The 115,343-nt window shown below is 36.1% G+C and carries 88 protein-coding genes, 2 tRNA genes and 3 pseudogenes (2 of these 93 cut by a window edge); 37 read left to right on the forward strand and 56 right to left on the reverse strand.

Translation table 11 applies throughout. The features are described 5' to 3' along the window. Nucleotides 1–1,010 (forward strand): annotated as a pseudogene (locus tag FEZ18_RS05195) (IS91 family transposase); it begins 123 nt to the left of the window's first position. A gap of 287 nt (nt 1,011–1,297) precedes the next feature. Here the strand turns inward: FEZ18_RS05195 and FEZ18_RS05200 are convergent. Continuing rightward, nucleotides 1,298–1,981 carry a hypothetical protein gene (locus FEZ18_RS05200; protein WP_153267332.1) on the reverse strand — a complete coding sequence of 228 codons (684 nt, stop codon included), beginning with the start codon at nt 1,979–1,981 and terminating at the stop codon, nt 1,298–1,300. Nucleotides 1,982–2,144: 163 nt separating this feature from the next. Continuing rightward, a complete protein-coding gene (locus FEZ18_RS05205; RefSeq protein WP_153267333.1) occupies nt 2,145–2,609 on the reverse strand; it encodes a hypothetical protein in 465 nt (154 codons plus the stop codon). Nucleotides 2,610–3,071: 462 nt separating this feature from the next. On the opposite strand from FEZ18_RS05205, the gene FEZ18_RS05210 reads away from it, so the two are divergent. The 3 genes and pseudogenes from FEZ18_RS05210 (at nt 3,072) to FEZ18_RS14985 (ending at nt 4,798) form a co-directional block, all read left to right on the forward strand. Further along, nucleotides 3,072–3,548: a tyrosine-type recombinase/integrase gene (locus FEZ18_RS05210; RefSeq protein WP_255473342.1), complete on the forward strand. Its 477-nt coding sequence runs from the start codon at nt 3,072–3,074 to the stop codon at nt 3,546–3,548. Further along, the gene (locus FEZ18_RS14830) at nt 3,443–3,664 is read left to right on the forward strand and encodes a tyrosine-type recombinase/integrase (protein WP_255473280.1); all 222 of its coding nucleotides are present in this window, start codon (nt 3,443–3,445) and stop codon (nt 3,662–3,664) included. The genes FEZ18_RS05210 and FEZ18_RS14830 overlap by 106 nt, the downstream gene beginning before the upstream one ends. 2 nt (nt 3,665–3,666) lie before the next feature. Further along, a pseudogene (locus FEZ18_RS14985) lies at nt 3,667–4,798 on the forward strand (IS91 family transposase). Between the two features lie 289 nt (nt 4,799–5,087). On the opposite strand, the gene FEZ18_RS05220 reads toward FEZ18_RS14985, so the two are convergent. From FEZ18_RS05220 to FEZ18_RS05280, 13 genes are all read right to left on the reverse strand, one after another. Further along, nucleotides 5,088–5,672, reverse strand: coding sequence for a hypothetical protein (locus FEZ18_RS05220; RefSeq protein ID WP_153267334.1), 585 nt, complete (start codon nt 5,670–5,672; stop codon nt 5,088–5,090). 143 nt (nt 5,673–5,815) lie between these two features. Continuing rightward, nucleotides 5,816–6,319, reverse strand: a complete 504-nt coding sequence (locus FEZ18_RS05225; protein ID WP_153267335.1) for a hypothetical protein — start codon at nt 6,317–6,319, stop codon at nt 5,816–5,818. Nucleotides 6,320–6,499: 180 nt separating this feature from the next. Then, nucleotides 6,500–8,407 carry a S9 family peptidase gene (locus FEZ18_RS05230; RefSeq protein WP_153267336.1) on the reverse strand — a complete coding sequence of 636 codons (1,908 nt, stop codon included), beginning with the start codon at nt 8,405–8,407 and terminating at the stop codon, nt 6,500–6,502. A 348-nt stretch (nt 8,408–8,755) separates the two neighbouring features. Beyond that, nucleotides 8,756–10,087: a cytochrome P450 gene (locus FEZ18_RS05235; protein ID WP_153267337.1), complete on the reverse strand. Its 1,332-nt coding sequence runs from the start codon at nt 10,085–10,087 to the stop codon at nt 8,756–8,758. Between the two features lie 12 nt (nt 10,088–10,099). Next, nucleotides 10,100–11,122 (reverse strand): Holliday junction branch migration DNA helicase RuvB, encoded by a 1,023-nt coding sequence (ruvB, locus tag FEZ18_RS05240; protein WP_153267338.1) that lies wholly within the window; start codon nt 11,120–11,122, stop codon nt 10,100–10,102. Between the two features lie 262 nt (nt 11,123–11,384). Continuing rightward, nucleotides 11,385–13,178, reverse strand: a complete 1,794-nt coding sequence (locus FEZ18_RS05245) for a cbb3-type cytochrome c oxidase subunit I (protein ID WP_153267339.1) — start codon at nt 13,176–13,178, stop codon at nt 11,385–11,387. A gap of 22 nt (nt 13,179–13,200) precedes the next feature. Then, entirely contained in the window at nt 13,201–14,271 is a 1,071-nt protein-coding gene (locus tag FEZ18_RS05250) for a cytochrome c oxidase subunit II (RefSeq protein ID WP_153267340.1), read from the reverse strand. A gap of 28 nt (nt 14,272–14,299) precedes the next feature. Continuing rightward, nucleotides 14,300–15,673: a quinol:cytochrome C oxidoreductase gene (locus FEZ18_RS05255; protein ID WP_153267341.1), complete on the reverse strand. Its 1,374-nt coding sequence runs from the start codon at nt 15,671–15,673 to the stop codon at nt 14,300–14,302. 24 nt (nt 15,674–15,697) lie between these two features. Beyond that, the gene (locus FEZ18_RS05260) at nt 15,698–16,270 is read right to left on the reverse strand and encodes a c-type cytochrome (protein ID WP_228122877.1); all 573 of its coding nucleotides are present in this window, start codon (nt 16,268–16,270) and stop codon (nt 15,698–15,700) included. 59 nt (nt 16,271–16,329) lie between these two features. Next, a complete protein-coding gene (locus tag FEZ18_RS05265; protein WP_153267342.1) occupies nt 16,330–16,872 on the reverse strand; it encodes a DUF3341 domain-containing protein in 543 nt (180 codons plus the stop codon). A gap of 13 nt (nt 16,873–16,885) precedes the next feature. Further along, a complete protein-coding gene (gene nrfD / locus FEZ18_RS05270; RefSeq protein WP_153267343.1) occupies nt 16,886–18,613 on the reverse strand; it encodes an NrfD/PsrC family molybdoenzyme membrane anchor subunit in 1,728 nt (575 codons plus the stop codon). 65 nt (nt 18,614–18,678) lie between these two features. Then, nucleotides 18,679–21,783, reverse strand: coding sequence for a TAT-variant-translocated molybdopterin oxidoreductase (locus tag FEZ18_RS05275; protein WP_153267344.1), 3,105 nt, complete (start codon nt 21,781–21,783; stop codon nt 18,679–18,681). Nucleotides 21,784–21,848: 65 nt separating this feature from the next. Further along, on the reverse strand, nt 21,849–23,150 hold the full coding sequence (locus tag FEZ18_RS05280; protein ID WP_153269053.1) for a c-type cytochrome: 1,302 nt from the start codon (nt 23,148–23,150) through the stop codon (nt 21,849–21,851). Between the two features lie 211 nt (nt 23,151–23,361). Here FEZ18_RS05280 and FEZ18_RS05285 point away from each other — a divergent pair, with 211 nt between their 5' ends. After that, nucleotides 23,362–23,745, forward strand: a complete 384-nt coding sequence (locus FEZ18_RS05285) for an SPOR domain-containing protein (RefSeq protein WP_153267345.1) — start codon at nt 23,362–23,364, stop codon at nt 23,743–23,745. A 696-nt stretch (nt 23,746–24,441) separates the two neighbouring features. Here FEZ18_RS05285 and infB read toward each other — a convergent pair. The 4 genes from infB to FEZ18_RS05305 all read right to left on the reverse strand — a co-directional run bounded on the left by infB (nt 24,442) and on the right by FEZ18_RS05305 (nt 29,327). Beyond that, the gene (gene infB, locus FEZ18_RS05290; protein WP_153267346.1) at nt 24,442–27,297 is read right to left on the reverse strand and encodes a translation initiation factor IF-2; all 2,856 of its coding nucleotides are present in this window, start codon (nt 27,295–27,297) and stop codon (nt 24,442–24,444) included. 65 nt (nt 27,298–27,362) lie between these two features. Next, nucleotides 27,363–28,595, reverse strand: a complete 1,233-nt coding sequence (nusA, locus tag FEZ18_RS05295) for a transcription termination factor NusA (protein WP_153267347.1) — start codon at nt 28,593–28,595, stop codon at nt 27,363–27,365. A gap of 9 nt (nt 28,596–28,604) precedes the next feature. Further along, entirely contained in the window at nt 28,605–29,066 is a 462-nt protein-coding gene (rimP, locus tag FEZ18_RS05300) for a ribosome assembly cofactor RimP (RefSeq protein WP_153267348.1), read from the reverse strand. 188 nt (nt 29,067–29,254) lie between these two features. After that, a tRNA-Gln gene (locus FEZ18_RS05305) sits at nt 29,255–29,327 on the reverse strand. Nucleotides 29,328–29,538: 211 nt separating this feature from the next. Between FEZ18_RS05305 and FEZ18_RS05310 the strand changes: the two genes are divergently transcribed. Further along, nucleotides 29,539–32,847, forward strand: a complete 3,309-nt coding sequence (locus FEZ18_RS05310; RefSeq protein WP_153267349.1) for a protein O-mannosyl-transferase family — start codon at nt 29,539–29,541, stop codon at nt 32,845–32,847. A gap of 14 nt (nt 32,848–32,861) precedes the next feature. Further along, complete coding sequence (locus FEZ18_RS05315; RefSeq protein WP_153267350.1) at nt 32,862–33,512, forward strand: polysaccharide deacetylase family protein; 651 nt, start codon at nt 32,862–32,864, stop codon at nt 33,510–33,512. 38 nt (nt 33,513–33,550) lie between these two features. Here FEZ18_RS05315 and FEZ18_RS05320 read toward each other — a convergent pair whose 3' ends face one another. From FEZ18_RS05320 to FEZ18_RS05340, 5 genes are all read right to left on the reverse strand, one after another. Continuing rightward, nucleotides 33,551–33,847, reverse strand: a complete 297-nt coding sequence (locus FEZ18_RS05320; protein WP_153267351.1) for a thioredoxin family protein — start codon at nt 33,845–33,847, stop codon at nt 33,551–33,553. A gap of 120 nt (nt 33,848–33,967) precedes the next feature. Beyond that, nucleotides 33,968–35,203 carry a metallophosphoesterase gene (locus FEZ18_RS05325; protein ID WP_153267352.1) on the reverse strand — a complete coding sequence of 412 codons (1,236 nt, stop codon included), beginning with the start codon at nt 35,201–35,203 and terminating at the stop codon, nt 33,968–33,970. A gap of 139 nt (nt 35,204–35,342) precedes the next feature. Further along, nucleotides 35,343–36,590 carry a multidrug transporter gene (locus FEZ18_RS05330; protein ID WP_317164456.1) on the reverse strand — a complete coding sequence of 416 codons (1,248 nt, stop codon included), beginning with the start codon at nt 36,588–36,590 and terminating at the stop codon, nt 35,343–35,345. A gap of 5 nt (nt 36,591–36,595) precedes the next feature. Further along, nucleotides 36,596–39,457: a TonB-dependent receptor gene (locus FEZ18_RS05335; protein WP_228122880.1), complete on the reverse strand. Its 2,862-nt coding sequence runs from the start codon at nt 39,455–39,457 to the stop codon at nt 36,596–36,598. Between the two features lie 191 nt (nt 39,458–39,648). After that, nucleotides 39,649–40,371 carry a copper homeostasis protein CutC gene (locus FEZ18_RS05340; RefSeq protein ID WP_153267353.1) on the reverse strand — a complete coding sequence of 241 codons (723 nt, stop codon included), beginning with the start codon at nt 40,369–40,371 and terminating at the stop codon, nt 39,649–39,651. Nucleotides 40,372–40,560: 189 nt separating this feature from the next. On the opposite strand from FEZ18_RS05340, the gene FEZ18_RS05345 reads away from it, so the two are divergent. Next, nucleotides 40,561–41,901, forward strand: coding sequence for a deoxyguanosinetriphosphate triphosphohydrolase (locus tag FEZ18_RS05345; protein ID WP_153267354.1), 1,341 nt, complete (start codon nt 40,561–40,563; stop codon nt 41,899–41,901). Between the two features lie 357 nt (nt 41,902–42,258). On the opposite strand, the gene FEZ18_RS05350 is transcribed toward FEZ18_RS05345, so the two are convergent. Then, nucleotides 42,259–43,131, reverse strand: a complete 873-nt coding sequence (locus FEZ18_RS05350) for a LysR family transcriptional regulator (RefSeq protein ID WP_153267355.1) — start codon at nt 43,129–43,131, stop codon at nt 42,259–42,261. 274 nt (nt 43,132–43,405) lie between these two features. Between FEZ18_RS05350 and FEZ18_RS05355 the strand changes: the two genes are divergently transcribed. Continuing rightward, complete coding sequence (locus FEZ18_RS05355; RefSeq protein WP_153267356.1) at nt 43,406–44,029, forward strand: LysE family translocator; 624 nt, start codon at nt 43,406–43,408, stop codon at nt 44,027–44,029. Nucleotides 44,030–44,270: 241 nt separating this feature from the next. Here FEZ18_RS05355 and dxs read toward each other — a convergent pair whose 3' ends face one another. Then, entirely contained in the window at nt 44,271–46,055 is a 1,785-nt protein-coding gene (gene dxs / locus FEZ18_RS05360) for a 1-deoxy-D-xylulose-5-phosphate synthase (protein WP_153267357.1), read from the reverse strand. A 40-nt stretch (nt 46,056–46,095) separates the two neighbouring features. Between dxs and FEZ18_RS05365 the strand changes: the two genes are divergently transcribed. Beyond that, on the forward strand, nt 46,096–46,545 hold the full coding sequence (locus FEZ18_RS05365; RefSeq protein WP_153267358.1) for a nucleoside deaminase: 450 nt from the start codon (nt 46,096–46,098) through the stop codon (nt 46,543–46,545). A gap of 327 nt (nt 46,546–46,872) precedes the next feature. On the opposite strand, the gene FEZ18_RS05370 is transcribed toward FEZ18_RS05365, so the two are convergent. From FEZ18_RS05370 to aspS, 3 genes are read right to left on the reverse strand one after another with little or no spacing between them, the layout of a single operon-like run. Next, nucleotides 46,873–47,109 (reverse strand): hypothetical protein, encoded by a 237-nt coding sequence (locus tag FEZ18_RS05370; protein WP_153267359.1) that lies wholly within the window; start codon nt 47,107–47,109, stop codon nt 46,873–46,875. 39 nt (nt 47,110–47,148) lie between these two features. Continuing rightward, the gene (locus FEZ18_RS05375; RefSeq protein WP_153267360.1) at nt 47,149–48,936 is read right to left on the reverse strand and encodes a chloride channel protein; all 1,788 of its coding nucleotides are present in this window, start codon (nt 48,934–48,936) and stop codon (nt 47,149–47,151) included. Between the two features lie 47 nt (nt 48,937–48,983). Further along, nucleotides 48,984–50,738 (reverse strand): aspartate--tRNA ligase, encoded by a 1,755-nt coding sequence (gene aspS, locus FEZ18_RS05380; protein WP_153267361.1) that lies wholly within the window; start codon nt 50,736–50,738, stop codon nt 48,984–48,986. A gap of 341 nt (nt 50,739–51,079) precedes the next feature. Here aspS and FEZ18_RS05385 point away from each other — a divergent pair, with 341 nt between their 5' ends. Both FEZ18_RS05385 and FEZ18_RS05390 read left to right on the forward strand, forming a co-directional pair. Then, entirely contained in the window at nt 51,080–53,986 is a 2,907-nt protein-coding gene (locus tag FEZ18_RS05385) for a TonB-dependent receptor (RefSeq protein WP_153267362.1), read from the forward strand. A 310-nt stretch (nt 53,987–54,296) separates the two neighbouring features. Continuing rightward, nucleotides 54,297–56,918: a TonB-dependent receptor domain-containing protein gene (locus tag FEZ18_RS05390; protein ID WP_153267363.1), complete on the forward strand. Its 2,622-nt coding sequence runs from the start codon at nt 54,297–54,299 to the stop codon at nt 56,916–56,918. Between the two features lie 470 nt (nt 56,919–57,388). On the opposite strand, the gene FEZ18_RS05395 is transcribed toward FEZ18_RS05390, so the two are convergent. Genes FEZ18_RS05395 through FEZ18_RS05410 form a run of 4 tightly spaced genes read right to left on the reverse strand, consistent with a single transcriptional unit; the run spans nt 57,389 to nt 64,126 of the window. Beyond that, a complete protein-coding gene (locus tag FEZ18_RS05395; RefSeq protein ID WP_153267364.1) occupies nt 57,389–60,916 on the reverse strand; it encodes an efflux RND transporter permease subunit in 3,528 nt (1,175 codons plus the stop codon). A gap of 59 nt (nt 60,917–60,975) precedes the next feature. Beyond that, nucleotides 60,976–62,145, reverse strand: coding sequence for an efflux RND transporter periplasmic adaptor subunit (locus FEZ18_RS05400; RefSeq protein ID WP_153267365.1), 1,170 nt, complete (start codon nt 62,143–62,145; stop codon nt 60,976–60,978). 32 nt (nt 62,146–62,177) lie between these two features. Continuing rightward, nucleotides 62,178–63,518 (reverse strand): TolC family protein, encoded by a 1,341-nt coding sequence (locus FEZ18_RS05405; RefSeq protein WP_153267366.1) that lies wholly within the window; start codon nt 63,516–63,518, stop codon nt 62,178–62,180. Further along, nucleotides 63,515–64,126 (reverse strand): TetR/AcrR family transcriptional regulator, encoded by a 612-nt coding sequence (locus FEZ18_RS05410; RefSeq protein ID WP_153267367.1) that lies wholly within the window; start codon nt 64,124–64,126, stop codon nt 63,515–63,517. Before FEZ18_RS05410 ends, FEZ18_RS05405 begins: the two co-directional genes overlap by 4 nt. A gap of 121 nt (nt 64,127–64,247) precedes the next feature. On the opposite strand from FEZ18_RS05410, the gene FEZ18_RS05415 reads away from it, so the two are divergent. From FEZ18_RS05415 to FEZ18_RS05440, 6 genes are all read left to right on the forward strand, one after another. Beyond that, nucleotides 64,248–65,222, forward strand: a complete 975-nt coding sequence (locus FEZ18_RS05415; protein WP_153269056.1) for a polyprenyl synthetase family protein — start codon at nt 64,248–64,250, stop codon at nt 65,220–65,222. Continuing rightward, nucleotides 65,222–65,569 (forward strand): hypothetical protein, encoded by a 348-nt coding sequence (locus FEZ18_RS05420; RefSeq protein WP_153267368.1) that lies wholly within the window; start codon nt 65,222–65,224, stop codon nt 65,567–65,569. Before FEZ18_RS05415 ends, FEZ18_RS05420 begins: the two co-directional genes overlap by 1 nt. Nucleotides 65,570–66,338: 769 nt before the next feature. Further along, nucleotides 66,339–66,773 (forward strand): RrF2 family transcriptional regulator, encoded by a 435-nt coding sequence (locus FEZ18_RS05425; protein ID WP_153269057.1) that lies wholly within the window; start codon nt 66,339–66,341, stop codon nt 66,771–66,773. A 51-nt stretch (nt 66,774–66,824) separates the two neighbouring features. Beyond that, nucleotides 66,825–67,556, forward strand: a complete 732-nt coding sequence (gene ric, locus FEZ18_RS05430; protein WP_153267369.1) for an iron-sulfur cluster repair di-iron protein — start codon at nt 66,825–66,827, stop codon at nt 67,554–67,556. Between the two features lie 145 nt (nt 67,557–67,701). Continuing rightward, nucleotides 67,702–68,916 (forward strand): hypothetical protein, encoded by a 1,215-nt coding sequence (locus tag FEZ18_RS05435; protein WP_228122882.1) that lies wholly within the window; start codon nt 67,702–67,704, stop codon nt 68,914–68,916. After that, nucleotides 68,888–69,349: a hemerythrin domain-containing protein gene (locus FEZ18_RS05440; protein WP_153267370.1), complete on the forward strand. Its 462-nt coding sequence runs from the start codon at nt 68,888–68,890 to the stop codon at nt 69,347–69,349. Before FEZ18_RS05435 ends, FEZ18_RS05440 begins: the two co-directional genes overlap by 29 nt. Before the next feature lie 180 nt (nt 69,350–69,529). On the opposite strand, the gene FEZ18_RS14660 is transcribed toward FEZ18_RS05440, so the two are convergent. Both FEZ18_RS14660 and FEZ18_RS05450 read right to left on the reverse strand, forming a co-directional pair. Then, complete coding sequence (locus tag FEZ18_RS14660; protein WP_228122884.1) at nt 69,530–69,955, reverse strand: hypothetical protein; 426 nt, start codon at nt 69,953–69,955, stop codon at nt 69,530–69,532. 375 nt (nt 69,956–70,330) lie between these two features. Then, nucleotides 70,331–70,513 (reverse strand): hypothetical protein, encoded by a 183-nt coding sequence (locus FEZ18_RS05450; protein WP_153267372.1) that lies wholly within the window; start codon nt 70,511–70,513, stop codon nt 70,331–70,333. A gap of 446 nt (nt 70,514–70,959) precedes the next feature. Between FEZ18_RS05450 and FEZ18_RS05455 the strand changes: the two genes are divergently transcribed. Beyond that, on the forward strand, nt 70,960–72,747 hold the full coding sequence (locus FEZ18_RS05455) for an OmpA family protein (RefSeq protein WP_153267373.1): 1,788 nt from the start codon (nt 70,960–70,962) through the stop codon (nt 72,745–72,747). A gap of 82 nt (nt 72,748–72,829) precedes the next feature. Continuing rightward, nucleotides 72,830–73,924 carry an SdrD B-like domain-containing protein gene (locus tag FEZ18_RS05460; protein WP_153267374.1) on the forward strand — a complete coding sequence of 365 codons (1,095 nt, stop codon included), beginning with the start codon at nt 72,830–72,832 and terminating at the stop codon, nt 73,922–73,924. An 84-nt stretch (nt 73,925–74,008) separates the two neighbouring features. Here the strand turns inward: FEZ18_RS05460 and FEZ18_RS05465 are convergent, their stop codons facing one another. The 9 genes from FEZ18_RS05465 to FEZ18_RS05505 all read right to left on the reverse strand — a co-directional run bounded on the left by FEZ18_RS05465 (nt 74,009) and on the right by FEZ18_RS05505 (nt 81,833). Further along, nucleotides 74,009–74,791 (reverse strand): ABC transporter permease, encoded by a 783-nt coding sequence (locus FEZ18_RS05465; RefSeq protein WP_153267375.1) that lies wholly within the window; start codon nt 74,789–74,791, stop codon nt 74,009–74,011. Continuing rightward, nucleotides 74,784–75,491, reverse strand: a complete 708-nt coding sequence (locus tag FEZ18_RS05470) for an ABC transporter ATP-binding protein (protein ID WP_153267376.1) — start codon at nt 75,489–75,491, stop codon at nt 74,784–74,786. The genes FEZ18_RS05465 and FEZ18_RS05470 overlap by 8 nt, the downstream gene beginning before the upstream one ends. Beyond that, complete coding sequence (locus FEZ18_RS05475; protein ID WP_153267377.1) at nt 75,485–76,720, reverse strand: nitrous oxide reductase family maturation protein NosD; 1,236 nt, start codon at nt 76,718–76,720, stop codon at nt 75,485–75,487. Before FEZ18_RS05475 ends, FEZ18_RS05470 begins: the two co-directional genes overlap by 7 nt. Nucleotides 76,721–76,724: 4 nt before the next feature. Then, nucleotides 76,725–77,201 (reverse strand): nitrous oxide reductase accessory protein NosL, encoded by a 477-nt coding sequence (locus FEZ18_RS05480; protein WP_228122886.1) that lies wholly within the window; start codon nt 77,199–77,201, stop codon nt 76,725–76,727. A 32-nt stretch (nt 77,202–77,233) separates the two neighbouring features. Then, nucleotides 77,234–77,854: a hypothetical protein gene (locus FEZ18_RS05485; protein ID WP_153267378.1), complete on the reverse strand. Its 621-nt coding sequence runs from the start codon at nt 77,852–77,854 to the stop codon at nt 77,234–77,236. Nucleotides 77,855–78,014: 160 nt separating this feature from the next. Continuing rightward, nucleotides 78,015–79,976: a Sec-dependent nitrous-oxide reductase gene (nosZ, locus tag FEZ18_RS05490; protein WP_153267379.1), complete on the reverse strand. Its 1,962-nt coding sequence runs from the start codon at nt 79,974–79,976 to the stop codon at nt 78,015–78,017. A 28-nt stretch (nt 79,977–80,004) separates the two neighbouring features. Next, on the reverse strand, nt 80,005–80,580 hold the full coding sequence (locus FEZ18_RS05495) for a fasciclin domain-containing protein (RefSeq protein WP_153267380.1): 576 nt from the start codon (nt 80,578–80,580) through the stop codon (nt 80,005–80,007). Between the two features lie 31 nt (nt 80,581–80,611). Next, nucleotides 80,612–81,112 carry a c-type cytochrome gene (locus FEZ18_RS05500; RefSeq protein ID WP_153267381.1) on the reverse strand — a complete coding sequence of 167 codons (501 nt, stop codon included), beginning with the start codon at nt 81,110–81,112 and terminating at the stop codon, nt 80,612–80,614. A 187-nt stretch (nt 81,113–81,299) separates the two neighbouring features. Continuing rightward, entirely contained in the window at nt 81,300–81,833 is a 534-nt protein-coding gene (locus tag FEZ18_RS05505; RefSeq protein ID WP_194269520.1) for an alpha-ketoglutarate decarboxylase, read from the reverse strand. A gap of 119 nt (nt 81,834–81,952) precedes the next feature. On the opposite strand from FEZ18_RS05505, the gene FEZ18_RS05510 reads away from it, so the two are divergent. Both FEZ18_RS05510 and odhB read left to right on the forward strand, forming a co-directional pair. Further along, complete coding sequence (locus FEZ18_RS05510; protein ID WP_153267382.1) at nt 81,953–84,697, forward strand: 2-oxoglutarate dehydrogenase E1 component; 2,745 nt, start codon at nt 81,953–81,955, stop codon at nt 84,695–84,697. A 36-nt stretch (nt 84,698–84,733) separates the two neighbouring features. After that, on the forward strand, nt 84,734–85,945 hold the full coding sequence (odhB, locus tag FEZ18_RS05515; protein ID WP_153267383.1) for a 2-oxoglutarate dehydrogenase complex dihydrolipoyllysine-residue succinyltransferase: 1,212 nt from the start codon (nt 84,734–84,736) through the stop codon (nt 85,943–85,945). A 519-nt stretch (nt 85,946–86,464) separates the two neighbouring features. Here the strand turns inward: odhB and FEZ18_RS05520 are convergent. Next, nucleotides 86,465–87,100, reverse strand: coding sequence for a response regulator (locus tag FEZ18_RS05520; RefSeq protein WP_153267384.1), 636 nt, complete (start codon nt 87,098–87,100; stop codon nt 86,465–86,467). Nucleotides 87,101–87,140: 40 nt separating this feature from the next. Further along, nucleotides 87,141–87,584 carry a retropepsin-like aspartic protease gene (locus FEZ18_RS05525; RefSeq protein ID WP_153267385.1) on the reverse strand — a complete coding sequence of 148 codons (444 nt, stop codon included), beginning with the start codon at nt 87,582–87,584 and terminating at the stop codon, nt 87,141–87,143. A gap of 458 nt (nt 87,585–88,042) precedes the next feature. Here FEZ18_RS05525 and polA point away from each other — a divergent pair, with 458 nt between their 5' ends. Genes polA through FEZ18_RS05540 form a run of 3 tightly spaced genes read left to right on the forward strand, consistent with a single transcriptional unit; the run spans nt 88,043 to nt 94,432 of the window. Next, the gene (gene polA, locus FEZ18_RS05530) at nt 88,043–90,895 is read left to right on the forward strand and encodes a DNA polymerase I (protein ID WP_153267386.1); all 2,853 of its coding nucleotides are present in this window, start codon (nt 88,043–88,045) and stop codon (nt 90,893–90,895) included. Between the two features lie 13 nt (nt 90,896–90,908). Beyond that, nucleotides 90,909–91,295, forward strand: a complete 387-nt coding sequence (locus FEZ18_RS05535) for a (deoxy)nucleoside triphosphate pyrophosphohydrolase (protein WP_228122888.1) — start codon at nt 90,909–90,911, stop codon at nt 91,293–91,295. Beyond that, on the forward strand, nt 91,292–94,432 hold the full coding sequence (locus FEZ18_RS05540) for a DUF3427 domain-containing protein (RefSeq protein WP_153267387.1): 3,141 nt from the start codon (nt 91,292–91,294) through the stop codon (nt 94,430–94,432). Before FEZ18_RS05535 ends, FEZ18_RS05540 begins: the two co-directional genes overlap by 4 nt. Nucleotides 94,433–94,512: 80 nt before the next feature. On the opposite strand, the gene fbp is transcribed toward FEZ18_RS05540, so the two are convergent. Continuing rightward, nucleotides 94,513–95,523 (reverse strand): class 1 fructose-bisphosphatase, encoded by a 1,011-nt coding sequence (gene fbp / locus FEZ18_RS05545; RefSeq protein ID WP_153267388.1) that lies wholly within the window; start codon nt 95,521–95,523, stop codon nt 94,513–94,515. Nucleotides 95,524–95,642: 119 nt separating this feature from the next. Between fbp and FEZ18_RS05550 the strand changes: the two genes are divergently transcribed. From FEZ18_RS05550 to FEZ18_RS05570, 5 genes are all read left to right on the forward strand, one after another. After that, entirely contained in the window at nt 95,643–96,125 is a 483-nt protein-coding gene (locus FEZ18_RS05550; RefSeq protein WP_153267389.1) for a GNAT family N-acetyltransferase, read from the forward strand. A gap of 76 nt (nt 96,126–96,201) precedes the next feature. Beyond that, nucleotides 96,202–97,452, forward strand: coding sequence for an aspartate kinase (locus FEZ18_RS05555; RefSeq protein WP_153267390.1), 1,251 nt, complete (start codon nt 96,202–96,204; stop codon nt 97,450–97,452). Between the two features lie 22 nt (nt 97,453–97,474). After that, nucleotides 97,475–99,304 carry a GNAT family N-acyltransferase gene (locus FEZ18_RS05560; protein WP_153267391.1) on the forward strand — a complete coding sequence of 610 codons (1,830 nt, stop codon included), beginning with the start codon at nt 97,475–97,477 and terminating at the stop codon, nt 99,302–99,304. A 506-nt stretch (nt 99,305–99,810) separates the two neighbouring features. Further along, nucleotides 99,811–100,515, forward strand: coding sequence for a CoA transferase subunit A (locus FEZ18_RS05565; protein ID WP_153267392.1), 705 nt, complete (start codon nt 99,811–99,813; stop codon nt 100,513–100,515). 94 nt (nt 100,516–100,609) lie between these two features. Then, nucleotides 100,610–101,263, forward strand: coding sequence for a 3-oxoacid CoA-transferase subunit B (locus tag FEZ18_RS05570; RefSeq protein WP_153267393.1), 654 nt, complete (start codon nt 100,610–100,612; stop codon nt 101,261–101,263). Nucleotides 101,264–101,612: 349 nt separating this feature from the next. On the opposite strand, the gene FEZ18_RS05575 is transcribed toward FEZ18_RS05570, so the two are convergent. Continuing rightward, nucleotides 101,613–102,554 carry a 2-hydroxyacid dehydrogenase gene (locus tag FEZ18_RS05575; RefSeq protein WP_153267394.1) on the reverse strand — a complete coding sequence of 314 codons (942 nt, stop codon included), beginning with the start codon at nt 102,552–102,554 and terminating at the stop codon, nt 101,613–101,615. Between the two features lie 235 nt (nt 102,555–102,789). Here FEZ18_RS05575 and FEZ18_RS05580 point away from each other — a divergent pair, with 235 nt between their 5' ends. Both FEZ18_RS05580 and FEZ18_RS05585 read left to right on the forward strand, forming a co-directional pair. Continuing rightward, on the forward strand, nt 102,790–103,650 hold the full coding sequence (locus tag FEZ18_RS05580; RefSeq protein WP_153267395.1) for a cupin-like domain-containing protein: 861 nt from the start codon (nt 102,790–102,792) through the stop codon (nt 103,648–103,650). Between the two features lie 62 nt (nt 103,651–103,712). Beyond that, nucleotides 103,713–104,204, forward strand: coding sequence for a DUF6646 family protein (locus FEZ18_RS05585; RefSeq protein ID WP_153267396.1), 492 nt, complete (start codon nt 103,713–103,715; stop codon nt 104,202–104,204). A 59-nt stretch (nt 104,205–104,263) separates the two neighbouring features. On the opposite strand, the gene FEZ18_RS05590 is transcribed toward FEZ18_RS05585, so the two are convergent. The 5 genes and pseudogenes from FEZ18_RS05590 to FEZ18_RS05610 form a co-directional block, all read right to left on the reverse strand. After that, the gene (locus FEZ18_RS05590) at nt 104,264–104,740 is read right to left on the reverse strand and encodes a regulatory protein RecX (RefSeq protein ID WP_153267397.1); all 477 of its coding nucleotides are present in this window, start codon (nt 104,738–104,740) and stop codon (nt 104,264–104,266) included. Nucleotides 104,741–104,925: 185 nt separating this feature from the next. After that, the gene (locus FEZ18_RS05595) at nt 104,926–107,337 is read right to left on the reverse strand and encodes a TonB-dependent receptor domain-containing protein (protein ID WP_153267398.1); all 2,412 of its coding nucleotides are present in this window, start codon (nt 107,335–107,337) and stop codon (nt 104,926–104,928) included. Nucleotides 107,338–107,413: 76 nt separating this feature from the next. Then, a complete protein-coding gene (gene recO, locus FEZ18_RS05600; RefSeq protein WP_153267399.1) occupies nt 107,414–108,133 on the reverse strand; it encodes a DNA repair protein RecO in 720 nt (239 codons plus the stop codon). A gap of 364 nt (nt 108,134–108,497) precedes the next feature. Then, nucleotides 108,498–109,842: pseudogene (gene gdhA / locus FEZ18_RS05605) on the reverse strand (NADP-specific glutamate dehydrogenase). Nucleotides 109,843–110,556: 714 nt separating this feature from the next. Next, nucleotides 110,557–111,696, reverse strand: a complete 1,140-nt coding sequence (locus FEZ18_RS05610; RefSeq protein WP_153267400.1) for a cystathionine gamma-synthase — start codon at nt 111,694–111,696, stop codon at nt 110,557–110,559. 207 nt (nt 111,697–111,903) lie between these two features. Here FEZ18_RS05610 and FEZ18_RS05615 point away from each other — a divergent pair, with 207 nt between their 5' ends. Next, the gene (locus FEZ18_RS05615; RefSeq protein WP_153267401.1) at nt 111,904–112,620 is read left to right on the forward strand and encodes a DUF3298 and DUF4163 domain-containing protein; all 717 of its coding nucleotides are present in this window, start codon (nt 111,904–111,906) and stop codon (nt 112,618–112,620) included. A 129-nt stretch (nt 112,621–112,749) separates the two neighbouring features. Here the strand turns inward: FEZ18_RS05615 and FEZ18_RS05620 are convergent, their stop codons facing one another. Beyond that, nucleotides 112,750–113,226, reverse strand: a complete 477-nt coding sequence (locus tag FEZ18_RS05620) for a DinB family protein (RefSeq protein ID WP_153267402.1) — start codon at nt 113,224–113,226, stop codon at nt 112,750–112,752. Between the two features lie 58 nt (nt 113,227–113,284). Between FEZ18_RS05620 and FEZ18_RS05625 the strand changes: the two genes are divergently transcribed. The 4 genes from FEZ18_RS05625 (at nt 113,285) to FEZ18_RS05640 (ending at nt 114,661) form a co-directional block, all read left to right on the forward strand. Then, complete coding sequence (locus FEZ18_RS05625; protein WP_153267403.1) at nt 113,285–113,635, forward strand: arsenate reductase family protein; 351 nt, start codon at nt 113,285–113,287, stop codon at nt 113,633–113,635. A 134-nt stretch (nt 113,636–113,769) separates the two neighbouring features. Beyond that, nucleotides 113,770–114,102: a YtxH domain-containing protein gene (locus tag FEZ18_RS05630; protein WP_153267404.1), complete on the forward strand. Its 333-nt coding sequence runs from the start codon at nt 113,770–113,772 to the stop codon at nt 114,100–114,102. Nucleotides 114,103–114,105: 3 nt separating this feature from the next. Then, nucleotides 114,106–114,453 carry a hypothetical protein gene (locus FEZ18_RS05635; protein ID WP_153267405.1) on the forward strand — a complete coding sequence of 116 codons (348 nt, stop codon included), beginning with the start codon at nt 114,106–114,108 and terminating at the stop codon, nt 114,451–114,453. Nucleotide 114,454: 1 nt separating this feature from the next. After that, nucleotides 114,455–114,661, forward strand: coding sequence for a hypothetical protein (locus tag FEZ18_RS05640; protein WP_153267406.1), 207 nt, complete (start codon nt 114,455–114,457; stop codon nt 114,659–114,661). 128 nt (nt 114,662–114,789) lie between these two features. On the opposite strand, the gene FEZ18_RS05645 is transcribed toward FEZ18_RS05640, so the two are convergent. Next, nucleotides 114,790–114,863 (reverse strand) — tRNA-Asn (locus FEZ18_RS05645). A 176-nt stretch (nt 114,864–115,039) separates the two neighbouring features. Beyond that, on the reverse strand, nt 115,040–115,343 hold the end of the coding sequence (gene rseP, locus FEZ18_RS05650; protein ID WP_153267407.1) for an RIP metalloprotease RseP. 1,043 nt of this gene lie beyond the right edge of the window; the window shows 304 of its 1,347 coding nt (coding positions 1,044–1,347); its start codon lies off the right edge, out of view; it ends in the stop codon at nt 115,040–115,042.

Here is a 115,343-nt window from a genome sequence, read left to right on the forward strand (position 1 = left end):
GCCCTTGGCGGCCACATTGATTGTTGTAATAATCCTGCCTGTTATAAGCTCCATCTTAGCTACAACAGTTGCCGTAACCGTCATTGCCCCAAGTGCCAGGGACACAAGAAGGAAGCATGGATCCAGGCAAGGGAGGCAGATTTATTAAAGGTTTCTTACTTCCACGTGGTCTTTACCCTGCCCTGTGAGCTGAACAGGTTATCTCTGTACGAGCCAAAATTGGTGTACAACCTTTTGTTCACAACGGCCTGGGGCATCGTTAAGGATTTTGGCGCTAATCCCAAGTTCTTGGGTGGCAGGATGGGAATGGTCGCTATACTGCACACTTGGGGGCAGAACCTCTCGTTGCACCCACACCTGCACTGCATTGTCCCGGGAGGTGGGATTACCAAGACTGGCAAATGGAAGAACACCAAGAGCAAGGGAAAGTACCTGTTTCCGGTAAAGGCGATGAGCATAGTTTTTAGGGCTCGGTTTGTTGCTGGGCTGCGCAAAGAGCTTGGAAAATCACAACCCGCTTCATTTTACGAAAGCCTGTTCAAAAACCAGTGGGTGGTCTATTGCAAACGCCCATTCTTTGGGCCTTCACAGGTAGTGGAATATCTAGGGCGCTATACCCATAAAATTGCGATAAGCAACCATCGTATAAAAAGTCTTGAAAGTGGAAACGTACGGTTTATGGTAAAGGATTATCGCCAAGGGGGTAAGAAGTCGGTACTTGCACTATCCGATGCCGAGTTCATCAGGCGTTTTTCATTGCATATCCTGCCCAAAGGGTTTACCCGCATCAGGCACTATGGTATCTTGAGCAGCTATTATAAAAGAACCATAATCCCAGAACTACAAAAAGATCTGGGCAGGCCAGAACTAGCGGAAAAAGTACTTTAAAGCACCGCAAGTGTCCCAGCTGTAAAAAAGGAAACCTGGTTACCATTGCAACCTTCCCCGCTCGTGGACCACCGAATGGTTGGCGCGAACAGATCGAGAAACACCTAAACAGACCAATATGAAAAAAACGCAAAACCGACGTAACGGGACTGCTATGGCCAAAACTTAAGAAAACACATCAAAGCAGTAATGAACAAGGAAAAATAAGTCCTAAATCTGCCATGTTCTTTTAATATTCCAAAGAAAGGGAGGCCAAAAACTCCCAAAACAGAAAAAACCAACTCCTAAAAATCCAATCCAAAACAGACCATTCCCCATAAGGGCGAACCGACAAACACCGGTTCAGTCAACACGGCATTCATGTTGGGTCGTACCGACCACACGAATGCTTAGTTATTGCCAGTAGTTTTTATTCCGTTTTATATTTTATTATCACTCTATCTCCTTGAAAAAAAGATTCTTTCTCTTTTTTGTCAAAAGTCAAATTCGGTTCGTGAATTATTTCCAGATTGTTATTGTCAGTCCATTTGGCAGAAATGCTTTTACTTTCTCCTGTGTAATACATTATTCCAGCTCCACCACCAGAACTCCATTCCATTATGCCGCTTGTGTGGATATATTTTCCGTTTGTAAACTCTTCGTTAATCCTAAATTCCTTTGTTCCGTCAATCGTTCTAATTTTAACGAGTTCGTTTGTAGTAAACTCAAATTTTGGTCTTACTCGTCTTTTCGCTTTTGGTTTTTCGGTCGAGATTAGTTTTAAGAAATTTTCTAATTCCGATTTTCTGTCATTCAGAGTTTTTTTGTCAGCTCCAAGCTCTTTCCATAAGTCCAAATCCGTTCCGTTTTCAATTATTTCTTTAACGGTTTTATAAATTTCAGGTTCTAAAGATTTTGTTTCCCATTGTGCTAATGCAAGTCCGAATAATGAATTATTTCTGTCGTCTGAATCTGAAAAATAATCTTCAAATTCCGCTTTGATTTCGTTCGAGACCCAAACTTGATTTCCTCCATTATTGTACTTATCGAAAAAGTTCGAATAAATGTCAAGTGTAGTATCGTTTCCTTTTATTTCTGTGTTCCAAACTCCCATTTAGTTCTGTTTCTCAAATTACTGGCAACGTTTATGTATAAGGAAAGTTGCGTGTTTGCGTGCGAGGATTTTCCGAAGGAAAATCAGAAGCTAGCAAACGAGCAACTAACTTTGGTCTAGCTAAAACTAGCAATTTTTTTTATACGGTGTTGTAAGTAGTTTTTTATTTTTTGTCCGTTTTATTTTCTTTTACAGAGTCTTTTATTAGTGCATTATAAATATATTCAGGTGTCTTTTTCTTTAGCTTAGACATTTCTTTTTCGATGTGCTTAGATAGAAATTCTTTTTCCTTTTCGTTTAAATTTTCAAGGATTCCAACTCGACCATAAAAACTTATGTTTTCGTCTTCTTTATGCACAAGAACTATTAAAGGATATCCGTTTTGTGCTTCAAACATTTCCAAGTTATTCTCAATTCCCGTTTTCGGATTTGGTCGGTCTAAAAAATAGGTAAAACTCACATTTTTTTCGATTGTACTGTCGAAAGGGTCACTTGTCGGATTTGCATAATTTATAATTCCTTGAACTTCATAAAAATCGGTTTCGTCATAGTCCGAGTATTTCTTTTCAGACTTGCAAGAAAAAAGTCCAAATGACAGAATTAACAGTATGTTTAGCGTTTTTCTCAAATTACTTACAACGTCCCCGTATATGCGCCGTGCCGACCGTATGGGAGGGATGGACGTATATACATTGTTGAACTAAACCTAAAGGTAGCTTCACGAGACAGTTACATCACGATTCACTACCTTTAGGATCAAGGTTTAATCTAATACTCAATATTATGAAAAAAAAATGACACTCTCATTGAAAGAGCCATTATTTCCGTTCCAGAGTTTGCAATACTCTACCACAAACTCAAGCGCTCCGTTGAGCTCGCTGGCAAAAGCCAGAGCACACTTACCAACTATGCTCGCTGTCTGGCGCACATCGCACTCCATTTTAACTGTAGTCCACTTGAGCTCGATGAGGAACAGATCTTAGATTATCTACACGTTTTAAAGTCACAACATAAGACCCCCTCAGATAGTTTTTTCAAGCACACTGTTTATGGGCTTCGCTATGCTTATCGCATCTTTGGGATGAAAGAAATGCGGGTCATACTTCCTTCTATTGAACGCCCCAAGAAGCTCCCCGTGGTATTAAACCAAAGGGAGGTAAAAAAACTGCTTCGCACTCCAAGACTGCTCAAGCACCGATTGGTACTTGCCATGCTCTATGGCTGTGGGCTCCGCAATTTTGAACTTCGCAACCTACAACGCAGGGATCTAGATTTTGACAGGAAGTTGCTGCACGTGCGCCAGGGCAAGGGGCGCAAGGATCGCTATGTTCCCTTATCCGAGATACAGATCCGTGGCCTTAAGAAGTACCTACAGGCAGAGAATCCGGTCACTTGGTGCTTTACGGCAATGATAGAACAGGCAGTCCGGCGCAGCTTTCCTCGCAAGGGATACAGTGGATCGTGCGTGAGGCCCGCAAGCAAAGCGGTATTACAAAGGAGATTACCGCCCATATCCTGCGCCATAGCTATGCCACCCATCTTTTGGAAATGGGTCTGGACATTATGAGCGTGAAGGACCTCTTGGGACACGCAGATATTCAGACCACTCTTATCTACCTCCATGTGGCACAATCAGGTAGGCAAAAGCCGTTCAGTCCGCTGGATAGGCTTTATGGTCAATAGGGATGTGCTGTCCCGATCATGAAGTAGCGCACGTATTGGAGCGCAACAGGGAGCACCTTGCCAATCATTGTGCCAACAGTTGGCAAGTCCGCACCCTGCATGCCCTGCGCAAGTGCCGCACCGCGGCCCTTGGCGGCCACATTGATTGTTGTAATAATCCTGCCTGTTATAAGCTCCATCTTAGCTACAACAGTTGCCGTAACCGTCATTGCCCCAAGTGCCAGGGACACAAGAAGGAAGCATGGATCCAGGCAAGGGAGGCAGATTTATTAAAGGTTTCTTACTTCCACGTGGTCTTTACCCTGCCCTGTGAGCTGAACAGGTTATCTCTGTACGAGCCAAAATTGGTGTACAACCTTTTGTTCACAACGGCCTGGGGCATCGTTAAGGATTTTGGCGCTAATCCCAAGTTCTTGGGTGGCAGGATGGGAATGGTCGCTATACTGCACACTTGGGGGCAGAACCTCTCGTTGCACCCACACCTGCACTGCATTGTCCCGGGAGGTGGGATTACCAAGACTGGCAAATGGAAGAACACCAAGAGCAAGGGAAAGTACCTGTTTCCGGTAAAGGCGATGAGCATAGTTTTTAGGGCTCGGTTTGTTGCTGGGCTGCGCAAAGAGCTTGGAAAATCACAACCCGCTTCATTTTACGAAAGCCTGTTCAAAACCAGTGGGTGGTCTATTGCAAACGCCCATTCTTTGGGCCTTCACAGGTAGTGGAATATCTAGGGCGCTATACCCATAAAATTGCGATAAGCAACCATCGTATAAAAAGTCTTGAAAGTGGAAACGTACGGTTTATGGTAAAGGATTATCGCCAAGGGGGTAAGAAGTCGGTACTTGCACTATCCGATGCCGAGTTCATCAGGCGTTTTTCATTGCATATCCTGCCCAAAGGGTTTACCCGCATCCGGCACTATGGTATCTTGAGCAGCTATTATAAAAGAACCATAATCCCAGAACTACAAAAAGATCTGGGCAGGCCAGAACTAGCGGAAAAAGTACTTTAAAGCACCGCAAGTGTCCCAGCTGTAAAAAAGGAAACCTGGTTACCATTGCAACCTTCCCCGCTCGTGGACCACCGAATGGTTGGCGCGAAGAGATCGAGAAACACCTAAACAGACCAATATGAAAAAAACGCAAAACCGACGTAACGGGACTGCTATGGCCAAAACTGAAGAAAACACATCAAAGCAGTAATGAACAAGGAAAAGTAAGTCCTAAATCTGCCATGTTCTTTTAATATTCCAAAGAAAGGGAGGCAAAACTCCCAAAACAGAAAAAACCAACTCCTAAAAATCCAATCCAAAACAGACCATTCCCCATAAGGGCGAACCGACAAACACCGGTTCAGTCAACACGGCATTCATGTTGGGTCGTACCGACCACACGAATGCTTAGTTATTGCCCACCGTATTTATTCAGCTTACCCAACTTCCAAGGCTTTCTTTTTCAATCCATTTTCCGTCGATAAATTCATAGATTCTTTCTTCTCCACCACCACATAATCTACCACAAACTGTTCCGATACGGACATAAGCTAAGTTAAAAGTTTCATTAAAAATCGGTTTACTTATTGAACAATATCCATTTTCGCAATTTGCATCTAACCAATCCCAAAAACTAAATCCACCTTTTTCAGACTTTCTTTCAAATTCATCAAACTGTTTTTTTGTCAAAATATTTTTTTCTGGCGCCAAGTCAGCTGTAATTTTGAATTTTTTAGATAAGCGTGATTGAGTTTTGTAATGCAAAGAATCTTTTATATTTAAAAGTTTTTTTACGTATTCATCAAAATTCGAAATCATTGGGGAAGAGACTGCTCTTGGGTTTTCGGTCATACAACTCGATGATAAATAGCCATCTCTTTCGTCATTTAAAATTTGTGTGATTAACTCTGATGTTTTTTGAGCATCTAATGTTTTCAAATCAGTTTTTTTGTCCGTTTTGCAACTTAAATTCAAAGTCAAAACAACAAATAATATGTAGATGATTGTTTTTTTCATATGGTGGGCAACGTGTTTGTATATGGTTTGTTGCGTGGTTTAGCACGTAATTTAGCAAATAAAAACCGAATATAAAATCCGCGAGGATTTTCGTAAGTAGGCTAGAACTAGCAATAAATTATATACGGTGTTGTGCAACGTATTTATATTTTCCGTTTCAATTTCTTAAAACAATATTTATAATCAAATATTTTGTCCAAATCGCAAATCAGTTCTTTGGCTTTCTTTTTTTCGAAAACGGGAACAAAACAGCTCATAATTCCAAAACCTTTTGTTTTAAAAAACAATTCCAAATATAATTCAGTTTCAGTTGGTTTGAATATTTTGTCAGAACTTAAATCAGAGTATTCATTTTCGATTTCCACGTACAATTTATCCAATAAATTATGCTTTTTTAATATTCCGATAATTTGTTCGTTTTTCTTTTCGTTTGTTTCAATGTCAATACAAGAATTCAATTCGGGATTTTCAACAATCGCATCTTTTGTAATTCCGATATAAAAGTCAGATTTTGGTGAAATCAGAGTTGTATTTAGAGATTCCGATGACTTTTCTAATTCAGCAAGAATATTCTCAAAACTCAAAGTTTTTTGAGAAAAAGACTGACTAAAAGTCAAAAATAATATTGTATAAATTAAAATTCTCATTCGTTTCTCATATGTTGCACAACAATTGGATATAGTCAATTGTCTATATCCACACTATGTGCACTAAGATAATATTTTTTTTAAGTTTATTGATTTCATTAGCACATATTAATGCGTTTGGATAAGTAACACTAAAACATTAAAAACCCCTTTTTTTAATAAAAAAAGGGGTTTAAAAAATTATAAGGTGTCTTCCAACCATTTAAAAAATTCTGTTTGCCAGACAATGGCGTTTTGTGGCTCGAGAATCCAGTGGTTTTCTTCGGGGAAGTAAATTAATTTACTTTTTATATCTAAAAGTTGTACCGCTTGAAAGGCACTTAATCCTTGCTCGATAGGCACTCGGTAATCCTTTCCGCATTGAATAATTAACATAGGCGTATTCCAGTTAGATACCTTAGTAATAGGGTTAAACTCATTGTAGGCCTTTTGCGCTACGGCATTTTCTTTGTCCCAATAGCTACCACCCCAATCGTGATTTACAAAAAATAATTCTTCGGTTGTGCCGTACATGCTACGGTTATCGAAAACACCATTATGCGATATAAACGTTTTAAAGCGATTTTCATGCATTCCTGCGAGGTAAAACACAGAATAACCACCAAAACTGGCTCCTACAGCTCCTAGCCTGTCGTTATCGACATAAGGCTCTTTGGCAAGATCGTCTATAGCACTTAAATAATCGTCCATCACTTGTCCGCCCCAATCTTTACTAATGGCCGCATTCCATTCTACACCATGTCCTGGCATACCTCTACGGTTAGGAGCCACAACAATATAACCTTGAGATGCCATTAATTGAAAATTCCAACGGTAAGAATAAAATTGTGTTAACGGCGATTGTGGTCCCCCTTGTGCATATAACAACGTTGGATATTTTTTTGCCGGATCAAAATTTGGAGGTAAAATTACCCAAACCAACATTTGCTTATTATCGGTTGTGGTAACATAGCGTTTTTCGACTTTTGGCATATCGATTGTGCTGTACAATTCGGTATTGATAGCAGTAATCTGTTTAAACGTTTTTTTCTTCAAATCGAAACTAAAAACCTCAGCAGCATGATTCATGTCTGTTCGGGTTACTAAAAGTTCATTTTTTGCTTCAGAAATGATACTAGTCACATCAAAATGACCTTCCGATAATTGTGTTACAACCGGTGCAATACGTTTTTTACCAGGATAATTAACAACGAATAACTGTATGGTACCATCTACAGGCGCTGTAAAATAAACATTCCTGCCGTCGTTACTCCATTTAAAACTTCTTACGGTTCCGTCCCAACGTGCTGTTAGATTTTGTTCTACCCCGTTTTCTAATACGATAATATCGTTTTTATCACTTTCGTTACCAGGGGTTTTCATTTGCAACCAAGCTAAAGCTCCTTGGCTCGAAAAATTTGGAGCAACATCATATCCAAGATTCTTTTCTGTGATATTTGTAGTTGTTTTTGTTGCTAAATCGTATTTATAAATATCGGTATTCGTACTTGTAGCGTAGGCCTTTCCCTTTAACTTTTTACTTACGTAATAAATACTTTTACTATCTGGCCCCCAAACGTAATCCTCATCGCCTCCAAAAGGACGTTGCGGTGTGTAATACGGTTCGTTCGGCATAATATCTATAGCCGTGGCATCATCAGCGTTTTTTTCTTTGTAAAATACGTGATTGTAATTGCCGTCGTTCCAGGTATCCCAATGTCTGTTATCTAAATCTGTATAAATATAGGCATCAGATTTTGTTAAAGATTTATAAACATCTTTACTGTGAATTGCTTCGATAGCAACCGGTTTATCGAACATGTGATAACGACCATTTGGCGAGATATTCTTATCTACAACAGCGACTTCATCCTTAGTTATTTTTTCAGATTCGCCTCCTGTTATAGAAATTTTATAATAACTATAATCAAAACCGTTAGTTTCCATATTTGGAACGCTCACGCGGTAAAATAACGCATCACCTTCATTGTTTAAACCCAAAACACTTAAGCGCTCTACTTGCCAAAGGCGTTCTGGGGTCATTACTTCTTGTCCTTGGACTAGGAGAACACTTAAAAAAAGTCCGAATAATAATGCAATTCTTTTCATTTGTTTGTGTTTTTAATATTAATATTTACATGCTTTCTGCAAGTTATACCAAATTAGCCATGTCTTGTCGCATATAATCCGTTTGTTTTTCGCTCATATTTCGATATAAGATAAAACTATGGCTATGCTTTTATTTTCTATCTTATCCTAACAAAAAATAATTCAAATTAATAATACGACATTTCAAAACTAAATTGGTATTATAATTTGTTGGCTTGATAAAACTTCTAACATGCTCAGGTTTTATATTTTAAAGGCCTTTCTAGTTTAAGATAGCTCAGACCCAAAGATAAACATATATATCACTTTAAAAATAGCCTTATAAAGAAACTTCATAGTTGTTTAATCTTAACGCTTTACAAATGTGAGCAGCGCATTTTTAGGTTTTAAAGCTATTAAGGGCGTTACTGCAATGGTTTTAAAGTTTGGATGGATTTTATATTTTGAAACCAATTCGGTTATGGCAATAATCATTTCGTACATCGCGAAGTTATTCCCTATGCATTTTCTAGGCCCCGCTCCAAAGGGAAAATAATGCGATGAAAATTGTCGACCACCACCGGCAAAGCGCTCTGGCATAAAGGCCATAGGTTGATCCCATAATTTTGGATGGCGATGAATTTCGTAAATAGAAAACAGTAAATTTGATCCCGCTTTATAACCTAACCCGTTAAAATGATCGTCTGTAAGATTTACACGGTCTATAAAATATACTGGCGGATACAAGCGCATGGCCTCTTCAATAACTTGTTGACATACTTTTGAAGCTCTTATACGCCCCATCAAGTCTTCGTTAGAGCTCTTTAAATTTAAACGCTCTTCATATATTTTCTCCTGCCATTCTGGATGTAAAGCAAGTAGCTGCAGGGTAAATGTTAAGGCATTGGCTGTGGTTTCGTGTCCTGCCGTAAACAAAATAAGGATTTCATCGATGAGTTGTTCCTCGTTCATCGCACTACCATCTTCATACCGAGCATCCAATAACATATCGAGCAAATCGTTTTCACGGGTTTTCGAAGCTTTACGTTGCGCGACAATTTGTTTTAAAACCGCCCGAGACTCCCTCATAAGCTCGAGGTGTTTTTCAATTTCGCCACTGGCTTTAAACCACCACCCTAAATAAGGTTGCCGCAATTCTCTAACCATCATGTTTTGTGCCGCCTCAGTAATAAATTGAAGCCGATTAATTTCCTGCTGATTTACCGCACTACTAAATAATGATTTCACGACGGTTTGAAAAGCTAGGTCATTTAAAATTGGGAAAATGTCGATACTCTGGTTTGGTTCTATTCTCTTGTACTCTGAAACTATCGCACTTTTAATGGTGTCTAGCAACTGCTCAAGCTGCTTTTTATCAAAAGCTGGTTGTATAAGCTTGCGCTGTTTGCGCCAATGCTCCCCTTCTGCCGTTAACAAACCCTTGCCTACATATTTGGCTAAATCTTCGGTTTGAATTTTTGATTTTACGTAATTTTTTTGCTTTTTCTGAAGCACATATTCGGCAAATCCCGCATCTCTAACAAAAAATACACTGTTTTTAAAACCCACTTTCAGTCTAAAAACATCACCGTGCTTATTAAAATTGCGATGATGAAAAGGCAACGGATTTTTTAAAATTTCTAAAGCGTGTTTTACAAATTGAGCCAAAGACACTGTAGGGACTTCTTTTAAGTTTTCCATGTTCTTCTATAATTAGAATAAACCGCCCTGTGTTGCACCTTTTATTTTACCTAAATGCTTATACGCTTGCTCGGTTACTTCACGCCCGCGTGGTGTACGCATAATAAACCCCTGTTGTATTAAGAAAGGCTCGTAAACCTCTTCAATAGTTTCGGGACTCTCACTTACGGCCGTTGCAATGGTCGAGATACCCACAGGACCGCCTTTAAATTTATCGATTATGGTCGATAAAATCTTATTGTCCATTTCATCTAAACCATAGGCATCAACACTTAAAGCCTCTAAGGCATACTTTGCTATTTTTATATCGATTTTACCATTGCCTTTAATTTGAGCGAAGTCGCGAACCCGACGCAGTAAAGCATTTGCAATTCTAGGTGTGCCCCGACTTCTACCAGCTATTTCTATGGCGGCTTCCATGGAGATGGGCACCTCTAAAATAGTGGCACTTCGTTGCACTATAGTTGTTAGTAAATCGGTTTTGTAGTATTGCAGTCTGCTCTGTATACCAAAACGTGCACGCATGGGCGAGGTTAATAATCCCGATCGTGTTGTGGCTCCAATTAAGGTAAAAGGATTTAAATTTATCTGAACCGTTCTGGCATTGGGACCAGACTCAATCATAATATCAATTTTATAATCTTCCATTGCCGAGTATAAATACTCTTCTACTATAGGACTTAAACGATGAATCTCGTCTATAAACAACACATCGCGTTCTTCTAGATTTGTAAGCAATCCAGCAAGGTCTCCGGGTTTATCTAACACAGGTCCAGAAGTCACTTTAATGCCCACACTAAGCTCGTTTGCCAAAATATGTGCCAACGTGGTTTTACCCAAGCCTGGTGGACCATGAAACAACGTATGGTCTAATGCTTCGGTACGTAAATTTGCGGCCTGAACAAAAATTTTAAGATTTTCTAATACTTGATCTTGACCCGTAAAATCATCAAAGGCTAAAGGTCTTAATTTTTTTTCTACATCTAATTCTTCAGGTGAAAAATTCTCGTCTGTTGGATCTAGGTTTTCATTCATAGTCACTAAACTAATAAGTCTGAAACTTGTTTCATTAGAAAAATATCTCGAAAAATCACTTCCTCTTTTAGCGGTTAGTTAAAATCCCGTAAATTTCTGTATCATCAACTAAAGACATTCTTTTTGAGATGACAGAGTCTATAAATCGAGCATCCATACTTTAGACATTTCCTTTTTGGTAGTGCTCAAATTCACTAGAAGCAAAGATAAACAAAAAGCCTCTCCGAATTGGAAAGGCTTTTCAATATTATTAAAAAACACTTTAATGTTGTAACTCTTCTTCACCTTCTTTTAAGGGCACGTTTTGCGGCACAAAATCGACATCATGCCCAGGCTTACTGTAATCGTATGGCCAGCGGTAAACGTGAGGTATTGGTCCGTCCCAGTTTCCGTGAATATGCTTCACTGGAGTGGTCCACTCTAAGGTTGTAGATTGCCATGGGTTTTGAGTGGCTTTTTTACCAATAAACATACTGGCAAAAAAGTTGTATAAATAGATAATTTGAACAACACCACCTACTAAAGCAAAAATGGTGATTATAACGTTCACATTAGCTAAATCGTCGAATAATGGGAATCTTGTGTTGGTGTAATAACGTCTTGGTAATCCTGCCATACCAATAAAGTGCATCGGGAAAAACACCCCATAAGCACAAACCGCAGTGATCCAGAAATGAATATAGCCTAAATTTTTATTTAACATCCTACCAAACATTTTAGGATACCAATGGTAGATACCCGCAAACATACCATAAAGCGCAGAAATACCCATTACTAAGTGAAAATGCGCGACCACAAAGTAGGTATCGTGTACATTAATATCTAGAGCAGAATCGCCTAGAATAATACCTGTTAAACCACCTGATATAAAGGTAGACACAAAACCAATGGAGAACAACATCGCCGGATTCATTTGCAAATTACCTTTCCAAATAGTGGTGATCCAATTGAAAGCTTTTACGGCCGATGGAATTGCGATTAATAGGGTAGTAAATGTAAATACCGAGCCTAAAAACGGATTCATACCCGAAACGAACATGTGGTGACCCCAAACTATGGTAGATAAAAAGGCAATAGCTAGCGTCGAAGCAATCATGGCGCGGTAACCAAAAATGGGTTTACGTGCACTGGCCGCCAAAATTTCTGAAACTAATCCCATGGCTGGTAGTATCACAATATACACTTCTGGGTGGCCCAAAAACCAGAATAGGTGTTCGAATAACACTGGCGAACCACCTTGGTAATGCAAAACTTCACCTTGAATAAATATATCTGATAAAAAGAAAGAGGTTCCAAAACTTCTATCCATAATGAGTAATAAGGCAGCCGATAACAATACCGGGAAGGATACCACCCCAATTATAGCTGTTACAAAAAACGTCCATATGGTTAAGGGTAACCGCGTCATAGACATTCCTTTGGTACGTAAATTAATAACGGTAACTATATAGTTTAATGATCCCATTAAAGATGATGCGATAAAGATTGCCATAGAGACCAACCAAAGTGTCATACCCAAACCAGAACCTCCTTGTGCCATAGGCAATGCACTTAAAGGCGGATAAATGGTCCAACCGGCTGCTGCTGGTCCTGCCTCGACAAATAAGGATATTATCATGATTACACTGGATATGAAAAATAACCAATAGGACAGCATATTTAAAAATCCAGATGCCATATCCCGCGCTCCAATTTGCAACGGTATTAATAAGTTACTAAAGGTTCCACTTAAACCTGCGGTTAACACAAAAAACACCATAATGGTTCCGTGAATAGTAACTAAGGCTAAATAAATATCGGCATCCATAACTCCGTCTGGTGCCCATTTGCCCAAAAAGAATTCGAACAGTACATTGGGCTCTTCTGGCCATGCCAATTGTATACGAAATATCAAAGACATTAAAATCCCGATAACCCCCATAATAGTACCCGTAATAAGGTACTGCTTTGCAATCATTTTATGATCTTGACTAAATATGTATTTAGTGATAAAAGTTTCTTTATGATGGTGTTCGTGATTCTCGTCTTGAACGTGATTATCTGGGTGTGCTGACATACTTTTTCGTGATATTTATCTTTTATTCTTTGACTAAAAAATCTATAAATTCTTTTTGCTCTTTTATCCAAGCATCAAATTCTTCTTGTGTGACCACAATAATATTCATTTGCATATTATAGTGTGATTTTCCGCATATTTTATTGCATAACAATAAATAATTAAACTCGTAAGGATCAAGAGGCACTTCTCCTTTAGCCTCTAGAGCTTTGCTTTTCTCTGCTCTAATTCGATTTATATTATTAACTTTTTCAACAATCTCTGGCCGTTGTCTCATTTCTGCCGTTGTTACCGTAGGTGTAAATCCAAATTGTGTAATCATACCCGGAACGCAATTCATTTGTGCTCTAAAGTGCGGCATATAAGCCGAGTGTAAAACATCTTGAGAACGCATTTTAAAGATAACTTGTCTGTTCACTGGCAAGTACAATTCTGTCGTAATGATATCGTCCTGCGCATTAGGATCCGATTCGTCTAAACCTAAAATATTGGCGCGGTCAATATCAATTAAACGCACATTTGCCTTACCTAAAGTGTTATCTGTACCAGCGTATCTCGCTTTCCAATTGTATTGCTGTGCATAGAGCTCTACCACCAAAGTTTCTTCGTCTTCTTCAACACCCATTATATCAATCCAAGTGTTTAAGCCGTATATAATTAAGCCAGCTAAAACAATTACAGGTATAAGTGTCCATATGGCTTCTAATTTATTATTATCGGCAAAAAACAAGGCTTTTTTTCCTTTTTCGCCTCTGTACTTAAACGCGAAATAGTGTAATAAAAACTGGGTTATAATTTGTACGGTAAAAATGATGATCATTGAAATAATCATCAAATTATCTATGGTCTCGCCATGTTCTGATGCCGCATTAGAGACTAGCGGTAGATCTCCCCATTTTACAAAAGACACAATAGTAATGGCATAAATAAAGATGAGAAAGGCTATCATGAGATAGCCATTAACTGCATTGTCTTTATCTGTAGCAATTTGGTTATTTTCTTTTTTAGTCTGGGTTAAATCATATATTTTAACCATTTGCCAAACGGCTACTAGGATAAATATAATTACTATAATGGTTAATAAAGCAGTCATTAATTTTGTTCGTCTTTATTTAAATTTATTAATAATGAAAATTTTCACTTTCCTTTTTTAAAGGGTGTCTTTTAACGAGTAATGGCGCTTTTGTTAGGGCAGTGAATACTACAAAGATAAACAATCCTGCAAAAAGTAACACAGAACTAATCTCGGGAATTCCTATAAACCATTGGTCGCCAACCGTAGCTGGCATAACCATAACAAAGACATCTAAATAATGGCCTATTAACACCACAATACCCGATATTACAATAAGCCAAGGTATTCGCTTGTAATCGGAATTTATTAACATTAAAAAAGGAAATACAAAATTTAAAACCACCATACCTATAAATGGTAGTTGGTAATCGTTAAAACGCGATGCAAAATAGGTTACCTCTTCTGGAATGTTAGAATACCAAATAAGCATAAACTGAGAAAACCATAAATAGGTCCAGAAAATACTAAAAGCAAATAGATATTTCGAGATATCGTGTAAATGGCTATCGTTAACAGCCTCTAAATAACCTCTAGATTTTAAATAGATGGTAATTAGTGCAATTACTGTAACACCGCTTACAAACATACTAGAGAATACATACCAACCAAATAGTGTTGAGAACCAATGCGGATCTAAACTCATAATCCAATCCCAAGACATCACCGATTCGGTAAAAATAAAAAACACTAAAAACCCGGCAGCAAATCGAAATGATTTTTTAAAATTCGAATTGTCTTCTGCGGTATCTTGAGCTATAGAAAGCTTACGAGAAAAATATTGATAAAGACCCCAGCCTGCAATAAAAATTAAGCCCCTAATAATAAACCAAGGCAGGTTTAAGTACGATGATTTATTATCTACCAATTTATCGTAATAATCGCTTTCGGGATTGGTAATATCTGGGTTCATCCAAATAAAAAGATTGTCATGCCCAATATAGTGAGACGCTACAGCGATCCCCAGAACAATTAATGTGCCTGGTAAAACATAAGCAGAAATGCCTTCCATTACTCGAAACAACACCACAGACCATCCTGCTTGCGCTGCTATCTGTATGGCGTAAAACACCAACACACCAACCCCTATCATCATAAAGAAAAAGGCCGCAACATACAGTGCTGCCCATGGTCTGTTGGCCAGCTGATGCTGCACGTGCTTTGCGTGTTCCTCATCATGATGAGCCTCTAGAGCAGCGTGATCTTCAGTTTGATTTTCACTGGCTTGTTCGGCGTGCAGTTCTAAACCATTTTGTGTCGCTTCGGTAAGTGCTTTGCCGTGTGATGAGCCCTCTTCAGTTAACATTGTTTTTACATCTTCTAAAGATTTATTAGAATCTATAAAACCATAAGCAACACCCAGGACACCAATAACAATGAGTGCCAGAGAGAATGTTTTTAATTTATTTGAGAATGTGTACATAGTTGTATATAAACTGGTCTAAACTTATTTTTCTAAATCTTGCTTTAATTTCATCACATACGAGGTGACTTGCCAGCGCTCTTCTTCATTTAATTGGTTTGCATAAGAGCCCATAGCGTTTTTTCCATAATATACCGTATGGTAAGTACTCCCATGCGTTATGGCACGCCCTACATCGTCAAAACTTGGTATGCCCAGAATTTTTTCTCTTTTCACTAAAATACCTTGGCCGTCCCCTTTATCGCCGTGACAAACACCACAGTATATATCGTAAAGTACTTTCCCTCTTTCAAAATCTACTTCGGTACTGTCCAAAGGATTCGTTAAAGTTTCTTTAGCCAGGTTATACCCAGCGGTAGAGTTTTCTATATCGAAAGGCACAAAACCTCTTGGTATGGTGCCCTCTGCTGGTAATTGGGCTTGTATACCATTAGGAAATGCGGCTTCTCCATAGGTTTCGTAACCCACAGACTCGTGCATATCGGGCATATATTGATAATTTGGAGCCGCTTTATCTTGACAAGATACTGCTACAAACACCATCGCTATTACTACTATTTTTATAAAGCCTTTCATCTGTATATTTATATTTTTCATTTTATAAGATGTCATTCGCAACAGCTTCAATGTATTGATTACAGGTTGCGCATTCCAAATTAATGTTCTTTGTCTTCTTCTTTGTCAATTATATTTATCTCGACCGCTCCAGTTTCTACTAATAAATCTTGCAGTTCATTTTCGTTACCATGAACTGGGATTTCCATTAAAAAATGATCGTCTGTTGTTCTTGGATCTGGATTTTCAGCCTGCTTAAATGGCCACATTCTGCTTCTTAAATAAAATGTAATAACCATTAAGTGCGCCGCAAAAAACACGGTAAGTTCAAAAATAATTGGTATGAATGCCGGCGAGTTTTCCATAAAGGAAAAACTAGGTTTACCTCCAATATCCATGGGCCAATCTTCAATCATCATATAATTCATCATGACCACCGAGACTATTAAACCTACAGTACCATATAAAAAAGAGGTGATGGCCAGACGGGTTGGCGCTAAGCCCATAGCCTTATCAAGACCATGAACAGGAAAAGGCGTATATATTTCTTCGATATGATGCTTCTCGGCCTTAAGGCGTTTTACAGCCGACATGAGTACATCATCATCCGTATAAATAGCGTGAATAACTTTTGAAGTTTCCATGAACTAGACTATTTTAATTTATTAATTTTTTAGCTTGTCCCGACCAATCATCACGTTCTGCCCTTCCTGGAAAAGACCCTGTGATGCTGTCTAACAAATCGTATTCTTTTTTGCTCATCTTACTAACCTGCAAGAAGGTATAAATACCTATGCTATTGAGCACATCTTCCATTTTAGGGCCAATTCCACTAATCTTCTTTAAATCGTCTGCTGTTTGAGTAGCGGCATCAAAAACACCTATACTATCTAACAAATCATTTACTTTATCTGAACTATTTTCTTTTACACCTTCTGAAACTTGCATTGGACTTCCTCCAGAAGTTCTCACATCGACTGCTGCTCCGGCCAGACTACCGCCAGATTCTCGAATCTCTTTATAATATTGCCCTGAAGATTTTAAAATGGTTTTAACCTCGGCTTGCGCGATAATTGGGAAGGTTCTTGCGTACAACAAAAATAATACAAAGAAAAAGCCTATGGTCCCAATAAATGTTCCTATATCTACAAATGTTGGTGAAAACATAGTCCATGACGACGGTAAATAATCTCTGTGAAGTGAGGTTACAATAATCACAAAACGCTCGAACCACATCCCTATATTCACAACAATAGAGATAAAGAACGAGAACATAATACTTGTTCTAAGTTTTTTAAACCACATAAGTTGCGGTGAGAACACGTTACAGGTCATCATTAATAAATAAGCCCACCAATACGGTCCTGTTGCTCTATTTAAAAAGGCGTACTGTTCGTACTCGACACCAGAGTACCAAGCCACAAACAACTCGGTAATATAAGCTACCCCAACTACGGTACCCGTAATCATGATTACAATGTTTATTAATTCGATATGCTGTATAGTAATATAATCTTCAAGATTAGATACTTTTCGCATAATAATAAGTAAGGTATTTACCATAGCAAAACCAGAGAACACGGCACCAGCCACAAAGTATGGCGGAAAAATGGTGGTATGCCAACCCGGAATAACCGATGTTGCAAAATCGAATGATACAATGGTATGTACAGAAATTACCAATGGCGTAGCTAAACCAGCCAGCACCAGCGAAACTTCTTCAAAACGCTGCCAATCTTTAGCACGACCAGACCAACCAAAGCTTAATAAGGCATATATTTTTTTCTGAAAAGGTTTAACCGCACGGTCGCGTAACATGGCAAAATCCGGCAATAAACCCGTCCACCAAAATACTAAGGATACCGATAAATACGTTGAAATGGCAAATACATCCCAAAGTAAAGGCGAGTTGAAATTAACCCATAGCGATCCGAATTGATTGGGAATAGGCAACACCCAAAAGGCTAGCCATGGTCGACCCATGTGAATAAGTGGAAACAAACCGGCTTGCAGAACTGCAAAAATCGTCATGGCTTCAGCCGAACGGTTAATCGCCATTCTCCATTTCTGACGAAATAACAACAGTACTGCAGAAATTAGTGTCCCGGCATGACCAATACCAACCCACCACACGAAGTTTGTAATATCCCAGGCCCAACCTACAGTTTTATTTAAACCCCAAGTTCCAATACCTTCGGTTATTGTGTACATGATACATCCTACACCCCAAAGAAAAGCCGCAAGTGAAATACTAAAAACGATCCACCACTGTTTATTTGCTTTCCCTTCAACAGGTCTTGCTACATCCACAGTTACATCATGGTATGTTTTTTTTCCTGCAACTAAAGGTCTTCTAATAGGTGCTTCATAATGAGACGCCGCCATATTTTATTGTTTAAATGTTTATTTATTTAAAGTCTAAAGCACCAGGCCTTAGCTTTTTACTTTTTTTATACTTCTGTTGTATTTCTTACTTTTGTGTGGTATTGCACATTCGGCTTAGTACCTACATACTCCAATAAGTGATACATACGATCATCTTCTTTAAGTTTTGCAACTTTACTTTCTTCATCGTTAATATCTCCAAAGGTCATTGCCCCGTTACTACAAGCTGCCGAACATGCGGTTTGGAACTCTCCATCTTTTATTTCACGACCGTCGCGCTTGGCATCTAAAATTGTTTTTTGAGTCATTTGAATACACATCGAACATTTTTCCATTACCCCACGAGAACGTACTACAACATCTGGATTTAATACCATACGCCCTAAATCGTCGTTCATATGATAATCGAACTCATCGTTTCCATTATATAAGAACCAGTTAAAACGACGCACTTTGTATGGACAGTTATTTCCGCAATATCGTGTACCAATACAACGATTGTAGGTCATTTGATTTTGGCCTTGACGCCCATGGGTTGTCGCTGCTACTGGGCAAACAGTTTCACAAGGCGCGTGGTTACAGTGCTGGCACATAACAGGTTGAAAAACAACCTGTGGATTTTCAGCAGCAATTTCCATTTCTCCAAGAGCTCCAATTATCCCTAAACCTTTAGTACGGTCTTTTTTCTCAATATCTTCAGTAAATGTATCTTCAGATGAATAATATCTATCAATACGCAACCAGTGCATATCGCGACTGCGGCGTACTTCCTCTTTACCTACAACGGGTACATTGTTTTCGGCATGACAAGCGATAACGCAAGCACCACAACCGGTACAAGCATTTAAATCGATAGCTAAATTAAAATGATGTCCAATCGAGCGATCAAACTCGGTCCATAAATCTACTTCTGGAGAGGTTACTGGAGTTTCAACGTGATCTAAAGATACTTTAGGCACAGGATTCCAATATTCCTTATCTTTTGTGTTAAATATTTCTAAAGTCGTCTCTTTAATAATATCACCACGCCCCATTAAAGTAGTGTGCAACTGTACCGATGCAAATTCGTGCTCTTCTTTTAGAGCTTCAATAGTAACCGATTGTAAGGTATTAAAATTTTGGTATAAGGCATAAGCATTAACACCAGTTCGCATCTCACTTTTAAGCCCCAAAGATCTACCATACCCAAAGGCTAAACCAACAGAACCTTTGGCTTGCCCTGGTTGGATAATAACAGGCGCTTTAACAGGCGTGTCTAGACCCTGCACGGTTAGATTCACATAACTACCGTTTAACCCTCCGTTGGCTTCATGCCTATTTACAACCCCTAGGGCATCGGCGTCTGCTTGAGACATGGTTAAATAATTATCCCAAGTCGTTCTGGTAATGGGATCTGGAAATTCTTGTAGCCAAGGGTTATTCGCTTGCTGGCCATCGCCCATACCAACTTTAGTATACAGAGTTAATTCAAAGCCAGAAACGGGTTGAATTGAAGCCACTAGCTTTCTTGCGGCATCAATAGGCGTTTGAATATCTGCTTGCTCTTCTTCAGTCTGTGTATTGTTTGTAACTGTGGCAATCGTTCCAACATAAACACCATCATGCAGTGCTTTATTAAATGAACTCTCCCCTAAAATAGAAGTGCCCCAGGTATCTCTTATATAATCGTGATAAGACATCGTATTATCCGTCCATTGCAACAAGGCCTCTTGAAATTGCATGGTATCAAATAAAGGACGAATGGTTGGTTGCATTAAGGCGTAATGCCCTTTTTTAAATTCTACATCACCCCAAGATTCTAGGTAGTGCGGTGCTGCCGCGATATAGTCGGTGAGTGAAGACGTTTCGTCTGCTTTCATGGAGAAGGTAATGGACAAATCAACATTTGTTAACCCTTCGGCAAATTCTGAAGCATTTGGCAGTGTGTACATCGGGTTTACCCCGCTCATTATAAGAGCTCCAATATTTCCGGCATTCATGTCGGCCACTAATTTAGCCACTGCTTTATCGTCGCCTTGTCTTGTTTTTATTGGTGTTTTAGTATCGAAAGCCTTGCTGTTTAAAGCCTCATTAATTTCTAAAACAAGGGTTTGTGCATTTACATCTTGAATGCCTGTAACAACCACACCATTACTTCCCGCTTTTTTAAGTTGAGACGCCGCTTTCGTGATGGCATCTTCAATGGCTGCTGGTAAATCTGATGTCGAAACAGCTGCGCCAACCACTAAGCTGTACAATTTAGCTAAGGCTGTTTTTTGTTGGCTTGGTGTTAAGGCCACCCGTTTATCGGCATTTGCTCCTGTTAGAGACATATTAGACTCAAACTGAATGTGGCGTGACATTTTACCTTGATTTGGCACTCTGTTTTTTGAGTAGCCAGAATCAAATCCACCGCCTTGCCAATCGCCTAAGAAATCTGCTCCAATAGACACAATAGTCATCGCTTTATTAAAATCGTAATTGGCTAAAGCGCGCTCGCCGTACTTGGCTTGAAAAGCATCTAAGGCCGCAGACTCTGAAACCGCATCGTAAACCACATGACGTACATTGGTGTATTTAGCCGCAAACTCAGAAATTAATTTACTGGTTGACGGACTTGCAAAGGTTTGCGTTAATAATACAATTTCTTTATTTGAAGCTACAATTTCTGTTAAAGACTGGTTGGTTTCCGTATAAAAATCACTCCAATCTACATACGTATCACCTTTAACTGGTCCTTGCATTCTTAAACTGTCATACAGTCCTAATACCGATGCATTAACACGAGCATTGGCATTACCGTTTGTAGTAGCTAGCGCATTATTTTGAATTTTAATGGGACGACCCTCACGTGTTTTAACTAAAACACTCGCAAAATCGAAACCATTGGCAATGGTAGTCGCGTAATAATTGGCAATACCAGGCACAATTTCTGTTGGCTGCAAAACGTAAGGAATAGATTTAACTACAGGACCTTCGCAAGCAGCAAGAGAAGCCGCAGCAGTACTAAAACCGATATATTTTAGAAAATCGCGACGTGTTGTCGAGGATTTTTCCAGCGTGTTTTTATCTCCTAAAAACTCATCCGCAGGAATTTCTTCAACAAACTCGTTTTGTTTTAGCGTCTCAACAATTGAGCTATTTTCGTTTAGCTCTTCAACACTTTTCCAGTATTTCTTGTTTGATGACATATTTTATAATGGATTTACTTCTTTTATTATTTACTTTTCGCTTTCGCGGAATTACAATCACAACATTAATAGTGGCACTTCCCACATTCTAAACCGCCTTGCATAGCCACAGTAAGCTCTTCGACACCGTATTTCTTTGTTAACTCGGCATGTATTTTTGTGTAGTATGCATTATCACCCATATCTACTTCCGATGTTCTATGGCAGTCTATACACCAACCCATGGTTAAAGAAGAATGCTGATACATTATCTCCATTTCTTCAACAGGCCCATGACAGGTTTGACACTCTATTCCAGCCACTGTAACGTGTTGCGAATGGTTAAAATACACAAAATCTGGTAAATTATGAATACGCACCCATTTAACAGGTTGTGTTTCGCCAGTATACTCTTGTTCTTCATCATCCCAACCTACGGCGTCGTACAGTTTTTGAATTTCTGCGTTGTAATCTACACCCAATTCTTTACCCTCAGCTAAAGTTTCTGGTGCCACTTCGTAGATCGATTTATGACAATTCATACATACATTTAGAGAAGGAATACCAGAATGCTTGGACGCTCGTGCAGAAGAATGGCAATAATTACAATCTACTTCATTATCGCCGGCATGAATTCTGTGCGAGAAATGTATGGGTTGCACAGGCTCGTAACCTTGATCTATACCCACTTGCATGAAATATCCATAAGCAAAATAGGCGCTACCCAATAAGAAAAATATGGCAACTACAATCATTAAAAACTGATTTTGCAAAAACGCTTTCCATAAAGGTGTGCGCTTCGGTTTCGCCACAGGAATTTCGATATTTTGAGCTGCCGCAAATCTGCGTAGTGTTCTATTGACAATAAAAAGTCCCGCACCCAACAAAGCAAATAAAATAGCTAAGGCTCCTAATATGATTTCGTTTGAAATGCTACCTGAGGTTACCACAGCGCCATCGGTGGCAACGGCAGTTTCTGCAACCACTGGCGCAGGTTTATCTTGCTCGGTATAGGCTAAGATATCGTCGATATCTTCATTAGACAACTGCGGAAAAGCCGTCATTGCTGCACCGTCGTACTCTTCGAAAATCTTAACAGCATAGGGATCTCCGGCCTTAACCATGGCGGCACTGTTTTTAATCCATGCGTAAAGCCATTCTCGGTCTAAGCCTTCGTTTTCAATTAAGTTTCTTTCGGTGTGTCTTAAAGCGGGCCCCGTCATTTTACGGTCTAAAGCATGACATGCCGCACAATTTGTATTAAATAAAGCCTTCCCCTTAACAGGATCCCCTTCTTGAGCCGAGACCGAAGCTGTACATGTTAATAAAATAACAAAACCAACATGAAGAATTTTTGTGGTTAGTTTGCGGTAAATTACCTGTATCATATTATTTTTTAAATTAACTTCTAAAACTTGGCACAATTTTTTCATTATTTGAAAAAAGCTACCAAATAATCTTCTGCAAAATAGTGATAAAAGTCGTTTTTTGAAATGTTAGAGAAGTGTTAATTGCTAGTTTAGAAATGTTCTAAATAAGAAAAATGGACATATTAATTTATAAAGATATACATTTGTAAAAAACAATAAAACTATAACGATGTTAAATTTAAAATTTAAGCTGGTAACTGCTCTCTGCTTTCTTTTAATAGCCACAGTTTGCCATGCTCAACAAGGAGCAGTAACCATAAATCAAGATCAGAATATTTCCACTCTACTCGCATTAAAAAAAGAACTCAATAAAAGTGAAGCTACTCCTAACAGATATAAAATACAGATATACAATGGCACGCGTGCTGCCGCTCAATTGGCTAAAAAGAATTTCAATACGAACTATACCGAATGGCCCTCTAAAATTATATTCGACACACCCGATTTTAAAATTTGGGTAGGCAATTTTAGAACGCGATTAGAGGCTGATCGTGCCTTACGAAAAATTAAAACCAATTTTCCCAATGCTTTTATTTTTAAACCTAAAAAATAAAAGTTTTAAAATTTAGATTGGAAAAAGTGACGGCGATAGTCACTTTTTTTGTTTAAAAAAATTTACAGTGGCCGATTAGGCTTTTAAAATCTAGGCGTAAAGACCACCGCACATCACTCACAAAACAGGCGAAAGCTGTTTTATCACTTTTCTCTCCTTTAATTAAGGCCAATATCATAAAAACCCCTTAGCTCTATACAACAAACAAAATATATTTCCAGTTGTAACTAAAATCAGCTCTTTTTAATGATATAAACCCATACCGAACACCGACGGTATAGCCAATTAATGCACAGGTCTACTACATGGATTCACTTCTTTGCCATGACTTTCTGAAGGTTCTCATGCTCTAATTTGCATTTCTTTTTTACTCCAGTTTTATTAAAATTGCAGCCTAGCCAAGCTCACCCATCTATTAGAACAGTACTTAAAATGCTTAATTTGTACGCATCTAAAAACCCTCCTTTTCTTTTCATAGCTCATCTTATATAAATGATACGAATTTAATTTTGAAATGTCGTATTGTTAATTTGGTATGCATATAAAAAACAAACCGTTTAAAAGACGACAGTAGGCCTATATTAATACTAAAATACAGTTAAACCCAAGTAATGGAAGAATAATTTACAAAAGCAAAAAGGCACCTATAATACAAGTGCCTTTTTGCGTAAGATTTGATACTGAAAAAAAATGAAATTATTTCAATCGTTTTTTAACCTCTACCTGATGGAAGGCCTCAATAACATCACCTTCTTCAATATCGTTATAATTTTTAATTTGCATACCACAATCGTAACCTTTAGAAACTTCTTTAACGTCGTCTTTAAATCGTTTTAGAGAAGATAACTCGCCGGTATGTACCACAACACCGTCTCTAATTAAACGGATGCTTGAGCTTCTAAGTATTTTACCATTTGTGACCATACACCCTGCAATAGAACCAATTTTTGATACTTTGAAAATTTCTCGAATTTCTGCTGTACCTAAAATCTCCTCTTTAAACTCTGGAGACAACATGCCCTCCATCGCATCTTTAAGTTCGTTAATGGCATCGTAAATAATAGAATAGGTTCTAATATCAATTTCTTCCTTGTCTGCAATTGCTCTAGCGTTTCCAACTGGTCGTACATTAAATCCGATGATAATAGCATCGGAAGCCGAAGCTAATAAAACATCGCTCTCGGTAATGGCACCAACACCTTTATGTAAGATATTAACCTGAATTTCTTCAGTAGATAATTTTTGGAAGGAGTCCGTAAGGGCTTCTACAGAACCATCTACATCTCCTTTAAGAATAATATTTAATTCTTGGAAATCGCCAAGCGCAATACGCCTACCAATTTCGTCAAGGGTTATATGACGTTGTGTTCTAACCGATTGCTCACGTTGTAATTGTGCACGTTTAGCAGCAATTTGCTTCGCTTCGCGTTCATCTTTAAATACATTAAACTTATCGCCCGCCTGAGGTGCTCCATCCAATCCTAAAACAGATACTGGAGTTGATGGTCCAGCTTCTAAAACATCGTTACCTCGTTCGTCCTGCATGGCCTTAACTTTACCACTATGCTGGCCAGCTAAAATATAGTCGCCAATACGCAAGGTTCCCGATTGCACTAATACCGTAGAGACATAACCACGTCCTTTATCTAAAAAGGCTTCAACAACGGTACCCTGTCCTGGTTTATTTGGATTCGCTTTAAGCTCTAACAATTCTGCCTCTAGCAATACTTTTTCAAGTAATTCCTTTACACCTGTTCCCATTTTTGCAGAAATATCGTGAGATTGAATTTTACCTCCCCAATCTTCCACCAATAAATTCATTTGGGCTAAACCATCCTTAATTTTATCTGGATTGGCTTCTGGTTTATCAATCTTGTTAATGGCAAAAACAATTGGCACACCTGCAGCTTGCGCGTGCGAGATAGCCTCTTTGGTTTGTGGCATTATGGCATCGTCTGCGGCGGCCACAATAATAGCAATATCGGTTACTTGAGCACCACGTGCACGCATGGCCGTAAAGGCCTCGTGACCTGGTGTATCTAAGAATGCTATTTTCTGACCGTTTTCTAATTGTACTCCGTAAGCTCCAATATGCTGAGTAATTCCACCAGACTCTCCTGCAATAACATTTTCTTTACGAATATAATCTAAAAGTGAAGTTTTACCATGATCAACGTGTCCCATTACGGTAACAATTGGTGCACGAGATACTAAGTCTTCAGGTTTGTCTTCAACCTCTTCAATAGCGTCTTCAATATCGGCATCAACAAATTCTACTTTATAACCAAATTCTTCGGCTACAATAGATAAGGTCTCTGCATCTAATCGCTGATTCATAGTAACCATCAAACCTAGGGACATACATGCCGAAATAATTTGAGTTACCCCAACATCCATCATCGTTGCCATTTCGCTTGCCGTAACAAACTCGGTAACTTTAATGATTTTACTCTCTGCCGCTTCAATTTGCTGATCAATTTCAATCTGCTCTCTGTGCAGTTCTCTTTTGTCTCTTCTGTAGCGAGCTCCTTTTCCTCTACTCGATTTTCCTTGCAGTTTTTCGAGGGTCTCGCGTACTTGTCTTTTTACATCTTCTTCACTAGGCTCTTCTTTTACAACGTTTCGTCGTCCTTGGCCTGGTTTAGATTTAAATCTATCGCTTCCTGGTTTACCAGCTCCTGGTCTACCCGTACCTGGTCTACCTGGCGTACTTCCAGATCCTGGAGCGCCAGCTTTGCTTATTCGGCGACGCTTTTTCTTGTTCGCCGCACCTGCTTTAGCATCGGTTTTTTTATCGTCTTTCTTTTTCTTAGGCTTATTAAATTGAGATAGGTCAATCTTTTCGCCTGCTATTTTTGGACCGCTAAGTTTTTTGTATTGTGTTTCTACACGTTCTTCAATAACCACACCATCCTCATTAGAAACCACCTCTTTTTTAACAGTTTCGGCTGGTTTGTCCTCGGCTTTTGTCTCTTCAACTTTTGGCTTTGGGTCTTTAGGCTTTTCAGTTATAGATTCGGCTGCTTTTTTTACTGCTTTAGCCTCTTCTTTTTTAACAGTTTTGTCGGTCGCTTTAATCACCTCTTTCTGGGTCTCTTCTTTTTTAGGAGTCTCTGATTTTGACTCCGCCTTTTTAGAACTAGCCTCGGGAGTCTTCTCTTTTATAGATTCTACTTTATCCTTTTTTGGTTCTAAATCTATTTTTCCTACGGTTTTAGGACCAGCTATAGGTTTTGAAGCTTTTACGATTTCTTCTTGCTTAGCTTTTTCTTTATCTGCTTGGGCTTTCTGTTTTTCCTCTAGTTCCTTCTCACGTTTAATACGCAAATCTTCCTTCTCCTTCAGCTTCTCCTCACTTACCTTTTGAGACTTCATCTTCTTATTAGCGTCGGTCTCAAATTCATCAGAAAGAATCTTATAAGTCTCCTGAGAAATTTTTGTAGTCGGGCGCTTCTCAATTTCCACACCTTTGGAATCCAGAAATTCCACGGCACGATCTAAAGAGATGTTAAGCTCACGTAATACTTTATTTAATCTAACTGTTTCAGCCATAAATTGCCTTTAAAAATACTCAAATATATATATTATACCTGTTCAATCATAATAATAGTCAGGTATTATTCTTCGAATTCCTCTCTTAAAATTCTAAGAACATCATTAATTGTTTCTTCTTCTAGATCTGTTCTTTTAACTAAGTCTAACACATCTAATTCTAAAATACTCTTCGCAGTGTCTAATCCTGCTTTGCTAAATTCGTCGATAATCCAGCTTTCAATTTCGTCGGTAAACTCTCTTAATTCTACATCTTCTTCTGCGCCTTCTCTAAACACGTCTATCTCGTAACCCGTTAACTGCCCGGCTAGACGGATATTATGCCCACCTCTACCAATAGCTTTACTCACCTCTTCAGGCTTTAAAATAACCTCGGCTCTTTTAGTCTCTTCGTTTAAGCTAACCGACGTTACTCGTGCCGGACTTAAAGCTCGAGTGACATAAAGCTGCGGATTATTAGTGTAATTTATGACATCGATATTTTCATTTCCTAATTCGCGAACAATACCGTGAATACGAGAGCCTTTCATGCCCACACATGCTCCTACTGGGTCTATTCTATCGTCATAAGAATCTACAGCTACTTTAGCTTTTTCGCCTGGTATTCTAACTACATTTTTAATGGTGATTAGACCATCAAAAACTTCAGGGATTTCTTGCTCGAAAAGTTTCTCTAAAAACTTAGGCGAGCTTCTTGACATGATGATAGTGGGTTTGGCACCTTTTAGTTCTACAGCATCAATAACCCCGCGAACATTATCGCCTTTCCTAAAGAAATCTGAAGGTATTTGTCTGTCTTTTGGCAGTACAATTTCGTTGCCTTCGTCGTCTAATAGAATAACAGCGCGGTGACGTATATGGTGTACTTCTGCTGTGTAAATCTCACCTACTAAATCTTTAAACTGTTTATAGATAATAGTATTGTCGTGTTCATGTATTTTGGAGATTAAATTTTGTCGTAAAGCTAGAATAGCTCGTCTTCCTAAATCTACGAGCTTTACTTCTTCAGACACATCTTCACCCACTTCAAAATCAGGCTCTATTTTACGAGCTTCTGTTAGCGATATTTCTTGATTTTCATCTTCTACTTCACCATCTGCAACAACGGTTCGGTTTCTCCAAATTTCTAAATCACCTTTATCTGGATTTACAATAATATCAAAATTATCGTCGTCGCCATATTTCTTTTTTAAAGCACTTCTAAATACATCTTCTAAAATAGCCATTAACGTTACTCTGTCAATAAACTTATCGTCTTTGAATTCTGAAAAAGATTCAATTAACGCTATATTCTCCATAAATCTAAATTAAAATTTAATCATAACTTTTGCTTCTACAATGTCGTTGTAAGCAATGTTTGCTTCCTTCTTTACTGTAGTTTTACCCTTGCCAACTGGCTTAGGCTCTCTAACTTTCCATTCTAAGGTAATTGCCTCATCTGTGGCTTGAGCCAGAACACCTTCTATTTTTTCAGCATCAGTTCTCACTTCTAATGTTCTGCCTATATTTTTTTTAAACTGTCTATTATGCGCTAATGGGGCAGTTGCTCCAGCCGACATAACGTCCAAAGAAAAATCATGCTCTTCTCGGTCTATATGATGTTCGATGGCTCGACTTATAAAGATACAATCTTCAACCAAAACACCTTGATCGCCGTCTATTATGATTTTAATATGATTATCACTGTCGATAGAAAAATCGATTAAAAATAAATCTGAACGCTCTGCCAAAGCGGCCTCTAATAAGTCTGTAACTGTGTTTTTAAACATTTTTAGTATAAAAAGAGGGGACTTTTTGTCCCCTCATTATCTTTTTTTCATCTTTCAATGGCGCAAAGATATAATTTTTTAATTGAATTTTAATGCATTAGCACAAAATTTATACCGACACATTGAAAAATTGTAAGAAATTATTCTCAATCAAAAAATCCTAATCAAATAAATGATTAGGATTTTTGTTGGCCCACTAGGGATCGAACCTAGACTCTTTGGTACCAAAAACCAACGTGTTGCCAGTTACACCATAGGCCATTTTCAGTATTGCGCTTGCAAAGGTATAACAAAATAATGTTTATGCAAGCTTTTTTTGAAAAATATTTTTAAAAAATGATTTTTGTGTAATTCACTGCGCTTGCCTTAAGCCTTAACAGCTACAGTACTATTGATTTATGTTAAGACATCCTAAATATTTAGGACTTGTTTCATATTTATTATTAAATTCGCCAAGCAAAGAAATATACTTATGGCACATTTAAACTTTAAAAAATGGAATACTATTTTAGGATGGTTCTCTTTTTTAGTTGCATTTATCACTTATAGCTTAACAGTTGAACCTACCGTTAGTTTCTGGGACGCTGGTGAATACATTCTAACCTCAGCGAAATTACAGGTAGGACATCCTCCTGGAGCACCTTTTTTCCAAATGCTTGGTGCCTTCTTTACCACCTTTGCTTTTGAGCCTTCGCAAATAGGCTGGATGATGAATATGATGAGTGCTACTGCTAGTGCATTCACTATACTCTTTATGTTTTGGACCATTACGTTACTACTAAAGAAACTAATTGGTGCCAACAAGGATTTAAACCAAACACAAATCATGGCTATTTTAGGTAGTGGATTGGTGGGAAGTTTAGCCTTTACCTTTACCGATTCGTTTTGGTTTAATGCTGTTGAAACTGAAGTTTACGCCATGGCCACTTTAATTATGTCTGCTTTATTTTGGCTAGGACTGCGTTGGGAGCAGGACATGCACAAACCACGTGGCAACCGCTGGCTCATTTTAATCGCATTTATTATTGGCCTTTCTTTTGGGGTGCATTTTATGGGCTTATTAACCATTCCTGCCATCGGTCTTATTTATTATTTTAAAAACTACAAAACGATCACCGTAAAAAACCTCATCTTAGCGCATGTGGTTTCGATTGGTATTTTATTGTTTGTTTTTAAATTGTTAGCCCCGAACATTCTTAGAATATTTAGTGTTTTTGAAATCTTTTTTGTGAATAGCGTTGGCCTACCATTTAACTCGGGCTCTGTAATTGCAGGATTAGTTCTAATTGCTATTATCGTTTTTGCTCTAAAATACACGCGTAAAAAACAATATATTCATCTAAATACAGCGGTACTCTGTTTAACTTTTGTGATTATTGGGTTTTCCACTTGGCTCATGCTCCCTATAAGAGCTAATGCCAACGTAGTGGTTAATGAAAACGAGCCCTCGAGTGCCAGAGAATTGTTAGCCTATTACAATTTAGAGCAATATCCAGAAACACATTTGTTTTACGGACCAATGTTTACCGATCAATACGCCTACCTAGATGAAAACAATCCGTATGTAGACGACAAACCTAAATATGAAAAAGACGAAGAAAAAGGCAAATACGTTATTGTAAACGATTACAAAAACGCAAAACAAAATTACAACTCTAAACATGCTGGTTTACTACCGCGTATGTGGAGCGCCGAACACGCCGAAAATTACATGATGTTTTCTGGTTATTTAGATTTTAAACTAAAACCAGAGTACCAGATGCAAAACGAACTTCGTCAGGCCATATCCGATTTTAAAACCGATGTGGCTCGAGGGAACGTAGATTACGAAGATTACAACATTTTTCTAAAACGCTTTAAAAGCTATATAGATATTGAAAAACCTTCGTTAGGCGCAAATATCCTCTATATGTTAGAATACCAAATAGGGTATATGTACTGGCGTTATTTTATGTGGAACTTCACTGGGAGACAAGACGATATTCAAGGCCGTTACGATAATCATGGCAACTGGATAAGTGGCATAAAACCAATAGACGAATGGCACTTGGGCTTCTCGCAAGATAATTTACCAAGCGATGTGAAAAATAATAAAGCACGAAATACCTATTATTTCTTACCTTTAATTTTAGGACTCTTAGGTATGTTTTTCTTATTTAATAGAGACAAAAAAACCTTTTGGACTATGCTCGTGTTTTTCCTTTTTACAGGAATAGCTATTCAGTTTTATACCAATGTGCGTCCTTTTGAACCTCGCGAACGGGATTACTCTGTGGTGGGATCGTTTTATGTGTTTTCCATTTGGATTGGTTTTGGAGTGTATGCCCTTTACGATGCCTTAAAAAAATACCTGCCACAAAAAATCGCTGTACCAGTAATTACTATCGCGTGTTTAATATTGGTTCCAGGAATATTAGCAGCCAACAATTGGGACGACCACGATAGGTCTGATAAATACACCGCAAGAGCTATGGCCAAAAAATACTTAGATTCTTGCGAAGAAAATGCCATATTATTTACCATTGGTGATAACGATACTTTTCCGCTGTGGTATGCTCAAGAAATTGAAGGTTTTAGAACCGATGTACGTGTGGTAAATACCAGTTTATTTCAAACCGATTGGTATATTAATCAAATGAAACGCAAGGCCTACGAGAGTGACCCGATTCCGTCGCAATTAACTCACGAACATTATAAATATGGTACAAACGATTATGTTATTGTTCAAAATGTTATTCAGGACACGCTTGAAATTAAAGATGCTTTAAATTTTATAACAAGTAACAATCCGCGATCTAAATACCAATACATCTTACAACAGCAAGGCGTAGATGTGTCGCAAGTGCGAAGTCAAGATTTAAATGCGAATTACTTCCCAACAGGACATTTAAGACTTCCTGTAAATAAGGAGAACGCATTAAAATACGGTATTGTAAAACCAAAAGATGCCGATAACATGGTGTCGCATATAGATATCAATATAACGGCCGACGCTGTTTACAAAAACCGATTGTTAATGCTAGACATTGTTGCTAATAACGACTGGAAACGCCCCATTTACTTTACCGGTGGTGCCTTTGCGGAAGACGATTATATCTGGATGAAAGACTACCTGCAACTCGATGGTATGGCTTACAAGTTAGTCCCTATTAAAACACCTGTTGATAGAGCAAATCCTTTTGATATGGGACGTGTAGACAGTGAATTTATGTACCAGAAAGTTAAAAACTGGGATTGGGGCAACAGTGGGAGTCCCGATATTTACCACGATGTTGAAACCCGTAAAAATTCTATCACTTACAGAGGGAATTTAGCGCGCCTAATAGAGCAGCTTATCAACGAAAATAAGTTAGATAAAGCTGAAGAAATAGCCGATATCGCCATGCTTAATATGCCTGTTGATTACTTTGGTTTCTACACCCTTTTAGAACCGTATATTAGTGCCTATTACGAGGTTGGCAACAAAGCAAAGGCACAGCAATTGTTTAAAGAAGTGGCTCAAAAATATCAAGAGAACTTAAGTTATTACAGCGGTTTAAAGGTTGCCAATCAAGAGCGTTTATTTGAAGAGATCTATACCGATATTCAACGCTATAAGGGTCTTGTAGATGTTTTAGTGGAATACGATATGGATTTCGCGAGAACCGAAGGCGATATTTTTAATAATTACTTGAAACTTTTTATGCATTTTTATGGTGAAGATGCGATAGAAGACGAACAACCTGGCACAGGATTAGACGCCTCTATAGACCACAGTATCGAAATAGATACAGTTAATTAATTTCCAGATTAGGAATGCGTTTAACACCTGTAAAAACACCAAAATTAGTGAAGTGGATGTTTCCAAATTATATTTGGAACATCCCAACAACTCGTAAAACCATTTACCTCACTTTTGATGATGGCCCCACCCCAGAAATTACCAACTGGACGTTAACTGTATTAAAACAATATCAGGCCAAAGCTACCTTTTTTTGTATTGGAAATAATATTAAAAAACATCCTGAAATTTTTGAGAACATTATACAAGATGGGCACGCCATTGGCAACCATACATACAATCATCTAAAAGGTTGGAAAAGCAACACCAGACCCTATTTAGACAATATAAAGCAAGCTCAAGATCTCATAGAATTTCATGCTAAAAACCAGAAAACGAAATTTATAAATACTTTTAGACCACCCTACGGCCAAATAACACTTAAACAAGGTAAACAGCTTCTGGCATTGAACTACAAAATTATAATGTGGGATGTGCTATCTTTTGATTGGCAAACACAAGTGTCTCCAGAAACCTGCTTCAAGAACATTATCTCGAAAACAACTAACGGAAGTATTGTTGTCTTCCATGATAGTGTAAAAGCTTCAAGAAACATGCAATATGCTTTACCAAAGATGTTGGAGTACTTCAGTAACAAAGGGTATGTGTTTCAGCCTATTAATTAAGAGTTCCGCTTTACACAAGTGAAACCTGCATTAAGCAGCTAGAAATATTGTTCAATAATAGTAATAAGTGTATGAGCATCTTGCGGTCCTATTTCACGCCATTTCATTTCGCCGTCTTTATAAATGATTAAAGTAGGAAGTCCTTTTACCCGCAAGGCGTCGGCAAGTGCCTCATTTTTTTCTATATCGATTTTAATCACTTTTACTTTATCGCCTAATGTCGCTGCAACCTCCCTAAGCACGGGATGCATGGCTGTAGATTGCGCGTTCTCTTCTTTAAAAAAGTCTAAAAGAACAGGTGTTTCACTATCTATAAGTTCTCCAAATTTCGACATATCTTAGATGTTTTTAATAAATCAAAAAGAAGAAAAACCTGAAAATAAAATTAATCTCTTTAAAACCTATTTGCCATTAAATATAAATAAAAATCTGTTGCCTACAACAATTCTTATGGTTTAGGCTTGCTGCGCCCCCTTTTTAAGTTCGATTACGGTAATTTCTGGCCAAATACCAACACGCCCTGGAAAGGCATGGTAGCCAAACCCCCTATTTACATTAATATACCGCCCAACATTATTGTACAATCCGGCCCACTGCTTGTACACATACTGCGATGGACTCCATTTAAAAAATCCTGGTATTTCAATACCCATTTGTAAACCATGGGTATGACCACTAAGTGTAAGATGGTAATTCAAGGCATCGTTTTTTACCACATGTTCCCAATGACTTGGGTCGTGGGTTAGCAAAATTTTAAAATCTTCTTTTTTAACACCTTGAGCAGCTTGTTGTAAATCTCCAGACTTATTAAATCCTTTCCCCCAATTCTCTACCCCTAAAACCGCTATTTGCTCGCCGTCTTTCTCTAAAAATCGATTTTCGTTTAACAATAAATCAAATCCCATTTTCGAATGAGCATCTTTAATAGCTCGAAAATTAACTTCTTTATCGCTTTCGGTTTCCCAATTGGTATAATCACCATAATCGTGATTTCCTAACACTGAATATTTTCCTAGAGGCGCTTTTAAGTTCTTAAAAACATCAATCCAATCATCCATTTCTTCGGCTTTACTATTTACCAAGTCACCTGTAAACAAAATCAAATCTGATTGTTGCTTATTAATCAAATCAATACCATATTGTACTTTCTCTTTATTGGTAAAGCTTCCCGAGTGAATGTCTGAAATTTGCGTAATGGTTAAACCGTTAAAGGCCTCTGGTAGATCATCAAAAGTTAGTTGGTATTTTAACACTTTATAATTGTACCGTCCCTCAACAATACCATATAAGAATGAAACAAAAGGTATGGCCGCTATGCCCAAGGCCATTTTAGATAAAAACTCTCGACGCCCAGCTAAAGGCTCCGTTTTTTTACTTGAGAACTTAGACCTTAATTTTTGAGCCATTCGCAGCACATCTTCACTAAACAAAATGGCTACCACAAATAATTTAGGCACTAAAAAGGTTAATAAAATACCTGCTGCAAATTGATAGCTGTTTGTCTGCTCTTTTGTTCCAGATATAGCGAAAAAATGATATGAAAAATAAGCATAAACGGCAATAGTGACCAGCAACCAAAACCATTTAATGTAGTTGCTTTTCGCAACCGTTTTCAAGGCTTGAAAAGCGTAATATTCCAGTAAAATTACTGGAATAGACGCTGCAAAAAACGCGGTAATCCATTGAGCCATAAAATATCATTATGAATATACACAAAGATAATTCTTAAATAACAAACTGTGTTTTAAGGTCTTGTTAAAATTACACCACATTAAAGCTTTAGGTTTGTAATGCAGTTGGTTAAAATAAATAATAGCTTTAAAACAAAAACTAATCGTTACCTACCGTCCAACTCACTCCCCAAATGTCGTAGTCTGTTCCGGTGCCGTTACCGTCTCCAGAAATAAAATCTGCTTCGCCAAAAACGTCACCTGTATCATTTTTCATTTTCGTGTTTACATCTATAAAGGTGACGTTTTCAACGTACAAATTACCATTTATAACTCCTGTTCCGGTTGGGTTATTGCTAGCGGCACCCGTATCGCCATCTAAATCGAAGCCTTCATCAAAACCTTCAATTAAAATATTGTTAAATACCCCCTGAGTTCCTGATCTTAATCTAATCGCTTCATTTCCCGTGGCAGATCCTAAGCCCACAATCCTAGCATGAGTTACGGTAGGTTTAGACCAAAATTTTGGATTAGAAAGATTCCCAATATCAGTATTATAGCCATCGCACTCGAAAGCTTTATCGTGCGCCGCACCGTGTTTAATATATACATTTGTGATTGCCCCAGTAAAACCTTCAGTCCAATCTATAGAATCGTCTTGACAGTTAATAACTACCGCATAAGCCACTTCTGCCGTGCCTCCAAAAAATTCAATGCCGTCATCTGCACCTTCAAACGCTTGGATATACTCAATCGTTGTACCAGCTCCCACGCCATAAAAGGAGAAGCCATTGTTTTCAGAAGAACCATCAGCAGCACCTCCAGAATATTCAACACGGACATAACGCAAAACCCCGGAGTTATCTGCTGCATCTGTTCCGCCGTAAGGCAAACTTCCAATTTCTGAAGTTGATGTGGCATTCCCTGTAACAGAGTTAATAGGTGCTTTTCCTAAAAGTATTAATCCGCCCCATTGTCCGGCAGCAGGATTGGGATTTCCAGATGTCATCACAATAGGTTTTGTAGCAGAGCCATTTGCAATAATTTTTGCGCCTTGTGATATGGCAATATACACATCGGCACCAGTGGCCACAGCTTTAATAGTAACGCCTTCGTTTATGGTTAATGTAGCGCCATTTGTTATAATTACAGGGCCGTTAATGGTGTAAGTGCGGTTAGCTTCTAGTGTTAAATCGGAAGTATACTCGGCAGCACTTATTGGAATTTCTTCATCAGTTCCGTTCGTGTTTCCATTACTGTTGTTATTAATTATGCTGTTATCTGTAATATAAATATCGGCAGTATCGTCTTGAGCGCATGCATTAAAAAGCAATGTTATAATTGCCAATTTTACTAATAGATTATTTTTCATCATTTCTAAGTTTAGTTTTCTTGTGTTTAAATTCATCCTGTTTAAAATTTATACTTTAACTGTAATCCTACATTGATTCCTTTTTTATAGTTTGAAATATCTTTTCCGTTAGGTGATGTAACTGTAATATCGCCTTGTGTTGTTTCTCTTATATATTTTACATTAGGATTTAAAAGGTTTTTTGCAGCAACATTAATTTCAAATTTGTCGCCCAATTTGTTGTTAAGAATAAAGTCTAAAGTTGGTATGCCTTTTTCGATTACATCTCCTAATTGTCCAGAGCCTAAAGCATCAATTCTATCTGAAAAGTATGAGAAGGATAAGGTGACGTTAGGTTTATAATTTTCAAAATATTTTGGAGCGTAGTTAAGATCTGCGTTTACTATAAGTGGCGATGCGCCTTGTAATGCGGCGTTATTATTTATAAAACTTACGTTAAAATTGCTGCCCACAATGGCTTTATATAAATCCTGTTGGGTATACATATAAGTGGCATTTAAACCCATAGATAATTCAGACTCATCGTTTTTATTAGCGATTAGGTTTTTTCTAATTTCTGCTTCAACACCATATATTTGCGCTTTTTCTCCTGTTCTAAAATAGCGCTGTGTTCCTGTGGCATCAAAAGCGACCACTTGATTTATGGGGTCTTTAATCTGTTTGTAGAATGCTCCGATCGAAATTAATTCTGATGCTGTTACAAACCATTCATATTTAAAATCGAGGTTTAAAATTTTAGAATACGATACATCTTTTACATTGGTGTAGGTTTCTCCTGCTTGGTGTCCTAATAGGTCTGGATTACCACCAATACGCTGCGAAACACTTTCGTAAACAAAAGGTGCAACCTCCTTAAATTCTGGTAGAGACATCGTTTGACTCGCAGAGAAACGCAAGTTTTGGTTCTGGGCTAAAGCGTGTTTAAGACTTAAGCTTGGGAGTAGCAATACACTTGAAGCTTCAATGTTATCGATGCCATTAACGCCTAGGTTAATCACATCGTATTCAATATATTGTTTAAAAGATTCGATGCGAACGCCAGGTACAATTAACCATTTTTCATTCAGATTAATTTCAGTATTCAAATAACCTGCGTAGATATCTAGTTTTCCTTTATAGGTGTTTTCGACCAATCCAGGTCTGTTGGTGTTGCCAAGATTGGGGTACGGTTTTATGACTTTAATTTCGTAATCACCTTGATTATCAATTAAGTTTAAATTATCTAAAGAAAAAATTTGGTTTAGATTATTAACGTTATCAATACCGTTATTGTCAATAATATCATAGCCATATCTCACGTTATTAAAACGCCGCGCTTTGGTTCTTGCATGATAGCCAAGATTAATTTTTATTTTTTCTGAAGGTTTATAGGCTATATTTAAACGACCGTTTAATTCTTCATCTTGAATGTCTTGAAAGTAACGTTGGTTATCAAAATCTACATTGCTATAAAAAACAGGATTTGTGCTTGCATCATTATCTAAAGCAAAATGATAATTCTCAAAGCTTAAACGTTTTCTATCGGGTTCGTGCGCATTAACAAGGTTGTGCCCAAATCTCCATTCTAAAGCCAAATTTTCGAAATTATGAGATCCTATAAGTTGGTTGACGTAAATAAGATTTTGATTAAATTGAATGTTTTGCTGATAAAAGCCTTTATCGGTATTTATAATAGCATCTCGGTTTCGCCCATGGCCATCAATACCAAAATACCCCACTTTATCTGAGGCGCTATTTACAAAAAGCGAGTTAAATTTAAGGGTGTTTCTAGTATCTATTCTGTAAATAATAGATGCCATGGCGGCAGTGGTGGTACCGTACTCAAAGGCTTCAGCATGGTCGAAAGCTTTTTTCTCAACATTGGTATAATCTATTGAAACGCCTTTTCTGTATTGGTAATCGTTTTTAAACGCAGCCGTAGCATAAAAACTAAGTTTGGCGCCATTTGTAAAATTGAACGAGGTGCCAAAAGCACCACCAAAACTTGTGTTTATTGGAGTGCCAGCATTAACAGGGTCGAATCCGTGCGATATAATAACTGAAAATGGATGGTGAGCATATCGATTATAAAATCCGAAATGTCCCGTACCTTCGCTTCTTATAAAATCTTTCCCTATAGCATTGGTGTTTATTTCTGAGCCCATTTCTAAATCAAAAAAACCAGAACCGGTATAATTTTTAGAGGAAATATCTATATTGCCAGCAGCAAAATCGGCGTAAAATTTTGAAGCATACGCTTTACTTATAGATACATTTTCAATAACAGATGATGTAAATACATCTAAATCGATATTCTTTTTACTCACATTGTTGGATGGTAAGGATAAACCATTCATGGTAGTATTTAAATACCTATCTCCCAAACCGCGCACATACACATTACTAGAGCCTTCTTGCTTTGACACACCGGAAATTTTAGCAACTGCGCCAGCCGCATCGCTAACACCTTTTCTCGATAATTCTTGGGCGCCAATACTTTGTTTAATTTCTATTGCCTTTTTTTGCTCTAAAAGCAGTGAGGTTTCTCTTTCCCGATTTGTAGTGGTCGTAATAAGGACTTCATCTAAAGCAGCAGCACTGGCTTCCATAATAATATTTAGTTCTGCCGTTTTTCCAGAGATTACATCAACTTTAATTTCCTGTGTTTTGTAACCCACAAAACTAAAAACCAAGGTGTGACTTCCCGATTTCAAGTTTTTTAAAACAAATACACCATCAAAGTCTGATGTGGTGCCATGGGTTGTTCCTTTAATTAAAATATTGGCAAATGCTAAAGGCGCGTTATTAAATTGCTTATCTATAAGTTTACCAGTAACTATACCCGTGTCTTGAGCGGATAAAAACATTCCTGTAAGTATTAAAAACAGAACTGTTATTTGTTGCTTGCGTTTCTTTAAATTCATACCACAAAGAAAGCTAGCTTATGTAAAGGAGAGGTTAACTCAAGATTAAACAACGGTAATAAAACCGTTATGTTAATGTTATGACATATTATTTTAAAAGCCACTTTCAAAACAATTTGTTAACATAGCGGCTTTAGCTTAATAATTTGAAGGACTTCTTTTTTTTGAGAATTTTCTATTTATCCATTACACTATCGCAAGCGCTCTAAAATTTGTGATATTTTTTCAGAATCTGAAAAGGCTTCGGTAGTTTCATCAAAAAAAGCCAAGCTTTGCATAGACACTTTTGGGGTTTCAATGACTGGTTTTATTGTGGTGGCCGAACAGTGAATTTCATTAAAACCAGCTGTTTTAAACGCTTTTGCATTTTCCGCATGGATACCTCCCCCAGGTAATATTATAATTCTGTTTTTAGCCCGTTCATTTAATTGTGTGAGTAAATCTAGGCCTAATAATGCGCTAGTTTCTTGTCCGGATGTTAACACCCGATTTACACCCAAACTCGCTAGTTCCTCTAAAGCATCTTCGGGAGTTATAACCCAATCAAAAGCACGATGAAATGTAAACGCCATGGGTTTTGCCAATTCTACCAAAACCTTTGTGCGCTCAACATCTATAGTGTTATTTTTATTTAAAACTCCAGAAACCACCCCATGGCACCCTAAGGCTTTACATTGCGCAATATCACTTTTCATAATCTCAAATTCATCATCAGAATAGGTGAAATTTCCACTTCGAGGGCGTATTAAAACAAATACAGGAATTTTAAGTGTTGTTATCACTTTTTTAATTAAACCAAAACTGGGTGTTATACCGCCAACCGCTAACTCGGCACAGAGTTCAATGCGATGTGCTCCCGATTTTTCGGCGTTAATTGCCGAGCGATAAGAATTAGCACAAATTTCTACTTTCATTTTTAAACTATTAGAAAGCTAAATGTAGCAAAAAATCATGAAAACCAATTTAAAACCCAAGAAACATGTGTTGGTTTGCCTTAATGAAACAGGACTGCGTTTTCTATACATCAAACCCTGTAATGTTCGTAAATTTTTGACTCTATTTTTACCTAATTTACTTATCTTGCTAGCTCTTAAATTTGTAAAATGAACTGGGAACAACTACTATCTTTAAAACGCTATGGCGACACCAATAAACGGATAAGAAAAGAACAAGACGAAACACGATTGGGCTTTGAAGTAGATTACGACCGCATTATTTTTTCATCAGAATTTAGAAGTCTTCAAGACAAAACTCAGGTTATTCCGCTGTCTGAAACCGATTTTGTACATACCCGTTTAACACATAGCTTAGAAGTAAGTGTGGTAGGGCGATCTATTGGCAGGCGTGTTGGGCAGAAATTATTAGAAAAACACCCGCATTTACAACGTGTACACGGCTACCAAACGAATGATTTTGGCGCTATTGTTGCCGCTGCAGCCTTAGCCCACGATATTGGCAACCCGCCTTTTGGTCATTCTGGAGAGAAAGCGATTGGAGAATTTTTTAAAACTGGTAAAGGGAAAGCCTTTAAACCCGAGCTTAGCGCCAAAGAGTATCAAGATTTATGTGATTTCGAAGGCAATGCTAACGGATTTAAAATTTTAACCCAAGACAGGCAAGGCCGAAAAGGTGGTTTGCGTTTAAGCTATGCCACACTTGGTGCCTTTACTAAATATCCGAAGGAGTCTCTACCAAAACATCCTACCAACCATATTGCACACAAAAAATACGGCTTTTTTCAGAGTGAAAAAGAGCGATTTAAGCAAGTTGCAGAAGAACTTGGCTTGCTAAAAACAGAGGGAAACGACATGAGTTATTCTCGACATCCTCTAGCCTTTTTAGTTGAAGCTGCCGACGATATTTGCTACACCATAATCGATTTTGAAGACGGTATAAATCTTGGCTTGATTCAAGAAGAATACGCGCTAGAATACCTCTCTAAAATTATTAGAGACACCATAAAACCCGAAAGTTACTACGGGCTTTCAACTAAAGAAGACCGCATAGGGTATTTACGTGCCCTCGCCATTGGCACACTTATTAACGAAGCTGTCGAAATATTTATGGCCCATGAGGACGCTATTTTAAAAGGTGAATTTGATTGCGCCTTATTAGATAAAAGTAAATACAACGCCCAAATAAAAGATATTATTAAAATAAGTGTTGATAACATTTATCAATCTAACGAGGTTATCGATAAAGAGATTGTGGGCTATGGGGTTATAAACACCTTATTAGACACTTACACAAATGCAGTAAACAACACCTTTAACAAAACCGATTCTAATTACGATGCACTTATTTTAAGGGCCTTACCGGTTAGCGTTAAAACAAATACATCTAGCTTATACCAACGTTTAATGAGTGTGTGCCATCATGTATCTCTGCTCTCCGACAGTAAAGCTATTTTGGATTATAAAAAGATAAAAGGGATTGAATTTTGAGCTCATAACTTTAATAAAAGTTTCTAAACTATGACTGAATAAAACCTTTAATACCAATTTAGTTTTGAAATGTCGTATTATTAATTTGAATTATTTTTTGTTCAGATGATATAGAAATCGCAGATTCACGAACTCGTTATTTTACTATAATATGGGCGTGAGCTAAAATCAAAGCATAGCCTGAGTTATGGTTTTATTTTATACCGAAATATGGGCGAAAAAGAACTGCGAAGCACATCATGAACACCTATTTATAAAATAGAAAAATGTGAGTAAACGAATTATATGCGGCATGACATGGCTAATTTGGTATAAATTTTATACTTTCTATCTTATAGGAATTTGTTTGCTCCTCATTTAAACCTCAATAAATTGGATGCATTCTAGAAGTTTTTGAATGGTTTTATTGGGTTCATGCTTTCTCCAATGTAGGTACAAATCTATTGTTTCGTCTAACTCAATAAATCTTAAGTTTTGAGTGTTTGCCATTTTAAACGAAAGCGGCAGAATAGAAATTCCCAATTCTTTAGATACCAGATTTAAAATCATTCCTCCAAAATCAGATTCAATAATGGTTTTTGGTTCAAAATCATATTTGGTGAAAAAGTTTCTTAAAAGTGAGGCAAAAAATGTGTTTTGATGCAAACCCGAAATAATAAATTTTTCGTCTCTTAGCGCGTTTAAATTGTGTATTGATGTTTCATCTAACCAATGATTATCGGGCACAACTAAACATATAGGTTCTGAAGATAATTTTAAGGAATCAATGTTTCTATTTTTTATCTCATCTCTACTAAATGCGATATCGGTTTGATAGCTGAGTAATAATTTTTCATGATTCTCATCAATGGGCTCGGTGAGCTCAAATTTAAGTTCTGGCAATTCAGCATTTAAAAGTTCCAAAAGTTTTGGCAAAAATTTAAAAGCAATTGAGCCTGGATAGGTAATTGACACTTGACCAGAAACGCCTTCTTCAATTTTTTTTGCCTGCCTGTGAATTTGATCGAGCTCTTTTAAAACAAGGGACCATTTATTTTTAAGAAATTTACCCGCATCAGTAAGTTTTACATTGCGCTTATCTCTTTCAAAAAGTTGAACGCCTAGTTCTTCTTCTAGCGATTGAATTTGCCTGCTTAACGTAGATTGGGATATGAATAGCTTTTCGGCTGCTCTCCAAAAATGCAATTCATTAGCCAGACTTAAAAAATGTTTGATTTGTAGCGTATTCATAATTAGTGTCTGGTCGGAAACAGACGGTTTTTATAATTTGAATTATTTTTGATGTCATTTTTGTTTAGTTTTTATGAGTTGATGCCTTAGCATCAAGCGATTAAAAATAAACTGGGAGGACGCAAAAAGAAACAAATTTAATTTTGCTGTGTTTCCGTCCAGACACTAACTAATGCATTTTACGCATTAGTTGACCAAAACTATGTATTATTTAATTGACATCAAAACCTTTTATTTGCAATCTAGTTTTATTTAATACTAAACAGAAGAAGATATGGGCATCGAGAATTTTATGACCTTCATATTAACGGCTATGCTTTTTGTAATGACACCTGGTATTGATACTATGTTTGTCTTAAACAAATCTATTGGTCAAGGAAGAAAATCTGGTATTTATGCTACACTAGGTATAAATACCGGTGTTTTAACTCATGCTTTATTTGGAGCTGTTGGGCTCTCTGTTTTAATCGCTAAATCTGCTTTTGCCTTTACAGGTATTAAATATGCCGGTGCTATTTATATAATTTATATGGGTTTTATAAAGCTTAAAGCGAAATACGAGCTTTTACCAGAAGCCGAGATAGGTAAACAGAAAACTAAAAGCGATTTTTGGTCGGGGTTTTTAACCAATACATTAAATCCGAAAGTTGCATTATTCTTTTTGGCTTTTTTCCCTCAATTTATTACTCCAGAACAGCTTCATAACCCGATGCCATTTATAATTCTAGGCCTCACATTTTCCCTAATTGGGATGGCTTGGTACTTAAGCCTCACTCTAATGGCCAGTACTTTTTTTGAAAAAATCAAGCACCATCCAAAACTGGGTTTATGGGTGAATAAATTTAGTGGTTTAGCCTTTATTTTAATGGGCTTGTATATTGGTTTAATACCAATTTAATTTTGAAATGTCGTATTATTAATTTGAATTATATTTTGTTCAGATGAGATAGAAATCGCAGATTCACGAACTCGTAATTATAAAATAATATGGGCGTGAGCTAAAATCAAAGCATAGCCGTAGCTATGGTTTGATTTTATACCGAAATATGGGCAAAAAAGAAACCAATTATATGCGACATGACATGGTTAATTTGGTATAATATAGCGCTTAAGTGTTATTTAGCATATTTTGAAGCCACTTAAGCCTCGGTTATAGAGGTCAACATGTCTAAAAACACCTTTACCAAATACTGGGCATCTAAACCAACAGACGCCTGCAATTCAGGAACACTGCCATGCTCTATAAAAGCATCTGGTATGCCCAGAACCTTAATAGTGTTTTTATACTGATTGGTCGCTGCAAACTCTAAAATACCCGAACCAAAACCGCCAACAACCGTAGCATCTTCAACAGTTACGATAAGTTTGTAAGATTTAAAAATAGAATTTAATAAGTTTTCATCTAGAGGTTTTACAAAGCGCATATCGTAATGCGAAATAGCGTCTTTATCCTCAACCAAATCCAAAGCTTGAGAGACATTCTTAGCGATACTCCCTACACTTAAAACAGCCAGTTTAGTTCCTTGTTTAAGCTGTTCACCTACACCTATTTTTAGGGCTTTAAAAGGCTGCTTCCAGTTTAAGGTTATGCCACGGCCACGTGGGTATCGAATCGCAATAGGTCTATCTAATCCAAGTTGCGCGGTGTACATGATGTTACGCAATTCAAGCTCGTTTCGAGGTGCAAAAATAACAAGATTAGGAATGCATCGTAAATAGGCTAAATCGAAAACACCATGATGCGTTGCGCCATCTTCACCTACCAAACCAGCACGGTCTAAACAAAAAATAACCGGTAGTTTTTGCAAAGCTACATCGTGTATAATCTGGTCGTACGCCCGTTGTAAAAATGTGGAGTAAATATTACAAAATGGCACTAGGCCTTGTGTGGCCATACCAGCTGCGAGTGTTACGGCATGTTGTTCTGCAATCCCAACATCGAAAGCACGTTCGGGAATTTCTTGCATCATGTATTTTAACGAGCTTCCTGTGGGCATGGCTGGTGTAATACCCACAATATTTTTGTTTTTGTTTGCCAGCTCTACAATAGTGTGCCCAAAAACATCCTGATATTTTGGTGGTTCTTGACTAGAACCCAATCTTGTAATTAGTTCTCCTGTAACCGCATTAAATTTTCCAGGTGCATGGTATTTCACTTGGTCTTCTTCGGCTTGTTTTAAACCTTTACCTTTAGTGGTAATAACATGCAAAAACTTAGGCCCTTTAACGGTTTTTAAACGTTTTAATTCTGAAATCACAGCGTTAATATCATGCCCATCTATAGGTCCTGAATAATCGAAATTTAAAGCCTCAAATATATTGTCTTGTTTTTGTGTGCCTTTTTTAACGTTTGTTAAGTACATTTTTAAAGCCCCAACGCTAGGATCGATTCCAATGGCATTATCATTTAAAACAACCAGCAAATTCGCATTGACAACTCCGGCGTGATTTAAGCCCTCGAATGCCATCCCTCCAGCAATACTGGCATCGCCAATAACAGCGATATGCTGTTTATCTTCACCTTTTAATTGTGAGGCAATCGCCATCCCTAAAGCAGCCGAGATGGAGGTTGAGGCATGACCCACACCAAAAGTATCGTATTCACTTTCGTCACGGTTGGGAAATCCGCTTATACCATTAAGTTGCCTATTGGTTTCAAACGTATCTTTCCTTCCTGTTAAAATTTTGTGCCCATAGGCCTGATGCCCAACATCCCAAACAAGCTGATCTTTGGGTGTATTAAACACATAGTGCAAGGCAATAGTGAGTTCGACAACACCCAAGCTCGCACCCAAATGCCCTTCTTTGGTCGCAATAATATTAATGATGAATTCGCGCAATTCTTTAGCAAGTTGCGGTAAGTCTTCTGGCCTTAAAAGACGAAGTTGTGCTGGGGAATCGATATGATTTAAAAAGCTTTTCATTTATATACAAATGTAGCATTTGAAATTGTATTTTTGTACTATGTTACAACCTTTTGACGATAATTATTTTATGAAAAAAGCACTTCAGGAAGCTGAAACTGCTTTTGAAAAAGGCGAAATCCCCGTGGGCGCTATAATTGTTATTGATAACAAAATTATAGCTCGTGGCCATAACCTTACCGAAACCTTAACCGATGTTACCGCCCATGCCGAAATGCAAGCTATTACTGCTGCTGCGAATTATTTGGGAGGCAAATACCTTCAAAAATGCACGTTGTATGTCACTCTAGAACCTTGCCAAATGTGTGCTGGAGCTTTGTATTGGAGTCAGATTTCTAATATTGTTTATGGTGCAAGAGATATGGAGCGTGGCTGTATAAATTTAAACACAAAACTGCATCCTAAAACCACTATAAAAGGTGGTGTTTTAGCTGATGAGGCTTCTGACTTATTAAAACGTTTTTTTATTGAAAAACGGAATTTGAATTGATTGAATGCTTCAATTATTCTTGCAGACTTATACCAATTTAACCATATTATGTCGTAATAAATAGCTTCTTTTTTGCTTACTTTTCATCAAAAATAATTACCGTAACGTTGCTATGCTATTTATTTTTCATTTCAATTAATCAAAAAATAATTCAATTTATTGACACGACATTACAAAGTTAAATTGGTATTAATTATTATATCGTGAACTTTTTGCGTTAGGGATTGTAATGGAAATCCTTTTTTGAGGCACGAAAAAAAGATTGTATTGAAAAGCCCGACCTTTAGGTAACCTGCCAACTAGCAGGCTTGCGCCCAAATTAAAAAATCAACTTTTTTTATCCTCTTGATTTTCGCGCATTTTATCAAGATTTTCTTTGGTAAGCATATAGTCTTTTAAGTTTTTATCTTTCCAATGGCGATAAGAAAATAACGGAAAAACAACAAAAAACAAACCCATTACACCAAAACCAATGAGTTTTTCAGAGTATATGGAGTCTAAAAAAAGACCAGTTAAAATAGATCCAGAGGTTATTAAAAACAGTATGAGAATTAGATATTTCATAAAAAATTACTATTAAATATACCAAACTAGCCCGAGACTTTAAGCCGTAAAGTTAATTAATTGCGCTCTGTAGGCCGACAGTAGTTTTGATTTGGAAATATAACCAAAATATTTTCCTTCTTTAATTACAGGTAAATTCCAAGCGCCACTGGTTTTAAATTTATGCATAATAACCTGCATAGAGTCCAGATTATAATCAATTACACCCACATCGGCCCGCATTAGGCTTGCAGCGTCAACCGTATCGTAAAACTCTCTATTAAACATAATATGCCTTATGTCATCGAGTCGTACAACACCCAAAAACTCATGCTTATCGTTTACTACAGGAAAATGATTACGCGAAGATTTAGCAACTGCCGCATTTACTATTTCGCCCAATTTCATATCGGGTTTTAAAATTATAAAATTGGTTTCAATAACTTTATCAATATCTAAGACCATTAAAATATTTTGATCTTTATCATGGGTCATAAGTTCGCCACGCTGGGCAAGTCTTAAGGTATAAACAGAATGCGACACGTAGTACTTTGTAATAGCAAAAGAAGTGGCAGACACAATCATTAACGGTACGAACAGCTCATAACCTCCAGTAATTTCGGCTATAAGGAAAATGGCAGTTAGTGGTGCATGTAACACACCAGCCATTAAGCCCGTCATTCCAATTAAGGTAAAATTAGATTCTGATATGTGAAACCCTAGGCCAATATTATTTACAATCTTGGCATAAACATGACCCAAAGCACTACCCATAACTAGGGTTGGGATAAAAATACCACCTACGCCACCTGCGCCAAAAGTAGTGGTCATGGCCACAGCCTTAAAGATAGCAATACCCAGTAATAAAATGATAACCACCCAAACGTTAGACAAATCTAAATTAAACGGTGTTTTACCTATTGCTGCTATATGATCGCCTTTTAAAAGGTTATTTATAATACCATAGCCTTCTCCGTAAAGTGGTGGTATAAAATAAAGCAAAACACCAATAGCCAGACCACCAATAAGTAGTCTTTTCGCACGACTTTCAAATTGATTAAAAAAGTTCGTTATGGCAAAGAATACTTTAGAAAAATATACAGAAGCTAAGGCGGTAACTAAACCGAAAATGGCGTAGAATACGATGTCGTTAATTTCAAATTTGTCTAACAATTCAAACCGAAGTAAAACATCGGTTCCTAAAAACATATAAGATGTGATAACAGCCGATACTGATGCCAATAATAAGGGCACCAAAGACACCAAAGCGATTTCTAAGCTAAACACTTCTATGGCGAAAATAATAGCCGCAATAGGGGCTTGAAACATAGACGACATGGCACCGGCAACAGCGCAACCAATTAATAACATTCTGGTTTTGGTATTCATGTGAAACAAACGCGCCGCATTAGAACCCAAGGCGGCTCCTACGCTAACCGCAGGCCCTTGCAAACCCACAGAGCCCCCAAAACCAGCCGTTAAAGGCGCCGTAATTAAGGCTGCATAAATATTGTATCTAGGAATTATGCCATCTAATTTTGAAATAGCATATAAGGTGGAAGAAATACCGTGACCAATGTGTTTTTTAAGCCATATTTGTTTGATAACATAAACTAGAAATAGCCCAATAATGGGAAAAATAAAATACAGCGAATTCTGGTAATCGTTAAAGAAATCCAATTCGAAAAGCAGCTGGATGTAGTGCACAAAGTTTTTTAATAACACGGTTCCCATGCCCGCTAAAAACCCCACTAAAATACTAAGTATATAAACAAACTGCCGCTCGGAGATATATTTGTATTTCCAAATTAAGAATTTCCGCAATATATTTTTACTGGTAGCGCGCATTTTATAAATCTACTAAAAAATCCTGCGATTTGCAGGATTTTAAATGGTTATGATTTTATATTAAGTTTTAGGCTTAATTCTTTAAGTTGTGTTTCGTCTAGCGGAGCAGGTGCATCGATCATAACATCGCGTCCCGAATTATTTTTTGGGAAAGCGATAAAATCTCTAATAGTTTCTTGTCCGCCTAAAATAGCCACCAATCTATCTAATCCAAAGGCTATACCGCCGTGAGGTGGTGCGCCATACTCAAAAGCATCCATTAAAAAGCCAAATTGCGCTTTCGCCTCTTCTTCAGAAAATCCTAAATGCTTCAACATAATGGCTTGTGTGGCTTTATCGTGAATACGAATAGAACCACCACCAATTTCATTGCCATTTAACACCAAATCGTAAGCATTGGCTTTTACTTCGCCTGGTTTAGAATCTAATAATTCGATTTGCCCCGGTTTTGGTGAGGTAAACGGATGGTGCATGGCGTGGTAACGGCCAGTTTCTTCATCTAATTCTAACAAAGGAAAATCGATTACCCAAAGCGGTGCAAATACTTTAGGGTCTCTTAGTCCTAAACGCTCTGCCAATTCCATACGCAAAGCACTAAGCTGCGCACGCACTTTATGGGTTTCGCCAGAAAGCACACAAATTAAATCGCCTGCTTTAGCACCAGTAACTTCGGCCCATTTTGCTAAATCGTCTTGATCGTAAAATTTATCGACTGACGATTTATAAGTACCATCTTCATTACAACGGCAATAAATCATACCCAAAGCACCAACTTGAGGTCGCTTCACCCAATCTACTAATTTATCTATCTCTTTTCTGGTATAGCTATTTCCTCCAGGAACTGCAATACCAACAACCAACTCGGCATCATTAAAAATACCAAATTCCTTGTGCTGCGCTACTGCGTTTAGTTCGCCAAATTCCATCCCGAAACGAATGTCTGGTTTATCGTTGCCGTATAAACGCATCGCATCGTCATACTGCATACGTGGAAATTTATCTACCTCAACCCCATTTACTTCTTTTAATAAATGACGGGTTAAACCTTCAAAAGCATTTAGAATATCTTCTTGATTTACAAAGGCCATTTCACAATCTATTTGCGTGAATTCTGGCTGCCTGTCGGCACGTAAATCTTCGTCTCTAAAACATTTTACAATCTGGAAATATTTATCCATGCCCCCAACCATGAGCAATTGCTTGAATGTTTGCGGCGACTGCGGAAGCGCATAAAACTCACCCACATTCATACGCGAAGGCACCACAAAATCACGTGCACCCTCTGGAGTAGATTTAATTAAATACGGAGTTTCTACTTCAATAAAACCTTCTTCCGACAAGTAATTGCGAACTTCTTGAGCCACTTTAGCTCTAAAAATCAAACTGTTTTTTACGGGATTACGACGAATATCTAAATAACGATATTTCATTCTTATATCTTCACCGCCATCGGTTTTATCTTCAATAGTAAATGGTGGTAATTTGGCCTCGTTTAACACAGTTAATTCTGAAACCAAAATCTCAATGTCGCCAGTTGGCATATTCGGGTTTTTCGAAGCACGCTCGATTACCGTTCCTTTAACTTGAATTACAAATTCGCGACCTAAATTTTGAGCTTGCTCGATTAAAGCCTTAGAACTGCGTTCCTCATCGAAAACCAATTGAGTAATACCGTAGCGGTCTCGTAAATCTACCCATACAATAAACCCCTTATCTCGAGATTTTTGAACCCAACCAGATAGGGTCACTTCCGTATTTATGTGCGAGGCGTTTAATTCGCCACAATTATGACTTCTATACATCTTAATAAAATTGAAGTGCAAATTTAGTTAAATAGTATGGAGTTCAAATTATTTTGACAGTCTTTTTAAAGGGTTCTCATGCTTTAGTAGAATAACTTATAATTAGCACTTGTTTACTTCTTGTAAGCATGTGAAGAATGTGAGTATTATCATATCATGTTCTTAGTTCGTGTAAGCTTTTATCCCACTAAAATCAGTTCCGTAAAAGGTAAATTCTCAATATTTTAAAAAACTGTTTCATCAACTTATTAACATAATATTTTGATTTTCACTACGAAATTAACCTCTTTATTACATTTTTAAGCTATATTGGCGACAATTAACTAATAAATAAAAAGTCTATGTATAAATTATTGACCTTTAAAATTTTTATAATTTCCGCGCTATTCGCTTCATTTAGTACAGTCCATGCGCAGGAAGTAAACGGTACGGTTACCGACGAATCTGGCCCTGTACCTGGAGTATCTGTAATTATTAAAGGTACTACTGTAGGAACCACCACCGATTTTGATGGAAATTATTCCATTACTGCCAACAATGGGGATGTTCTTGTTTTTTCCTACGTGGGTTACGAGACGCAAGAAGTTACAGTGACTGGAAATATTATGAATGTTACCATGAAATCTGGGGTTGCCTTAGATGAGGTTGTGCTTGTTGGCTCAAGAAATCCTAGCAGAACAGCGACAGATACTGCTGTACCTGTTGATGTTATCGACATCTCTGAACTCACAGCTGCAGGACCTCAAGTAAATTTAAATCAGATTTTAAATTTTGTAGCCCCCTCATTCACATCAAACACGCAAACCATTTCTGATGGTACCGATCATATCGACCCTGCCTCGTTAAGAGGTTTAGGACCAGATCAAGTATTGGTTTTAATAAACGGCAAGAGAAGACATAATTCTTCTTTAGTTAATGTTAATGGTACTTTTGGTAGAGGTAGCGTGGGTACAGACTTAAACGCCATACCATCTGGGGCTATTAAACGCTTGGAGGTATTAAGAGATGGCGCTGCTGCACAATACGGCTCTGATGCTATTGCAGGGGTTATTAATATCGTTTTAAACACCAGCGTAAACGAGCTTACTTTTAACGTAACATCGGGTGCAAATTTCTCTAAAAATGCCAATAAACAAACTGGAGGTGTCGATGGTGAAACCGTGAACATTAGTGTAAATTATGGAATCCCATTAGGAGAAAAAGGAGGCTTTATTAATTTTACTGGTGATTTTGATTATAGAGAAGATTACAATAGAATGAAAGCCTGGGAAGGTAACATCTTCAATCAATATAACACCATAGAACGTTTTGCTAATAATGATGGCTACGATATCGCAAATTTATTAGATGATGATGTTGCAGATGTTATTCAATATGGCAATGCCGCTGGCTTTAGCTTAGATCCGGCAGCTACAAAAGCAGATTTGCAAAGTATTTTGAGTGCCGACAATACGGAAGCCGAACTAGCAGCTCGCGGATTAGAACGTAGTGATTTTAATATGCGTGTTGGCCAATCTCAACTTCGTGGAGGCCGCTTTTTTGCTAATTTATCAATACCGATGGATAACAATGGCACAGAATTATATTCCTTTGCTGGTATGAGCTCAAGAAAAGGAAACTCGGCAGGGTTTTACAGATTACCAAACCAAGCAAGAACCTACACACCAGCTTATATTAACGGTTTTTTACCAGAAATTAATTCCACGATTAGCGATAAATCTATAGCTGTAGGAATTAAAGGAAAAGTAAACAACTGGAATGTCGATTTGAGTAATACCTATGGCAAAAACGAATTTCTCTACACTATTGGAAACACGTTTAACGCCTCCCTTCAAAACACATCGCCAACAACATTTGATGCTGGTGGCTTTAACTTTGTTCAAAACACCGTAAATTTAGATATAAGTCAGTTTTATGATGATATAATGAACGGATTAAACGTGGCCTTTGGTGCCGAATATCGATCTGAAAACTATGAAATTGAAGCTGGAGAAGAAGCCTCTTACGGTCAATATACGTCTGCTGGCGTACTTATTACAACCCCAACTCAAAATCCTTCAGTAGATTTCTTTGGTAATGCTCGACCAGGAGGCTCGCAAGTATTTCCAGGTTTTGGCACTAAAAACGAACTCTCTAGAGGCCGAAGTAGTATTGCTGGGTATTTTGATTTAGAAGCCGATATTACCGAAAAACTGCTTCTTAGTTTCGCCACACGTTTTGAAAACTATTCAGATTTCGGGTCGACCATTAACTTTAAACTCGCAGGAAGAATAAAAGCTAGCGATAATCTAAACTTTAGAGCCGCGGCAAATACAGGTTTTCGAGCGCCTTCGTTACACCAATTAAACTTTAACTCTACCTCAACGTTATTTAACCAACAAGGAGAGCCAGAAGAGGTAGGGACATTCTCGAATGATAGTAGAGCCGCTCAATTATTAGGCATCCCACAGTTAAAGGAGGAAACTTCAAGAAGTTTAAGTTTAGGTTTTACGGCAAAAATACCAGATGCTAACTTAACCTTTACGGTAGATGGTTATTTTGTTGGTATTGACGATAGAGTGGTATATACCGGACAATTTTCTCCAAAACTAGATGACTCTGGCGTACCAATTGACGCCGCTAATGCAGAATTAGCAAATTTATTAAAGCAAGCCAATGCCTCTAAGGCTTCATTTTTTGCAAATGCAATCGACACAGAATCTAAAGGATTAGATATTGTTATTACGCATACAGCAGATATAGGCAGCAATGCAAGATTGAAATCTGATTTATCTGGAACATTTTCTAAAACAAAACAAGTAGGTGCTATTAACGCCTCCCAAATATTAGAAGATGCTGGTCAAGTAGGCACTTATTTCCCAGAGGACAGTAGAGTTTATTTAGAAGAAGCAGTCCCAAGAACTAAGGTGAATTTAACCAATAATTTAAGCATTGGTAAATGGAATGTCTTTTTAAGAAATAATTTCTTTGGTGAAGTTACCGAAGCCACAACCAATATTGATACGCAAGAGATTTACGGATCGAAAGTGGTAACCGATTTATCTTTTGGCTACAAAGCTTCCGAAAGCTTAACCCTTACCATTGGTGCTAATAATTTATTAGATATTTACCCAGATAGAGCTGCCGAAGTTTTACCTAACGGAGGCACCAATAGAAGTAGTGGTCGTTTTGATTGGTCTAGAAGAGCGCAACAATTTGGTATTGCAGGACGCTTCCTTTTTGCTAGAGTGAGCTTCCAATTAAAATAAGATTTTATTTGAATCTAATTAAAAAGCTCTGCAATCGCAGAGCTTTTTAATTTACAACACATCATGCACATCTTAACAATGATCTACCCTCCTTGAAAAAGAATAACAATAAAATATTTGTTCAAGATATTAAGTTTACCCTCAAAAAGCGTTTAAAAAAACAACAACACTAAATCATTTTTTTTAAGAATATTCTAAAATTAATTAGATTTTTGCTAAAATATTGCATTCACTTTTATTAATTTCCCGATTATAACACATTTATTAAGGTAATTTTTATATTAGCAGCAACTAAAAAAACTAAACAGTTATGAAAAACCTAATCCCTTTAAAACCACTAGCAGTTGTACTCTTGTTAGTGGTCTCTAATTTAATGTTTGGTCAAACCGTATCCGGTTTAGTAACAGACGATACCTCGCAACCTGTACCTGGTGCTTCGGTAGTTCTAAAAGGCACGACAACAGGAACAACAACCGATTTTGATGGCAATTATACTATAAACGCAAACAATGGAGAAACCCTTGTTTTTTCTTATGTAGGCTACGAAACTCAAGAGGTTATAGTATCAGGAAGCACCTTAAATGTGACTTTGCAATCTGGAGTAGCACTTGATGCTGTTATGCTGGTGGGAAGTAGAGCCAAACCTAGAACGATATTAGATTCTCCCGTGCCAATCGATAATATTGGAGTAAGCAAATTGAAAAACACTGGCCAACCTACGGTAGATAAAATGCTTACTTATAAAGTCCCATCTTTCAACTCGTCAAATCAAACCGTTTCAGACGCAACGGCACATTTTGATCCTGCAGATTTAAGAGGATTAGGACCGAGTAGAACTTTGGTTTTAGTGAATGGAAAAAGAAAAAATCAAAGTGCTTTAGTTTATATTAATGACACCCCAGGTAAAGGTGAAGTTGGAGTCGATTTAAAAAGTATACCTGCCGCCGCCATAGAGAGGATTGAAGTTTTAAGAGATGGCGCATCAGCACAATACGGATCTGATGCCATAGCGGGAGTAATTAACATGGTTTTAAAAAAAGGCGTTGACTATACCACAGTTAATGCCAAAACTGGTATTACCACAGAAGGCGATGGCTTTAACTACGGCATAGATATAAATACCGGCATTACTGGTGAAACCGGAGGATATTTAAATTTAACCTTTGGCTATTACGAGCAAGATAAAACAGACAGATCTGGAACACCAGGAGCAGATGCTTTATTTGGAGTTGCAGCTAACGATCCTACTTTTGGGTCGTGGTTAGCAGAAAATGCAGATTTAGGAACCATAGTTGGCCAACCAGAATTAAAGAAAACCGATGTGTTTTTTAATGCAGGTATGCCTTTTAAGAATGGTAAAGGAGAGTTCTACACTTTTGGAGGTTTATCTTACAGAAAAGGAAAGAGTTTTGCCTTATATAGAACCCCATATTGGGTTCAAGATCCTTTTAATCTGTTACACGAAGCAGGAACCACCTACCAAGGGTTTCAGCCAAATTTTGAAACCGATATTAGAGATAATAATGTTACGGTTGGAACCAAATGGGGGCTGCTTGGATTTGATGTTGATTTGAGCGGTACTTATGGTAGAAATGCGGTAGATTACGAAATAACCAATAGTTTGAACCCGTCGTTAGGAGCGAGCAGTCCGACAGCTTTTGACGCTGGAGCTTATTCCTTTAGTAATACTCTAGCTAATTTTGATGTGTCTAGAAGTTTTGGTGCATTAAGTCTTGCTTTTGGTGCCGAAATTAAAGGCGAACGCTTTACAGCCAAGGCGGGAGAGCCAGCGTCGTATATTGGTGGTGGCGCACAATCGTTTCCTGGCCTACAACCGAGTAATGTGGTTACCGCCACAAGAGATAATTATGGCGTTTACGCCGATGTAGAATGGGAACCTATAGAAGCCCTTTTAATTGGAGGCGCTGTAAGATATGAGGATTTTAGCGATTTTGGAGATAATACCTCTTGGAAAATTAATGCCAGATATTCTTTGGGTGAAAGTGGTGCCTTAAGAGGATCTTATAGCACAGGGTTTAGAGCACCTGCATTACATCAAATATATTTAAGTAATATTCAAACCTTAGTTTCTGGCGGAACTATTTCTAACCAAGGTACTTTTAATAATGTAGATCCGGTAATTAGAACAGGTTTAGGGGTGCCCCAATTAACGGCAGAAACCTCGAAAAATATTTCTGCAGGTATTACCTATAAATTTAATAACAACTTTACAGCCTCGGTAGATTTTTACAACGTAAAAGTGGACGACCGCGTATTGTTTACCGGAGAAATAGGTTTTGATGGAGATGATACGACTACAAATCCAGTAGAGCAAGTCTTAATAGACAATTCTATTACCAGTTTAAAATTCTTTACCAATGCTGTAAATACTGAAACTACAGGCGTAGACATCGTTCTTAATTACAGCAATATCGAATTGGGTGATGGTAAATTAAACGCCTCTTTAGCGGCCAACTTTAACGAAACTAAAATTAAAGGAAAAATAGGAACCCCTGCATTGTTAGAAGCCAATGGATATGACATTTTTAACAGAAAAGAGCAGTCAAGAATATTATCGGCAAGACCAAAATCTAAAATTTTATTAGGATTAGATTATGGTATTAATAAATGGAATTTTATTGTTAATAACACCTATTTTGGTGAAGTGACTTGGCAGCATGCCACAACACCTGCTAACGACCAGACATTTTCTGGTAAAGTGATTACCGATTTAGTAATTAACTATGAGTTTAGTGAGAAGTTCTCTGCTAATGTATCGGCAAGCAATTTATTAGATGTCTATCCAGATGCTATAGATCCTAAGGGTGATGTGGTTACCGATCTGGGAGGTCGTTTCAAGTACCCGTGGGAAGTAAATCAATTTGGATTTAATGGCACTACCATTAATGCTGGAGTTACCTTTAAATTTTAATAAAATTAACCGCCTTATTAGTTAGTAAACATAAAAAAGCTCAGCGCATAATGCACTGAGCTTTTTTTGTATGATTAAATTGTCGTTTAGACCTAAAAACAAAAATCTTTTACAACTTGTTTAATACCAGTTTAGTTTTAAAATGGCCTATGGTTAATTTGAATTGTTTTTTGTTCAGATGAAATAGAAATCGCAGATTCACGAACTCGTTATTTTATTATAATATGGGCGTGAGCTAAAATCAAGGCGTAGTTATGGTTTTATTTTCTACCAAAATATGGGCGAAAAAGAACTGCGAAGCACATCATGAACACCTATTTATAAAATAGAAAGATGCGAGCAAACACATTACAGGCGACATGACATGGTTAATTTGGTACAAGTCCTTTTAAATAAGCATCAAACTCTCATTTTTCATCTACAATTAATTGTATGAAATTCAATTAAAACCAAGTGAATTAGTTTTCAAATTAATCTATAGCCGCATCCCTATTAATCGTACCCTCGGCAATTAAATCTTGATCAGTTGAAACCACTCGATCTTTATACAACCACATTTTAAATTTAGTTATTAAAAAGAATAACACGGGCACGATAATTAAGGTCAAGAATGTTGCTATTAGCAAACCGTATATCACAGTCCACGCTAACGGCCCCCAGAATACGACGTTATCTCCACCAAAATAAATGTTAGGATCAAAATCTTTAAACAAAGTGAAAAAGTTTATATTAAATCCTGTTGCCAAAGGAATTAACCCTAAAATAGTAGTAATAGCAGTTAATAAAACAGGACGTAAACGCGCTTTTCCAGCTTTTACAATGCACTCAAACAAATCGTTAGTCTGTAAGTATATATTAGCTTCTAAGCCCAATTCGTTTTTCTTTCTATCAATGAGTAATTGGGCATAATCCAGCAAAACCACACCATTATTCACGACAATTCCAGCAAGGGAGATAATTCCCATCATGGTCATCATAATAACGAATGAAGCCCCAGTAATAACAATACCACCAAACACACCAATAAAGCTTAAAAATATGGCTATCATGATAATGGTAGGCCTTGACACCGAATTAAATTGAAAAATGAGTATAAAGAAAATTAAAGCTAATCCTGTTAGTAAAGCACCGTTTAAAAAGCTTTGCTGCTTGGCCTGCTCTTCTAATTGTCCGGTGTAATCTATTTTTATAGTATCTGGTAAATTCTCGAAACCTTTCATTTCGTTTTGAATTTGAGCGACTATGGCACCAGCATCGACAAAACCTGGAGCTAAGGCCGAATACACCGTAACAACACGTTTTGTATCGTTGTGTTTAATGGCACTAAAGTTAGAGTTATTGCTTCTTGTAGCCAATGCAGATACAGGAATTTCTTTTATCTGCCCAGAAGCCATATCTCTAAACGTTATGTTTTGATTAAATAGTGCGCTGGTATTGTATCTGTTTTCTGCGTTAAAACGCACATAAATATCAAAATCGTCGCCATCTTCTTTATAAACCCCAGCTTTTGCACCAAAAATAGAATTACGTATTTGCTGTCCCACTTGAGAGGCGCTCACACCCAACTCTCCAGCCTTCTTCCTGTCTACAACCACCAACATACCAGGTTTATCCTTGTTGACATCAATTTTTAACTCATCGATTCCAGCAATGTTTTTAGAATTTATAAATTCGCGCATACGCTCGGCCGTATTAATTAACTCGTCGTAATCGTCGCCTTCAAGTTCAATATTAATTGGCGACCCAGCAGGTGGTCCTGCAGCATCTTTTTCAACTGAAATTAAAACCCCTGGATAAACGCCAACCAAAGCTTGCTGTACTTTTTGACGTAGCAACTCACTGTCTTCTCCGCGTCTGTATTTAAACTCACGCATAGAGGCGGTAATTTTACCTTTATGTGGCATTTCTGAAGTGGAACCCCCATCGGTTTGCGGATTACCAGCACCTTCGCCAACTTGAGACACCGCACTTTCGACCATAAAATTATAATCCCCATCCTTGTATTGCGCATCTTCAATCACTTCATACACCTTTTTTTCGATTTCTTTAGTGATGGCATTGGTTCTTTCAATATCTGTACCTTCAGGATATTCTATATAAACAATAATTTGGTTAGGCTTATTATCTGGAAAAAACTCCACGTTGGTACGTTGCGATGCTAGGGATGCTCCAAAAGCCACAAAAGATAGAATCAACAAAACAAAAGTAGAACCCACTAACCAATAAGGCTTTTTATTTGTTAAAGCGCTTCTCAACTCCTTCTCGTACCAATTCTCCAGCTTAGGTAATATTTTATTTTGAAAACCATTAGTCCATTTTCGTAAAAACAGACGATAACCCCAGAGTAAGATTGCGGTAAAAATCATGAGCGAACCTAAGGCCCGATTTTCACCTCCAAAAATAAAAATAAGAAGCCCAATACCTGCCATTATAGCGGTGAGTTTAATTATTTTTTTAAGTGGCATATCGACATCCTCAGTACTCATAAATTCGGACACCAACACCGAATTAAAAAATATAGCCACCACTAAAGAGGACCCCAAAACCGTAGCTAAGGTTATAGGCAAAAGCTTCATAAACTCGCCCATAACTCCGGGCCATAAGCCCAACGGAATAAAGGCGGCCACTGTAGTTGCCGTAGAAATAATAATAGGAAACGCAATTTCTCCAATCCCTTTTTTGGCCGCATCAACACGCGTCATGCCCTCTTCGTCCATGAGGCGATACACATTTTCTACCACCACGATACCATTATCTACCAGCATACCTAAGCCCATAATAAGACCGAAAAGTATCATGGTATTCAAGGTATAGCCAAATAGGTTTAAAATCATTAGAGACATAAACATAGACATGGGTATGGCAAACCCCACAAAAATGGCGTTTTTAAAGCCTAAAAAGAACATTAAAACGGTAACTACTAAAATAACACCGAAAAGAATATTATTTACTAAATCGTCAACCTGACCAATGGTTACTCTAGATTGATCGTTGGCAATAGTCACTTTTAAGTCTTGCGGAAATACATTGTCAATAGCATATTGTACAATCTCTCGAATCTCTTCTGTGGCCGCTACCATGTTTTCGCCCGCACGTTTCTTTACATCGAGCATAACCACTTGGTTTCCAAACTCTCTAGCATAAGTGGTCTTATCTTTAGACTTAAAAGACACCTGAGCTACATCTTTGAGATAAATAGGATTATTGTTTTCGCTTTTAACCACAAAGTTTTCAAGCTCATTGGGGTGTTCAATCTCTCCTAAAATACGAATGGTTCTTCGCTGGCCACTTGAAATTAGATTTCCTCCCGACATGGTCACATTACCACCGTTAATGGTATTAATAATATCGTCAAAACTTACTTTAGAGGCTTGCATTTTAAAAATATCAACCGCTACCTCTACCTCTTTGTCTTGAACACCGCGAATATCTACTTGTTTAATTTCGAGTAGATTTTCTATTTCGTCTTGCAAATACTCACCGTATTCCTTAAGCTTCTCGACGGTATAATCGCCAGAGATATTGATGTTTAAAATGGGCATCTCTTCACTTAAACTCAAGGCAAAAACGTTAGGCTCTACTTTTGCGCCATTAAAGGTTGGCCAATCTTCACTAGACGTTTCAGAATCTATCTCATCTCGTACTTTTTGTTTGGCCTCGGCAATGGTTAAAGTCTCATCAAATTCTACAATAATTATAGATGAATCTTCTTGAGATGTCGAGGTAATATCTACAACGTTACTTACCGTTTTTAATTTATCTTCTAAAGGATCTGTTATTAATTTCTCAATATCTTCTGCTGTATTTCCAGGATAAACGGAACTAACATAAATTTTGGTCTCTTTTATTTCTGGAAAACTCTCACGAGGCATAGCGAAAAAGGCAGAAATACCTAAAAACAAAATTATCCCCATAACCACATACATGGTCGTTTTATTGTTTATGGCCCAAGACGATAAACCAAACTCTTTGTCTATTTGTTTTTTATTTTTAGTCATTAGCAGTAGACTTTATTTTTTTATTTTTCGTGTTTTTATTTTTAATAACAACCTCTAATTTATAAATCTAGCACTTTTACTGTCTGTCCATTTTTAACAGTTCTAGCGCCTTCTTTAACAACCTCTGCACCGTCGTTTACACCCTCTAAAACCTCGATAATATCGCCTTGTGTTCTGCCCGTTTCAATAATAACTCGTTCGGCAACCCCTATGTTATTTCCGTTTTTATTATTCACAACATAAATGTATTGATCGCCGTTGGCATTTTCTGATATGATATTTAAAGGGACTAAAAGCGCCTCTTCATTTGTATAATCGTTAATTTTAAGCCTTGCCGTTAAATTGGGTTTTATAATTTTATTTTTATTTGGCACGGCAACTTCTATTTTAAAGGTTCGGTTGGCTGGATTTATAAAATTCCCTACTTGCCTTATTTTAGAGTCTATAGTTTTACCTAAAACAGGAAACTCAACTTTTACATTTTTATTAACTGTTACATCATTTAAATAACTCTCTGGAACATCAGTTTTAATGTACATATCGCTAAGATTTACAATGCGCATTAATTGCGTTTGCCCAGCGTTTACAACACTACCTTGATCTGTGATCACATCGTCTATAATTCCAGAAAACGGTGCCCTAACCACTGTTTTAGCAATTTGTTGTTTTATTTGATTTACAGCCTCTGCTTGAGCTTCGTAGTTAGATTTTGCTTGTAAATACTGTATCTCGCTTCCAATTTTTTGATTCCACAATCGCTCTTGACGTTCGAAAGTTGTTTTGGCTAAATTGGTTTGAATTTCGGCTTGTGCCAATTGTTGACTTAAGCCGCCATCGTCAATTTTTGCTAAAACTTCACCTTTTCTAACCTTTTGCCCTTCTTTTACATAAACTTTAGTAAGCACGCCATTGTATTCTGGATACAACACGAGCAGATTTTTAGTGTTTACATTTCCTTGCAATTCTAGATAATGTTTAAACACCTCTTTTTTAAGCTTGAATGTGGTCACTAAAGGCACGTTTTTAACAGTGTCTAAAACCCTAATTCTGTCGTCTAACTGCTTTAATTGCGCTGCAATGTTTTGCTGCTGTCCAACAAGCTCTGCTCGTTTTAACCGCATAGCTTCTAAATTATCTGAGGCTATTATAGTTTCCACCGATTGTTTTTTATCGCCAGAACAGGAGGTTATAAAAAGCGTTACCATTAAAATTGAATAAAGTAATTTCATGTGCGTTATTTTTCTTATTATTTTGACTGCTTTTAATCTATTTGATTTAATACCGTTTCTAATGCTGCTTTTTTGTTTATAACATCCAGCATGGCTTGTAAAAATTCTTGTTGTACGGTGTATAGTTGTGTTTGAGCCTGTCTTAGGTCAAAACTACTTGCAATACCCTCAAAAAACTTGGTTTGGTTTTTCTTTTCAATACGTTCGGCTAAGTTTAAATTTTGCTTTTTATTAAAATAATCTTCAACAGCAAATTGATAATCGCTTTTTGCCGATGCAATTTGAAGTTTTAATTTCTGTTCGGTTTCGGTTAAGGTTTCTTGAGCTATTTCCAAATTAATTTTAGCGCGTTGTGTTGCAGCGCCTCGACCACCAGAACTAAAAATAGGAATATTCATGCTCACACCAAACATGGAAGAACCAAACCAATTTTGTTCTTTTTTTAAAAAATCGAAATCTTCACCAAACCCAGAATACCCTGCATTAAGAAATGCTCTTAATGTTGGCAAGGCTTTACTTTTTTCTAGTTTTAAAAAGAGCTCTTTAGCTTTTGTTTCGTTTAATGAAATTTTATAATCCAAGGTGTTTTCAATGTTTTCTTCAGCGTTAAGCAAATCTAAACCCAGATTTTGCGCTGTTAAACTTTCTAGGTTATCTGTAAGGACGGTATTCGTGTTTAGATCTGCACCCAAGGTTATATTCAACATTTGGTAAGCCAAAGTCTTTAAGCGCGTGGTATTATTTAAATTACTTTCTAATCCAGCCAATGTTATTTGTAATTGTTCAACACTTTCTTCATCGGTTAAACCGTTTTCAAAAATTTTGCTCGTTTCATTGAGATTATTCTTTAAAACAGAAATATTGCGTTGTAAAATACCTATACTTTCTTCTGCAAGAAGTACATTTCCGTAGGCATTAATCACCGCTTTTCTTACCTCTAAATCTGTTTTTTCTTTGGCATTTTTTGAAACTTCTAAAAACACTTTGGCCGATTGTAAGGCGACTAGATAAGAGCCATCAAAAATTAATTGATCTAACACCACAGTACCAGTCATCGTTTGTTTTGTACCAAAAGCCACCTCTGCAAACTCTCCCGGATTACCCCCAAAAAACTCTGCTGGTAGCAAAGAGACTTGTTGTTTTAACCAATTATTATAATCTATATTAGCACTAATATTTGGTAAGCCTATGGTTGTCGTTTCCCACTTCTCTTTTTCTGCTGCTTTAATATCTAGGGCTGCAATTTTTGAGGTTCTACTGTTTTCTATAGCGTAATCTATGGCCTCTTGTAACGAAAAAGATTGTTTGTTTTCTTGCGCATATACCAATATAGAACAGAATAAACTAAAAATTAACATTAGTTTGCTTTTCATTGTTTTTTGGGCTTTGATGTTATAAATTGTTTTAATATTTCGAGTCCTTTTGGGGTACAAATACCACGTAAATGATATTCTAAATAATCGTGAATAATCATATTTGACGAGAATAGTTCTAAAGGAAACAAGTCTCGGTCTTTAATTACAATCATACTATTAAAGTATAATCGCGCTATAAAATCGACATTGATAGAATCTCTGTACAACCCCTGTTTAATACCTCTATTTAAATTACTAATTACACAGGTTTGCATTATTTCAAATTGTTTGCTTTTTATGTCTTTAAATATTTTTGGGTAATATTTTTTTAACTCGTGCTGCGGAGACGATTTCTCATCTTTTAAATGCTCTAAAACAAATTGTTTAATACTGTACACCTCTTCAATAGGATTTTTTTCTAAAGCGCAAATGTGGTCGATACCGCAAGAAACCGTTACAAACAACTTGTGGGTAGCAGCCTCAACCAGTTTCGTTTTATTTGCAAAATGCTGATAAATTGTTTTTTTTGATATCCCTAAAGCAGTAGCAATATCATCCATGGTAACACTTTTAAATCCCAAGTTTAAAAACAACTCTGTGGCACAAATTAATATTTTCTCCCTCATAATGCTTGCGAAATTACGACAGAAAACTTTATAAAACAAAAAAGTTTCCTCAGTTTAATATTTTTTTAATAACATGAACATTCCAGTTTTTAATTATGGCGATTTACGTTATTTTTGCATCATGCATACTACAGAAAAATACCGAGCAGAATTTATTTCATTTTTAGACAATCATACCATTGTAAAAGAACCCCTAAGTTTATACAAGCCTATTCAATATATTTTAAATTTAGGTGGTAAGAGATTACGACCAGTTTTAACACTAATGGCAGCCGATATTTTTAATAACGACTACCAAAAGGCTTTACCAGCGGCCTTAAGTATTGAGGTCTTTCATAATTTCTCTTTAGTACATGACGATATTATGGACGATGCGCCATTACGTCGTGGCCAAAAAACCGTACACGAAAAATGGAATATAAATACTGGTATCCTGTCTGGTGATGCCATGCTCATTATGGCTTATCAGCTGTTTGAAAACTACGAGACTAACACTTTTCAAACTCTAGCAAAACTATTTAGTAAAACGGCCTTAGAAGTTTGTGAAGGCCAACAATACGATGTAGATTTTGAGAATAGAAGCGATGTAACGGTTAGTGAATATTTAAAAATGATTGAATACAAAACGGCTGTCCTCGTTGCGGCAGCCTTGAAAATGGGAGCTATTGTGGCTCAAGCCTCTATTGAAGATCAAAACAACATATACGAATTTGGTAGAAACTTAGGCATTGCTTTCCAACTTCAAGACGATTATTTAGATGCTTTTGGAGATCCTAAAACCTTTGGAAAACAGGTAGGTGGCGATATTATTGAAAATAAAAAAACATACCTATATATTAAAGCTCTTGAATTTTCGAATAAAGCAGACCAAGAGGAATTGCAAAAAATATTCTCTAATAACTATAAAGCTTCTAAAGATAAAATAGATATTGTAAAGCAAATCTTTAAAGCTTCCGGCTCGGCTGAAGCCACAAAACAAGCCATTGAAGCGTATACCAAAAAAGCCTTTTTGGTTTTAGAGGGTTTACAGATATCTGAGGACAAAAAAACACTTCTAAAAAACTTTGGCAACGACTTAATGAATAGAACGGTTTAATGCGACTACCAACTACTTTTGATGCTTTAGTTGACCAAGCCAATCAATTAAATTTGTACCCCAAATTGATCCAACAACTCAATAAAGATTTTTTATTGGCCAATATCGATATGGATTTCCATGAAGAAGTTTTACCCACAAGTTTAAAGCTTTTATTACACGAAACCGTTTACAAACTTATTCAAAACAATTTTTCAGAATACCTAAATCTACTTTACATTATTGATGTTTCTGAACCTAAAATAAAACGTTTAGACGGTAGTGATATGCGGCAACTATCAGAAGAAGTTACCTTTCTCATTCTTCAGCGCGAGTGGCAAAAAGTTTGGTATAAAAACAGGTTTTAAACAAAAACTTCCTAATCCCGATACAATTCTTCCCACAAAAATTAATAGATAACAAACTCTATTTCAAATTAGTAAATATTTAAATAGTCGCCATCTTAAAAAGATTTTTTTTAAACAACAAATAAGTATTACTTTTGGCTAAATAAATATTACTACTTATGGTTTAGGTTCCCATTTCTGGCCGATTTAGGACGCGAAAAGAACTTAAAATTGTAATACCATAATGCAGTAATATCAACATGAGTTTTTATTGGATTTAGTCTTAAAAGCCCTCGTAAACATGCGTTACGTGGGCTTTTTAATTGGTAACAAACAAGTCAGCCTTATCGAATCCCTAAATTTATCTGGCAAACTAAATATCCATAAAAAATCACTAGTGTCCGATTAAAAATATTATAATGCTGTCAATCCTTTTAAAATTAAGAACTTTGCACGTTTTTTAAAATGTCACCTTGCTTATTTGAATTAATTATTAAGATTTAAAGGAGCTATTTTGTTAATTAAAGCACTTCTGTTTATCAGTTAGTTAGAATAAAGTCTTGGTTCTTATGTCTATTAGCGAAGCGGTCTTATGTCTTTTGTCGGACATTAATGATAAAAAATAAAAGCTTGCATAAGAATAATACACAACTCTCGCAGCAAAACCTCGTTACCAATGTTTAAAAACACGAAAAACAATCAAATTTCAATTAAAAGCTACTTTTAATTAAGATAATTTTATCCCATATAAAATAAAGTTTTATCTTTGTAGCCTTATTACATGCAAAATATGTTTTCTAAAGCTTGCGAATACGGTATTAAAGCATCTATTTTTATTGCTATAAACTCTTTTGAGGGTAAACGCGTGAGCCCTAAAGAAATAGCACTAGAAATAGATTCACCACAGGCCTTTACCGCGAAAATTTTACAAGCCTTGGTAAAACACAATATCGTAAACTCTGTGAAAGGTGCTCATGGTGGTTTTGAAATGGATAAAAACAAAATTGCCAACGTAAAACTTAGTCATATTGTAAATGCCATTGATGGCGATTCTATTTACAAGGGTTGTGGTCTGGGTTTACATACTTGCAATGAAGCGCATCCTTGCCCTGTACACGAAAAGTTTAAAACCATTCGAGACGAGTTAAAACACATGCTAGAGCACACTAGTTTAGAGGAATTAGCACTAGATATAAAATCTGGCACTTCCTTTTTAAAAGTATAAAAAAAATTTGAGTATAAATAGGATAAGAATATCCGAAATAAATAAATAGTTATGGAAACATTACAAAAAGATTCAGAAAAACAAATTGCACAATTTGTAGCCGAAGATTATAGAACAGCCGCAGTATTTTCAAAATATAAAATAGATTTTTGCTGTAACGGGAATAGATCCATTCAAGAAGCTTGCGAAAAAAAAGGAATAGATAGTGCAATTTTAATAGATGAACTTCATAGCGTTTTAAGCGTTAAAGGAGAACAGTCTATAGATTATAAATCGTGGCCATTAGATTTGCTAATCGATTATATTGAAAAAAAACATCACCGCTATATTGAGGAAAAAACACCTGTATTACAACAGTTTTTAAATAAATTATGCCGTGTACACGGTGAGCGTCATCCAGAATTACACAAAATAAACGAACTGTTTACCGCATCGGTAGGCGATTTGGCATCACACTTAAAAAAAGAGGAACTTATATTATTCCCTTTTGTAAAAAAATTGGTTGCTGCTAAATTAAAACAAACCGCAGTAGAATCGCCACAGTTTCAAACGGTTGAAAACCCAATTGAAACGATGATGCAAGAACACGATAACGAAGGGGAGCGTTTTAGAGAAATTGCTGAACTTACAAATAATTACAACCCGCCAGCAGACGCCTGTAATACCTACAGAGTAGCCTTTGCTATGTTGGAAGAATTTGAAAAAGATTTACACCTACACATCCATTTAGAAAATAACATTTTATTTCCTAGAGCTATAAAACTAGAGCAACAATTTGCTTAGCAAAAGTCAATTTTTATCTGTTTTGTAAATTATTCCAGAAGGTTATTCAATTAATCATCTGGAATTTTTTTTATAACATTGTTATTGGCATTATTTCAAGCTGACTCACTCTTACAAATGAATTTATAAAGCTAAAAAAAATAATATGATGCTTAAAAAGCTCACAATTGTATGTTTAATTAATTTTTTAATCGCCGCCTTAATGGGTTTGGCGCTACGCTATTCGTTTATTGGTGATATCCATGTGAATTATCGGTTTCTAACTCATGCTCATTCGCATGTAGCCATGTTAGGCTGGGTGTATTTAATGCTTTACGCTTTATTGGTTTATTATTTTATACCAGTTAAACATCAAGTTTTTAATTTTTTGTTTTGGCTTACAGAGATTTCGGTAATTGGGATGATGATAAGCTTCCCCATTCAAGGCTACGCTACCATTTCCATAACATTTTCAACCTTACATATTTTTTGCAGTTACTACTTTGTGTATTTAATTTGGAGACACCACAAAACCAAGTCGACCGCTACCTCGCGCTTATTAAAAACATCTCTGTTGTTTATGCTTATGTCTACCTTGGGGGTATGGTGTCTTGGCCCTGCTGTTTCCATGCTTGGGCAAGCTTCGGCTTTTTATCAAATAGCCATACAATTCTTTTTACATTTTCAGTTTAACGGCTGGTTTTTAATAGCGGTTATTGCTGTGTTTTTTCATTTTCTAAACATTCCCGATTCTAAACTTTTTAGGGCGTTTTTTGCATTACTCATACTATCAACCCTACTAACATTAGCCTTACCTGTGCAATGGCATGCGCCGCATGTCGTGCTGCTGTGGATTAATGGATTTGGCGTTTTCCTGCAAGTCTTCGTGTTATTTTTATTTTTCAAACTAATAAAACCTAAGCTTCAATGGCTTAAACTTAAACAAAGTAAACTGGTATTTTATACCTATGGTTTTGCTCTGCTTTGTTTTAGTTTAAAAATAGGCCTTCAATCTTTATCAGTTTTTCCAGAGTTTGCAGCAGTAGTTTATAAACACCATAATTTTGTAGTCGGCTTTATTCATTTAGTTATGCTCGGTGTAATATCGGGCTTCCTGTTTTCTTTTATTTTACAAAGCCAATTAGTTCAATACACCAAAAGTCTTTATATTGGTATTTATATTTTTATTATTGGTTTTCTTTTAACCGAACTATTATTGGTTATTCAAGGTGCCAAGTTTTATTTTGGTTACGGGATACTATCTCAGTATTACCTATTACTTTTTCTTTTTAGCATCTTATTGCCACTAGGAATTGCCTTTTTATTATTCAATATTATAACCTGTAAAAATCATGCAACAGAAACCACAAAAACGACATAAAGCCTTACAACCTTTAAGCCGAGAACATCATTTTGGATTATTACTCTCTTGGAAAATACGCTCTGGATTTAGTAAGAATATTGCTCCAGAACGCATCAGGATTTATGCAAATTGGTTCTATGAAAATCATTTGATTCCGCATTTTGAAATGGAAGAAACACACATTTTCCCTATTTTAGAAGAGAATCACGAGCTCATAAAAAAAGCTTTGGCAGACCATAAACGCATAAAACAATTGTTTGCTGAAACTGCTAATGATACCAAAACATTAAGTAAAATTGAACAAGAACTCGACCAACATATTCGGTTTGAAGAACGGATACTCTTCCCAGAAATTCAAAACATAGCTACAGAGGAAGAATTGCTTCAAATTGAAAAAATTCATCAAACAGAAGCCTTTGAAGACAAGATAGATGATGAATTTTGGAGATAACTCATGCTTTTCTCAAAAATTACTGGTTAGACATAACGTTTGGGCTATGAGCAGTGCGTCAAAAAAAAAGGACTCATTTTCAAGCTAGTACTCACTTTATAAATATACAACTGCTTTTAGATTTAGCACAAAACCAAGGATTGCTTAAAGCATCGTGTTGAGTGTAGTGTTTTGTATAAGCTACTCTTCTCCAGTAAGAGTTATTAGGTTTTTAATTTCTTCAGCGGTTAAATCGCTCTCGGACAGTTCTGTTCTACTAAAGTATCTGAAATTAATATTTATAATATCAGAATTAGGTATAACTAAATACCGACTTTCTATTTGATAATAATCATTAATAGAACCATTATCCTTTTCCAAATACCGTCTAATTGGATATTTCAGATGGATAGCTTCGAGGTCTCCATTGCTGTCGATATAATAGTTGAAATATTCACCCGTATAAAGAATATTTCTTCCATTAACTTTGCATAAAACATTAATAATCTTATCTGTTATTTCTTCAAAGTCATCAGGGACGTCTGGAAAATCTAAACACTCTCCTGTAAATATGTAATGCCATTTATTTGAGAATCTTAAATACCTAATTGATTTGTCATATCTCAACTTCCTGATGACTTTTTGAATTCCGTATCCAATCAAAAATGAAAAAGTAAAAACTGAAAAATTGTAGAAGAAAATAGGATAAATAAACTCTCTTAATTGGTTAAAACTTTTCCCAACTGTATTTTCCGAAGTTACTCCTAATATGAGATTGCCTAATTGATTAAAATCAACGTAATAATTACTTAACCTTTCAATCAAAGTGATTGCAACAATATGAATTGTCAATGAAGGAATTATTGACCAAGTTAATTCATTAATAAGATTTCGATTAGGATTACGGACACTTAATTTGGAAGAGTTAAAGGCAATTCTCGATAGAAAGCCTGGGGCTAAAAGAATAAAAATAAGTATAGATGTAAATGCAATATTCATTTACTATCCGAGCTCCTTGATGCGATAATATTTGTTACCTATTTTTACTACTTGTCCTTTAGAGCTATTTGCAGAAAGCTTATGAGCAATTCGAACAATAGCACTACGAACTTCTGGAGTATTAACTTTAGAAGCTTTTTCTTCTTTATCTTTTCCTTCTATTTTTTTTGCTGAAAGAGTTGCCATAACTTTTTGATTATAAAGTCAAATATAACATAATTTTCATTATTAAGCAATTGTATTCGTTAATTGCTTCTTCACATTAAACACAACATAACTGTATTTTTAATAAAAGTTATACTTCTGAATTAGGTTAGGCTTCATTTGTTGTTTTATCATTTTTTTAAACTTAAACTTCAGGTAATTTTAGTTTTAAAAAACGAGAAGCCCTAAACATAATAAATGCCCTTTCATTCTAAATCTAATAAAACCACATAGAAGTTGGTTTTTAAAATTCTCACACCCTAAAACAATTCAATTATTTTATTCAGGCTATAAAAATCTAACAAGGCATTAGGTCTATAATTTACAATAGTGAAATTTCAAGAAAAAAAATCTTCGGGAATATTAGGGTAACAAAAGATAAGTTCGCTTTATATAAGTGCAAACGTATAATTTAAAGCACTGTTATAATGAAGAATTTATCCAAATTACTACTTGTTCTATTTGTTTTTACCAACTTATTTTTTGCCATGGCTCAACAAGAGCCATTAGAACACAATTATTTTCAGGTCGCTCCAAGAGTGGGTTACGATTTTCCAACTTATAAAAACAACACACCCTACATCGATTATAAAGGTGGCTTGGATTTAGGGTTTTCCTTAGACTATTACTGGAACTGGTTTGGCTTAGGTGCCGACGTAGATTACATAAAAAACGTGCCTAAAAGTACCTACCCAACTTCAAACCTTTTTGCAAGCGATATATCGGTGCCAATAAGTGCGACCAGCTTAACAGAAGATAAGATAACACGTCTGTTTTACGGTATTGGCCCCAATGTTCAATTTAGGCATAAAAACGGAAAGTTTACTGCAGAATTAAATACACGTGCAGGACTAGCTTCTATAAAAGGCGGCAGAACCTATTTAGAAGGTACAGCAACCACCTTAACGGGCACAAATACATATCCACTAAATTTTCATGCTGGGTATAAAGATGCTGCCGTACTTTCTCTTAAAGGTCAACTGCGTTTTACTTATTTCTTTAATAAAAATTGGGGGATTCATGCCGGTGGTTATTTTATGCAACATTTTGGCGTTAAAGAATTAAACGAATCCGGGATTTCAGCAGGTTATAAAACATTTAGAACGGTTACCAATGCAGATGAACCAGCAACCAATTGGTTAGGCGAAACGCTGTCTAGAGAAGAACCCTGTGATTGTGATATTTCGTCTATTGGAGTTTTTGCGGGATTAACTTATAAATTCACAAAACCTAAGGCCGAACCTAAAAATATTTGTCCAGTTTGTAACAACAATCATACACCGCATTGTTGTGCCACTTGTGGTTGCGGTTTAACCATAACTGCTAAAGACAAGTTTTCTGGCGAAGTGCTACCAAATACAGCCGTTGTTTTAAAAGACCTTAACGGAAATATTGTTCAAAGTGGCACTACCAATGCCTTTGGTGTTATTGTGTTTAACGATGTTATTGATGACCACTATACCATAAGCGGAAAACTTTACGGTGTTAATCTAGAAGATGAAGCTATTGAAAAAGATGCCTTTACAAGCTGCAAGGAAACAGGACATCACATTCAAAAAACAATTTATTACACTAATGAAAACTTTATTCTTAAAGGTCATGTGACAGAATGTAATAATAACGAACGTTTACAAGGCGTAGATATCGCACTTACAGATCAAATAAATGCCACAGAAAAACAGAGCCTTTCTGATGCCGAGGGTCATTTTATTTTTCATTTAAAACAAGCCTCAAGGTTTACACTAAAGGGTAGAAAAGACGGCTATTACTCCAACAAAGTAGAGGTTTTAACAAGCTCATACAACCGAAATCAATCTTTATTTATCGCTTTCGAAATGTGTATCGACCCTTGTGGTAAAGCCATAAGTTTAGACCATATTAACTTCGATTTAGATAAAGCTGAAATATTACCAGCTTCCATTCAAGATCTAGAGCGTATTGTAAAGCTGATGCAGGATAACCCCAATATAAAGGTAGAAATGTCTTCGCATACCGATAGTCAAGGCTCCGATGAATACAATAGATTATTATCGCAACGTCGTGCCGATGCAACCGTAAATTATATTGTAAACAGAGGCATCTCTAAAGATCGATTAATAGCCCGTGGTGCTGGTGAAAGCGAACTAAAAAACACCAAATGTAAAGATAACGCACCCTGTACAGATGATGAGCACCGCATCAACCGAAGAACCGAATTTAAAGTGGTGTGTTTTTAATACCGTTCATTTTAATTTGATATCTCACATTAACCTCAACAAGGCAGCCGATTGCTGCTGCCTTGTATAAAACTTATAAATCATGACAAATATAGAACTCGTACCACAGCGTTCAATTTTAAATATAATCATTAATAACACATTCAAGATAGCCTGCCTTTTCATTTTGCTATTAAGCCTATCCTGCAGTAACGAAGAAGCTTGTGCTTATTTACCAAACACTGAGCCAGACCCTTCTATTCATTGTAATTTACAGTCTGAACTTAATTTATCAACCGGCATTGATGTTGGTGGTAACGTTATTCCCCCAGGGAAAGGCATAATAGATCCTTTTTGGCGCGTTATTAATAATCCGCCCTTATTAAATTGTACTAGTCCATTAGTTTCTACAATAAATGGTAGTGCCTACCTTATTAATTTCGCTAATTTTGGTGCCGATGCATGGGTGAACCAAACAGGCACTACCACTTTAGCGCCCATAGATTTAGGCACAAGCGATTCGTTTGGCTGTAATAATGCACTAAATAATGAAGGCGTAAGAGTGCCTTATGTGTTCGAGAGACCTTTTTGTATTATTGAAGACACTTGTATCGATTTTAATTTTAGTTTAAAAGGAGACGATCAAGTGTATTTACAACTTATAGATAATGCTACCAACGCTGTATTATCTACTAGCCCAACTTATATTTGGACCAGTACCGAAGCGCAAAACTGGACGGAATCAAATCTATGTCTATCTGCTGGAAGTTATAGCATACGCGCTTTTTTAGTGAATACCAATGCTATTGTTCTAGGATTTTCAATGCTTGGTAATTTAACCACAGGCAATGGAGACGCCTCTATTTCTAACAATATTGAAGGTTGTTGTGTAAACAACGTGATAAGTGTTTTAAATATTTTGGAGGAAAATTGTGATGGTAAATTTGATAGCGGTAGCGATCAATTAGGAAGCGGTTGGACCTTTAATTTAAAAGATGCTTCTGGAACTATTATCAGAACAGAAACTACAGACGCCAATGGCGATGCTTTTTTCTCTGGCTTAGCAAACGGGACTTATACCATCGAAATAGTAAATCAAACAGGTTGGCTGCCATCTAACCCCACAACAGGAACGGCTACGGTAACGGTCTCTAATAATCAAGTAGAATTGCTGCAGTTTTTTAATTGTAGAGCGTAAAAAACGTTTAAAAATTAAACTTGTAACCCAAAACCCATCTGTTTTATTTGATGGGTTTTGGGTTTATTAATTCAGGATAACGAATTAAAAATCTTTCTTTTTTGATTTAAATACAATTCTTGTCACTGGTAAAATTACCCAAACTGTTAGCATCATAACAGATACGATTAATCCGAAATCTGTTCCGAAAAACTGTTTAAAAACCGCTCCTGTATAACCTAGTAATGCCGAAATATCTAATTTTAAAAGAATAAGTGTTCTTGATAAATCGATAGGATTTAGCATGGTACCAATTAACGATAGTTTATCTAACGGGTAATCGTCAAACATCACTAAAGTCATTAAAAACAAACCGTCGTAAATAATTGCTAAAAACAGCCACAATAAGATAGCGTAACCAAATCCTTTAATTTTATTTTCGTTAGATAAGGCAATATTAAAAGCCAAAGCTGTAAATATTAGTGTTAAAAATGTACCTGTAATTAGGAGTAACGAAAAATCCCAAATCGCACTGCTTTCAAACAAACCATAAAGTGCAAACGGAATGCCTAAACCCAAAATTAAACTCATGGAAAGCGATAACGCGACACCTAAATACTGGCCTAAAAATATGGACGATCGCTTTAAGGGTTGCGCGAGTAGTAACTCGGTAAATTCTTTGGAATCGTAGTAGTACATCACACCAAAAATGGTGCCAATTAAAGGCACTAAAACGATAATGACATTCATTAAGGTAATCACAGCTTTAGATAAATCATTGTTTAAAAACAAGAGCGAGATACCAAGCAATAAATAAAAAGCAAAATAGACGTAACTCCAACGGCTACGCATTAAATCGTAGAAACTATATTTTAATATTTTAAGCATGATTTTCTGTAAGTATTGATGCTATGGCATGTTCGAAATCGGGTTGATTGGTCTTGTTTTTCAGTTCTAAAATCGTGCCTTTAAAGTAAATTTTACCTTCTAATAAAAACACGATTTCGTCTGCAACTTCTTCAACAAAACTCATAATGTGCGATGTAATCAAGATGGTTTTCCCCTTGGCTTTTTCGGCTTGAATTAAATCTTTTAATCGGATGAGCGAAATGGGATCCAAACCCGTTGTTGGTTCATCTAAAATAATTAATGGACTATCGAACATAAAGGTTAATACCAAGTTTACCTTTTGTTTTGTGCCTCCAGAGAGGTTGCCTAGTTTTTTATCTAGAAAAGGTTCCAATCTAAAAAGCTTTATTAAACGCTCGTCTTCATCGGTGTTTTTACGTAAATCCTTAATCATTTTGATTAATTCTTTCACCTTTAAATTACTAGGAAAGTTAGCGATTTGTGGTAAGTAATCAATTTTATATCTATAATCTGAATTTTTCTTTATGTCGTCACCAAGTACAGAAATATGACCTTTATTTGGAATCACCATACCTAAAATAGATTTTATTAGCGTGGTTTTTCCCGAACCATTTGGACCGAGAACGGCAAAAATGCCGCCTTTATTTATAGTTAAATCTAATCCACTTAGCACTTGATTTTTGCCAAATTTTTTGTGTAAATTTTCAATAATTACCATGTTAGCTTTTTCATTTGTGGGTTGTTATCCAATAAATCGTCTGGAGTGAAAACTGGCGATACTTTTTCAGAAAAATCAATAATATCTATAAACATACTGCGCAGTAAAATAATAGTCTCTGGTGTACGGTTTACAATGTAAGAAAAGAGTTTTACGGGACGGTAAGGGATGTCTCCAATACCGTCTTTATCAAGGTCGTAACCCGTATAACTGCTCCAATAGTTTTTATCGAATTCATTATCGTTAACCTTGCTATTATAGGCCACATCGAAGGAATTATACAAAAAGTTGTTTTCTGTAAATATGTTGGTATAGCATGCTCCTTTTACTTTAATGGCCCAGCCATTATTCTCAAAAGTGTTCTTTTTGTAATTAATGCGGTTAGAACCTTCTACGTTAATACCAATGGTGTTATTTGTAAAGGTATTCCCTTCAATTTCGCCATCGTTAATTTCTTTTAATAACAGGCCGTAAGAAGCGGTTCCCCAATTTTCTTTAAAAATGTTGTTGTACATTTCGATTCGTTTTGAAAACATCACGGCCACTCCGGCGCCATTATTTTCAAATACATTGTCTTGGTATACATCATCGTTTGAGAACATAAAGTGCAAACCGTAACGCACATTTAAAGAGCTGACGTTGTTTTTAATGGTACAAAAATCTGAAAACTCTAAATAAATACCATCTCTAACATGCTGTACAAAATTATGTTCAATTTCAACATTTTTACTGTACCACAGCTGTATGCCGTTGCCCGAATTATACTCTTCTACAGCATCGCCAATTATTTTATTATGAAAGACTTTTCCGTCTCTAGATTTTTCTATGTAAATACCAAAAAATAGTTTTTCTAACACTAGATTTTGAATGAGGAAGTTTTTACTGTTTTTTACCCGAATGGCGGCGTAATCTGAGGTGTAACTATTACCAACATTTATTATGAATAGACCGTCGACCGTAACATGATCTGAAATAACCGTAATAATTTCGCCTTGAGACTCCCCATCTATTACAGGATAATTTTTACCAATGATCGTTAAGGGCTTATTTACAATAACATTATGCTCTTTGTAAGTGCCTTTTTTTACCACGATGGTATCGAAATCTTTGGCTTGCGCAATACCTTCTTTTAAAGTTGAAATGGGACAGGTTTTACACACTTCTATGCTTTGAGCAAAGGTGGTGTTCGTTAATAAAACAACTGCTAAAAAAACGAATAGATGTTTCATTTATCTAATCCTTGAATTTTACAAGCAAGGTTTCCCAACTGTATAATTGGCCGCCTTTTTCTGCTTGAAACTTTTCAGCCTCAGCTTTGTTTTTAAAGGCAGATAGGAATGCTCCCATAGGACTAGGAATGTTTTCGCTAATTAAAAAGGTAGCTTTTGTCGCATCAATAAGGGCTTCTGGCTCTGTATAGTTATTGGATAGGTATAAGGCGATTTCCGAAGTATCGAATTCATCCATAAAATTAATCATGCATTCTGTGGCATCAAACATATAAACTTTACCTTTTTTAGTTACAATTTGAGCGGCATGAACTTTATCGACAATAGTCATTTTACAAAAATAACAAGTATCACTACCATAATTTATCTTTTTTGGAGCCACCTCGCAACTAAAAAGTAAGAACACCAAAACCATTAGACTTATACCTTTCATAATTAATGTAGTCTTTATTGTTTTAAAATAATAATGTATTTTTTGCATGATTTTTAGAACTTTTATAAATAATTGTATAATTATGCTTTTGTTTGCCTTAGGCTTGCTTTTCTGCCCATCCAAAAAGCAATAAGGGTTAAAAACATCCCGATAAACATCAGGTATCCTCCTATATGAGGTAAAGAAGTAACATCAAAGTTTAATAATTTTTGAAAACCTAATAAAGGCGGTTTATAGGACATTGGTGTGCCGTCGGGATTGGTGATTTTTATTATGGCATTAGGATCTAGATTACTACCGTAATCGATTAACCAATTATTAAAATCGTACATACCTAATATACCTAAAACGGACATTAATAGAAACCATCCTAAAAACAATTTGTAATTTATTTTTTCAAGATAACCAAATATACCAATAATTACGCCCAATATCACCATGGTTAAAACAACCTTAGGAAACACTGAGAATTCCCACATTTCGTCTGGTTTAGGTATGGTTTTCATACCTATGTAGTGGTTAAGGCCGTCGATATTCTGCAAATCAAATTCTTCTACACCCTCAATACCATCTATATAAATATTCATTCCTAATGGTTCTGGATATTGTGGTGCACCAAGCATGATATTCCACAAAGGAAATTTAAAAAGTCCTAATAACAGTAACGAGCCTATAATCATTATAATGCTAGCCTTTTTCATGGTACTAAATGTTTTTTGTGAAATTTTTATAAGGATTCTGTATGAAGCGGTTTATAATCATACAAATAGTAAGGCGAGAGCGATAAATCTACTCTCGCCTTATATTGGGAAAATAAACACTAAAACAAAATTTCCCTATTTGTATTTGTCTGAGAACTTATTATATATCGTCACCTAAAGACCAAGATAATTCGATGTTAGAATCTTTTGGAGACACACGCACATAGCCTTGCATTTCTTGGTGTAGCGCAGAGCAGAAATCTGTACAATAAAATGGCCATACACCAACTTGCTTTGGCTCCCAAGTTAACGTTCTTGTTTGTCCTGGAGCTATTAATAATTCTGCATTATTAGCGCCAATTATAGCAAACCCGTGTGGCACATCAAAATCTTGCTCTAAATTAGTGATGTGAAAGTAAACCTTGTCTCCTACTTTTACACCCTCAATATTATCTGGTGCAAAGTGACTGCGTATTAAAGTCATGTAAACATGTACGTTTTTACCATCTCTAACCACTTTAGTTTCACCTTCGTTTGTCGCTTTGTGCGGGTGTTTGTTATCGGCTAGCTTATAAAATTTCAGCGAATTTTCTTTGATTATTTCGGCTGGAATAGCTGCGGCGTAATGTGGTTCACCATGGGTTGGAAAATCTAAAAGCAACTCCATTTTATCTCCAGAAATATCATATAACTGCGCCGAGTGCTCCATTTCTGGCCCTACTGGTAAATAGCGATCTTTGGTGATTTTGTTCATAGCAAACATGTATTTGCCAAAAGGTTTTCTTGAGTTTCCTCCAGGAATTGTCAAGTGTCCTACAGAATAGTACGTTGGTTTCCTATCGATAACTTCCCAAGTTCCCAACTTCCATTTTACAACTTCTGAAGAAATAAAGAAGGTTGTATAGGCATTACCTTTACCATCAAACTCGGTATGTAAAGGGCCTAATCCTGGTTGCTCTACAGAGCCTGCTAAAACATCTTCAAAATTTAAAATTGGTATGCCGTAAGCATCACCAGCAAATTTCTCGTTCTCTATAGCATCAAGCATTTTAGTAAAGGAATGAACCGTTAAGTTCGCCGATAATTTTCCATTACCAACAATGTATTCTCCAGAAGGATCGACATCACAACCGTGAGGTGATTTTGGTGTTGGCAGTAAATATACGGCTCCAGGAACTTCTGAAGGATTTACAACCCTTACTTCCTTTTTCATTGTAGAAGTTACAATGTGAGTAGCTTCATCAAGTAAGTTATGTGCATAATTTGCAGGCATCATAGTACCACCGCCATTATTTACATATTCTTCAATTTTTTTCCAGTTAATGGCTGCAATAAAATCTTTATCGTTTTGAGAGGCATTAACCTCTAATAAGGTGTTTGCTTCTTCTGTATTATAGGTGGTAAAGAAGAACCACCCATGAGATTTCCCACGTCCAGGGTGTGACAAGTCGTAATTAAAACCTGGCATTAACACTTGAAACTTAATATCCATATGCCCATGTTCTGGATCTACAGAGATAAAAGTTAAAGCCCCTTTAAAATTCCCTTTGTAGTCTTTAATAGGCATGTCTCTTTGTGGTACGGGTACAGAAAAACGCGTTCCCGCCACAACGTACTCGGTGTTTTCTGTAATAAAAGAAGAACTGTGATTACCTGCACTATTAGGTACTTCAATAATTTCCTCTGTTTCAAACGATCTTAAACTAACTCTAGCGATACGTGGTGTATTGTTTCCGTTAATAAAAACCCAACGCCCATCTAATTCGCCATTAGTTTGAGAAATGTCTGGGTGATGCGAATCGTCCCAAGGTATAAAACCATAAGAAGTTTCTAACATTGGCTTGGTTTCTTCAGAATACCCATATCCGTTTGTTGGAAACTGTGAAAATACTGGGATTTCTTTAAACATTCTTCCAGATGGCAAGCCGTAAACCGTAAGGTTACCACTGTATCCGCCAGAGATAAAGGCATAATGGGAGTCGTGCTCGCCTGGGGCTACATATACTTTTTCGGCTATATTATTTGATAAGGCTCCGTTTCCTCCAGATTTCCCAGAGTTATTACAACTTGTAAATGCTACAAGAAGGCCTAAAAATAAGGTTGATTTTAATATATTCTTCATTTTTATTTAGTTTAGATTAGTGTTTTTGTTATTCGGTAGGAGGTAGTAATACTTTATCAATAACGTGCACCACACCGTTTCCTGCAGGTATACTCGCTATAATTTTTGCCCCTCCAATAATGGGTTCATCGTCTATCACTTCAACTTGTACATAAGCATTATTTGCTTGTCCTAGTTTTTTAAATCTCTTTAAAAAGTCTTTAGAATAGTTCCCCGGCGTTACATGGAACTTTAAAATATTGGCCAAAGCCGCTTTATTCTCAGGTTTTAATAAGTTTTCAACAGTTCCTTCAGGCAATGCAGCAAAAGCCTCGTTTGTTGGTGCAAAAACCATTAAGGGCCCTGCATTAACTAAGGCGTTTTCTAATTGTGCAGCTTGAACCGCAGCAACTAAAGTTGTGTGGTCTTCAGAGCCTATTGCAATTTGCAGCACATTAGGTGTAGAGCCATCATCTTCAATAAAAGCCTGACCTGTTCTTTCTGGAGACTCCTTTTCGGTTTGTTCAGTATTGGGCGTCGATGTTTCTTCTTTTTCTACATTTTTGCAGGAAAAAATCAATGTTAAACAAGCAAACCCAAAAAATAGAAATTTTAAAGTTTTCATAGAATAGTGGTTTTTATTTGAATTAGAAATATTAAAGCGTTCTATAATATTCTAAAATAGCACGAGCTTCTTCCTCAGTAAGGTTTTGGTTTGCCATTGGCGAGCCATTAAACTCAATTAATAATTCTTTAGCTAATGGGTCGTTTTTAACCATACCTTCAGGATCTAAGATCATGTTCATTATCCATTCTGGGGTACGTCTTTCCATAATACCTTTGGGAGCGGGTCCAATAAACTTTTTATCTGGTCTGTGGCAAGCGGTACACATGGTTTTGAACACCTCGGCACCTTTGGCAGCCATGGCAGAATTTATTTCTACATCTAAGGTTACTGAGGTAATAGGCCCTACACCTTTGGTTGTTAAATCTACTCTTTTAGAAGGCGGCACTTTATCTGTTTTTTTCGTCACAGATTTCTCTGCCGGAGCTTTCTTTTGATATGTGAATCCTTCTTCTTTTTTTTCTTCCTTACCCCCGCAACTTAAAAGTAATGTTACGAATAAAACGGTCGTTAATTTTAGTAGTGTTTTCATCTAGTTCTGAAGTTTAATTACATTTTTATATAACAAATATAATGCTTAAAGATACGCAAAAACATGATATTTATCATAAAAAAGACATATTAGTCCTATTTTATTTTCAATAGACCCCTTGTGTTTTTAACCAAAAGAACATCAACTAATTACACCAAAACAAACTAAATCCCACAATCTTTTTAAGTTAAAAATACACCCTAAAGAAAGGCGCCCAAGCATCGGCATAAATACTCTTGCTCTTATCGTACAACACATCGTATCGCACACCAAAAGTGATGTTGCCGCTTCTGTATCCCGCTCCAAAAAACAAAGCCGGTACCCAATAGGTATCCCGCTCCAAATTTAAATTAATATCATAGCGCCTGTTAACGTGAAGATTCTCAAATTCGGTAGAGAGCTGTAATTCATTTATCACATTAAATAAGCCCAGTACACTACCGCCCAGTATGGTAGATTTATACGCATTCTTTTGCTTGTTAAATGTGGCGTTAAACCCCAAGCCTAAGGCAAAATTTGAATCGAATTGATAAATGGCACTAGGAGCTACTGTCCCACTAAAATAAGCATCACCAAAGCTTAAACCAATACCTCCACCAAACCTTACATGATCCCAAAAATCGTTTGTCTGTTGTGGTTTTTGTTGTGCGACTGCGAGGCTAACCGAGAACACAAAAAATAAAACCTTAACAATTTGTCTTATATTTAGAGATAAAGTCATACTTATTTTTAAATTTCTAGTAATTCATGATAAATATAACAAAAGAAACTTCTTTTTTTGGTAAATGTCGTATTTTTGAAAAGTGTTTAATCAATCTTTCACTATATTAATTTGACTTAATGGATAAATTTTCATTTTTAAACGCAGCACATTCGGCCTATTTCGCCGATTTATACGACCAATATTTACAACACCCCGATACCGTCGAGCCTAGTTGGAGAGCTTTTTTTCAAGGTTATGATTTTGGATCTCAAAGTTACGGTCTAGAACCCGAGACAATCCAAACGGAAACTACACAAATCCCAGAACACGTTTTAAAGGAATTTCAGGTGGTAAGACTTATTGACGGTTACCGAATGCGAGGGCACTTGTTTACCAAAACAAACCCTGTTAGAGCTCGCCGTAAATACGCACCTACACTTGATATTAAGAATTTTAATCTCGCTGAAAGTGATTTAGACACGGTTTTTAATGCTGGAGAAAATCTAGGTATTGGAGCAGCAACCTTGCGCGAGATTGTTGCGCATTTAGAAAAAGTATACTGTAGTTCTATAGGTGTAGAATACATGTATTTACGCAATCCAGAAGTTATAAAATGGTGGCAAGAACAATTAAATAAAAACGAAAATCAGCCTAATTTCTCGGCCGATACCAAAAAATATATACTCTCAAAACTCAATCAAGCGGTTTCCTTCGAGAATTTTCTGCAAACCAAATACGTAGGCCAAAAACGATTTTCTCTTGAAGGTGGCGAATCTTTGATACCGGCCTTAAGTAATGTGCTTTTTTACTCTGTAGAAAAATATGGTGTTAAAGAATGTGTTATAGGAATGGCGCATCGTGGTCGATTAAGCACGCTTGTAAACATTTTTAGAAAACCTTTAAAAGAACTCTTTAGTGAATTTGATGGTAAAGATTTTGAAGATGAATATATTGATGGTGATGTAAAATACCATTTAGGATTAACCCTTGATAAAACTTACCAAAACGGAAAGAATATCAAGATGAATTTAGTACCTAACCCTTCTCATCTTGAAACGGTAGCATCGGTTGCCGAAGGTATTACAAGGGCAAAAATAGACACCGATTATAACGGCGATAATTCTAAAATAATACCAATAGTAGTGCATGGTGATGCTGCCATTGCGGGCCAAGGCATTGTATACGAAGTCGCCCAAATGAGCCGACTAAAAGGTTACAAAACAGGGGGCACCATACATATAGTAGTAAACAATCAAATAGGTTTCACAACCAATTATTTAGACGCACGATCAAGTACTTATTGTACCGACATTGCAAAAGTCACCCTATCGCCCGTTCTACATGTTAATGCCGATGATGCCGAAGCCGTTGTACACGCCGTAGAAATGGCTTTAGAATACAGAATGCGCTATAAAAAAGATGTTTATATCGACTTATTAGGCTATAGAAAATACGGCCATAACGAAGGTGACGAACCAAGGTTTACGCAACCTCAACTCTATAAAAATATAGCAAAACACCCTAACCCGTTTAAAATTTACTCTGACAAACTTTTAGCAGAAAACACCATAGACAAAGCCTATTTAGATAAAATAGTAGCAGATTTTAGAGACACCTTAGAAAGTGAGTACGAAAAATCTAAACAAGAAGAGGCCTCTATAGTTAGACCCTTTATGCAAGAACGCTGGGCGGCGTTCCAACGCAAAGGATTAGAGGCTTTGCTTGAGCCAGAAGACACAAAATATCCTAAAGACCGCTTAGAGCACATCTCTAAAGTCGTATCTACTGTACCCAAAGGTGTTAAGTTTTTACGAAAAACCGAGCGTATTTTAGAAGGTCGGGCAAAAATGGTTTTTGAAACCGATAGACTCGATTGGGGTATGGCAGAGACTTTAGCTTATGGAAGTTTGTTAGAAGAAGGTTTTAATATTCGCATTTCTGGACAAGATGTAGAACGCGGTACGTTTAGTCATCGTCATGCTATTTTAAAAGACACCATTTCTGAAGAGCGCATTAATTTGCTAAACATAAACCCTAATAATAAAGGTAAAATGGATATTTACAATTCATTATTATCTGAATATGCGGTATTAGGTTTCGACTATGGTTATGCAATGGCAAACCCTAATACCTTAACCATTTGGGAAGCCCAGTTTGGCGATTTTAGCAACGGGGCACAAATTATTTTCGACCAATATTTATCGGCTGCTGAAGATAAATGGAAATCACAAAATGGTATCGTTGTATTATTACCTCATGGCTACGAAGGTCAGGGATCAGAGCATTCCTCGGCTAGAATAGAACGGTACTTACAACTGTGTGGCGACGATAATATGGTGGTTACAAACTGTACCACGCCGGCCAACTTTTTCCATCTGTTACGCCGACAAATGAAACGTGATTTTAGAAAACCACTTATCGTCTTTACTCCAAAAAGCTTGCTGCGTCACCCTAAAGCGGTTTCTTCATTAAAAGATCTAGAAACAGGGCAGTTTGAAGAAGTTATTGACGACACACTAAACCCTAAAAACATTAAAAAACTAGTATTCTGTTCTGGTAAATTTTACTATGATTTATTAGCCGAAAGAGAGAAGCTAGGAACCAAAGACATTGCATTGGTAAGAATAGAACAATTATTCCCACTGCATTTAGAAAAAATTGAGAACGTGATTAAGCGTTATCCAAACGTTGAAAATTACGTTTGGGCTCAAGAAGAACCTCAAAACATGGGAGCTTGGAGCTATATGATGCAACGCATGAATTTAGTAACATTAGAGGTTTGTTCTAGACCCTATAACTCTGTTCCTGCACCGGGCTCGAGTGCTCGAGATAAAAGGAGACAACAACGCGTTATTAATGCCGTGTTTAATATTGAAAATTGATAAGATAATTATAACATACAATTAAAATTATAAAGTATGATTTTAGAAATGAAAGTACCCTCGCCAGGGGAATCCATTACAGAAGTAGAAATAGCCACCTGGTTAGTTGAAGATGGCGATTATGTAGAAAAAGACCAGGCTATTGCAGAGGTAGATAGTGATAAAGCTACCCTAGAACTACCTGCCGAAGTTAGTGGGATTATTACGCTTAAAGCGGAAGAAGGTGATGCCGTGGCAGTAGGTGCCGTAGTGTGCCTAATCGACACCAGTGCAGCAAAACCTGAAGGCGACTCGCCTAAAAAAGAGGAAAAAAAGGAAGAAAAACCAAAAGCAGAAGCCCCAAAGCCAACAGCAACCGAGACTAAAACCTACGCGACAGGTACTGCAAGTCCGGCAGCTAAAAAGATTTTAGCCGAAAAAGGTGTGGATACCGCAACAGTCTCTGGCACAGGAAAAGATGGCAGAATAACCAAAAGCGATGCTTTAAACGCCGTACCAAGTATGGGTACACCAACCGGTGGCAACCGTGGCAGTTCTCGAAGTAAAATGTCTATGTTACGCAGAAAAGTAGCAGAACGTTTGGTTGAGGCTAAAAACACCACAGCTATGCTAACCACATTTAACGAGGTAGATATGTCGCCAATTTTTGCGCTTAGAACCGAGTATAAAGAAACCTTTAAAGCAAAACATGGGGTTAGTTTAGGATTCATGAGCTTTTTTACATTGGCCGTAGTTCGTGCCTTAAAAATGTATCCAGCAGTGAACTCTATGATTGATGGGAAAGACATGATTTCTTATGATTTTTGCGATATAAGTATTGCCGTTTCAGGACCAAAAGGTCTTATGGTACCCGTGATGCGAAATGCAGAAAACTTGAGTTTTAGAGGGGTAGAATCTGAGGTGAAACGCTTGGCTATTCGCGCGCGCGACGGTCAAATAACTGTAGATGAAATGACAGGGGGCACCTTTACAATTTCTAACGGCGGGGTGTTTGGCAGCATGTTGTCTACACCAATTATTAATCCGCCACAAAGTGCTATTCTAGGCATGCATAATATTGTAGAGCGTCCAGTGGCCGTAGATGGTCAGGTTGTTATACGACCAATTATGTACGTCGCCTTATCTTACGATCATAGAATTATTGACGGTAAAGAGTCTGTTGGATTTTTAGTAGCCATAAAAGAAGCATTAGAAAACCCTATAGAACTGTTAATGAACGATGATATTAAAAAAGCATTGGAGTTATAAAAACTAATATGATTTGAAAAAAGTGAGCTAAACCATTTTAGGTAGCTCGCTTTTTTTATTCGCTTTTTTTAATGATCTAATTAAACATAAAAAAAGTCACCATAATATTAAGGGATACCGTAATAAAAGCTAGAATAATTATCCCCATGATAACATATTTTTGAAGCACATTTTCATTTTCCATGGCATACATATAAATAACGGTTTTACTTGTAGGTATTTCTATGATTTAGGTGCTGTGATGGAAATTATTTCAGGAAAAAATCACTCTATTAACAGCTCTATAAAGATATGTTATAGCTTGTTTACCTGAAATACGTAGTTCTACGTATTTTTTTCACTTTCGCATAGTCTTATAATTGAAGAAAGCTCTAAATCATAACAACTTAGAGCTCTTTTAAGGGTATCATACCAAATTATCCATACGACATTTTAAAATGAAACTGGTATAACAACTAATTTGTAGTAAGAGCGAAATCTATTTTAAGGGTCTACTAGCATAAGCCCATGTTTTAAAGACTATAAAAAATTTCGGTTTAAACTGGCCCAAACGGAAAGTGAAGTTGGTTTTTTATCTAAACCCAATTTGGCTACCATATTACTGCGATGCTTTTCTACCGTTCTCACAGAAACACTTAACTCGTTGGCAATAGCTTTACTGGTTTTATTTTCTGCAATAAGTTTTAGAATTTTGAGTTCAGACTTACTTAAAAGCTCTAGGCCTTTGGGTTTGTTTTCTAAATTAGTACGACTTAAATAGGAGGCTATTTCTTCACTAAAATAAGATTTGTTCTTTACAACATGTGCGATGCACGTTTCAATCTCTTCAATAGCAAACTCTTTTAAAATATAACCATAAACACCAAGCGCAACGGCTTTATCATAAATGTCTTCTTCTTTGTCGAATGTTATTAAAATTATTTTAGTGTCCAGATTGTTTTTCTGGCAAGCTTCGGCAATTTCTAATCCCGTTTTGTATGGCATTCTAATATCTAAAATGGCAATTTTAGGTTTTAACTTCACGATAAGATTATAGGCAACATTACCATCTTGAGCTTTACCGACAACATTAAATCCTTTAGAGATTAAAAAATCAGACAACCCCCTAAGCATAAGCGGGTGGTCGTCTGCTATAACAATGCTATTACTTGTCATTATCTAGTTATTTTAACTCGTTTTACTATTAAAAAATACATTAAAGTTTTAAGTACAAATATTTCTTATCGTAATCAATAATAGCTTTTCCTTTTTTTAATATATCGGCACCAATAATACCATCAACAGGTTTTGCGTTATGACTAATTAAAGCGGTATTAACATGCGACAAATTAAATAACACTAAAACCACTTTATCGTTTTTCCATTTTCCAATTTTTAATTTGTTCTTTTTAGACATTTGGGTGTCCATGTCAATAGCGCCTGCACCAGCGGCCTTAATTAGAGAATCTTCGGCAAAGAGATTAAAGGTTTCCACCGCCTCAAAACCAACACAAGAATTAGAAGCTCCTGTATCTAAGATAAAAAGACCTTTTACCCCATTAATGGTTGCTTTTACTTCAAAATGATTGGTTTTGGTAAGCTTTAGTTTTACTTTAGTATAATCTCTATCGAGCAAAAACTCCTGCAATGTTTGACTCATATTTTATGATGATAAATTCGTGTTTCTTTTAAACTATTCTGCCTTTTTGAACTTAAAAATACAATTTAATACCTATTCAAATAATTTAAATCTCGAATAAATACTATTGTGCCTTACTTTTAGGCTATAAAACTTGATTTTGACTTAAAAGCCCATCCTTTTTCAATCGCAAAATGCCCTGGTTTTTACAAATTCCACCAACCGCACATCGCCTTTTTCTCTCTTTCTACAGTCTGATTTCTAAAATATCGCAGTTGAATAGGCTTCCCCAAAATAAAAAAGGTTTTTACACACGATAGCCCCTATATATTTATAATGGTTACACTTAATACTTTTGGTCTCAACAAAGCGAGCTCTTGAAGCGGACACTTCTCATGAAAATTGCAAATAGAAATCCAATTAATTTCTGTTTAAAGCATAAGTTTTTGTAGTTTTATAAACTTCAAAAAAACAAGAAAATGTCTGATAACAAACGTGTCTTTTTAGTTGATGCCTATGCATTAATTTTTCGTGGCTATTATGCCTTTATAAAAAACCCAAGAATTAATTCGAAAGGCTTGGATACCTCGGCAATTATGGGGTTTATGAATTCGCTTTTAGATGTTATAAAACGCGAACGACCTGAGCATCTCGCCGTCTGTTTTGATAAAGGTGGTAGCTCCGATCGGGTAGAAATTTTTGAATCCTACAAAGCCAATAGAGATGAAACGCCAGAAGCCATAAAAATTGCTGTTCCCATAATTCAAGATATTTTAAAAGCCATGCACATTCCTATTATGGTAAAAACGGGTTACGAGGCCGATGATGTTATTGGCACACTAGCCAAACAAGCCGAAAAAGAAGGCTACCAAACGTTTATGGTTACGCCAGACAAGGATTTTGCTCAACTGGTTTCAGAAAATATCTTTATGTATCGCCCCGTTTTTGGTGGCGGATACGAAACTTGGGGCATTCCAGAAGTGCAGAAAAAATTTGAAGTTACAGACCCTTTACAAGTGATTGATTTTTTGGGTATGATGGGCGATGCATCCGATAATATTCCTGGTTTACCTGGTGTTGGCGAAAAAACGGCGAAAAAGTTTTTAGCGCAATACGGCAGTATGGAAAATCTTTTAGCGAATACACACGAGCTAAAAGGTAAAATGAAAGAGAAAATTGAAGCCAATGCAGAATTGGGTATGCTGTCTAAAAAATTAGCCACCATTATGCTGGATGTTCCGGTTACGTTTAACGCTAAAGATTTTGAATTAGACCAACCCGATATTCCGAAAGTTACCGAGATTTTCCAGGAATTAGAATTTAGACGTTTAATCGATAATTTCACGAAAACATTTTCTGCTGAGGCGGTAACACCTCAAGCTGGAAATGCTACCGAAAAAGCTTCAGAAGGCACGCCAACAAAAGCCACACCGAGTGAAGTGAAATCGGCTGGAGCTGGACAATTTAGTTTGTTTGGAGCAGAAGATAATTCCGCGGAAGCGCAAACAAGCAACACTAGAAACACCTCTGAAACCGCCCCGCATTTTTACCAAAGTGTAGCCCCTGGATTTGCCACAAAATTGTTTTTAGACAACCTCATGAAGCAAACCACCGTGTGTTTCGATACCGAGACCACAGGCTTAAACCCCATAACGGCCGAGTTGGTTGGGATTGCCTTTTCTTGGGAAGTTGGCAAGGGCTTTTATGTGCCTTTTCCAGAAGATAAAACCGAAGCCCAAGAACTTATTGAGCAATTTAGACCCTTTTTTGAAAGTGAAACCATTGAAAAAGTGGGTCAGAATTTAAAATACGACCTTAAGGTTTTAGCAAAATATAATGTGGATGTAAAAGGCAAATTATTCGATACCATGTTGGCGCATTATTTAATAAATCCAGATATGCGGCACAATATGGACGTGCTTGCCGAAACGTATTTGAATTATGCGCCCATTTCGATAACCGAACTGATTGGCAAAAAAGGTAAAAACCAACTCTCGATGCGCGAAGTGCCTTTAGAGAAACTAACCGAATATGCGGTTGAAGATGCCGATATTACCTTGCAACTTAAAGAACATTTTGAAAAAGAATTAGGCGAAGCCAATACACAGAAATTGTTCGATGAGATTGAAATCCCATTATTGCGCGTTTTAGCGGCTATGGAATTGGAAGGTATTAATTTAGATACGGAGTTTTTAAATTCCTTATCGGAAGACCTCAATAACGACATCGCTACGCTTGAAAAGCAAATTTATGAGGTTGCAGGTGAAGCGTTTAATATTGCTTCACCAAAACAATTGGGTATTATTCTGTTTGAAAAACTTAAATTAGTTGACAACCCTAAAAAAACCAAAACAGGGCAATATGCTACTGGCGAAGATATTTTATCGTTTTTAGCAAAAGACCATGCCATTATTCGAGATATTTTAGAATATCGAGGCCTTGCCAAACTAAAAAGCACCTATGTTGATGCTTTACCGCTGCAAGTTGAACCTAGTACAGGCCGTGTTCATACCGAGTATATGCAAGCTGTTGCAGCTACTGGCCGATTAAGTAGTAATAATCCCAATTTACAGAATATACCAATACGTACCGAACGTGGTCGCCAAGTTAGAAAAGCCTTTATCCCGCGTAATGACGATTACACCTTATTGGCTGCCGATTATTCGCAAATAGAACTGCGCATTATTGCCGCTTTAAGTCAAGAGGAGACCATGATTGAAGCCTTTAATAATGGGGAAGATATTCATGCCTCCACCGCATCGAAAGTATTTAACGTACCGCTTGCCGAAGTCACCAGAGAACAACGTGCTAATGCCAAAACTGTTAATTTCGGAATTATTTATGGCGTATCGGCATTTGGATTAAGCAATCAAACGAATTTATCGCGTGGTGAAGCCAAAGAGTTGATCGATACCTACTACGAAACCTACCCAAAACTAAAAGCCTATATGACTAGGCAGGTGGATTTTGCTCGCGATCATGGTTATGTGCAAACTGTTTTAGGGCGACGCCGTTATTTAAAAGATATTAATTCTCGTAATGCTGTGGTGCGCAGCGGTGCAGAACGAAATGCCATAAATGCACCCATACAAGGTAGTGCCGCCGATATTATTAAGGTTGCCATGATTAAAATTCACGAAAAGCTAGAAGCTGGCCAATACAAATCTAAAATGCTCTTACAAGTGCATGATGAATTGGTTTTCGACATCTTTAAACCAGAACTTGAAGACATGAAAACCTTGATTAAAACCGAAATGGAGCAAGCTTATACCCTCGAAGTACCTTTGGATGTTGAAATGGATGTTGGTGATAATTGGTTGGAGGCGCATTAAAAATTAGAATTAAATGAAAATTATCCCTGTCGCTTGTGCAATTATTTATTTCAAGAATAAAATCTTAGCTGTACAAAGAAGTAAAACTATGAAACTTCCTTTAAAATGGGAGTTTGCTGGTGGTAAAATTGAAGCGGGAGAATCTGAAATTGATTGTATTAAAAGGGAAGTCTTAGAAGAATTAAATATTACAATCGAAGTACAAGAAAGATTATCTCCAGTAATTCACCAATACCCTGGTTTTAAAATTAAATTGATTCCTTTTACGGCTGAATATGTTTCAGGAGAATTGAAGCTTAAAGAACATTGCAATTTTAAAATTGCCAATAAGGAAGAATTGCTGAATTTAGATTGGGCTGATGCTGATATACCAATTTTAAAAGAAATTATTGAATTATGAATCAAGGCATATATGAAGAACTAATTACACAGCTCGTATCTCAGAAATTAAAAGAACTTGATAAAGACAAATTCATTTTAAAGAAAAGTTTAATAGATAAAGAAGAAGCCTCTACAATTCTCTCTAATCATTTATCATCAACTTTAAAACATGCCATTCAATTAATAAAAGGTGAAAATAAAGTAGAAGAACAAATTAAAATTGCAAACAAAGTAATTCGTTTATTAAAAGAAGAGCTCAAAAATCAAGAATTTAATGATGATTTAGTAAATATTGAAGGAGAAATTTTAAAGGCTGTCTTTTCTAAAACAGACAAACATTTCTCCAACCTAGACCTTCATTTAAAAGAAATTACGCCTTACACAAGATTAACTCATAGTGAATTATTTACTGGTGGAAATGGCAGTTTATCATTAGAAAGTGAGTTGAAAAAAGAGATTTTATCATCGAATCAAATAAACTTATTAGTCTCTTTTATAAAATTCAAAGGTATTATAATTCTTGAAAAAGAACTGCGAGAATTTACAGAACGTGGTGGTAAATTAAAAGTAATAACCACGACTTACATGGGAGCTTCAGATTATAAAGCTATAAAGCTATTGTCCAGTCTCTCAAATACAGAAGTTAAGATATCTTACAATACAGAAAACGAAAGATTACATGCAAAAGCATATCTATTTTATAGAGATTCCGGTTTTCACACTGCCTACATAGGTTCTTCCAACTTTTCAAGGTCGGCATTAACGGATGGATTAGAATGGAATTTAAAAGTTACCACTAAAGAGGTAAGTCATATTATCAACAAATTTCAGAAAACATTTGACTCATATTGGCGAAGTAATGACTTTGAGCTATTTGATGACTCTATACATCAGATAAAACTAATAGATGCTTTAAAACAAAGCAAAATTAGTAAACCTTATGAAAACACAGCTGCTTTTTTCGACATCAAACCATTTCCTTATCAAAATGAAGTATTAGAAAAATTAGAAGTAGAGAGAAGGGTTCATAATAGATTCAAGAACCTTATAGTTGCAGCCACAGGTACTGGAAAAACAGTTATTTCTGCGTTCGATTATAAGCGCTTCAAACGAGAAAATAAATCTTCAAAATTACTATTTCTAGCCCATAGAAAAGAAATATTACAAAAGTCCCTTTCCACTTTCCAAGGAGTTTTAAGAAACAATAATATTGGAGAATTATGGGTAGACGGTATTGTTCCAGATAATTTTGAGTTTGTATTCGCTTCCGTTCAATCTGTAAACAATCAACTTGAAAACACAAATTTATCAGCCGATTATTATGATTATATAATTATTGACGAATGCCATCATCAAATAGCAAAAAGCTATAGAGCAATAATTAACTATTTTAAACCAAAAATACTTCTTGGTCTTACAGCAACTCCAGAAAGGATGGATGGTGGGGATATTTTGGAGGATTTTGGCAACAAAATTTCAGCAGAAATCAGACTTCCTGAAGCAATGAATCGAAAGTTGCTTTGCCCTTTTCAATATTTTGGAATTACCGATAGTGTCGACTTAACAAATGTAAGTTGGGTAAGAGGAAAATATGTAGCGAGTGAATTAACAAACATTTATACCGAAAGTGACAGAAGAGTTAGAGAGATAATTGATGCATTAGAAAAATACACCAAAGATATTAACGATGTTAGAGCATTAGGTTATTGTGTATCGATGGAACACGCTAAATACATGGCAGAAAAATTCACTTTGGCAGGATTAAAAGCTGATTTCTTAACAAGTAATAACAGTAAAAACAGAATTTCTATTCGGCAAAAATTAGAACGAAAGGAAATTAATTATCTTTTTGTGGTTGATATTTTTAACGAAGGCATTGACATTCCACAAATTGATACGCTACTTTTTTTAAGACCAACTGAAAGTCTAACTATATTTTTACAACAACTAGGAAGAGGTTTAAGACTCTATGACGAAAAAGATTCTTTAACAGTTTTAGATTTTGTAGGAAATTCGCATTCTGAATATAATTTTGAAAGTAAATTTAGAGCATTAATTGGAAAAACTAATACAACAGTTATTAAAGAATTAGAAGACAACTTTCCGCACTTACCTCTTGGATGTTCTATAATTTTGGAAAAAAGAGCGAAAGAAACAATTCTAAATAATATTTCTTCTGCTACATCTTTAAATAAGAATAAGTTGATTCAAAGAATTCAACAGTTCCAACATGAATCCTCTTTACCATTAACCATAGGTAACTTTAGTAAGTTTTATAATATTCCGTTACAATCTATTTATAAGAGAGGGAGTTGGAAACGCATGTGTCAACTTGCAGGAAAAATAAAAGATTATGATACTGAGAATGAAAAAGCAATTGTTTCTGCAATATCAAATAAGTGGCTTTCTACAAACTCCTTAAGTTACTTTACTTTCATATTGCGAATTGCTGAGCAAAACTTCAACATAAATATTTCTCAATTTAATACAAATGAAAAGATTATGCTCCTAATGTTACATTATGACGTGTGGCAAAAAGCAAGTGGATTTGATTCATTAGAAAAAAGTATAAACAAAATTGGGGCAAACAAGGTTTTAGTAGAAGAAATTAAGGAATTACTAAAATTATTAATAGAAAAAATAGACTTTAAAGAATCGGCTATTAAACTTCCTTATAAACAACCACTAATGCTTCATAGTCGTTACACCAGAGACCAAATTTTAACAGCATTTAGATTTAGTAGTTTCGAAAAAAAATCTTCAAATAGAGAAGGTACCGCTGAAAATAAAGAACTAAATACAGAGTTATTATTCATTAATCTTATAAAATCAGAAGAAGATTTTTCACCAACAACCATGTACGATGATTATGCTGTAAATGAATTATTATTTCATTGGCAAACTCAAAATACTGCAAGACCAGATTTAGGTAAAGGACTCTCCTATGTTAATCATAAAAAAAACAAAAAACGAATACTATTATTTGTACGTGAAAAAGCAAAAAATGAATACGGTAATAGTTTAGGTTATGTTTTTATCGGTGAAGGCGAATTAAAAAATTATTATGGATCTAAACCAATGAGCATAAATTGGGAGCTTCAAGAACCCATGCCTCACTATTTATGGAAAGATGCCGCTAAACTAGCAATTGGTTAAACTTTAAGAAACTAAAACCTAATCGGGCTTTATTTCCAGTAATTTCGATATAGAAATTAAAATTTATTAAGCCCACACTCCTAGCCACGGGCATTCCGCATAAACTCTTCAGCCTTTTCTACCATATTTTTACTACCGCAAATAAAGGGTACACGCTGGTGTAATGTGGTAGGCACCACATCTAAAGTACGGGTAAAACCATCGCTAGATTTTCCGTTAGCCTGTTCTGCCAGAAAAGCCATGGGATTACATTCGTACAATAATCGTAATTTTCCGTTAGGGTTTTTCGAGCTCTGCGGATATAAATAAATACCGCCTTTAATCATATTTCTATGAAAATCTGAAACCAAAGACCCTATATATCTACTCGTGTAGGGCCTGTCACCCTCCTCCTGCTGGCAATATTTAATATAATCTTTTATGCCTTGCGGAAAATGAATATAATTCCCTTCATTTACAGAATAAATAGAACCATCTTCGGGAAATTGCATATTGGGATGCGACAAGTAAAACGACCCTATAGCAGGATTTAAAGTAAAACCATTCACACCATGGCCAGTGGTATATACAAGCATTGTTGAGGTGCCATAAACCACGTAACCCGCAGCTACCTGCTCACTTCCTTTTTGTAAAAAATCTTCTAATGTAACGGGGGTTCCCACAGGTGTTACACGCCTGTAAACCGAAAAAATAGTTCCTACAGAGACATTTACGTCAATATTTGAAGAACCATCTAAGGGATCAATTAAAACAATATATTTGTTTTGGTTGTTTTCATCTTGGCTGTTTATAGAAACAAAATCGTCTTCTTCTTCACTGGCAATACCACAAACAATATTTCTTTTGGTTAGTGCTTGTATAAACTTTTCGTTGGCATAAACATCCAGCTTCTGCTGGTCTTCACCTTGTATATTAGTATCGCCCACCGCACCAATAATATCAACTAATCCCGCTTTATTTACTTCGTGATTTACAACTTTGGCAGCCAATCGTATCGAGTTAATAAGCCGAGATAACTCGCCAGAACTGTACTTAAACGAGGCCTGATTTTCAATAATAAACTCACCTAAAGTTTGATTTTTTCGAGACATGAAAACGGATTTTTAGTTCCACAAATATCAATTATTTTTATCTAACTACAAGGTTTTCGTAGAAGATTAATGTATTTTAGTTTTTAACTTTAAACTATATTTGAGCCTAATTTAATAAAATGGACTATAATATAAGAACCGCCACCAAACATGATATGATTCGCGTGTTTGAATTAATAAAGGAACTCGCGCTTTTTGAAAAAGAAGCTGATGCTGTAGAAATTACAGTAGAGGATTTGCAAAAAGATGGTTTTTCAGAAAATCCGAAATTTCATTGTTTTGTTGCAGAAGTAAACCATAAAGTAGAAGGAATTGCCTTAATTTTTAATCGCTATTCTACATGGAAAGGTCCTGTTATACATCTTGAAGACTTAGTGGTAAGTGAAAAAATGAGAGGCACGGGATTAGGCACTGCACTTTTAGATGAGGTCGTTAAATACGGTGCTCAGTTGGGGGTTAAACGCATAAGTTGGGAAGTATTAGATTGGAACGAACCTGCCATAACTTTTTATGAAAAAAAAGGTGCCGATGTAAAACGCGATTGGAACGTGGTGCATTTAAACGAACAAGGCATTAAGACCTATATTGCTCAGTTAAAATAAACTCTCATTATCTTGTTAAACCATTTAGTATGGTAAACAAGTCACTTAAAAACACAACATATCAATACCTTAAAACATGCAAGTATTTAAATTTGGTGGGGCATCGGTTAAAGATGCTAACGGTGTAAAAAACTTAGCAGCTTTATTGCAAAAAGTGGGGTATACCGATACACTTATTGTCGTATCTGCCATGGGAAAAACTACCAATGCGCTCGAGCTTGTTTTAAAAAACTATTTTGAAAACAACGCCGAATTACAAAGCGCTATTCAAGAGGTTAAAAAATTTCACAATCAAATTATACTAGATTTATTCGACGACGAGAACCACTCTATCTTTAATGATGTAGCCTTACTTTTTAACGAATTAAATAGTTTTTTAAAAACAAACAAATCTCCTGATTACAGCTTTGTGTACGACCAAACCGTAGGTTTTGGAGAGTTAATTTCCACTACTATAATTAGCGCCTATTTAAATACCATAGGCATAAAAAACAACTGGGTTGATGTTAGAAACCATATAAAAACCGACAATTATTACAGGCGAGCTCATGTTAACTGGGAAGCGACTCAAGATGCCATAAACGCACAATTCAACAAAAACATTTTAAACATTACCCAAGGATTTTTGGGGAGTGATTCTAATAATTTCACCACTACCTTAGGCAGAGAAGGTAGCGATTATACAGCTGCTATTTACGCCTATTGTTTAAATGCCAATAGCGTTACCATTTGGAAAGATGTACCAGGTATTTTAAATGCCGATCCACGGTATTTTGAAAACCCGCAATTACTCCATAAAATTTCTTACCGCGAAGCGATAGAGCTGGCTTTTTATGGTGCTTCTGTAATTCACCCAAAAACTCTACAACCCTTGCAGCGCAAAGAAATACCGTTGTATGTCAAATCGTTCTTAAAACCAGAACAACCAGGCACTAAGGTATGCAAAGACACCACTATAGAACCAAAGGTGCCCTGCTTTATTGTAAAGAAGAACCAAGTTCTCATTTCGTTATCATCCTTAGATTTTTCGTACATCGTTGAAGACAATATTAGTTCTATATTTAAGTTATTACACCAGTATAAAATGAAAGTCGATGTCATTCAAAATTCGGCCATTAGTTTTTCGGTTTGTATCGAAAATATTTACAATAATCTAGAAGAGCTCTTACATCATCTTAAAGCAAAATTTAAAGTAACCTGTTATCAAAACGTATCGCTTTACACTATTAGACATTACAACGAGAGTGCCATTAAGCAGGTAGAGCAAAACAAAACCGTATTATTAAAGCAATTAACACCAGAAACCATTCAGGTAGTAACTAAATAGTTTATTTATTACATTTACACCCATGACCACAGAGCAAAATAAAGGATTAGTAACCGCCAAAGAAGTCGCTAAGGCTATACAATTAGAAAAATACGGATTTATTGGTACATTTTTGGGGTGGATTTTAATGAAAATCCTCAAAATATCTACACTTAACAAAATTTACAATAAAAATAAACACCTTACTGATTTAGAGTTTCTAAATGGTATTTTAGACGATTTCCAAATTAAATTTGAAATTCCAGCAGAAGATTTAAAACGTTTACCAAAAGAAGGCGCATACATTACGGTATCAAACCATCCGCTTGGAGGTATTGACGGTATTTTACTATTAAAATTAATGCTCGAACAACGCCAAGATTTTAAAATAATAGCCAACTTTTTACTGCATAGAATAGCACCTTTAAAGCCCTACATCATGCCGGTAAACCCTTTTGAGGATAAAAAAGATGTAAAATCGAGTCTGGCTGGTTTTAAAAATTCTATACTCCATTTAAGAAACGGACATCCGTTGGGCATCTTCCCAGCTGGCGAAGTTTCAACCTATCGCGATGGTAAATTGGTGGTCGACAAACCCTGGGAAGAAGCCGCCATGAAACTGGCTCAAAAAGCTGAGGTACCTATCGTACCTATCTATTTTCACGCCAAAAACAGTAAGTTGTTTTACAAGTTATCTAAAATTAACGACACTTTTAGAACAGCGAAATTACCCTCCGAACTACTTACTCAAAAACGACGCGTTATTAAAGTGCGTATAGGAAAAGCTATTTCGGTAAACGACCAAAAAGAACACACTTCACTAAACAATTTTACAGCATTTTTAAGACAAAAAACCTATATGCTTTCGAATGCTTTTGAAGATAAACCAAAAATTTTAGACAACTTATCGAATACACTTAAGCCGTCTCGAGCGCCTAAAACTATTGTGACCTCGGTAGATTTAGAAACTATGATTGCCGAAGTTGAAACCTTAAGAAAAGAGGATTGTAAATTATTAACTAGTAAGAATTATGAAGTGTTTTTAGCTCCAGCTGATAGCATTCCGAACATATTAACAGAAATTGGTCGTTTACGAGAAATAACATTTCGTGAAGTTGGAGAAGGCACTAACGAGTCTATAGATTTAGATAACTTCGATAGTTATTACCACCATATGTTCTTATGGGATAATGATAAAAATTTAATTGCTGGTGCCTATAGAATGGGCTTGGGGTCTCAAATTTTCAAAAATTACGGCATAGATGGTTTTTACTTACAAGACTTATTTAGATTTGAGCCAGAATTGCATAAAATGATGAGCCAGTCTATTGAAATGGGTCGTGCGTTTATCATAAAAGAATACCAACAAAAACCAATGCCCTTATTTTTACTTTGGAAAGGTATTGTACACACTACATTGCGCTATCCTGAGCATAAATTTTTAATTGGTGGAGTAAGTATTAGCAATCAGTTTTCGAACTTCTCGAAATCATTGATGATTGAGTTTATGAAATCGCACTATTACGATCCTTATATTGCGCAGTATGTTCACCCTAAAAAAGAATTTAAAGTAAAACTCAAAGATGCCGATAAAGATTTCGTTTTTGATGCTACCGAAGCCGACCTAAACAAATTCGATAAAATTATTGACGAAGTCGAACCTGGAGCATTACGTCTACCTGTATTACTTAAAAAATATATAAAACAGAACGCGCGATTAGTGGCTTTTAATGTAGATCCGCTCTTTAACAACGCAGTAGATGGCTTAATGTATATTAAAATCGCCGATCTTCCCGAAAGTACCGTAAGACCCGTAATGGAAGAATTCCAAGCAGAGCTGGAACGTAAGTTTATGGAAAATAACACAAATTGATATCACTATAAGAATAGTACAATATCTTTGCGAGACTTTCTCGTTTTGAGATAACATAGTAATCTTTACACCCTGTTTTTTATTTGTTTGAAGTAAAGAAACCTAACTCGTATTTGGTGCTAATAATGTTATAATTGAGGTTTTTCGAATATTATAGACACTAAATTTCGATGTACTATATTTATGACATCAAACTAAAATACCTGTGATGATAGTTTTTTATTCATGATTAATTGGTGTATCGCATTTTCGTCTATGGAGACTCGAATACCAATTTAATTATGAAATGTCGTATTGATAATTTGGTATTATGTGCTTTCGTCCTATATCAAATCAAATTCAATAAATAAACATTCCAACCCACAGGAATAAGATAGAACCATAATTCATTTAGAAAAAACCACCCAAAGCACCCATTCTTTTTAATAAATCGTGTTTATTTAAAAATATACCACTTAATATCGCTCAATTATTCTTAAATTTATAGAGGTTTAAAAAAAGATTAAATGATTAATAAAAAAGTGGCTAACGTTCAGGAAGCGCTTCAAGGTGTTAAAGATAATATGACACTAATGCTTGGGGGCTTCGGACTTTGCGGTATTCCAGAAAATGCTATAGCCGAATTAGTAAAAATCGGCGTAAAAGATTTAACCTGTATTTCTAATAATGCTGGTGTGGACGATTTTGGTTTGGGTTTGTTATTACAAAAAAAGCAAATAAAAAAAATGATATCGTCTTATGTTGGCGAAAACGATGAATTCGAACGGCAGATGCTTTCTGGTGAGCTAGACGTAGAATTGATACCTCAAGGTACCTTGGCAGAACGCTGTAGAGCAGCACAATCTGGATTTCCAGCTATTTACACCCCTGCAGGTTATGGCACTGAAGTTGCCGAAGGGAAAGAAACTCGAGAATTTAACGGTAAAATGTATGTCCTAGAACATGCTTTCGATGCCCATTTTGCTTTTGTAAAGGCCTGGAAAGGAGATGCGGCCGGAAATTTAATCTTTAAGGGTACGGCCAGAAACTTTAACCCTAATATGTGCGGTGCCGCCAAAATAACGGTGGCAGAAGTAGAAGAATTAGTGCCTCTAGGAACTTTAGACCCTAATCAAATCCATATTCCTGGAATTTTTGTACAACGTATTTTTCAAGGAAAAAACTATGAAAAACGCATTGAACAAAAAACAGTAAGACCCAAAAACAATTAAAATTTCAAACTCTAAGTTGTGAGGCTAAGACGATTATCAGGACTTGGTACAACAACTTGAAGCACTTAAAATGTAAGTATTTAAAACGTATAGCATGTTAGATAAAATAGGAATAGCAAAGCGCATAGCTCAAGAAGTAAAAAATGGCTATTATGTAAACTTAGGTATTGGCATCCCGACACTAGTTGCAAATTACGTTAGAAACGACATTGAAGTCGAATTTCAAAGTGAAAATGGTGTACTTGGTATGGGACCATTTCCCTTTGAAGGCGAAGAAGATGCCGATGTTATTAACGCAGGTAAACAAACCATTACAACCTTACCTGGTGCTAGTTTTTTCGATTCGGCAATGAGTTTTTCTATGATTCGCGGACAGCATGTAGATTTAACCATTTTAGGCGCTATGGAAGTTGCTGAAAATGGCGACATTGCCAATTGGAAAATCCCAGGGCGTATGGTAAAAGGCATGGGCGGTGCTATGGATCTAGTTGCTAGTGCCGAAAATATAATTGTAGCCATGATGCATACCAATAAAAAAGGCGCATCTAAATTGTTAAAAAAATGCACCTTACCATTAACCGGTGTTGGCTGTGTAAAAAAAATTGTGACCAATCTGGCCGTATTAGAAGTTACTAAAAGCGGCTTTAAACTCTTAGAACGCGCTCCTGGTGTTACTGTAGAACAAATTAAAAGTGCTACAGAAGGCACATTAATTATTGAAGGAGACATTCCTGAAATGAAATTCTAAAGCTAAAACCCTAAAATTCTCTTTTAAAATCACAAAAAACATGCATTTCGTCGAATTAATATGTTTTTAATCTGATTTATTCAGAAATAATTGTATATTCGAAATCTGAAAACATAGAAAATTAAAACCAAACTACCACCAACTTAACCTACAGAAATATGGAATCAAATCTACCTGAACAACCTACATCTAATATTTCTAAGATTAAAGCCTCTTTTCGTGATAATTTACAATTTTTAAGAGGTGTTCTATACTTAACCAAAAAGGTATTTATGTTATAAATATTAGTTTGTTGTATTTTTTAGTAATTCTACTAAAAACAATTTTAAAATAAAAGCTAAATATGCGATTAGCTAATCGCATATTTAGCTTTTATTTTATCTACTATAGTTTGTGCTAATCGCGCTTTACTCTCTACCGTCCACCCCGCGATATGAGGCGACAACAAAACATTTTCTGATTTTATTAAATATTCAAACGGTTCTGGTAACGATGTGGAAAATAAGTTTTCAAAAGACGCCTTTTCGTATTCTAAAACATCCAATCCTGCACCTAAAACTTTACCTTCTTTTAGTGCTTCTACAAGATCTTCAGTAACTACACTTTTACCACGTGCTGTATTGATTAGCCAGAATGGTTTTTCAAATTGATTAATAAAAACAGAATCAATCATATTAATAGTTAAAGGGGTTTCGGGAGTGTGCAGGCTTAATACATCGGCTTGTTCCTTAAGTTCTTGCAAGGTCACTTGCATGGCATTCTCGTCTGCAACATTAGATTTTAAGTCGTAACATAACACGCGAACATCAAAACCTCGCAGCTTTTTTGCAAAAGCTTTACCCATATTCCCATAACCAATTATGCCAATGGTTTTTCCGTCCAGTTCCAATCCACGATTTTCTTCGCGCAACCATTTCCCTGCACGAACCTCTTTATCTGCTTTATTTAACTTGTTAAACAACGACAGTAGCAGTGCTAAACTATGTTCGCCAACGGCATTGCTGTTACCTTCTGGAGCCGCTATTAATTCAATGCCCCTGCTTCGGGCATAATCGCAATCTATATTTTCAAGACCAGCTCCAACACGTCCAATAAATTTCAAATTGGTGGCGACCTCTAAAAACGCTTTATCGATCGAAAAACGACTTCGGATAATTATACCATCATACCCTGCAATTTTCTTCATTATGGCGTCCTTAGAAGAGGTGTAATCCTCATCGTTAGTATAGCCCAAAGCGCTAAGTTCTTTTATTAATATCTCGTGATTGCTGTCTAGGTGAAGAATTTTCATAGTCTATAGATTTTCTTTCAAAAGTAGACAGAATGCCACTCTAAAACAAGTTACATCAAGCTATTTAATAGAATAAAACATTGTAGTTACTTAGCAAGAGCTCAAGAGTCTGACTTTCCTACTAAATTTTTAAAATGGCTAGCAAATCGCAACCAAAACGGTTAGGCATTTTGGGCGTTGTTATTTTATTTTCATTAATTTTTTTATTACATTTAATTACCTAAAAACAAGAATAATGGCATGGCACCTACAAGATATACCCCGCGTAAAAACCATTACAAAACAAGATTTTATAAAGCAGTATTTTAAACCCCAAAAACCGGTGGTGATTGAACAATTTGTTAACCACTGGCCAGCTTACACCAAATGGAATTTAGATTATATGAAAACCATTGCTGGTGAGATTACGGTACCCCTTTATGACAACAGACCTGTAAATCATAACGATGGTTTTAATGAGCCTCACACCAAAATGAAAATGGCCGATTACATAGATTTGTTAAAACGTGAACCCACAAAATACAGGATTTTTCTGTGGAATATTTTAAAAGAAGTACCTCAGCTTCAACACGACTTTTCGTTTCCAGATTTTGGCTTAAAACTCATGAAAGGCCTACCAATGCTTTTCTTTGGTGGAAAAGACTCCTATACCTTTATGCATTACGATATTGATTTGGCCAATATTTTTCATTTTCATTTCGAAGGAAAAAAGAAAATTATTTTGTTCGACCAAAACCAAACGAATTATTTATATAAAATACCACACTCTTTAATTACCAGAGAGGATATCGATTTTAATAATCCCGATTTAAAAAAGTGGCCCATGCTAGAAAAAGCCAATGGCTATAAAACAGCGTTAAATCACGGTGAGGTTTTATATATGCCAGAGGGCTATTGGCATTATATGCGGTATATTACACCTGGTTTCTCTATGAGTTTACGGGCTATAGCAAGAAACCCAATAAACTTAAGTAAAGCTGTTTACAACCTTTTAATTATGCGTAATTACGATACCTTAATGCGACGTTTAAAAGGACAAAACTGGATAGATTGGAAAAACGAACAGGCTATTATTAGAACACATAAAGCATTTTAAATTAAACTATCTTATCTATTTAACTTATAATATATTTGCCCTAAAACAAATTGAACTTAATCATGAAAAAAATAATTTTATTAGTAGCACTATGCAGTGCATCGTTTATTAATGCTCAAGCATTTTTAGGCAGCGGAGATAACAAATTTCAAGTTGGCGCTAACTTTCAAGATAATGCGACGGGTATTAATGCCAGTTACGATTTTGGCGTTGGTGAAAACATTTCTTTTGGAGTCTCTTCTACCTACGCTTTAAATGTTGAAAATACTTTAAATGCCGATTTTGGTGACCGATTTGATATTAAGGCACGTTTTAATGCCAATTTGGGTAATGTGGTAAATATTGATGACAACTTTGATGTTTATCCTGGGTTGAGTTTTAGTCTTAAAAATTTTGGAGGACACTTAGGTATGCGCTATTTTTTTACTAGTGGTTTTGGAATTTTTACAGAATTAAACGCACCTCTAGCGAAATACAAAACCAGAACTTTAACCCCTGCAGAGAAAATACACAATCAATTTACTGTGAATTTTGGTGCCAGTTTTAACTTATAGAACACTGTAATGCAAATAAAAAAGCGAATAAGTTTAGGCCAGAAACATATTCGCTTTTTTTATGTAATCAACTCATTTGCTTTATCGTATACTAAATGTGATTCCCAACCGCGATAAAGTAAATAATCGATAAGTTTTTTTCGCTTTTTATATTTATTAGTTTCTCTAATAGAATCTGCCTTCTTTTGGGCCAAACTATTAAATATTTCCATATACTCTTCCTCATCAATACTTTTAAGAGCCGTGTTGATGTTAAATTTACTAATGTCTTTTTTCTGCAATTCGAAAGTTAATCGGCGGCGACCCCAATACTTAATTCTGAGTTTACCACTAACAAAGGTTTTGGCGTAGCGTTCCTCGTTAAGAAAGTTATGGGTTATTAAATGCACCAAAATCACATCAATAACTTCTGGTATCATTTGCATACCTTCAAGTTTTTTTACAACTTCTTGATGACAGCGCTCTTGGTATGCGCAATAATGTTCCAACTTTTTAGTGGCCTCTTCTAAAGTGTATGATTTTTTAGATAAAAACATGCCTCAAAAATACAATAGATCCCTAAATAAAGCACAAATACACATACTAAAAAGAGCACACTGGAAGCCACAAGTAATTTAACTAATGCCAAGCGCGATGTTTATACCAAAAGTTTACTGATTTTATGCATAATAAGACCGTAAATCAATGTGATTTCTAGCTGTTGGTTTTCCTAGAATTAAAGTTACAAACTATATTTAACGGCCAGAATTAAGTTTCGACCTGCCGATGCGATACCCGAAGAATACGTTTTATAGCGCTTATCGGTAATGTTTTCTAAACTAAGCGAAAGTGTTGCTGCTGTGTTTATTTTATATTGTGTTCTCATATTTAGAGTCGTCCAAGCCGGTGCGTAAGGGTTTCCGTTGGCATCTTTGGCATATAAATAATCTTTTTCCACCTCAGAAGGTGCGAGTTGATAAAAACTTAACTCAGCGTTATAATTAGCGAAAAAATCTACTTTCACATTTTTATAATTCCATACCAAATGTGTATTTCCAAAACTAGGTGCCACATGACGTATAGGAACCTCTATATTATCCTGTTCCTCTGTACCTCCAATAACACTGTATTGCGAACTAAGCTTAAGATTTTTAGTAAATCGCATATCTAGACCCACCTCAAAACCATAAATCCACGCTTTCGATGCATTTTGAATGGCTTGCACCTCGCTTAACTCGCCATCGTACATAATTTTACTTTCGTTATTTAAATTATAAGGTCTGCGCACCAAAGCATTATCTAAATAGGTATAATACGAACTCATATCTAACTTAAAAGATGGTCCAAAACTAAGTCTTAACCCCACCTCAGCACCATAGGCATATTCGGGTCTTAAATTTTGGTTTGGCACAACTACCGAACCTGGTTCAGAATCGAATACTTTACCAATATCATCAATATTTGGTGCCCTAAATGCCGAAGAAGCATTAAGTTTCCATTGTAAAGTTTTATTGGGCGACCAGCTAATACCAGCCGTTCCTGTAAGCGCTCCAGCTTTATTTTCAGAAGATTTAAAAGGTAAATTCAAAAACGCATTATTAGATTCAAAATTAGCCTTAGACACCACATGATTAAAGCGCAAACCCGATTGAAAAACAAATTTTGGGTTTGGTTTATACTTAAAACTTGAATACAGGGCAGCCGATAACCAACTCGCTCCATTGGGATAGCGAGATACCGATGGAAAAACCATATGATTAGTAATGTTTTCTTCATTACCATAAGACCTAACCTTATTGTATACATATTCAAATCCGTAAAAGAGTGTACTTTTTGGACTTAAGCTTTTCTCAAAATCCAAATTAAAGGAATAGGCATCCACTGCTTCTTCCCTTAAGTGCTTGATTGAAGATTGAAAATCTCTATTCGTTCTGCTTTCTTGAAAATTTTGATAGGCCACCGTGGCTTTAATTTTATTGTATAAATTAGATCGACTACTTAACTTGGTTATTTGAAGATTAGACATCAGCCAACGCTGTGGACCGTAATACCACTCGGCAGCCCGTAAAGCTTCGTTTTTATATCTAATTAAACGATCGTATCGCGGTATATTTGAAGTTGTAGAATAATGTAACCCCAAATCGAAACTTAAATTATCGTCAGATTGAAAGTGTACTTTTTGCATCAAATTTATTTGACTATAACCAGAATGTTTTTGTGTTTTAGGGTTCTTATTATCAATCACAACATCGCCATCTTTTGTTGCCCACACAAACTCTGGTCTTAAATAAGCCAAAGGCCCATGACTTCCCATTCTTAAATCGTTAAAGTCTGAATAACTAAAATGCGATAAAAACGCCCATTTCTTATACCCTAAATTAACATCTAAATGCCCTGTTTTCTCGGCATTTGCAGTAGCGTATCTCGCCGTAGCATTAGTTTGAACTAAAAGCGTATCGGTCTCAGAGCGTTTGGGTTTTGAAGTATAAAAACTCATAACACCACCCACAGCATCGCTACCATATATTACCGAACCAGCACCCAGGGTAACCTCTGTGCGCTCTAATGAAAAAGGGTCGAGGGCAATCACATTATGAACATTTCCGCCCCTAAAAATGGCGTTATTCATTCGTACACCATCTATGGTTATTAACAATCGATTTGTTGAAAACCCCCGTATCATGGGGCTACCGCCACCCATTTGACTTTTTTGAATATATACCTGCCCAGTAGACTCCAATAAATCGGCACTTGTTTGTGCATTTGAAAACTGAATAGCTTCAGAATTTAAAGAAACTATCTTTTGCGGGATATCTCTTTCACTTTGTTTAAAATTTGAGGCCGAAATTATGATTTCATCCAAACTATGGGTACTCGCCTCTAAGTAAATAGGAGAATTTAAATCTATTTGAGATTTTTCCAACTTTTCTAACAAGTAGGACAGGTGCTGAAAGTAAATCATCTCTGCACTTAAAAAAACATCTAAACGGGCCTCGCCATCTAAATTCGTGATGGCACTTTTTGTTTTATCTTTATTGTACAAAGCCACACCAGGAATGGGATTTTTGGTAAGTTTATCGACAACTTTAATTTGTTGAGCCACCAAAATATGAGAGGTTAAAAACAGTAAAAAAATAATGTTACAAAATTTCATCTGTTTAGTATAATTTATAGAAGCCATAAATCTTGTTTTCCCTTAAAACTAGAGCTTTTAAAGCCCTATTTGCAATTTAATTAAAAACCTGGTTAAATATTTGAAGTGATTTCGGACTTTTAAAGCTCCCCAAATGCAATTCAAAATAAAGCAAAATCATATTTAAAAACGACTGCCTCTGTTTCGCATTAATTTTCACTGAAGATAAGGCATCAAATGTTGTGCCTAACATGGTTTTTAACAAGGTAAAAGAATCACCAGAAACCGAATATTTCCCATAAGGTTTGAGTTCAAATTTACCATCTAACAAATTAAAATGATTGTATTCTGCATTCATTTCAGACGGATAAAATCCTAAATATTTTGTGAGATTAAGCAAAAATAAGAGATGAAAGTTTGAATACTCGGTTTGTTCATCAAGCCATAACAAGGTATTTTCAATATAACGATACAGCGTATTATTTTGCTCTTCTTCTTTTAACGTATTCGTTAAAACCTCGGCCAAAAACATGACAATGGCACTTTTAAATACATTGGAATGCAAACTCGAATATAAATGTTTTAGCTTAACCTCTTTAATACTTTGTAAAGAGCGATTAGGCTTGTAATCTATTTGAAGATCTAATTGAGATAATAGCTGAAAATATGCGGCTTTAGAATAACCTTTTTTACTTTTTAAAACCCCTCTTAACAAAAAACTAACAACACCCAATTGCTCGGTATAGCATTTTACAATTAAGTCGTTGTCGCGATATTTTAGTTTGGATAAAACAATAGCATTTGTAGTAAGTAACATGATATAAATCTAAAAACCATTAATGGTAATATATATTAATACCAAAAGTACCCAAATTTGATTATAACTTCAGATATATTTCTAATAATAAACAGTATTTAAATGATATAACTGTAATGCACCACTGGTTCAGTAAAACCCCTTATACATTAACTATGCATGCTTACTAAATGTATTAATATGACTAACTACATTTTTTAACACCATCTACAGCTTTTGCTTAAAAGCAACTCTGAGCACTTCAAACAAAACTCAGACCATAGCAGCTTTCTTGATTCCTATAAATTTTAGTAAACTTTAAGACGAGTAAAACCCATGCTTTTTTTGACAAAAACTGAAGACAGTTTATCCCTTAAGCTTTCTACTACACCACACCCTGAGCAAGCATAGCATCGGCCACTTTAACAAAACCAGCAATATTAGCCCCTTTTACATAATCTACATAACCGTCGTCCTCTTTTCCGTACTCAATACATGTATCGTGAATATTACACATAATTTCTTTTAACATCGCATCTACTTTTTCTCTAGTCCAGCTAAGTCTTATAGAATTTTGTGTCATTTCTAAACCAGATGTCGCCACACCCCCAGCATTTGCAGCCTTTCCAGGGCCATAAAGAATTCTTGCCTTATTAAAAGCCATCATCGCTCCTCGAGTTGAAGGCATATTAGCACCTTCACTTACACAAATACAACCGTTTTTTAAAAGTATATTTGCATCGTTTTCGTTAAGTTCGTTCTCTGTAGCACAAGGTAAGGCAATATCGCATGCAACACCCCCAAGGTGTTTTGTCTTTAAAAAACTCTGCGTTAGGATACTTGGTAATATATTCGCTAATTCTACCCCGTTTTACATTTTTAAGCTCCATGATATACGCTAATTTTTCGGTATCAATGCCATCGGCATCGTAAATGTAACCCGAAGAATCGGACATGGTTAATACTTTAGCACCTAATTCTATAGATTTTTCTACGGCATATTGCGAGACGTTTCCAGATCCAGAAACTAGAACAGTTTTACCCTTAAAAGTATCGCCTTTGGTTTCTAACATTTTTTCAGCAAAATACACCGTACCATATCCTGTAGCCTCTGGACGAATAAGTGAGCCCCCGTAGGTCATCCCTTTGCCTGTTAACACGCCCGTAAACTCATTTCTTAATTTTTTGTACATACCAAACAAGTAGCCTACTTCTCTTGCTCCAACACCAATATCACCGGCTGGAATATCTGTGTTTGATCCAATATGCCTATGGAGTTCTTGCATAAAGGCGTAACAAAAACGCATAATTTCACCATCAGATTTACCTTTAGGATTAAAATCCGATCCGCCTTTACCACCACCCATAGGTAAGGTTGTAAGGGCATTTTTAAACACCTGTTCGAAGGCCAAGAACTTTAAAATACTTGCATTTACACTCGGGTGAAAACGCAAACCACCTTTGTATGGGCCAATTGCAGAATTCATTTGTACCCTATACCCTCTATTCACTTGAATTTCTCCTTGGTCGTCAATCCATGAAACCCTGAAGGAAATTAAACGCTCTGGCTCTACCATTCTTAAAAGGATGTTATTACCGTAGTATTTCTCGTTTTTTACAATAAATGGGATTATGGCTTCTGCGACTTCCTCAACAGCCTGTAAAAATTCTGGCTCATGACTATTACGCTCTTGTACCAGGTCTAAAAATGCTCGAATTTTATCTTTCATAAAAACAAATTAAATTGGTTATGTGCTACATTGCTTAACAAATATACATTTTCCAAAAAAAAATGATTTTTTAAAATTCCGTTTTTTTTAATTTTTGCGGTATCCCTAAATTTTTATTCAATTATTGCAATTATTTTTAATTGATATAAACACAGAAAAAAATCCTTGTGGCGAGTTTGAGAATTGAGTGATTTAGAATGTATTGCATAACAAACTTAGAAACAAGCCCTAAAAAAACAAGATTTTCACGACATAGTGAAACTATTTTTCGTTCTATCAACAACACACAAGGTTTTGGTGTATTATACCAAATTAACCATATCATCTGGCATATAATGTGTTTACTCACATCTTTCTATTTTATAAATAGGTGTTCATGATGTGCTTCACAGTTCTTTTTCGCCCATATTTCGGTATAACATAAAACGACAACTTTGGCCATGCTATGATTTTAGCTCACGCCCATATTATAGTAAAATAACGAGTTCGTGAATCTGCGATTTCTATCTTATCTGAACAAAAAATAATTCAAATTAACCGACACTTCAAAATTAAATTGGCATGACAAAGACCATACGAAGCTTTAACATTTTAAATGTTTGTTACAGGATACCCTTTGGTAGTCACATTTAAAACATCTCCTGAATAAAAAAATCCGAACGGTTCGGATTTTTTTATTCAGGAGATATGTGTGAGACAGGACAATCGCTTACATTAGCCTAAGGCTTGTTTTAAATCGGCAATTAAATCATCTATATCTTCAATTCCAACGCTTAAGCGTATTAAAGAATCTACAACGCCTGTTTTTTCACGTTCTTCTTTGGGAATACTAGCATGCGTCATACTTGCTGGATGGCCAGAGAGTGATTCTACTCCACCTAAGGATTCAGCTAGAGTAAACACCTTTAAATTTTCAACTATTTTTATAGCATTTTCATAATTATTGTCTTTTGAGGTAAATGAAATCATCCCTCCAAAATCTTTCATTTGAGATTTCGCTATTTGATGATTTGGATGACTCTCAAAACCAGGCCAATAGACTTGCTCGACCTTAGGGTGATTGGCTAAATATTGGGCTACTGTTTTGGCATTTTCACAATGGCGCTGCATTCTAACATGCAATGTTTTTATACCTCTTAGCACTAAAAAACTGTCTTGCGGACCACAAATAGCGCCACTTGCATTTTGTATAAAATACAATTGATCTGCCAACGCTTTGTCTTTTACAACAAGCGTTCCCATAACCACATCGCTATGCCCACCAAGATATTTAGTTGCCGAATGCATAACAATATCGGCACCTAAATCTAATGGCTGCTGTAAATAAGGCGTTGCAAAAGTGTTATCGACCGCTAACAAAACCTCATGTTTCTTAGCGATGGCAGATACCGCCTTAATATCGATAATGTTCATCATGGGGTTAGTTGGTGTTTCTACCCAAATAAGCTTGGTATTACTCGTCATGTACGATTCGATATTTACAGCTTCTCCCATACCTACAAAATGAAATTTAATACCAAAATCTTGAAATATTTTTGTAAATAAACGAAACGATCCACCGTATAAATCGTTAGTAGAAATTACCTCGTCACCAGGCTTTAAAAGTTTTAAAACGGCATCGATTGCAGCAAGTCCCGAACCAAAAGCGAGACCGTAATTTCCATTTTCAATGCTGGCAAAGGCCTTTTCTAAAGCGTTTCTTGTGGGATTGTGCGATCTCGAATACTCATATCCTTTATGGCCACCAGGAGTGGTTTGCGCATAGGTTGTTGTCTGATATATTGGAGGCATTACAGCGCCGTAAGCTGGATCTAGTTCTTGGCCGCCATGTATTACTTTTGTGTTGAATTTCATAATTGCTGTTTATTACAAATGTAGCTTTTAATTTGTTTTACTTAAAATAATTTTCTCAGAGTCATTAAATTCCTCTTTAGAGTCTTAATTGGTTGATTTTATTTTTAAAAAATGCTTTTCTAAATGAAATATCGACATGTGTCTTGAAATACTTTTTCAATTCAAACACAATAATTATCTTTAGCAGATACTATAAATATAGATTTGATGTTTAAAACTAAATTCGTAATAATTGCTTGCCTTTTTGCATTGCTTTTTAACTGTGAAGATGATGCGACACTTCACTTTTCTGAAACAAATATAACCTCAGCAAATAATACCATTGTTGAAGTTAACATCCCATTAGTAATTGAGAATAACGCCATTGCAAAATCTATTAATGGGTTAATTTCTAATCATGTTGCCGAAGTGCTACAGATTGGACAACAACACAGTTCTACCGCAACTATTGAGGAATCTATTGAGAATTTTAATGCCGAATACCAATCTTTTGTAAATGAATTTCCTAACAGTTTACAAGAATGGGAAGCCCAAATTGATGGTGAAGTTATTTTTAAAACACCAGAAATTATAAGTATTGCCGTAACATCGTACACCAATACAGGTGGGGCACATGGCGTTTTAAATATTTCATTCTTAAATTTTAACGCCGCAACAGGGACGTTATTAAATAACAGCGATTTATTTGTAGATATTGATGGCTTTAAAAATCTAGCCAAAAAACATCTTCAATTGGCTTTAGAAGATGAAGATCCTCTTTTTGATGATGCCAGTTTTGTGCTACCCAAAAATATAGCCTACAGTGACGATGGTTTAATTCTACTCTATAACAACTCTGAAATAAAATCTTATACCGAAGGTATACTTGAGTTTAATATCCCGTTTGAAGAGGCCGCACCTTATTTAGTTGTTATACCAATTTAACCATATAATGTCGTAATAAATAGTTTCTTTTTTGCTTCCTTTTCATCAAAAATAATTACCGTAACGATGCTATGTTATTTATTTTTCAATTCAATTAATCAAAAAATAATTCAATTTATTTACACGACATTACAAAGTTAACTTGGTATTAACAGCCTTTAACAGGGCTAAAACGCAGCCATAGTGAATCGCATCGTGAACCAACACAAACTGTAAAGCCTCGTCAATATTGTTTAATGTGTTTCCAGTTGTAGAAACCGTGTAGCTGTTAAAATCTTTAAAATGACCTTTTGCGTAATCTTTTTTTGTACTCTCGAGCGTAGAGATTAGCAGCTGCTTTATCTCACGCACTTCTTCTTCTGTGGTTTGACCTTCTGGTTTAGTCCCTTTTTTATATTTATCGATCATTTGGTCTGATAATACTGGCTTTAAGCCCGATAACTTATAGGTTAATAACTGTTCAATAACCACAATATGCCCAATATTCCAGATTATATTATTATTAAAACCTTTAGGTATTTTATTTAAGTCTTCTAAGGTAGTAGACTCAACAGTATCCTTTAAGATTTTGCGTATATTTTTAATAAGATCAAATGTAAAATTCATTATATTTAGTTTTGTGATAAATATAGTTTTAATTTGTTGTAGTAAATCATAAATAACAATGAAAAAAGTATACTATTTAAAAACTTGCAGCACCTGTATCAGAATATTAAAGGATTTAAATTTATCTTCAAATTTTACTCTACAAGATATTAAAACCGAGAATATCACGACGACGCAATTAGAAGACATGAAAGTACTTGCAGGCAGCTACGAAGCGCTTTTTAATAAACGCGCTAAACTATACAAGGAACTCGACTTAAAAAATAAACCTCTTGAAGAAAACGACTATAAAGATTATATTTTAGAGCATTACACATTTTTAAAACGACCTGTAATTATTGCCGATGATTGTATTTTTATAGGGAATTCTAAAAAGGTAGTTGAAGCCGCTAAAGTTAAACTCTCTTAAAAATAGTGTTTATAAGACCCGTTTTTCTGAATAGGCTAACAATTACTTCTTTTGCGTCAAGAAATACACTTATTAAGCTATATATTTGTTAATGTACAAGTTAAGTTAATGTTTAATTAAAAAAATAAAGAATCATGAGTAATAACGGAAACACAGTTTTAGGTATTTTAGCAGGAACAGCAATTGGGGCAACATTAGGAATTCTATTCGCACCCGATAAAGGAAGCAATACCAGACAGCGCATTAGTGACGAAGCGCAATTAGCCAAACAAAAACTTGCTGATAAAGCTACAGATTTAAAAGACCAAATGGTCTCTGCGGCATCAGAAAAAAAAGAAACGCTTGAAGAGCAGGTAGATTCTTTAATTTCAAACGCAAGTTATAAGGCCGATGATATTATTACAACTTTAGAGAAAAAACTAAAGGACTTAAAAGAGAAAAATAAAAGATTACAAAAAACATCATAATATATGAGTTTATTTGAATCTCTAAGCGATACTAATGCCAAAGCCTCTGAAATTGGTAAAAAATACGTAGAGAAATCATACGAATACTATAGGCTTAAAATTTTTCAGCAATTAACCATTTCTATTAGTATGGTTTTTAAAGCTATAGTTATAGGTGGCTTGTTGCTTCTGGGCGTTTGCTTTTTAGGTGCAGCTTTAGCTTTAATTATAGGAGCATCTACTGGTAACTATGCCTTAGGGTTTGCTATTGTTGGCGCTGTTTTTACAGTGCTCTCGGTAATAGCAATACTTTTAAGAAAGCACATTAATAATATGACAGTAAAAAAATTATCTGAAAAGTTTTTTGATTAAGATGAAAAAATACAGAAATACAGAGAGTTTAGAACGCGATTTAAAAATTTTGCATCTTGAGCGTAAAATTGCTGTTGAAGAATTTAAAAACTTAAAAGCGCAATATAAAGAAGATTTAAAACCACTTAATTGGATTCAATCCGGAATACAAATATTCGGAAAACTGGGTGGTGTACTTTTAATAAAAAAATTTCTCAATAGGAAATAATCAAAACTATCTCATACCAACTAAAAGAGGACTCCGAGATAAAAACGGAGTCCTCTTTTTTTTTACGCGGTGTTTTTAAAAACCTTCTAAAAACAAAAAAGTCCAACATCACTGTTGAACTTTGTTTGCTCCCCCTCTTGGGCTCGAACCAAGGACCCTCTGATTAACAGTCAGATGCTCTAACCAACTGAGCTAAGGAGGACTGTTATTTTGAATTTACAAATGTAAATATTTTTTTACTTTCTAATAGGAACGTCGCTAATTTTTTTTTCATCTTTTAAATAAGCATTAATTTTAACGGCTTATTGTGATGCTATTTCGTCTTAGCGAGCGCAAATATATATTTAATTTTAGATATTACAAAACATATATTTAAATTTATTTAAAAATTGCTTTATAAATATCATTCCCATTCGCAAATAGCATCAAAGCGATTAAGATAACAAATCCCACCACCTGTGCATATTCCATAAATTTATCTCCTGGTTTTCTTCCAGAAATTATTTCATATAATAAGAACACGACATGACCGCCATCTAAAGCTGGAATGGGCAATAGGTTTATAACTCCTAGCATGATGGATAGAAAAGCTGTAATATTCCAAAAATATTGCCAATTCCAAACGTTAGGGAAAATATCAAAAATGGCTTTAAAACCACCAACACCCTTATAAGCACCAGTA

It is taken from the genome of Oceanihabitans sp. IOP_32, from assembly GCF_009498295.1.
In the GTDB taxonomy this organism is placed as follows: Bacteria; Bacteroidota; Bacteroidia; order Flavobacteriales; family Flavobacteriaceae; genus Wocania; species Wocania indica.

Coding starts and splice junctions, on each gene's coding strand:
- FEZ18_RS05610 (WP_153267400.1), bottom strand. CDS start 111,696: ATGAAATTCAACACAAAAGTAATACATGGCGGCCAAGAACTAGATCCA.
- FEZ18_RS05635 (WP_153267405.1), top strand. CDS start 114,106: ATGAGTTTATTTGAATCTCTAAGCGATACTAATGCCAAAGCCTCTGAA.
- FEZ18_RS05580 (WP_153267395.1), top strand. CDS start 102,790: ATGGCATGGCACCTACAAGATATACCCCGCGTAAAAACCATTACAAAA.
- FEZ18_RS05275 (WP_153267344.1), bottom strand. CDS start 21,783: ATGTCATCAAACAAGAAATACTGGAAAAGTGTTGAAGAGCTAAACGAA.
- FEZ18_RS05570 (WP_153267393.1), top strand. CDS start 100,610: ATGTTAGATAAAATAGGAATAGCAAAGCGCATAGCTCAAGAAGTAAAA.
- FEZ18_RS05540 (WP_153267387.1), top strand. CDS start 91,292: ATGAATCAAGGCATATATGAAGAACTAATTACACAGCTCGTATCTCAG.
- FEZ18_RS05285 (WP_153267345.1), top strand. CDS start 23,362: ATGTTAAATTTAAAATTTAAGCTGGTAACTGCTCTCTGCTTTCTTTTA.
- FEZ18_RS05560 (WP_153267391.1), top strand. CDS start 97,475: ATGACCACAGAGCAAAATAAAGGATTAGTAACCGCCAAAGAAGTCGCT.
- FEZ18_RS05225 (WP_153267335.1), bottom strand. CDS start 6,319: ATGAGAATTTTAATTTATACAATATTATTTTTGACTTTTAGTCAGTCT.
- FEZ18_RS05575 (WP_153267394.1), bottom strand. CDS start 102,554: ATGAAAATTCTTCACCTAGACAGCAATCACGAGATATTAATAAAAGAA.
- nosZ (WP_153267379.1), bottom strand. CDS start 79,976: ATGAAGAATATATTAAAATCAACCTTATTTTTAGGCCTTCTTGTAGCA.
- nusA (WP_153267347.1), bottom strand. CDS start 28,595: ATGGAGAATATAGCGTTAATTGAATCTTTTTCAGAATTCAAAGACGAT.
- FEZ18_RS05470 (WP_153267376.1), bottom strand. CDS start 75,491: ATGGTAATTATTGAAAATTTACACAAAAAATTTGGCAAAAATCAAGTG.
- FEZ18_RS05495 (WP_153267380.1), bottom strand. CDS start 80,580: ATGAAAACTTTAAAATTTCTATTTTTTGGGTTTGCTTGTTTAACATTG.
- FEZ18_RS05315 (WP_153267350.1), top strand. CDS start 32,862: ATGCGTTTAACACCTGTAAAAACACCAAAATTAGTGAAGTGGATGTTT.
- rimP (WP_153267348.1), bottom strand. CDS start 29,066: ATGTTTAAAAACACAGTTACAGACTTATTAGAGGCCGCTTTGGCAGAG.
- infB (WP_153267346.1), bottom strand. CDS start 27,297: ATGGCTGAAACAGTTAGATTAAATAAAGTATTACGTGAGCTTAACATC.
- FEZ18_RS05460 (WP_153267374.1), top strand. CDS start 72,830: ATGACAAATATAGAACTCGTACCACAGCGTTCAATTTTAAATATAATC.
- FEZ18_RS05220 (WP_153267334.1), bottom strand. CDS start 5,672: ATGAAAAAAACAATCATCTACATATTATTTGTTGTTTTGACTTTGAAT.
- FEZ18_RS05420 (WP_153267368.1), top strand. CDS start 65,222: ATGCGACTACCAACTACTTTTGATGCTTTAGTTGACCAAGCCAATCAA.
- FEZ18_RS05355 (WP_153267356.1), top strand. CDS start 43,406: ATGGGCATCGAGAATTTTATGACCTTCATATTAACGGCTATGCTTTTT.
- FEZ18_RS05440 (WP_153267370.1), top strand. CDS start 68,888: ATGCAACAGAAACCACAAAAACGACATAAAGCCTTACAACCTTTAAGC.
- FEZ18_RS05375 (WP_153267360.1), bottom strand. CDS start 48,936: ATGCGCGCTACCAGTAAAAATATATTGCGGAAATTCTTAATTTGGAAA.
- FEZ18_RS05200 (WP_153267332.1), bottom strand. CDS start 1,981: ATGGGAGTTTGGAACACAGAAATAAAAGGAAACGATACTACACTTGAC.
- ruvB (WP_153267338.1), bottom strand. CDS start 11,122: ATGAATGAAAACCTAGATCCAACAGACGAGAATTTTTCACCTGAAGAA.
- FEZ18_RS05385 (WP_153267362.1), top strand. CDS start 51,080: ATGTATAAATTATTGACCTTTAAAATTTTTATAATTTCCGCGCTATTC.
- FEZ18_RS05630 (WP_153267404.1), top strand. CDS start 113,770: ATGAGTAATAACGGAAACACAGTTTTAGGTATTTTAGCAGGAACAGCA.
- FEZ18_RS05475 (WP_153267377.1), bottom strand. CDS start 76,720: ATGAAACATCTATTCGTTTTTTTAGCAGTTGTTTTATTAACGAACACC.
- FEZ18_RS05255 (WP_153267341.1), bottom strand. CDS start 15,673: ATGTACACATTCTCAAATAAATTAAAAACATTCTCTCTGGCACTCATT.
- FEZ18_RS05370 (WP_153267359.1), bottom strand. CDS start 47,109: ATGAAATATCTAATTCTCATACTGTTTTTAATAACCTCTGGATCTATT.
- FEZ18_RS05310 (WP_153267349.1), top strand. CDS start 29,539: ATGGCACATTTAAACTTTAAAAAATGGAATACTATTTTAGGATGGTTC.
- FEZ18_RS05400 (WP_153267365.1), bottom strand. CDS start 62,145: ATGAAATTACTTTATTCAATTTTAATGGTAACGCTTTTTATAACCTCC.
- FEZ18_RS05435 (WP_228122882.1), top strand. CDS start 67,702: ATGATGCTTAAAAAGCTCACAATTGTATGTTTAATTAATTTTTTAATC.
- FEZ18_RS05395 (WP_153267364.1), bottom strand. CDS start 60,916: ATGACTAAAAATAAAAAACAAATAGACAAAGAGTTTGGTTTATCGTCT.
- FEZ18_RS05245 (WP_153267339.1), bottom strand. CDS start 13,178: ATGTCAGCACACCCAGATAATCACGTTCAAGACGAGAATCACGAACAC.
- FEZ18_RS05230 (WP_153267336.1), bottom strand. CDS start 8,407: ATGAAAAGAATTGCATTATTATTCGGACTTTTTTTAAGTGTTCTCCTA.
- FEZ18_RS05280 (WP_153269053.1), bottom strand. CDS start 23,150: ATGATACAGGTAATTTACCGCAAACTAACCACAAAAATTCTTCATGTT.
- FEZ18_RS05335 (WP_228122880.1), bottom strand. CDS start 39,457: ATGAATTTAAAGAAACGCAAGCAACAAATAACAGTTCTGTTTTTAATA.
- FEZ18_RS05615 (WP_153267401.1), top strand. CDS start 111,904: ATGTTTAAAACTAAATTCGTAATAATTGCTTGCCTTTTTGCATTGCTT.
- FEZ18_RS05500 (WP_153267381.1), bottom strand. CDS start 81,112: ATGAAAACACTACTAAAATTAACGACCGTTTTATTCGTAACATTACTT.
- FEZ18_RS05620 (WP_153267402.1), bottom strand. CDS start 113,226: ATGAATTTTACATTTGATCTTATTAAAAATATACGCAAAATCTTAAAG.
- FEZ18_RS05625 (WP_153267403.1), top strand. CDS start 113,285: ATGAAAAAAGTATACTATTTAAAAACTTGCAGCACCTGTATCAGAATA.
- ric (WP_153267369.1), top strand. CDS start 66,825: ATGGAAACATTACAAAAAGATTCAGAAAAACAAATTGCACAATTTGTA.
- FEZ18_RS05480 (WP_228122886.1), bottom strand. CDS start 77,201: ATGCAAAAAATACATTATTATTTTAAAACAATAAAGACTACATTAATT.
- dxs (WP_153267357.1), bottom strand. CDS start 46,055: ATGAAAAGCTTTTTAAATCATATCGATTCCCCAGCACAACTTCGTCTT.
- FEZ18_RS05550 (WP_153267389.1), top strand. CDS start 95,643: ATGGACTATAATATAAGAACCGCCACCAAACATGATATGATTCGCGTG.
- FEZ18_RS05565 (WP_153267392.1), top strand. CDS start 99,811: ATGATTAATAAAAAAGTGGCTAACGTTCAGGAAGCGCTTCAAGGTGTT.
- FEZ18_RS05265 (WP_153267342.1), bottom strand. CDS start 16,872: ATGGAAACTTCAAAAGTTATTCACGCTATTTATACGGATGATGATGTA.
- FEZ18_RS05235 (WP_153267337.1), bottom strand. CDS start 10,087: ATGGAAAACTTAAAAGAAGTCCCTACAGTGTCTTTGGCTCAATTTGTA.
- FEZ18_RS05415 (WP_153269056.1), top strand. CDS start 64,248: ATGCATACTACAGAAAAATACCGAGCAGAATTTATTTCATTTTTAGAC.
- FEZ18_RS05340 (WP_153267353.1), bottom strand. CDS start 40,371: ATGAAAGTAGAAATTTGTGCTAATTCTTATCGCTCGGCAATTAACGCC.
- FEZ18_RS05410 (WP_153267367.1), bottom strand. CDS start 64,126: ATGAGGGAGAAAATATTAATTTGTGCCACAGAGTTGTTTTTAAACTTG.
- FEZ18_RS05595 (WP_153267398.1), bottom strand. CDS start 107,337: ATGAAATTTTGTAACATTATTTTTTTACTGTTTTTAACCTCTCATATT.
- FEZ18_RS05525 (WP_153267385.1), bottom strand. CDS start 87,584: ATGAGTCAAACATTGCAGGAGTTTTTGCTCGATAGAGATTATACTAAA.
- FEZ18_RS05465 (WP_153267375.1), bottom strand. CDS start 74,791: ATGCTTAAAATATTAAAATATAGTTTCTACGATTTAATGCGTAGCCGT.
- FEZ18_RS05455 (WP_153267373.1), top strand. CDS start 70,960: ATGAAGAATTTATCCAAATTACTACTTGTTCTATTTGTTTTTACCAAC.
- FEZ18_RS05520 (WP_153267384.1), bottom strand. CDS start 87,100: ATGACAAGTAATAGCATTGTTATAGCAGACGACCACCCGCTTATGCTT.
- odhB (WP_153267383.1), top strand. CDS start 84,734: ATGATTTTAGAAATGAAAGTACCCTCGCCAGGGGAATCCATTACAGAA.
- FEZ18_RS05345 (WP_153267354.1), top strand. CDS start 40,561: ATGAACTGGGAACAACTACTATCTTTAAAACGCTATGGCGACACCAAT.
- fbp (WP_153267388.1), bottom strand. CDS start 95,523: ATGTCTCGAAAAAATCAAACTTTAGGTGAGTTTATTATTGAAAATCAG.
- FEZ18_RS05535 (WP_228122888.1), top strand. CDS start 90,909: ATGAAAATTATCCCTGTCGCTTGTGCAATTATTTATTTCAAGAATAAA.
- FEZ18_RS05555 (WP_153267390.1), top strand. CDS start 96,202: ATGCAAGTATTTAAATTTGGTGGGGCATCGGTTAAAGATGCTAACGGT.
- FEZ18_RS05405 (WP_153267366.1), bottom strand. CDS start 63,518: ATGAAAAGCAAACTAATGTTAATTTTTAGTTTATTCTGTTCTATATTG.
- FEZ18_RS05350 (WP_153267355.1), bottom strand. CDS start 43,131: ATGAATACGCTACAAATCAAACATTTTTTAAGTCTGGCTAATGAATTG.
- FEZ18_RS05330 (WP_317164456.1), bottom strand. CDS start 36,590: ATGAATTTAAACACAAGAAAACTAAACTTAGAAATGATGAAAAATAAT.
- FEZ18_RS05425 (WP_153269057.1), top strand. CDS start 66,339: ATGTTTTCTAAAGCTTGCGAATACGGTATTAAAGCATCTATTTTTATT.
- recO (WP_153267399.1), bottom strand. CDS start 108,133: ATGTTACTTACTACAAATGCTATTGTTTTATCCAAACTAAAATATCGC.
- FEZ18_RS05390 (WP_153267363.1), top strand. CDS start 54,297: ATGAAAAACCTAATCCCTTTAAAACCACTAGCAGTTGTACTCTTGTTA.
- polA (WP_153267386.1), top strand. CDS start 88,043: ATGTCTGATAACAAACGTGTCTTTTTAGTTGATGCCTATGCATTAATT.
- FEZ18_RS05210 (WP_255473342.1), top strand. CDS start 3,072: ATGCGGGTCATACTTCCTTCTATTGAACGCCCCAAGAAGCTCCCCGTG.
- nrfD (WP_153267343.1), bottom strand. CDS start 18,613: ATGGCGGCGTCTCATTATGAAGCACCTATTAGAAGACCTTTAGTTGCA.
- FEZ18_RS05325 (WP_153267352.1), bottom strand. CDS start 35,203: ATGGCTCAATGGATTACCGCGTTTTTTGCAGCGTCTATTCCAGTAATT.
- FEZ18_RS05260 (WP_228122877.1), bottom strand. CDS start 16,270: ATGAAAAATATAAATATACAGATGAAAGGCTTTATAAAAATAGTAGTA.
- FEZ18_RS05365 (WP_153267358.1), top strand. CDS start 46,096: ATGTTACAACCTTTTGACGATAATTATTTTATGAAAAAAGCACTTCAG.
- FEZ18_RS05585 (WP_153267396.1), top strand. CDS start 103,713: ATGAAAAAAATAATTTTATTAGTAGCACTATGCAGTGCATCGTTTATT.
- FEZ18_RS05485 (WP_153267378.1), bottom strand. CDS start 77,854: ATGAAAAAGGCTAGCATTATAATGATTATAGGCTCGTTACTGTTATTA.
- FEZ18_RS05450 (WP_153267372.1), bottom strand. CDS start 70,513: ATGGCAACTCTTTCAGCAAAAAAAATAGAAGGAAAAGATAAAGAAGAA.
- aspS (WP_153267361.1), bottom strand. CDS start 50,738: ATGTATAGAAGTCATAATTGTGGCGAATTAAACGCCTCGCACATAAAT.
- FEZ18_RS05505 (WP_194269520.1), bottom strand. CDS start 81,833: ATGACTTTATCTCTAAATATAAGACAAATTGTTAAGGTTTTATTTTTT.
- FEZ18_RS05320 (WP_153267351.1), bottom strand. CDS start 33,847: ATGTCGAAATTTGGAGAACTTATAGATAGTGAAACACCTGTTCTTTTA.
- FEZ18_RS05510 (WP_153267382.1), top strand. CDS start 81,953: ATGGATAAATTTTCATTTTTAAACGCAGCACATTCGGCCTATTTCGCC.
- FEZ18_RS05250 (WP_153267340.1), bottom strand. CDS start 14,271: ATGACTGCTTTATTAACCATTATAGTAATTATATTTATCCTAGTAGCC.
- FEZ18_RS05590 (WP_153267397.1), bottom strand. CDS start 104,740: ATGTTTTTATCTAAAAAATCATACACTTTAGAAGAGGCCACTAAAAAG.
- FEZ18_RS05640 (WP_153267406.1), top strand. CDS start 114,455: ATGAAAAAATACAGAAATACAGAGAGTTTAGAACGCGATTTAAAAATT.